106 protein-coding genes (2 of these 106 cut by a window edge) are annotated in these 115,343 nt (G+C 56.5%); 60 read left to right on the top strand and 46 right to left on the bottom strand.

Translation table 11 applies throughout. The features are described from left to right. Positions 1-190, top strand: partial view of a barstar family protein gene (locus tag AC6I8T_RS09355; RefSeq protein ID WP_036626964.1) — the 3' portion only. 74 nt of this gene lie to the left of the window's left edge; the window shows 190 of its 264 coding nt (coding positions 75-264); the start codon falls outside the window, past its left edge; it ends in the stop codon at positions 188-190. On the opposite strand, the gene AC6I8T_RS09360 is transcribed toward AC6I8T_RS09355, so the two are convergent. From AC6I8T_RS09360 to AC6I8T_RS09375, 4 genes are all read right to left on the bottom strand, one after another. Beyond that, complete coding sequence (locus AC6I8T_RS09360) at positions 187-2,550, bottom strand: virulence factor SrfC family protein (protein WP_497833736.1); 2,364 nt, start codon at positions 2,548-2,550, stop codon at positions 187-189. The genes AC6I8T_RS09355 and AC6I8T_RS09360 overlap by 4 nt on opposite strands. Beyond that, positions 2,547-5,519, bottom strand: coding sequence for a virulence factor SrfB (locus tag AC6I8T_RS09365; protein ID WP_208725382.1), 2,973 nt, complete (start codon positions 5,517-5,519; stop codon positions 2,547-2,549). Before AC6I8T_RS09365 ends, AC6I8T_RS09360 begins: the two co-directional genes overlap by 4 nt. Positions 5,520-5,521: 2 nt before the next feature. Further along, complete coding sequence (locus AC6I8T_RS09370; RefSeq protein WP_497833737.1) at positions 5,522-6,838, bottom strand: SrfA family protein; 1,317 nt, start codon at positions 6,836-6,838, stop codon at positions 5,522-5,524. A 141-nt stretch (positions 6,839-6,979) separates the two neighbouring features. Continuing rightward, complete coding sequence (locus AC6I8T_RS09375; RefSeq protein WP_497833738.1) at positions 6,980-8,158, bottom strand: benzoate/H(+) symporter BenE family transporter; 1,179 nt, start codon at positions 8,156-8,158, stop codon at positions 6,980-6,982. A gap of 96 nt (positions 8,159-8,254) precedes the next feature. On the opposite strand from AC6I8T_RS09375, the gene AC6I8T_RS09380 reads away from it, so the two are divergent. The 3 genes from AC6I8T_RS09380 to AC6I8T_RS09390 all read left to right on the top strand — a co-directional run bounded on the left by AC6I8T_RS09380 (position 8,255) and on the right by AC6I8T_RS09390 (position 9,876). Continuing rightward, positions 8,255-8,800, top strand: a complete 546-nt coding sequence (locus AC6I8T_RS09380) for a helix-turn-helix domain-containing protein (RefSeq protein ID WP_021185158.1) — start codon at positions 8,255-8,257, stop codon at positions 8,798-8,800. A gap of 84 nt (positions 8,801-8,884) precedes the next feature. Further along, positions 8,885-9,307, top strand: coding sequence for a MarR family winged helix-turn-helix transcriptional regulator (locus tag AC6I8T_RS09385; protein ID WP_021185157.1), 423 nt, complete (start codon positions 8,885-8,887; stop codon positions 9,305-9,307). 17 nt (positions 9,308-9,324) lie between these two features. Next, positions 9,325-9,876 carry an isochorismatase family protein gene (locus AC6I8T_RS09390; RefSeq protein WP_021185156.1) on the top strand — a complete coding sequence of 184 codons (552 nt, stop codon included), beginning with the start codon at positions 9,325-9,327 and terminating at the stop codon, positions 9,874-9,876. A 194-nt stretch (positions 9,877-10,070) separates the two neighbouring features. On the opposite strand, the gene AC6I8T_RS09395 is transcribed toward AC6I8T_RS09390, so the two are convergent. The 3 genes from AC6I8T_RS09395 to AC6I8T_RS09405 form a co-directional block, all read right to left on the bottom strand. Beyond that, a complete protein-coding gene (locus tag AC6I8T_RS09395) occupies positions 10,071-10,289 on the bottom strand; it encodes a PIN domain-containing protein (RefSeq protein ID WP_303464394.1) in 219 nt (72 codons plus the stop codon). Positions 10,290-10,338: 49 nt separating this feature from the next. Then, entirely contained in the window at positions 10,339-12,465 is a 2,127-nt protein-coding gene (gene pqqU, locus AC6I8T_RS09400; protein ID WP_497833739.1) for a TonB-dependent receptor PqqU, read from the bottom strand. 1,266 nt (positions 12,466-13,731) lie between these two features. Further along, positions 13,732-14,583 carry a Vmh family MBL fold metallo-hydrolase gene (locus AC6I8T_RS09405; protein ID WP_497833740.1) on the bottom strand — a complete coding sequence of 284 codons (852 nt, stop codon included), beginning with the start codon at positions 14,581-14,583 and terminating at the stop codon, positions 13,732-13,734. A gap of 122 nt (positions 14,584-14,705) precedes the next feature. On the opposite strand from AC6I8T_RS09405, the gene AC6I8T_RS09410 reads away from it, so the two are divergent. The 3 genes from AC6I8T_RS09410 (at position 14,706) to AC6I8T_RS09420 (ending at position 17,343) form a co-directional block, all read left to right on the top strand. After that, the gene (locus AC6I8T_RS09410) at positions 14,706-15,602 is read left to right on the top strand and encodes a LysR family transcriptional regulator (protein WP_208725387.1); all 897 of its coding nucleotides are present in this window, start codon (positions 14,706-14,708) and stop codon (positions 15,600-15,602) included. 90 nt (positions 15,603-15,692) lie between these two features. Beyond that, positions 15,693-16,556, top strand: a complete 864-nt coding sequence (locus AC6I8T_RS09415; protein WP_021186483.1) for an NAD(P)-dependent oxidoreductase — start codon at positions 15,693-15,695, stop codon at positions 16,554-16,556. A gap of 4 nt (positions 16,557-16,560) precedes the next feature. Continuing rightward, the gene (locus AC6I8T_RS09420; RefSeq protein WP_021186482.1) at positions 16,561-17,343 is read left to right on the top strand and encodes an AraC family transcriptional regulator; all 783 of its coding nucleotides are present in this window, start codon (positions 16,561-16,563) and stop codon (positions 17,341-17,343) included. Here the strand turns inward: AC6I8T_RS09420 and leuA are convergent. Continuing rightward, positions 17,294-18,979, bottom strand: coding sequence for a 2-isopropylmalate synthase (leuA, locus tag AC6I8T_RS09425; protein WP_208725388.1), 1,686 nt, complete (start codon positions 18,977-18,979; stop codon positions 17,294-17,296). The genes AC6I8T_RS09420 and leuA overlap by 50 nt on opposite strands. A 323-nt stretch (positions 18,980-19,302) precedes the next feature. On the opposite strand from leuA, the gene AC6I8T_RS09430 reads away from it, so the two are divergent. The 8 genes from AC6I8T_RS09430 to AC6I8T_RS09465 all read left to right on the top strand — a co-directional run bounded on the left by AC6I8T_RS09430 (position 19,303) and on the right by AC6I8T_RS09465 (position 26,722). Further along, positions 19,303-20,328: a dipeptidase gene (locus AC6I8T_RS09430; protein ID WP_208725389.1), complete on the top strand. Its 1,026-nt coding sequence runs from the start codon at positions 19,303-19,305 to the stop codon at positions 20,326-20,328. A 151-nt stretch (positions 20,329-20,479) separates the two neighbouring features. Next, positions 20,480-20,551: a pyrroloquinoline quinone precursor peptide PqqA gene (gene pqqA, locus AC6I8T_RS09435; RefSeq protein WP_010617686.1), complete on the top strand. Its 72-nt coding sequence runs from the start codon at positions 20,480-20,482 to the stop codon at positions 20,549-20,551. 55 nt (positions 20,552-20,606) lie between these two features. Further along, positions 20,607-21,533: a pyrroloquinoline quinone biosynthesis protein PqqB gene (pqqB, locus tag AC6I8T_RS09440; protein ID WP_208725390.1), complete on the top strand. Its 927-nt coding sequence runs from the start codon at positions 20,607-20,609 to the stop codon at positions 21,531-21,533. After that, positions 21,530-22,285, top strand: coding sequence for a pyrroloquinoline-quinone synthase PqqC (pqqC, locus tag AC6I8T_RS09445; RefSeq protein WP_021183377.1), 756 nt, complete (start codon positions 21,530-21,532; stop codon positions 22,283-22,285). The genes pqqB and pqqC overlap by 4 nt, the downstream gene beginning before the upstream one ends. A gap of 4 nt (positions 22,286-22,289) precedes the next feature. Next, on the top strand, positions 22,290-22,568 hold the full coding sequence (gene pqqD / locus AC6I8T_RS09450; protein ID WP_021183376.1) for a pyrroloquinoline quinone biosynthesis peptide chaperone PqqD: 279 nt from the start codon (positions 22,290-22,292) through the stop codon (positions 22,566-22,568). After that, on the top strand, positions 22,555-23,697 hold the full coding sequence (gene pqqE, locus AC6I8T_RS09455) for a pyrroloquinoline quinone biosynthesis protein PqqE (protein WP_021183375.1): 1,143 nt from the start codon (positions 22,555-22,557) through the stop codon (positions 23,695-23,697). The genes pqqD and pqqE overlap by 14 nt, the downstream gene beginning before the upstream one ends. Next, on the top strand, positions 23,697-26,015 hold the full coding sequence (gene pqqF / locus AC6I8T_RS09460; protein ID WP_497833741.1) for a pyrroloquinoline quinone biosynthesis protein PqqF: 2,319 nt from the start codon (positions 23,697-23,699) through the stop codon (positions 26,013-26,015). Before pqqE ends, pqqF begins: the two co-directional genes overlap by 1 nt. Before the next feature lie 122 nt (positions 26,016-26,137). After that, complete coding sequence (locus tag AC6I8T_RS09465; RefSeq protein ID WP_021183372.1) at positions 26,138-26,722, top strand: YceI family protein; 585 nt, start codon at positions 26,138-26,140, stop codon at positions 26,720-26,722. A 40-nt stretch (positions 26,723-26,762) separates the two neighbouring features. On the opposite strand, the gene AC6I8T_RS09470 is transcribed toward AC6I8T_RS09465, so the two are convergent. Together AC6I8T_RS09470 and dld are read right to left on the bottom strand one after the other, a co-directional pair. Beyond that, positions 26,763-27,332 carry a hypothetical protein gene (locus tag AC6I8T_RS09470; protein WP_497833742.1) on the bottom strand — a complete coding sequence of 190 codons (570 nt, stop codon included), beginning with the start codon at positions 27,330-27,332 and terminating at the stop codon, positions 26,763-26,765. A gap of 461 nt (positions 27,333-27,793) precedes the next feature. Next, complete coding sequence (dld, locus tag AC6I8T_RS09475) at positions 27,794-29,491, bottom strand: D-lactate dehydrogenase (RefSeq protein WP_497833743.1); 1,698 nt, start codon at positions 29,489-29,491, stop codon at positions 27,794-27,796. A gap of 435 nt (positions 29,492-29,926) precedes the next feature. Here dld and AC6I8T_RS09480 point away from each other — a divergent pair, with 435 nt between their 5' ends. The 7 genes from AC6I8T_RS09480 (at position 29,927) to AC6I8T_RS09510 (ending at position 34,775) form a co-directional block, all read left to right on the top strand. Then, the gene (locus AC6I8T_RS09480) at positions 29,927-30,907 is read left to right on the top strand and encodes a 6-phosphofructokinase (RefSeq protein WP_021183369.1); all 981 of its coding nucleotides are present in this window, start codon (positions 29,927-29,929) and stop codon (positions 30,905-30,907) included. Between the two features lie 10 nt (positions 30,908-30,917). Then, the gene (locus tag AC6I8T_RS09485; protein WP_013508968.1) at positions 30,918-31,232 is read left to right on the top strand and encodes a PTS sugar transporter subunit IIB; all 315 of its coding nucleotides are present in this window, start codon (positions 30,918-30,920) and stop codon (positions 31,230-31,232) included. Further along, positions 31,225-32,592 (top strand): PTS sugar transporter subunit IIC, encoded by a 1,368-nt coding sequence (locus tag AC6I8T_RS09490; protein ID WP_021183368.1) that lies wholly within the window; start codon positions 31,225-31,227, stop codon positions 32,590-32,592. The genes AC6I8T_RS09485 and AC6I8T_RS09490 overlap by 8 nt, the downstream gene beginning before the upstream one ends. Further along, positions 32,579-33,421, top strand: coding sequence for a class II fructose-bisphosphate aldolase (locus AC6I8T_RS09495; RefSeq protein WP_497833744.1), 843 nt, complete (start codon positions 32,579-32,581; stop codon positions 33,419-33,421). The genes AC6I8T_RS09490 and AC6I8T_RS09495 overlap by 14 nt, the downstream gene beginning before the upstream one ends. Positions 33,422-33,483: 62 nt before the next feature. Beyond that, positions 33,484-33,753 carry a hypothetical protein gene (locus tag AC6I8T_RS09500; RefSeq protein ID WP_021183366.1) on the top strand — a complete coding sequence of 90 codons (270 nt, stop codon included), beginning with the start codon at positions 33,484-33,486 and terminating at the stop codon, positions 33,751-33,753. Between the two features lie 9 nt (positions 33,754-33,762). Continuing rightward, entirely contained in the window at positions 33,763-34,200 is a 438-nt protein-coding gene (locus tag AC6I8T_RS09505; protein WP_497833745.1) for a PTS sugar transporter subunit IIA, read from the top strand. After that, positions 34,197-34,775, top strand: a complete 579-nt coding sequence (locus AC6I8T_RS09510) for a P-loop nucleotide/nucleoside kinase family protein (protein ID WP_208725395.1) — start codon at positions 34,197-34,199, stop codon at positions 34,773-34,775. The genes AC6I8T_RS09505 and AC6I8T_RS09510 overlap by 4 nt, the downstream gene beginning before the upstream one ends. Here the strand turns inward: AC6I8T_RS09510 and AC6I8T_RS09515 are convergent. Continuing rightward, a complete protein-coding gene (locus tag AC6I8T_RS09515; protein WP_497833746.1) occupies positions 34,742-35,605 on the bottom strand; it encodes an NAD(P)-dependent oxidoreductase in 864 nt (287 codons plus the stop codon). The genes AC6I8T_RS09510 and AC6I8T_RS09515 overlap by 34 nt on opposite strands. A 159-nt stretch (positions 35,606-35,764) precedes the next feature. Here AC6I8T_RS09515 and AC6I8T_RS09520 point away from each other — a divergent pair, with 159 nt between their 5' ends. Continuing rightward, on the top strand, positions 35,765-36,559 hold the full coding sequence (locus tag AC6I8T_RS09520; protein ID WP_497833747.1) for an SDR family NAD(P)-dependent oxidoreductase: 795 nt from the start codon (positions 35,765-35,767) through the stop codon (positions 36,557-36,559). 82 nt (positions 36,560-36,641) lie between these two features. On the opposite strand, the gene AC6I8T_RS09525 is transcribed toward AC6I8T_RS09520, so the two are convergent. Further along, positions 36,642-36,965, bottom strand: coding sequence for a cupin domain-containing protein (locus tag AC6I8T_RS09525; RefSeq protein WP_208725397.1), 324 nt, complete (start codon positions 36,963-36,965; stop codon positions 36,642-36,644). A gap of 117 nt (positions 36,966-37,082) precedes the next feature. Here AC6I8T_RS09525 and AC6I8T_RS09530 point away from each other — a divergent pair, with 117 nt between their 5' ends. After that, the gene (locus tag AC6I8T_RS09530; RefSeq protein ID WP_497833748.1) at positions 37,083-37,724 is read left to right on the top strand and encodes an RpiB/LacA/LacB family sugar-phosphate isomerase; all 642 of its coding nucleotides are present in this window, start codon (positions 37,083-37,085) and stop codon (positions 37,722-37,724) included. Between the two features lie 359 nt (positions 37,725-38,083). Here AC6I8T_RS09530 and AC6I8T_RS09535 read toward each other — a convergent pair whose 3' ends face one another. From AC6I8T_RS09535 to AC6I8T_RS09560, 6 genes are read right to left on the bottom strand one after another with little or no spacing between them, the layout of a single operon-like run. Further along, on the bottom strand, positions 38,084-38,839 hold the full coding sequence (locus AC6I8T_RS09535) for an ABC transporter ATP-binding protein (RefSeq protein ID WP_208725534.1): 756 nt from the start codon (positions 38,837-38,839) through the stop codon (positions 38,084-38,086). Between the two features lie 18 nt (positions 38,840-38,857). After that, positions 38,858-39,724, bottom strand: coding sequence for an ABC transporter ATP-binding protein (locus tag AC6I8T_RS09540; protein WP_208725399.1), 867 nt, complete (start codon positions 39,722-39,724; stop codon positions 38,858-38,860). Beyond that, positions 39,696-40,601, bottom strand: coding sequence for an ABC transporter permease (locus AC6I8T_RS09545; RefSeq protein WP_021183357.1), 906 nt, complete (start codon positions 40,599-40,601; stop codon positions 39,696-39,698). Before AC6I8T_RS09545 ends, AC6I8T_RS09540 begins: the two co-directional genes overlap by 29 nt. After that, positions 40,598-41,623 (bottom strand): ABC transporter permease, encoded by a 1,026-nt coding sequence (locus tag AC6I8T_RS09550; protein ID WP_021183356.1) that lies wholly within the window; start codon positions 41,621-41,623, stop codon positions 40,598-40,600. The genes AC6I8T_RS09545 and AC6I8T_RS09550 overlap by 4 nt, the downstream gene beginning before the upstream one ends. After that, positions 41,620-43,251, bottom strand: a complete 1,632-nt coding sequence (locus AC6I8T_RS09555; protein ID WP_036625285.1) for an ABC transporter substrate-binding protein — start codon at positions 43,249-43,251, stop codon at positions 41,620-41,622. Before AC6I8T_RS09555 ends, AC6I8T_RS09550 begins: the two co-directional genes overlap by 4 nt. 58 nt (positions 43,252-43,309) lie before the next feature. After that, entirely contained in the window at positions 43,310-44,464 is a 1,155-nt protein-coding gene (locus AC6I8T_RS09560; protein WP_021183354.1) for a mandelate racemase family protein, read from the bottom strand. A 314-nt stretch (positions 44,465-44,778) separates the two neighbouring features. Here AC6I8T_RS09560 and AC6I8T_RS09565 point away from each other — a divergent pair, with 314 nt between their 5' ends. Then, complete coding sequence (locus AC6I8T_RS09565) at positions 44,779-45,894, top strand: ABC transporter substrate-binding protein (protein WP_036625282.1); 1,116 nt, start codon at positions 44,779-44,781, stop codon at positions 45,892-45,894. A 624-nt stretch (positions 45,895-46,518) separates the two neighbouring features. On the opposite strand, the gene AC6I8T_RS09570 is transcribed toward AC6I8T_RS09565, so the two are convergent. Genes AC6I8T_RS09570 through AC6I8T_RS09600 form a run of 7 tightly spaced genes read right to left on the bottom strand, consistent with a single transcriptional unit; the run spans position 46,519 to position 52,745 of the window. Then, positions 46,519-47,784, bottom strand: coding sequence for an amidase family protein (locus AC6I8T_RS09570; RefSeq protein ID WP_497833749.1), 1,266 nt, complete (start codon positions 47,782-47,784; stop codon positions 46,519-46,521). 3 nt (positions 47,785-47,787) lie between these two features. Beyond that, a complete protein-coding gene (locus AC6I8T_RS09575) occupies positions 47,788-48,642 on the bottom strand; it encodes a TauD/TfdA dioxygenase family protein (protein WP_497833750.1) in 855 nt (284 codons plus the stop codon). An 18-nt stretch (positions 48,643-48,660) separates the two neighbouring features. Next, positions 48,661-49,398, bottom strand: a complete 738-nt coding sequence (locus AC6I8T_RS09580) for a class II aldolase/adducin family protein (RefSeq protein ID WP_415173367.1) — start codon at positions 49,396-49,398, stop codon at positions 48,661-48,663. Between the two features lie 2 nt (positions 49,399-49,400). After that, the gene (locus AC6I8T_RS09585) at positions 49,401-50,138 is read right to left on the bottom strand and encodes an ABC transporter permease (RefSeq protein ID WP_497832151.1); all 738 of its coding nucleotides are present in this window, start codon (positions 50,136-50,138) and stop codon (positions 49,401-49,403) included. 2 nt (positions 50,139-50,140) lie between these two features. Beyond that, a complete protein-coding gene (locus tag AC6I8T_RS09590) occupies positions 50,141-50,887 on the bottom strand; it encodes an ABC transporter permease (RefSeq protein ID WP_415173368.1) in 747 nt (248 codons plus the stop codon). Continuing rightward, positions 50,884-51,714 (bottom strand): ABC transporter ATP-binding protein, encoded by an 831-nt coding sequence (locus AC6I8T_RS09595; protein WP_497833751.1) that lies wholly within the window; start codon positions 51,712-51,714, stop codon positions 50,884-50,886. Before AC6I8T_RS09595 ends, AC6I8T_RS09590 begins: the two co-directional genes overlap by 4 nt. 20 nt (positions 51,715-51,734) lie before the next feature. Then, a complete protein-coding gene (locus tag AC6I8T_RS09600) occupies positions 51,735-52,745 on the bottom strand; it encodes an ABC transporter substrate-binding protein (RefSeq protein WP_021183344.1) in 1,011 nt (336 codons plus the stop codon). Between the two features lie 262 nt (positions 52,746-53,007). Between AC6I8T_RS09600 and AC6I8T_RS09605 the strand changes: the two genes are divergently transcribed. From AC6I8T_RS09605 to AC6I8T_RS09630, 6 genes are all read left to right on the top strand, one after another. Further along, positions 53,008-53,682: a GntR family transcriptional regulator gene (locus AC6I8T_RS09605; protein WP_415173371.1), complete on the top strand. Its 675-nt coding sequence runs from the start codon at positions 53,008-53,010 to the stop codon at positions 53,680-53,682. 65 nt (positions 53,683-53,747) lie between these two features. Further along, on the top strand, positions 53,748-54,530 hold the full coding sequence (locus AC6I8T_RS09610; protein WP_021183342.1) for an SDR family oxidoreductase: 783 nt from the start codon (positions 53,748-53,750) through the stop codon (positions 54,528-54,530). Positions 54,531-54,543: 13 nt separating this feature from the next. Continuing rightward, positions 54,544-55,677 carry a pyridoxal phosphate-dependent aminotransferase gene (locus AC6I8T_RS09615; protein ID WP_497832154.1) on the top strand — a complete coding sequence of 378 codons (1,134 nt, stop codon included), beginning with the start codon at positions 54,544-54,546 and terminating at the stop codon, positions 55,675-55,677. Between the two features lie 10 nt (positions 55,678-55,687). Further along, positions 55,688-56,566, top strand: coding sequence for an alpha/beta fold hydrolase (locus AC6I8T_RS09620; protein ID WP_497832155.1), 879 nt, complete (start codon positions 55,688-55,690; stop codon positions 56,564-56,566). A 25-nt stretch (positions 56,567-56,591) separates the two neighbouring features. Next, positions 56,592-57,815 (top strand): M20 family metallo-hydrolase, encoded by a 1,224-nt coding sequence (locus AC6I8T_RS09625; RefSeq protein ID WP_497833752.1) that lies wholly within the window; start codon positions 56,592-56,594, stop codon positions 57,813-57,815. 123 nt (positions 57,816-57,938) lie between these two features. Beyond that, positions 57,939-59,354 carry an MFS transporter gene (locus AC6I8T_RS09630; protein ID WP_208725402.1) on the top strand — a complete coding sequence of 472 codons (1,416 nt, stop codon included), beginning with the start codon at positions 57,939-57,941 and terminating at the stop codon, positions 59,352-59,354. Between the two features lie 81 nt (positions 59,355-59,435). Here AC6I8T_RS09630 and idnD read toward each other — a convergent pair whose 3' ends face one another. Genes idnD through AC6I8T_RS09645 form a run of 3 tightly spaced genes read right to left on the bottom strand, consistent with a single transcriptional unit; the run spans position 59,436 to position 62,663 of the window. Beyond that, positions 59,436-60,476 carry an L-idonate 5-dehydrogenase gene (gene idnD, locus AC6I8T_RS09635; RefSeq protein WP_497833753.1) on the bottom strand — a complete coding sequence of 347 codons (1,041 nt, stop codon included), beginning with the start codon at positions 60,474-60,476 and terminating at the stop codon, positions 59,436-59,438. Continuing rightward, on the bottom strand, positions 60,476-61,846 hold the full coding sequence (locus AC6I8T_RS09640; protein ID WP_208725404.1) for an MFS transporter: 1,371 nt from the start codon (positions 61,844-61,846) through the stop codon (positions 60,476-60,478). Before AC6I8T_RS09640 ends, idnD begins: the two co-directional genes overlap by 1 nt. Positions 61,847-61,895: 49 nt before the next feature. Next, the gene (locus AC6I8T_RS09645; protein WP_208725405.1) at positions 61,896-62,663 is read right to left on the bottom strand and encodes an SDR family oxidoreductase; all 768 of its coding nucleotides are present in this window, start codon (positions 62,661-62,663) and stop codon (positions 61,896-61,898) included. A gap of 286 nt (positions 62,664-62,949) precedes the next feature. Between AC6I8T_RS09645 and AC6I8T_RS09650 the strand changes: the two genes are divergently transcribed. The 3 genes from AC6I8T_RS09650 to AC6I8T_RS09660 all read left to right on the top strand — a co-directional run bounded on the left by AC6I8T_RS09650 (position 62,950) and on the right by AC6I8T_RS09660 (position 65,760). Beyond that, positions 62,950-63,654, top strand: coding sequence for a FadR/GntR family transcriptional regulator (locus tag AC6I8T_RS09650; RefSeq protein ID WP_021183334.1), 705 nt, complete (start codon positions 62,950-62,952; stop codon positions 63,652-63,654). A gap of 95 nt (positions 63,655-63,749) precedes the next feature. After that, on the top strand, positions 63,750-65,003 hold the full coding sequence (locus AC6I8T_RS09655) for an enolase C-terminal domain-like protein (RefSeq protein ID WP_021183333.1): 1,254 nt from the start codon (positions 63,750-63,752) through the stop codon (positions 65,001-65,003). Positions 65,004-65,124: 121 nt separating this feature from the next. Continuing rightward, positions 65,125-65,760, top strand: a complete 636-nt coding sequence (locus tag AC6I8T_RS09660; protein ID WP_208725406.1) for a DapH/DapD/GlmU-related protein — start codon at positions 65,125-65,127, stop codon at positions 65,758-65,760. A 217-nt stretch (positions 65,761-65,977) separates the two neighbouring features. Here the strand turns inward: AC6I8T_RS09660 and AC6I8T_RS09665 are convergent, their stop codons facing one another. Further along, positions 65,978-66,946: a GT-D fold domain-containing glycosyltransferase gene (locus AC6I8T_RS09665; protein WP_208725407.1), complete on the bottom strand. Its 969-nt coding sequence runs from the start codon at positions 66,944-66,946 to the stop codon at positions 65,978-65,980. A 652-nt stretch (positions 66,947-67,598) separates the two neighbouring features. Between AC6I8T_RS09665 and AC6I8T_RS09670 the strand changes: the two genes are divergently transcribed. Beyond that, positions 67,599-69,959, top strand: coding sequence for a membrane-bound PQQ-dependent dehydrogenase, glucose/quinate/shikimate family (locus AC6I8T_RS09670; protein ID WP_497833754.1), 2,361 nt, complete (start codon positions 67,599-67,601; stop codon positions 69,957-69,959). A gap of 128 nt (positions 69,960-70,087) precedes the next feature. Here AC6I8T_RS09670 and AC6I8T_RS09675 read toward each other — a convergent pair whose 3' ends face one another. Both AC6I8T_RS09675 and AC6I8T_RS09680 read right to left on the bottom strand, forming a co-directional pair. Continuing rightward, positions 70,088-70,459 carry an AAA family ATPase gene (locus AC6I8T_RS09675; RefSeq protein WP_497833755.1) on the bottom strand — a complete coding sequence of 124 codons (372 nt, stop codon included), beginning with the start codon at positions 70,457-70,459 and terminating at the stop codon, positions 70,088-70,090. After that, positions 70,453-71,085: a LysE family translocator gene (locus tag AC6I8T_RS09680; RefSeq protein WP_208725409.1), complete on the bottom strand. Its 633-nt coding sequence runs from the start codon at positions 71,083-71,085 to the stop codon at positions 70,453-70,455. Before AC6I8T_RS09680 ends, AC6I8T_RS09675 begins: the two co-directional genes overlap by 7 nt. A gap of 129 nt (positions 71,086-71,214) precedes the next feature. On the opposite strand from AC6I8T_RS09680, the gene AC6I8T_RS09685 reads away from it, so the two are divergent. Continuing rightward, entirely contained in the window at positions 71,215-71,844 is a 630-nt protein-coding gene (locus tag AC6I8T_RS09685; protein ID WP_497833756.1) for a glutamate racemase, read from the top strand. Positions 71,845-71,936: 92 nt separating this feature from the next. Here the strand turns inward: AC6I8T_RS09685 and AC6I8T_RS09690 are convergent, their stop codons facing one another. Then, the gene (locus tag AC6I8T_RS09690) at positions 71,937-72,449 is read right to left on the bottom strand and encodes a DUF6622 family protein (protein ID WP_497833757.1); all 513 of its coding nucleotides are present in this window, start codon (positions 72,447-72,449) and stop codon (positions 71,937-71,939) included. Positions 72,450-72,727: 278 nt separating this feature from the next. Between AC6I8T_RS09690 and AC6I8T_RS09695 the strand changes: the two genes are divergently transcribed. The 4 genes from AC6I8T_RS09695 to AC6I8T_RS09710 all read left to right on the top strand — a co-directional run bounded on the left by AC6I8T_RS09695 (position 72,728) and on the right by AC6I8T_RS09710 (position 79,222). Next, on the top strand, positions 72,728-73,888 hold the full coding sequence (locus AC6I8T_RS09695; RefSeq protein WP_021183326.1) for an efflux RND transporter periplasmic adaptor subunit: 1,161 nt from the start codon (positions 72,728-72,730) through the stop codon (positions 73,886-73,888). Between the two features lie 2 nt (positions 73,889-73,890). Further along, a complete protein-coding gene (locus AC6I8T_RS09700; RefSeq protein ID WP_415174843.1) occupies positions 73,891-77,052 on the top strand; it encodes an efflux RND transporter permease subunit in 3,162 nt (1,053 codons plus the stop codon). Position 77,053: 1 nt separating this feature from the next. Next, positions 77,054-78,481, top strand: a complete 1,428-nt coding sequence (locus AC6I8T_RS09705; protein WP_497833758.1) for an efflux transporter outer membrane subunit — start codon at positions 77,054-77,056, stop codon at positions 78,479-78,481. A 159-nt stretch (positions 78,482-78,640) separates the two neighbouring features. Further along, on the top strand, positions 78,641-79,222 hold the full coding sequence (locus AC6I8T_RS09710; RefSeq protein WP_497833759.1) for a TetR/AcrR family transcriptional regulator: 582 nt from the start codon (positions 78,641-78,643) through the stop codon (positions 79,220-79,222). Position 79,223: 1 nt separating this feature from the next. On the opposite strand, the gene AC6I8T_RS09715 is transcribed toward AC6I8T_RS09710, so the two are convergent. After that, positions 79,224-79,799: a TetR/AcrR family transcriptional regulator gene (locus tag AC6I8T_RS09715; protein WP_021183322.1), complete on the bottom strand. Its 576-nt coding sequence runs from the start codon at positions 79,797-79,799 to the stop codon at positions 79,224-79,226. 166 nt (positions 79,800-79,965) lie between these two features. On the opposite strand from AC6I8T_RS09715, the gene AC6I8T_RS09720 reads away from it, so the two are divergent. From AC6I8T_RS09720 to AC6I8T_RS09755, 8 genes are all read left to right on the top strand, one after another. Beyond that, on the top strand, positions 79,966-80,670 hold the full coding sequence (locus AC6I8T_RS09720) for a pirin family protein (RefSeq protein ID WP_208725417.1): 705 nt from the start codon (positions 79,966-79,968) through the stop codon (positions 80,668-80,670). A 224-nt stretch (positions 80,671-80,894) separates the two neighbouring features. Beyond that, positions 80,895-81,677 (top strand): SDR family oxidoreductase, encoded by a 783-nt coding sequence (locus tag AC6I8T_RS09725; protein WP_208725418.1) that lies wholly within the window; start codon positions 80,895-80,897, stop codon positions 81,675-81,677. Then, complete coding sequence (locus tag AC6I8T_RS09730) at positions 81,677-82,063, top strand: nuclear transport factor 2 family protein (RefSeq protein WP_208725419.1); 387 nt, start codon at positions 81,677-81,679, stop codon at positions 82,061-82,063. The genes AC6I8T_RS09725 and AC6I8T_RS09730 overlap by 1 nt, the downstream gene beginning before the upstream one ends. Next, on the top strand, positions 82,060-82,911 hold the full coding sequence (locus AC6I8T_RS09735) for a fumarylacetoacetate hydrolase family protein (protein WP_497833760.1): 852 nt from the start codon (positions 82,060-82,062) through the stop codon (positions 82,909-82,911). The genes AC6I8T_RS09730 and AC6I8T_RS09735 overlap by 4 nt, the downstream gene beginning before the upstream one ends. Beyond that, positions 82,908-84,131: a DUF3500 domain-containing protein gene (locus AC6I8T_RS09740; protein ID WP_497833761.1), complete on the top strand. Its 1,224-nt coding sequence runs from the start codon at positions 82,908-82,910 to the stop codon at positions 84,129-84,131. Before AC6I8T_RS09735 ends, AC6I8T_RS09740 begins: the two co-directional genes overlap by 4 nt. A 185-nt stretch (positions 84,132-84,316) precedes the next feature. Continuing rightward, complete coding sequence (locus AC6I8T_RS09745) at positions 84,317-85,651, top strand: hypothetical protein (protein ID WP_208725422.1); 1,335 nt, start codon at positions 84,317-84,319, stop codon at positions 85,649-85,651. A gap of 12 nt (positions 85,652-85,663) precedes the next feature. After that, positions 85,664-86,050, top strand: coding sequence for a RidA family protein (locus AC6I8T_RS09750; RefSeq protein WP_208725423.1), 387 nt, complete (start codon positions 85,664-85,666; stop codon positions 86,048-86,050). Between the two features lie 162 nt (positions 86,051-86,212). Next, positions 86,213-87,034 carry a DUF2218 domain-containing protein gene (locus AC6I8T_RS09755; protein WP_208725424.1) on the top strand — a complete coding sequence of 274 codons (822 nt, stop codon included), beginning with the start codon at positions 86,213-86,215 and terminating at the stop codon, positions 87,032-87,034. A gap of 802 nt (positions 87,035-87,836) precedes the next feature. On the opposite strand, the gene hpaI is transcribed toward AC6I8T_RS09755, so the two are convergent. The 7 genes from hpaI to hpaD all read right to left on the bottom strand — a co-directional run bounded on the left by hpaI (position 87,837) and on the right by hpaD (position 95,106). Continuing rightward, complete coding sequence (hpaI, locus tag AC6I8T_RS09760) at positions 87,837-88,601, bottom strand: 4-hydroxy-2-oxoheptanedioate aldolase (protein ID WP_497834289.1); 765 nt, start codon at positions 88,599-88,601, stop codon at positions 87,837-87,839. 7 nt (positions 88,602-88,608) lie between these two features. Next, positions 88,609-89,412 (bottom strand): 2-oxo-hept-4-ene-1,7-dioate hydratase, encoded by an 804-nt coding sequence (hpaH, locus tag AC6I8T_RS09765; protein WP_208725537.1) that lies wholly within the window; start codon positions 89,410-89,412, stop codon positions 88,609-88,611. Positions 89,413-89,414: 2 nt separating this feature from the next. Continuing rightward, entirely contained in the window at positions 89,415-90,290 is an 876-nt protein-coding gene (locus AC6I8T_RS09770) for a fumarylacetoacetate hydrolase family protein (protein WP_208725425.1), read from the bottom strand. Between the two features lie 120 nt (positions 90,291-90,410). Further along, on the bottom strand, positions 90,411-91,457 hold the full coding sequence (locus AC6I8T_RS09775; protein ID WP_013509026.1) for an amidohydrolase family protein: 1,047 nt from the start codon (positions 91,455-91,457) through the stop codon (positions 90,411-90,413). Between the two features lie 35 nt (positions 91,458-91,492). Then, complete coding sequence (locus AC6I8T_RS09780; RefSeq protein WP_497832165.1) at positions 91,493-92,779, bottom strand: FAD-dependent monooxygenase; 1,287 nt, start codon at positions 92,777-92,779, stop codon at positions 91,493-91,495. Between the two features lie 25 nt (positions 92,780-92,804). Next, the gene (locus AC6I8T_RS09785; protein ID WP_208725427.1) at positions 92,805-94,031 is read right to left on the bottom strand and encodes an MFS transporter; all 1,227 of its coding nucleotides are present in this window, start codon (positions 94,029-94,031) and stop codon (positions 92,805-92,807) included. Between the two features lie 61 nt (positions 94,032-94,092). Next, on the bottom strand, positions 94,093-95,106 hold the full coding sequence (gene hpaD / locus AC6I8T_RS09790; protein WP_497833762.1) for a 3,4-dihydroxyphenylacetate 2,3-dioxygenase: 1,014 nt from the start codon (positions 95,104-95,106) through the stop codon (positions 94,093-94,095). A gap of 363 nt (positions 95,107-95,469) precedes the next feature. On the opposite strand from hpaD, the gene AC6I8T_RS09795 reads away from it, so the two are divergent. The 6 genes from AC6I8T_RS09795 to AC6I8T_RS09820 all read left to right on the top strand — a co-directional run bounded on the left by AC6I8T_RS09795 (position 95,470) and on the right by AC6I8T_RS09820 (position 101,448). Further along, positions 95,470-96,435 (top strand): alpha/beta fold hydrolase, encoded by a 966-nt coding sequence (locus AC6I8T_RS09795; protein ID WP_051337943.1) that lies wholly within the window; start codon positions 95,470-95,472, stop codon positions 96,433-96,435. Positions 96,436-96,513: 78 nt separating this feature from the next. Further along, positions 96,514-97,254, top strand: a complete 741-nt coding sequence (locus AC6I8T_RS09800; protein ID WP_021183306.1) for a response regulator — start codon at positions 96,514-96,516, stop codon at positions 97,252-97,254. Beyond that, on the top strand, positions 97,251-98,552 hold the full coding sequence (locus AC6I8T_RS09805; protein WP_497833763.1) for an ATP-binding protein: 1,302 nt from the start codon (positions 97,251-97,253) through the stop codon (positions 98,550-98,552). Before AC6I8T_RS09800 ends, AC6I8T_RS09805 begins: the two co-directional genes overlap by 4 nt. A gap of 272 nt (positions 98,553-98,824) precedes the next feature. Further along, positions 98,825-99,316: a hypothetical protein gene (locus AC6I8T_RS09810; protein ID WP_497833764.1), complete on the top strand. Its 492-nt coding sequence runs from the start codon at positions 98,825-98,827 to the stop codon at positions 99,314-99,316. A gap of 166 nt (positions 99,317-99,482) precedes the next feature. Next, positions 99,483-100,241 carry an alpha/beta fold hydrolase gene (locus tag AC6I8T_RS09815; protein WP_208725431.1) on the top strand — a complete coding sequence of 253 codons (759 nt, stop codon included), beginning with the start codon at positions 99,483-99,485 and terminating at the stop codon, positions 100,239-100,241. Between the two features lie 19 nt (positions 100,242-100,260). Next, a complete protein-coding gene (locus AC6I8T_RS09820) occupies positions 100,261-101,448 on the top strand; it encodes a cytochrome c biogenesis protein DipZ (protein ID WP_497833765.1) in 1,188 nt (395 codons plus the stop codon). Between the two features lie 69 nt (positions 101,449-101,517). On the opposite strand, the gene AC6I8T_RS09825 is transcribed toward AC6I8T_RS09820, so the two are convergent. Beyond that, positions 101,518-102,936, bottom strand: coding sequence for an aldehyde dehydrogenase family protein (locus AC6I8T_RS09825; protein ID WP_497833766.1), 1,419 nt, complete (start codon positions 102,934-102,936; stop codon positions 101,518-101,520). 108 nt (positions 102,937-103,044) lie between these two features. Between AC6I8T_RS09825 and AC6I8T_RS09830 the strand changes: the two genes are divergently transcribed. Then, the gene (locus tag AC6I8T_RS09830) at positions 103,045-103,938 is read left to right on the top strand and encodes a LysR family transcriptional regulator (protein WP_021183300.1); all 894 of its coding nucleotides are present in this window, start codon (positions 103,045-103,047) and stop codon (positions 103,936-103,938) included. Positions 103,939-103,947: 9 nt separating this feature from the next. Here the strand turns inward: AC6I8T_RS09830 and AC6I8T_RS09835 are convergent, their stop codons facing one another. The 3 genes from AC6I8T_RS09835 to lplA are packed head-to-tail and all read right to left on the bottom strand — an operon-like array spanning position 103,948 to position 105,923. Next, a complete protein-coding gene (locus tag AC6I8T_RS09835) occupies positions 103,948-104,409 on the bottom strand; it encodes an RES family NAD+ phosphorylase (protein WP_036625260.1) in 462 nt (153 codons plus the stop codon). Beyond that, positions 104,406-104,849 carry an Xre family toxin-antitoxin system antitoxin gene (locus tag AC6I8T_RS09840; RefSeq protein ID WP_021183298.1) on the bottom strand — a complete coding sequence of 148 codons (444 nt, stop codon included), beginning with the start codon at positions 104,847-104,849 and terminating at the stop codon, positions 104,406-104,408. The genes AC6I8T_RS09835 and AC6I8T_RS09840 overlap by 4 nt, the downstream gene beginning before the upstream one ends. 57 nt (positions 104,850-104,906) lie before the next feature. Further along, on the bottom strand, positions 104,907-105,923 hold the full coding sequence (lplA, locus tag AC6I8T_RS09845) for a lipoate--protein ligase (protein ID WP_036625368.1): 1,017 nt from the start codon (positions 105,921-105,923) through the stop codon (positions 104,907-104,909). Between the two features lie 244 nt (positions 105,924-106,167). Between lplA and AC6I8T_RS09850 the strand changes: the two genes are divergently transcribed. After that, positions 106,168-107,280, top strand: a complete 1,113-nt coding sequence (locus AC6I8T_RS09850) for a lactonase family protein (protein WP_021183296.1) — start codon at positions 106,168-106,170, stop codon at positions 107,278-107,280. A 32-nt stretch (positions 107,281-107,312) separates the two neighbouring features. On the opposite strand, the gene AC6I8T_RS09855 is transcribed toward AC6I8T_RS09850, so the two are convergent. Continuing rightward, positions 107,313-111,884, bottom strand: coding sequence for an ATP-dependent helicase (locus AC6I8T_RS09855; RefSeq protein ID WP_497833767.1), 4,572 nt, complete (start codon positions 111,882-111,884; stop codon positions 107,313-107,315). A 198-nt stretch (positions 111,885-112,082) separates the two neighbouring features. Between AC6I8T_RS09855 and AC6I8T_RS09860 the strand changes: the two genes are divergently transcribed. The 3 genes from AC6I8T_RS09860 to AC6I8T_RS09870 all read left to right on the top strand — a co-directional run bounded on the left by AC6I8T_RS09860 (position 112,083) and on the right by AC6I8T_RS09870 (position 113,119). Further along, entirely contained in the window at positions 112,083-112,208 is a 126-nt protein-coding gene (locus tag AC6I8T_RS09860; protein ID WP_497833768.1) for a hypothetical protein, read from the top strand. Between the two features lie 100 nt (positions 112,209-112,308). Then, the gene (locus AC6I8T_RS09865; protein ID WP_497833769.1) at positions 112,309-112,668 is read left to right on the top strand and encodes a nucleotidyl transferase AbiEii/AbiGii toxin family protein; all 360 of its coding nucleotides are present in this window, start codon (positions 112,309-112,311) and stop codon (positions 112,666-112,668) included. After that, a complete protein-coding gene (locus AC6I8T_RS09870; RefSeq protein WP_497833770.1) occupies positions 112,622-113,119 on the top strand; it encodes a nucleotidyl transferase AbiEii/AbiGii toxin family protein in 498 nt (165 codons plus the stop codon). Before AC6I8T_RS09865 ends, AC6I8T_RS09870 begins: the two co-directional genes overlap by 47 nt. A gap of 79 nt (positions 113,120-113,198) precedes the next feature. Here AC6I8T_RS09870 and AC6I8T_RS09875 read toward each other — a convergent pair whose 3' ends face one another. Further along, on the bottom strand, positions 113,199-114,035 hold the full coding sequence (locus tag AC6I8T_RS09875) for an IclR family transcriptional regulator (RefSeq protein WP_021183292.1): 837 nt from the start codon (positions 114,033-114,035) through the stop codon (positions 113,199-113,201). Positions 114,036-114,360: 325 nt separating this feature from the next. Between AC6I8T_RS09875 and AC6I8T_RS09880 the strand changes: the two genes are divergently transcribed. Next, positions 114,361-115,343, top strand: partial view of a sugar ABC transporter ATP-binding protein gene (locus AC6I8T_RS09880; protein ID WP_208725437.1) — the 5' portion only. It continues 544 nt past the right edge of the window; 983 of the gene's 1,527 nt are visible here — the first part of the coding sequence; the start codon lies at positions 114,361-114,363; its stop codon lies off the right edge, out of view.

Raw genomic sequence — 115,343 nt, forward strand, 5'->3', positions numbered from 1 at the left:
CCACTGCCCGTTCGCCTTTGGTAACAATCTTGATGCGTTGTGGGATTGGCTGACAGGCGGTATGGCGCTGCCAGCAACCCTGCATTTGCGCCATGTTGATGAGAGCAACGTGGAATTCGCGCCCGTGCTGGCGCTGCTGGAAGAGGCGGTGGCGCAGCTCGAGGGTGAACTGCGCCTGGTGCGTGATTAAGCGTGCAACGCCAGTAGCATCATCGCCAGTGTCTGGCGGGCGGCGGCAGGTAAATCGCCGCCGCCGGTATAGCCGTTGTTCTCCACAATCACGCTGTTCAGCCCCACCAGCCAGTCGTAGATATAGTAGGCCGTGTGGTTAGCCGGGGCGGCAGAGAGACGCGTCAGACGTTGGCCGGACGAGAAATTGACGCTCGGGGCGGGTGGACGGGCGAAGATCGTCTGGCCACGATTGACGCGGCTGGCCGGACGTTCGCTCTCCGGGCGCTGCAAAAAGCCCAGCCAGGCAACAAAGTCCCCCAACACCGTCATCGCGCGGGACACCTGACGATCGGTGCGCGCCTCATGCGCGCTGGCCTGCGCCTCCGGCTCGTTCAGCGCCGTCTGCAAGGTGTTCAGCATGTTGTGACGGAAGCTGGCGGTAATTAACTCCTCCACCAACAACTCCAGCGTCGGTTTATCGACGTTGAGCAGCGCCAGCAGACTCCGGCTCTCCGGCAACTGACGCAGATGATCCAGCCACAGGGCGAAGACCAGGTGCGGAAATTGCTGATCGCGCTGACCGCCGTGATTGCGCGGTTCTGCCGCTGCCACCGGTTCATCTTTAAACAGATCAAATTCAAAACCGATGCCGAAATAGCTTTGCTCTGCGGCTGCGCTGGCGACTTTATGCTGCGTGCCGCTGTTGCTCTGGCTCAGCCACAATTGACGCACCGCCTCACGCGACGGTTGTAAACGCTCCAGCAATTCGCCGTGCAGGCCGGTGCGATGTTGCAGGCATTTCAGTAAGGTGTCGGCAATGCTTTGCTTACGCGCCGCTTGCTCTGGCGAAGCGCTGGCTTCGGTCCAGGGTTGCAGACGATCCACCAGGGTATGTTGCAGCGTACTCAGTTGCGACGCCAGACGATCACGGCGCGCATCCGGCTGCATTTCATCCTGCAACCAACTGCCCATCCGATCCACTCCGGCGCGATCCAGCGCCAGCATCGACCCCCAGCTCTGACCCGGCTGACCAATCTGGCGTTGTACCGCTTCATCGACGTTGATCTGCTGATGACGTGCATCATAAGGGGTGATGGCCCAGATCAGCCGCGGCTTCTCTCCGCTGGCCGGTACCGGTTGATGCAGATGCCACTCGCGCAGCGCCTGGCTGGCGAGATCGGCGTCCTGACGCTGGCTGGCGGCGGTACAGATCAACAGCAGGTCGATATCCTGACGCGCAGCGTACCAACCTGGCAGCAAGGCGCGTTTCTGTTCCAGTAAGGTGGCGCGCAGCGCATCTCGCGTTTGCAGACGGTGGCGCTCCTCCTGTTGGCCACGATCGGCTGGGGTACCCGGCGCGGGCAGCTCCAGCATATCGGCCTCATCATATAACGCCTGGCGTGGCGTCGAGCTAAGCGGAATGGTGATTTCCAGTGTCAGCAACGCCAGCAGACCCAGGGGCACCTGCTGCGCTTTACCCACCCGGTTCGCGACCACCGGGCACACCTCAATCATCTCCTGCAAGTCGGCATCGCTGCCAATCAACTTCTCGGCGGGCAGTGACGTGTCATCCACCAACAGGCTGAGTGGGGCCATGACCCGTGGGGCATGACGTAACTGATGGCGCAAATGCATCAGGCTGCGCAGGCTTTCGCTTAATGAGTTTTGGCCCGGCCACAGCAAGGCGAACAACTGTACGCGGTCGTCAACATTCAGCCACGGAGCGAGGCTAATGGCCTGCGGCCAGAAATGACGATCCAGCACCTCGGCGTGACGGTGATGGCGGCGACTCCACGCCCATAAAGTGACCAACGCATCGCTTTCCAGACCTGGCTGGATGTCACTTTGGCGATGCCGCTGTAAACGTTGTAGCGCGCTGTCGAGAGCCGTGGTGTCCGGCTGTAATTCCGGGGTGGCGCAGGCCAACATCAGACGGATCAGCTCAACCTCGCTCAGCAATGTCATCTCCAGCGGCCAGGCGTTGGAGGCCGTTTCGCGCTGGTGACTAAAACGTGTGGCGATGGCGAAATCGAGGTTGCCGGGATTGATATGCTGGAAATAGTTAAAGGTTTTGTCGCCAGGGGTGGTCATCAACTGTCCCTGGGCATCACCCACCATCTCGCTCAATAACCAGGCTTTGCCCGCCTGTGACTGACCAAACAACGCCAGCGTCACGGGGCGCGCGAGCTGGCGCGCCAGCGCGTGGCTCTCCACTCTGGCACGGCGCAGTTGCAGACTCAGGGTGTCGCCTTCCATGCTCAGACGCGTGGAGTGAGCCTGCTGGTTTTCAACCCAATTCAGAGCACCATCAAGGGTTTCCTGGAGCAGACTGAGACGTTTGGCCAGCGTGGCCTGTGGTTGTTTTTTTGCGGTTCTCATTTTTTGCAGACGCTCCCGCTGTCGATCCAGTATTGCGCATTCGCATTGCCCGTGGCGGAAAGCGTATTCAGTTTCAGGCTCAGTTGTTCCAGAGGCACGCGGCTGCCGTCGTCGAGACGCGCATCGCTCAGCACCAGACGTTCCGGTCCGGCGTTATCCGGGCCAGGTTGCACCGCCAGCTTGATGCGCAGCACGCTTTCCCCGGCGACTTTACGCGCCAGTTGTGGATCGATAATGCTCAGGCTGTAAAGGGGCGATGCGGGCCAGCGATCGTTCTCCAGTTGGCGGAAGCCAAGGCAGACGTTGCCGCGAATGCGGAAGCTGCTTTTGCGGTCCAGCGCAAAGCTGTGGCTGTCGAGATCGATCTCGCTGTAGCACAGGTTGTCATCGCTCAGCGCCTGCGTTTCATCCAGCACGCCGAGGTAGCGAATGGTGGAGTAAGGTTCAAAATCACCGGCGCGGAACCAGAAGCTGCTGAGACGCAGATCGAGCGCCAGCAGACACAGCATGGCACCGACGGCTGCGGTGGATTTCGGGTTATCAATGCGTCCCTGTTTGTTGAACGGATACCAGTCGCTGGTGTGATACCCCTCCAGCGAAAGAATGCGGCTGCCCGGTAACGGTTGCAGATGACGCACCAGCGCCTGGATGCCAGGGAAGCGTGACGGGCGACCGGTCAGCAGCAGCACGTCGCATTGATAGAGCGACACCACTTCGCACATGGCGCGCAACGCCGGGATGATCGCCATACGGTGTTGCAGGAACTCGCCATGCAATTGCGCGAGGCTGACCACCAGCGGCACCTCCAGCAGATCGAAACGGCTGTCGCCGCCGAGGGTGCGCTGGATTTCACCGTTGATAAATGCCAGCACGGCATTGCTGGGCTTTTGTGGTACCAGTTCGCCAAACAGCGCGTTGATCTCGCTGTAGCTGTCGAGCGGGTCCCAGTTTTCATAACGTTCCAGCACCGCCTGCGCCAGCGGGATAAACAGCTGCAACGTCACCTGCTGGCGCAGAGTGGCTTGTCCGTCCATGCGGCTGTCATGGCCGAACAGTTTATTCATCAGCGGTTCCGGCAAGGTCAGACCGGCTTTCTGCAAGCTTTGCTGCAACGCAGGCAGGACCCATAGCTGAATCACATCCAGCAGAATGTCGTCCCCGGCCACCTTGAAGCCTTCGCGGAACAACAGGCGTGGGGTGATTTTGACGTTATTACCCTGGCCGTCGTCGAGGCGATATTGGGTAATCGCGAGGTCGGTGGTGCCGCCGCCAATATCGATGGAGGCGATGCGCAGGCTCTTACCCGGCAGTTCATCAGCGTCACGCGGGCGATCCGGGCGGGCCATGCTGGTGAAGAAATCCTCTGCGCGACCGGCAAAGTTGACCTGCGTTTCGTTGAACAACCACACCATCTGGCCGCAGGTGGCTTCGTCCCACTCCATCTGCACATCCGGCACCGGGCGCAGGCTTTTCGCCAGAGTCGCGGCGGAAAACGCGTCTTCGGCCGGATGCCAGCCTTCCGCTTTCCACACCAGCGCGATGGCTTCCTGCATACGACGACGGAAAATTTCCCGTTCCGGTTTTGGCATGGCCGAGGGCAGCGTAAGGATCACATGACGCAGTTGACGCGGGGCCTGGCTTTGCGGCATGCGCTGACGTTGAGCGACGCTGTTCATCTGCATCATCGCCTGTGCCAGCAGTTCGCACAGCATAAAGGTCATTAGCGAACTGCGGCTGTAGCTGGCGGAGAACACCGGCAGGCGCTCATCCTCAGCCAGCGCGTGCAGCGGCTGGCCTTCATCATTCAGCAGCAGGGTAAAGGGCAAGGCGGTCGCCTGGGTTTCATCACCGCTGCCGTTGGCATTGAAACGCCAGCCGGGCTGATAACGGGCTTCATCCCACAGATAACGACGCGGGCTGGAAAGGCCGGTGCTGCCTTCGGTACCAGCACGCAACAGCGCCAGACGGCTGGCCTCGCGGCCCACACGCGTCAGCGACGGCCACATAAAGGCATTTTCGCGACCACTCTCCAGCGAGAAATTGGCCTTGCCGAAGCGGGGTTCGGCAAACTCCAGGCGGCTGTCGAACAATTCGTTATACACCTGATGCGGTTCAGACAGGTCACGCAGTTGCAGCTCATAAGTCTGGCGCAGGCCGTTGCTCTCCTCGGCGTGATCTTCCACCAGGATGCCGCAGGTGTGTGAGTTGCCAACATCGAGAATGATATCGACATTCACCGCCGGAGATTGCAGCGACGCGGCCTGAATGGCGATCTCCGCCAGATCAAGCTGTTCGCCCAGCAACTCCAGCACATTGAGGTAATGCGCCTGGTACTCAAACTCGCGCAGCGCCTGCACCAACTCTTGCTCGCGGCGTGATTCCAGTGCGGTAACCTGCTGGCTGAAGGTTTCACGCAGCCAGCCATCAACCCAGGTCAGGTCAAGAAATTCACCCAGTTCATAATTATGCCAGGCGAGGGCAAAGCTGACGCCGTTTTGCGCATCGGCCTGGCTCAGGCCAAGCTGCTCGCCACCGTCGTTCTCCGCCACCAGGCGGGTATCGAAGGCGAGGGTGATACGGTGGGTATTGCCCGCCGCATCGGGTTGGGACAGGGGAGCCAGACGCAGACGCGCCCAGTTTTCCGGTCCACCAATAAAGCGACGACCACTGGTGCAACGCAACACCGGCAGCGGTAACCATTGATTCGCCAGCAACGTCAGGGAGTCGGCCAGCGCGATATCCGATTCCGGGCGCACCACTTCCGGTGCGCTGCCATCTTCGGGGTAGAGCAGAAACTTGCCGCTGTTGCCGTCAATGTTAAGGCGCAGCAGCGGGCCGTTTGCCGTCTGGCGTACAAACTGACGGCGCGCCTGTAATGAAGGCAGACGCAGGCCGAAGTCGAGAAATTGCACACCGCTATCTTCAATCAGCGTGATTCTTTGTTTGTCATCGATGAGGGGCGCTAACATGGTTACTTACTCTCACGCTTAATCGTCAACGGGAAAACCTGATCCGCGCCATATTGCGCGTCACAGCTGGCGATACCATCGCCTTGTTTACACACCAGTTCCGGCATGCGGTAGCGTGATTTATCGCTACAGCTGGCGGTATAGCGGCTGCGAACCACCATGGTGCCAGCGCTGGTCATGGCGGCGGTGACATCGGCCTTGCAGCGAATGCCATCGCCCTGGGTAATCAGCGCTGTGCCTTTGCCGTTTTTAATCTGATAACGCAGACTCGGCGGTTTACCGGTTGGCAGGTTGGTCTGACGCAGGGTGACGCGCCAGCGACCATCCAGGAAACGTACCGAACCGACGCGCACGTCTTCGGCGGTGATCACCAGATCATCGGCTTTGGCTGGCGCGGTAGGCACCGGCGCAGCAACCTCAACCACCGCAGGCGCGACGGGCGCTGCGGGCGGCGGCGCGGTCACGGTGGCGCTGGCCTGCGGCAGGGTGGTAGCCAGTTTTTCCGCCTGCGCAAACACCGGCGGTGGCGCGATCGGCTGGCTGACAACCGGAGCGGGCGCAGCGGCCGCCACGGGGGCCGCGGCTTGCGGGGTGCTGTGCAACCACCAGGCGGTTCCTGCGGCGGCAGCCAGCGCTACCGGGATCAGCAGCAACCACGGGCGCAGGGATTTGCTGGCGGCAGGGGGCTGGACGGCGGCGATTACCGGTTCGGGTTCGCTCTCTTCCGGCTCAGGCTCAATGATCGGCTCCTCCGGTTCGACTTCCGGTTCGGCCAGCACAATCGGTGTGTCCACCACCGGCGGCGGTTCCGGCAACAGCGACGGCAGTTGCTCGTCAAGGCTGTCACGCAGACAGGCCAGTGCGTCATCACGCGAGCGGGCCTGCGGATCGACAAAGCCCCAGAAGGTAATCACCGGTTTGCCATCCACCAGATAGACGTATTGCTGATCGGGGAATTGCAGGGTTTTACTCAGCAGCGCACCAAACAACCGCATCGCCGGGTTTTCTGCCTCACGCGCGCGCAGGCTCAGCGCCTGCAAATCCTGTTGATTGAGGGTGAGTTGTTCCAGCGCCTGACGACGTTCGTGATCGCTGGCCGCCAGCCATGAACGGACTTTGCCGCTAAAGGGGGCGTACCAGTCGAGGCGATCACCGCGTTCATTGGGTTGTGGGATGGCGAGACAGTTCGCCAGCATGGTTTGGCGGCGTAGCCGCAAGGTTTCGCGAATTTGCAGAGCAGAAGCCCAGACGGGCTGGCCGTTCTCACCCAGTGCCAGAACCGCGTCAAGATTGCCGCTGCGCAGAAAAGTTTTTGCCACTCGTTGGCCCTTATCGGTGAATGTCTGAGGCAGAAAAAATCGATTTTGGTGATCTTAAGCCAAATAAGGGCAAATCAAACGGCGGAAATAAGGGGGAAAACAGGGCGGTTTTCCCCGGCTGGAGGATGAGTTGTAGAAAATTTAACCGCGTGCGCGCGGCATCAGCACCAGATGCGTCAGCATCCCGCCGACCAGTCCCCAGAAGGCAGCGCCGATACCCAGCAGCGACACGCCGCTGGCGGTAATCAGAAACGCCACCACCGCGCTATCACGCAGTTGCGGTTCCGCCAGCGCGCGATGCAGGCTACCGGACAGCGTCGCCAGCAGCGCCAGACCGGCCAGCGTGGCAATCAACACCTGCGGCAGCGCGCTGAACAGCACCGCAATCAGCGCGCCGGTTAGCCCGGTGAGCAGATAGAAGAAACCGGCCAGCGCTGAGGCCATCCAGCGTTGTTTGGGATCGGGATCGACCTCTTCACCCATACAGATGGCGGCGGTGATGGCGGCAATACAGACGGAAAAGCCACCAAAGGGCGACAGCACCAGTGCCAGCAGCCCGGTCCAACTGGTCAGTGCCGAAATCGGCGGCTGATAACCGTGCGCCTGCAAGGTGGCGATGCCGGGGGCATTTTGCGACGCCATCGTCACCAGAAAATAGGGCAGGCCGACGCCAATCAGGGCGGTCAGCGAGAAGTGGGGGGTAATCCACTGCGGCACGCTGAGGCTCAGTGACTGCGGCGGGAAATGAATGCTGTGTTGCCCAAGCGCCACCAGCACCCCGGTGACCAACGCGAGGATAATCGCATAACGCGGTAACCAGCGACGACTCAGCAACCACACCAGGCACATGCAGCCGCACAGCGCAAAATTACCCTGTAAACCGGTAAAGGTATTCAGGCCGAAGCGCAGCAGGATCCCCGCCAGCATCGCGGCGGCCAGCGACTGCGGAATATGGTTCATCAGGCGCGCAAACAGGCCAGTGACGCCACTCAGCACAATCAAGGCGTTGGTAAAGACAAACACGCCAATCACTTCATTAAGGGTCAGGCCGTGCAGACTGGTCGCCAGCAGCGCTGCGCCGGGTGTCGACCAGGCGGCCAGAATAGGCATTCTGGTCCACAGCGATAACCCGAGCGAGGCAACGCCCATGCCAATACCCAGCATTGAGAGCCAGCCGCCAATTTGTGCCGGAGAGGCACCGGCAGCCTGCGCCGCCTGAAAAATAATCGCAGCTGAACTGCTGTAACCCACCAGCACGGCAATAAACCCTGAAATCAGTATGGGGAGTGAAAAGGTGCTGCGCGGGGCGGTGGTGATCATAGCAGGTGTTCCGGTTGTGCGTTATAACGCACATTGTGGCATGGGACGCTATAGCGCACAAGTGATACACTGCGCGCGAGCTTGTCTGGAGATCCTATGGAAAATCTGCATCAACATCTGAGCCTGGCGTTGAAACAGTTGCGTCAGGCCAATGGCTGGAGTCTGACGCTGGCGGCGGAACGCACCGGCGTCAGCAAGGCGATGCTTGGCCAAATCGAACGCGGCGAGTCCAGCCCGACCGTGGCGACCCTGTGGAAAATTGCCACTGGCTTCAACGTGCCGTTTTCGTTCTTTATTCAGGGGAGCGAGCAGCCACCCGGCGCCGCTGCCACCTTTAGCCAGAGCAATGCGCAAATGCTGGCAAAATCGCTGCTGCCCTACGACGCGCAGCTGCGATTTGACCTGCTGGAAGTGACGCTGGCCCCCGGCGCGCAAAGTGATTCTTCACCGCACGAAACAGGGGTGATTGAGCAGGTGGTGGTGCTGGAGGGCGAGTTGTTACTGGGCGTTGAGGGCACCTGGCGTCGTCTGCAACCCGGACAAGCCAGCCAGTTTGCCGGTGATAAACCGCACAGCTACCGTAATCCTCTTAGCACGCCGCTGCGTTTTCATAGCCTGATCCACTATCCGCATCGGGCGTAAGGCTTACAAATTGATACGAAGGTAAACTACACAGTTTGCCTTCGTATTTATATACTCGCTTTTCATTGTAAGGGAGACGTCGCTATGAGCGATCTGAACAGCGCCGCCGCGTTGCTGCGTAGCGTCAACGGCAAACTGGGACGCCGTTTGCGCGAATCGGCCCCGCCGGGTGACCTCACCTGGTCGCAAGTTGCAGTACTCGGTTATCTGGTGCGTGATGGTGCCATGACGATAACCGAACTGGCGGCGGCAGAAGGGGTGCGAACCCAGTCGATGGGCGCAACCGTTGCCAGCCTGGTCACGGCCGGGATGGTGCTGGGCGAAGCTGACCCGCACGATGGTCGCAAAACGCGCTACCATCCTACGAAAGCCTGCCGCGCGCTGGTGGCGGCCAATCGTGCCCAGCGTGATGACTGGCTGGTACGCAGCATGGCGACGCTCAACCCGCAGGAACAGCAGACGCTGCTGGCGGCCATTCCCTTACTGCAACGACTTGCCGACCAATAATCCTGAGAGGACCCGAGATGGCTGTAACAACTTTAGATGCAAAAACCGCCCTGATTGTGATTGACCTGCAACATGGGATCGTGGCGCTGCCTGTGGTGCACGACCCGAAAGTGGTGATTGAGCGTTGTCAGCGTCTTACTGATGCCTTCCGTGCGCACGATCTGCCGGTGGTGCTGGTGAATGTGGCGGGTGGTGCGCCAGGCCGTAACGAGCAGGCGCGTCATAGCGGTGAACTGCCGGCTGACTGGGCGGTACTGGTGCCGGAAATGACCCCACAACCGGGCGACATTAGCGTGACCAAGAAAACCTGGGGTGCCTTCCACAACACCGGTCTGCATGAGCAGCTGCAACAACGCGGTGTCACTCAGGTGGTGGTGTGCGGTATCGCGACCAGCATCGGTGTGGAGTCTACCGCGCGTCAGGCGTATGAACTCGGTTACAACGTCACGCTGGCGACAGACGCCATGACCTGCCTGAATGCGGATACCCATCAGAACAGCGTGGAGCGTATTTTCCCGCGCCTGGGCGAAACCGGTTCAACCGAGGATGTGTTGGCGCTGTTGGGTTAATAAACATTGCGCGATGAATCGCGCCGCTACGATTTACCACCCCCGCTCGTAGCGGCGCGATTTACCACACACGCTTGTAGCGGCGCGATTTATCGCGCTAATCCCACGGATTCAACAGCATCAACCCCTCCCGGTAAAATCTCGCACATTACGCGTTACCAGAACCATGTCATGATGAATCGCCGTAGTGGCAATTAACGCATCCGTCGCCGGGCGCACAGGCGGCAGACAGCGCTGTCAATATCCAACGTCCTCCAGGCAAATTCAATCAGCACCCGTTCTTGATACCAGCGCTGCAAACGGTGGGCCTGCGTCGGATCTTTACGCGCAAATTTAAGGATACCTTTTTCAATTTCTATCAACGTGAGGGCGGAGATACACATATCCTCCGCATTGAGGCTATATCTAAGCATAAAAAAAGCCCTGCCAAACATCATGTCTGACAGGGCTTTGTTTTTTTAATTACTGGAACGCGTAGCTCACGGTCAGGCCGACGCTGTAGTTACGACCCGGCGCCGGTTCGTAATAGCGGCCATTACTCTCGTTAACGATCACCGAACCGATGTAGTTGCGGTCGAACAGGTTATCGACGCGACCAAACAGATCCAGCGTCCAGCTCTCTTTAATCAGCCACTTATAACCACTGTTCAGGCCCACCACGGTGTATGCCGGGGCTTTCACATCGTTTTCATCATCGGCGGCGATGTCGCTCATATAACGCACATCGGCTCCGGCATACCAGCCCAGATCCGGCGCATAAGACAGACCGGCATACGCCATGCTGCGCGCGATCCCCGGAATGCGGTTGCCGTCACAGCTCTCGGTGCCACAGGCGTTGCTGCGGTAGCGTGCATCGAGCAGCGTCCAGGCAGCCTTCACACGCCAGTCTTCGCCAAATTGCTGATCAAGGCCCAGCTCAAGACCACGACGACGGGTTTGTCCGGCATTTTTGTAGCTGGTGCGCCCGTTGCTGCTGCTATCCGCAACGATTTCGTTATCCGTATCGGTCTGGAAAATGGCAGCAGTGAGCAGGCCGTAACCAATGCGTTTTTTGCTACCCAGTTCGATCGTGTCGCTGGTGGCCGGTTTCAGACCGAGGTTAAGGCCGGACTGGCCGTCAGAACGGTAGGACAACTCATTGATGGTCGGGGTTTCGAAACCACGCCCCGCAGAGACATAAGCATTCCAGCTATCATCAATGGCGTATTTCAACGACGCGGCAGGCAGCCAGCGGTGGTAACGCGCGTTGCCGCTGTCGTCGCCGTTGCCGGAGGTGATGTAGAAATCGTTGGAGTCGAAATTGACGGTGCTGAAACGCACACCGGCATCCAACGACCATTTATCGGTTAGCTGCCACGCGGTTTGCACGTAAGGATCAAGGTTCCACATCAGATTGCGTTCATTACGACGCATATCCCCCATCACGCCGTAATCGGTGACGCCGTTACTGGTGGTGAAGTTCTCGTAGCCTTTGCGGCGTTCAGTCATGGTTTCATAATCAAGACCGCCGGTCAGCGTTACCGGGATGGTGAACAGCGTATCGCGATGCGTCCAGCGGGTATCGATGCCCTGATAATGGCGGGTCAGGGAGATTACGCCGCCCGGATGGGCTGGGCTGGTCTGCGAGCTTGCCGGAATCGACTGATACTGCGTGGTTTCGCGTACCCCGGCATACATCATCACGCTCAGGTCGTCGTTTTCACTCATCTGGCGCTGATAATGCAGGCCGCCCTGGGTCTGATCGACGGTTTTACGCGCATTGTACAGGCTGACGTTGCTGACCACCTGACGCGGGTTCTGCTCCCATTGCGCCTGGGTTAAACCGCCGGGATCCTGTGCATCGACATGCACGCTGTTGAACAGCAGCGTCAGGGTGCTGACATCATCAATGCGTACGCCGAGCTTGGCGTTGCCGAGGTTCTTTTCTGCTGAGCTGTGATCGCGATAGCCGTGGGTGGTAAAGCGTGAGGCTGAAATGGTGTAGTTGACGTCACCGGCATGGGTGCCATCGCCCGTCGCGCCACTGGCTTTGACGCTGTTGCGCCAACTGCCATAGCTGCCGTACCAGGTGCTGGCTTCCAGCGTGGTGGGCTGCTGCCCGGTTTGGGTGTCTACGTTGATCACCCCACCGGACGAGTTACCGTACAGCGCCGAGAAGGGACCGCGCAGCACTTCAACATGGTCAATCGAGCCGATATCAACGTTGGAGGTCTGACCCTGGCCGTCCGGCATGGTGGCGGGAATGCCGTCGACATACATGCGGATGCCACGCAGGCCATAGGTGGAACGCGAACCAAAACCGCGCACCGAGATTTGCAGGTCCTGGGCATAGTTCTGGCGGTTCTGAATTTGCATGCCCGGCACGCCCATCAGATTTTCTGACAGGTTAACGCGCGGGGCCGCGTGACGCATATCGTCGCCGGAGACGACGCTGACCGCCGCAGGCGTATCGAGTTCAGATAAACCGGAACTGTCGGGAGTGGCACTGACCACCAAGGTGTTGCTGGCATCATCAGCGGCCAGCAGTGGCAACGGAAACACCGCAGGCAGCGCCAGCCACAGCGCCTGGCGCAGTAAAGCTATTTTCATTATGAAAGACCGTAATAAATGAAAGGAAATGAACCGGTTGGAACATAATGAGACATATGTTAATAGTTTTTACCCAGGCTGGCATTACATTTTAAGCTATTTGCCCAATAAAAGGCTGTTACCGTCAGGGGAATAGCAGGGACGGTGAACACATCTGCGGGGGCGGGAGTACTATGGATAGGTTGTCAGGACGTGTTCTATCTGGTTGGACATCGATTTATAAAATTTAAACTGCTCTCCCGCTATGTTGAGAAAAACCGCCTCGTGTATACGCAAGGAATTGAATTTTCTCTTCTTATCTTCAGCGATTCGTATCCGTAAATCTTTAATTATTATTGAACGGTATCCATCATTACCGGGTATTTCTGTCAGGATGCCGTGATAAAGGGTCGCAGGGTCAGATATTTCGTAGAAAGCAACGTCAGCGTCCATTTATTTAACCTGATTAAGCACGGGAGGCTCCCCGCATCATAATTATATCCCGGTATTTTTTCTGCAATGGGAACTAAGACAATCCTGAGGTCATTTTAAGACTGAGTTAACCTCACGACGCGGGTACTGTTGAAATAAAAGAAAGGGGTTCGCCCGGTATTTATAAATAGCCGCTTTAAACCGAGCGGCTATTTTATCTCAGATTACGAACGTGTCGCGATAGGGATACGAAAATCAGTGTGCGTGATTTCTTTAAAAGGATGATTTCCGTAGCGATGACTGAGATTCAGCAGAAGGTGATTTATTGGCTGTCTTCAAGGTTTCTCTGGCAACAGAGTTAGCTCTCGACGAGATGGTGGAAGCAAGATATCCAGTTTGCGTATGCATGTGCTCCACAGGCATGGTTTTATCGTAGTACCAGATTTTATTTATACTTTTATCGTAGCTCACTTTCTTCTTTGAAGAATCACCCGGATTAATATGTGAAGCGTTGAGATGGTTTTCCATTATTCAGGAATTAGAGGAAATTGTTTTGTCGGTTGTGTTGTTTATTGTCAGTGAGAATTTAGTAGGTGAGTGGTTTTTTTTCAATTTTTTGACTGAGTATACCTGTACCGGAAATAATTATCATAATGCCCTCCATTAGCTAATTGATTCTCAGTTCCTGTTATTTCTCACCTTGCTTAACGTATACAGCAAGTGGTCATTTTTACTCCAGCAACAAGAATAGCCGATTGATACTTTTTTTCAGCGTTTTTTCTGACATAAATACGGCGCGTTCTGCCAAAGTTGGCCGCCTTTCTGACAATGTCTCAGAGCAGGCAGCCAACCTCATCACCACTTCATCTCGCCGCTATTCACCTTCGCGCTCAACGCCAGCGAGCTTTCGTCCGGCAAATTGGGGTAAGCGGCTTTCATCGTCTCAATCACTGCCACCGAACCTTTCTTCTCTGCCAGCGCGGCTTCAAATTTTTGCAGATAATTCAGCGTGAAGGTCACCGCCTCGTCGCCACGCGGGCGGGGGCCAATATAATGACCCGGAATCACCACTTTCGGTTTTAACTGCTGTATTTCACGCAGTACGCTCCGCCACTGCTCGCGACTGGCGGGGGTTTGGGTATCTGCCGTCCAGACGTGAATGCCAGCCGCCACCGCAGTACCGCCGAGAATCGCCCGGTTTGCCGGAATCCAGACATAAGCGGATTTATCCCCGGCGTGACGTAATTCAATACGTTCGCCATCGACGCTGAAACCGGTCTGATAAGTTGTCTGTGGCACAATTAATTGCGTGGGGGCACCACCCGGCATTTTCGGTCCCCAATATTGCAGCTTGGCCTGTTTGGTGGCGTCGATATGTTCCACCACCAGCGGCGAGGCCACGACTTTTACCTGTGGGAAGGCTTTAACAATCGATTCCAGACCAAAATAGAAGTCAGGATCGCCCGAGGTAATAACAATCTGCGTCAACTTTTTGCCGCTGGCTTTAATCATCTCCACCAGTTTTTCGCCATCTTTCGGGCTGAACTGCGCATCAAACAATATTGCTTCATGTGGGCCAGACACCAGGGTTGAAGACACCGGGAACAACCCCTGTTCCTGCGGGTTGTAGACCTCAAGGTGCAGTGGTGCGGCCAATACCGGGCCTGCGGTCAGCAGCAAACATAACGGTAATTTCTTCATTTTCATCACATATTCCTTTAAGCGGCAGCCTGCCGTCACTAAAAGCCTCATTGTAGGGAAATCTGGGTCTGTTAGAATTCCCGCAATCAGAGATGGTCAGTTTCATAAAACGATCAGATGGGGCGGATATGGACAGAGTGACGGCGGCAACGGTATTTAATCGTATCTGCGAACTGGGGAGCCTGAGTGCGGCGGCGCGGGCGCTGGATATTTCGCGGCCGATGGTAAGTCGCTACCTGGATGAGATGGAGAAGTGGGCCGGAGCGCGTTTACTGCATCGTTCTTCGCGCCGTCTGACCATTACCCCGGCCGGAGAAAAAATCCTCGAAAAAAGCCGTGCACTGGCGCGACTCGCTGAGGACATTGCCGATCAAGGCACACAACGCGACGTGCAGGGCATCCTGCGTGTGGCCTGTGCGCACTCCACTGCCACCCATATTCTGGGGCCGATGATCCCGGCGTTTTTGGCCCGCTACCCGGCGCTGCGCATTGAACTGGAGATTAACAATCAGCCCGTGAGTCTGGTCGGGGAGCGCATCGATCTGGCGGTGCGCATCACTAACGATCCTGAACCAGGCGCAATTGCGCGTCGCCTCGGCGAATGTGTGTCGGTGGTGTGCGCATCACCGGCGTATTTGCAGCAGTACGGCACCCCGCAAACCCCGCAGGACCTGACACAGCATAATTGCCTGCACTACAGCCGTTTTGCCGGGCAACGCTGGCAATTTAATGACCGCAACGGTGAGGTGATCACCACCACCATCAGCGGTAATTTCAGTGCCGGCATCTCTTCGGTGTTGTGCGATGCGGCCAGCGCCGGTTGTGGTGTGGCGATGGTGCCGGAGATGGAGGCACGTGCGGCGATCAACAGCGGGCAGTTACAACGTTTGATGCCAGACTTTACGCCCAAAACGCTGGGTATCTATGGTCTGTATATGTCACGCGATCGCCAGCCTGCGGCCTTGCGCCTGTTTCTGGCGGCGGTGCAGCAGCGCCTGGCTGAGGATGTGCCAGCGGCAAGTTAAAAAATGTTTTCATCGCACCTCTGGCCTGGCTGTGGACCACAATTCCTGTCAGGCTAGCGTGTTTATGCCAAATCAGAGAAGGGAAAGAAGATGAGTCAGCAACCTGTGGTAGCGGTGTTAGGACTGGGCGCAATGGGGCATGCTTTTGCTGCCAACCTGCTGAAAAAAGGCTTTGTGGTACGCGGTTGGAACCGTACCCGCGCCCGTGGCGAAGATTTATTGTCAGCCGGGCTGATGCTGGGTGACAGTGCCATCCAGGCGGTGGACGGCGCAGATGTGGTGATCGCCATGCTGTCTGACGGTGAGACGACTCGCCAGGTGGTACAAGACGCGCAGGGCGCATTGAAGCAGGGCGCTACCCTGTGCCAGATGGGCACCATCGGTGTCGAAGCGACAGATGCGTTAATCGCGGAACTGGCGGCCTCTCGCCCGGATGTGGTGTTTATCGATGCCCCGGTGTCGGGCACCAAGGCCCCGGCAGAAAACGCGCAGATTCTGGTGATGGCGAGCGGCGACCAGAGCAAAGCCGCCGCAGCGGAACAGGTATTTGCGGCGATTGGCAAGGGCACCCAATGGCTGGGTGAGGCCGGTGCCAGTTCGCGTATGAAGCTGGTGGTGAACAGCTGGTTGATTGGTCTGATGCAGAGCCTGGCGGAGAGTACCCGTCTGGCGGAGCAGTTTGGTTTCACCACCGACGATCTGTGGAAAGTGCTGGACGGTGGCCCGCTGGCGGCGCCTTACGCCAAAATGAAACTCGGCATGATTGCCAGCCAGGACTTCACCCCGCAGATGCACCTGATCTGGGCGCTGAAAGATGCCCGTCTGGCGCTGGATGCGGCGGGTGAAGCCAAATTGCCGGCGCTGGAAAATATCGTCGAGGTCTGGCAGCAAGCGGTGGATGCGGGTTACGGCGAGCAGGATCTGGCGGCGGTTTATCAGTTCCTGAAGCGCTAACCCGATGACTGCGGTGCTGAACTTCAGTTTTGCCAGCCGTCCGCTGGTGCCGTACGCCCATGATTATGCGCACGGCGCGGTGGAGCCGTGGCATCACCACGACTGCGCGCAATTGATTCATACCCTGAGCGGCGTGGTGAAGGTGGAGACGCAGCACGGCAGTTGGATCGTGCCGCCCAGCCGGGGCGTCTGGTTGCCTGCGGGTACGCGCCATGCGTTGCAGATTACCGGTCAGGTGGCGGCGCGCACGGTGTTTGTTGATCCGCTGGCGCGTGCTGACCTGCCCGCCAGTTGTCAGGTGGTGCAGATCTCGCCATTGCTGCGTGAACTGATTGTCAGCGCCATCGATCTGCCCGAAAGCTATCAAGCAGGCAGCCGTGCCGAGCGCATCTACGAGTTAATTCTGGATGAAATTCGGGTGATGGATGTGCTGCCGTTCGGCCTGCCGTGGCCGGAGAGCGCACGCTTGTTAACGCTGTGCCAGCAGATCCAGCAGCAACCCGGTGAAAACTGGACGCTGGCGCGGGCGGCGGCGGAATTGTGCGTCGCGGAGCGCACTCTGGCGCGCCACTTCAGTCGCGAAACGGGTTTACAGTTCAGCGACTGGGTGCGGCGCGCCCGTCTTGGCGTCGCCCTGACACGACTGGCGCAGGGCGATTCGGTGCTGGCGGTGGCACTCGATCTGGGTTACGACAGTCCGAGCGCCTTCAGCGCGATGTTTCGCCGTTTGCTGGGTGTTACGCCAGCGAACTACTTTCCTGCGGCAGAAAAGCGTGGGCGGCATTGAGCAACGCCTGCAATGAGGCGCGCGCCACGTCATTATCGATACCTACCCCCCAGGCGCGTTCGCCACGCGTGTTGAGGCAGCTGAGATAGGTGACCGAACGACTGTCGCTGCGTTTGCCGAGCGTATGTTCGTGATAATCCTCAATGCTCAGCGTCAGGCCATAACGCTGGCGCAGTGCCGCCACCGCCGCTGACAGCAAACCGTTGCCTTTACCCTCCACACTGATCTGCTGCGCGCCTTGCTGCACACGGGCTTTCAGTCGCGTTTCACCGGATTCATCGCTGTGGCTCTCTGCTTCCAGCAAGCGACGCGCCGGGTGGGTCAAGCCGTAGTGTTCACAAAACAATTGCCACAGGGCGTGATGGGTCATCTCCTGACCGTGCGCATCGGTCTGTTGCTGCACGATACGGCTGAAATCCTGTTGCAGACCGCGCGGCAGTTGCAGACCGTGATTCTGTTCCAGCAGCCAGGCGGCACCGCCTTTGCCAGATTGGCTGTTCACCCGAATCACCGCCTCATAGCTGCAACCGATATCGGCGGGATCGAGCGGCAGGTAGGGCATCTGCCAGAAAATTTCCTCGCGCTGTGCACGCTCGGCAAAACCTTTGCGAATCGCATCCTGATGCGAACCGGAAAACGCGGTAAACACCAGCTCCCCGGCATAAGGATGACGTGGATGCACCGGCAACTGATTGCAGCGCGTCACCACTTCCAGCACCTGCTGAATATCACTGAAATCGAGCTGCGGGGCGACGCCCTGGGTATAGAGGTTCAGCGCCAGCGTGACCAAATCGACGTTACCGGTACGCTCACCATTGCCAAACAGGCATCCCTCCACACGATCGGCTCCGGCCAGCAGCGCCAGCTCGGCACAGGCGATACCGGTGCCGCGATCGTTATGCGGATGGACGCTGATGCTCACCTGTGAACGCTGGCTAAAGTGACGGCAGAAATATTCAATCTGGTCGGCATACACGTTGGGGGTGTTCACCTCCACGGTGGCAGGCAGGTTAATGATCATCGGCCTTTGCGCATTGGGTTGCCAGATTGCCGCCACCGCTTCACAAATCTCCAGCGCAAATTCCGGTTCGGTAAAGCAGAACGTTTCCGGTGAGTACTGGAAGGTCCAGGCAGTATCGCCCTGGCTGGCGCAGCGTGCGCGGATCTGTCGAGCCGCCGCGCAGGCCAGCTCGATAATCTCGGCCTTGCTCTGGCGAAACACGCGTTCACGGAACAGCGGGGCGGTAGCGTTGTACAGATGGATGATGGCGCGGGGCGCCCCACGCAGCGCTTCAAAGGTGCGATCAATCAAATCGGCACGCGCCTGGGTCAACACCTGAATGGCCACATCGTCAGGGATATGACGTTGTTCAATCAGCAGGCGCACAAAGTCGAAGTCGGTTTGCGAGGCGGCCGGAAACGCCACTTCGATCTCTTTAAAGCCGCAGCGCAGCAGCAGTTGCCAGAATTCCAGCTTGCGCGCGCTGTCCATCGGCGTGGCTAACGCCTGATTACCGTCACGCAGATCGGTCGACAGCCAGCGCGGTGCCTGAGTCAGCTGGCGTGATGGCCACTGACGTTCGGGTAAGTTGATAACCGGGTAAGGGCGATATTTTTCAGCGGGTTGGGTAAGCATTGGGATTCTCCTTATGTTCTGCGGTCAGTGTTGCCGAAACCCGGTGGTGCAGGCTCGCCCATTGCTGACAACCACCCGCGCAAAACTGACAAATCCTGCGTGATAAATCACGCCGCTACCAACCGTGTACCTGGCGTATCAACGCGCGACAAATCCCATCCGACAACCCGTTACCCAACGGTAGTGGCGCGATTTATCGCGCAACATTATGCGCCATCATCGGCTTCCCGGCGGCTGCGGCAGAAAAGTCCTTCTCGCGTTGCATTGCTCAGCAGCAGGCGTGCGCGTAGCATAGCCGCATGTTTTCTTCTTTTTCCTCGCTTATGTCACTTCCCACATTTGATGGTCATAACGATCTGCTGCTGAACCTGTGGCTGCATCATCGTGATAATCCCGCTGAGGTGTTTTTCTCCGGCATTGCAAACGGTCACCTTGATTACCCGCGGATGCAGCAGGGCGGTTTTGCGGGTGGCCTGTTTGCGTTATTTGTGCCACCGCAGCGTTATATCGAGCAGGTTGCCCCGCAGCGTGCGCAGGAGCGCGTGGCGCCACTGGAGATTCTGTGGCAGCAACTCGCCATCCTGAAAACTCTGGTGGCCGAATCACAGGGGCGCGCCCGCCTGTGCCTGAACACGGCGGATATCGCGGCCTGTCGGGCTGAGGGTGTGCTGGCGATGGTGGCGCATATCGAGGGCGCGGATGGTTTTGATGGTGAGGGGGACGCGTTGACAGCGTTTTATCAGGCGGGGGTACGCAGTATCGGACCGTTCTGGAATCTGCCCAATCGTTTCGGCGCGGGCGTCACCGGTAATTTTCCCGGTTCCCCGGACAGCGGCCCCGGTTTAACCTCCGCCGGGGAGGCGCTGATTGTCGCCGCCAATCGGCATCGTATGCTGATTGATGTTTCACACATGAACGAAAAGGCGTTCTGGGATACCGCGCGCTTATCCACCGCGCCGCTGGTCGCCACCCATTCCAACGCGCATGCCCTTTGCCCACAGCCACGTAACCTCACCGATGCGCAATTACGGGCTATCCGCGACAGCGGCGGTATCGTGGGTGTGAATTTTGGTAACGCCTTCTTACGCCCCGATGGTAAACGCGACAGTGATACGCCGCTGATCGAAATTGGTAAACATATTGATCACTTAATGGAGATAATGGGGAGTGATCATGTGGGCTTTGGCTCCGATTTTGACGGCATCAGCACGCCGGACGCCTTAAAAGATGTGTCCGGGCTACCCAGGATCTTCACGCTATTGCGCGAGATTGGCTATGATCAGCCGTTACTGGAGCAGCTTGCCTGGGGTAACTGGCAGCGGGTGCTGAAACAGATTTGGCGGGAATAACACAATTCCCTTACCGAAACAGGGTTGATCTGTTCGTCACATTGGCGCAACATCAGCCCGCGATGTGTATTGCGATCGGGATCACGTTTCTCGGTGCAAACATTCCATGCAGAGAATGCTCTGCGTAAAGAGACTTTAGAGGAAGAATATTATGTGGAAAAAACCTGAATTTGTTGACCTGCGTCTGGGCCTGGAAGTGACTCTGTACATCTCCAACCGCTAAGACTTCTGCCCGCCAATCGCGCGGGCATTTTGTTTTCTTTCTCCGGTCATTTCTCATGTTTATTAAAGTTCTCGGTTCAGCGGCGGGCGGTGGTTTTCCGCAGTGGAACTGTAACTGCGCCAATTGTAGCGGCTTGCGTAACGGCACCATCCAGGCACAGGCACGGACGCAATCCTCGATTATTGTCAGCGATAACGGTGAAGATTGGGTGCTGTGTAATGCCTCACCTGATATCAGCCAGCAAATTGCCCACACGCCAGAACTCAATAAAAAGGGCGTGCTGCGCGGTACCGCGATTGGCAGCATCATTCTTACCGACAGCCAGATCGACCACACCACCGGCTTATTAAGCCTGCGCGAAGGCTGCCCGCATCAGGTCTGGTGCACCCCGGAAGTCCATGCTGACCTGACCAGCGGCTTCCCGATTTTCACCATGTTGCAACACTGGAATGGCGGTTTGCAGCATCATGCGTTGACGCCGCTGGAGCCTTTCAGTGTCGATGTTTGTCGCAATCTTGAGTTCACCGCCATCCCGATTCTCAGCAACGCGCCGCCGTACTCGCCGTTCCGCGATCGTCCACTGCCCGGACATAACGTGGCGCTGTTTATTACCAACCGCGCCAATGGCCAAACCTTGCTGTATGCACCAGGCTTGGGTGAGCCGGATGCGGTGATCATGCCGTGGCTGCAAAAGGCCGATTGCCTGCTGATAGACGGTACCGTCTGGCAGGATGATGAGCTGCTGACCACCGGCGTTGGTAAAAATACCGGCAAAGCGATGGGCCATTTAGCGCTGGCTGAAGAACAAGGTCTGATGGCGTTGCTGGCGTCCTTACCGGCGAAACGCAAAATTTTGATTCATATTAATAACACCAATCCGATCCTCAACGAGCAATCGCCACAGCGTCAGTACCTGACACAGCAGGGCATTGAAGTGAGCTGGGATGGGATGGCGATCCATTTGCAGGAGTCTTCATCGTGATCATTACTGAAGCCCTGACGCCAGCCGCCTTTGAACAGGCACTGCGCGCCAAAGGTGCCTACTACCATATCCATCACCCGTACCACATCGCCATGCACAATGGCGCGGCGACACCGGAGCAGATCAAGGGCTGGGTTGCCAACCGTTTCTACTACCAGACCAACATCCCGTTGAAAGATGCGGCGATCATGGCGAACTGCCCGGATCCGGCAACACGCCGCAAATGGGTACAGCGTATTCTCGATCACGATGGTAGCAACGGACACGAGGGCGGTATCGAAGCCTGGTTGCAACTGGGTGAAGCGGTTGGGCTGACGCGTGAAGAACTGCTGTCTGAGCAGCATGTGCTGCCGGGCGTGCGCTTTGCGGTCGACGCCTACGTGAACTTTGCCCGTCGCGCCAACTGGCAGGAGGCGGCCTGTAGCTCGCTGACCGAATTGTTCGCGCCGCAGATCCATCAGTCGCGTCTCGATAGCTGGCCGCAGCACTATCCGTGGATCAAAGAGGAAGGTTATTTCTACTTCCGCAGCCGTCTGAGCCAGGCGAACCGCGATGTTGAGCACGGGCTGGCGCTGGCGCTGGAGATCTTCACCACGGCGGAACAGCAGAACCGTATGCTGGAAATCCTGCAATTCAAGCTCGACATCCTGTGGACCATGCTCGATGCCATGACCATGGCTTACGCGTTAGAACGTCCCCCTTATCACACGGTCACCGATAAGGCGGCCTGGCACACCACCCGACTGGTATAAACAGATGAAAGATAACCTGATCCCCGCGTTCCGCCGTGGCTATCGCCTGCAATGGGAACCGGCGCAGGAGAGCCACGTTGTGCTCTACCCGGAAGGCATGGCGAAGCTGAATGAAACCGCGACCGCCATCCTCGAACTGGTGACCGGCAAACAAGATGTCGCCGCGATTATCGCGACGCTGAATGCGCGCTTCCCGGATGCGGGTGGTGTGGATGAAGACGTAAAAGCATTTTTGCAGTCTGCTATTGAACAGAAATGGATCCAGTGTCGTGAACCCGAATAAAAACGGCGTGACGCCGCCGCTGTGGCTGCTGGCCGAGCTGACTTACCGCTGCCCGTTGCAGTGTCCGTACTGCTCGAACCCGCTCGATTTTGCCCAGCAGGAAAAAGAGCTGACTACCGAACAGTGGATTGAGGTGTTCCGTCAGGCACGCGCGATGGGTAGCGTGCAGCTCGGTTTTTCCGGCGGTGAACCGCTGACGCGTAAAGATTTACCGGAACTGATCAAGGCGGCGCGCGATCTCGGTTTCTACACTAACCTGATCACTTCAGGCATTGGCCTGACGCAAAACAAACTGGATGCGTTTGCCGATGCCGGACTGGACCATATTCAGATCAGCTTTCAGGCGAGTGACGAAACGCTGAACGCTGCGCTGGCCGGATCGAAGAAAGCCTTCCAGCAGAAACTGGAGATGGCGAAAGCGGTGAAAGCACACGGTTATCCGATGGTGCTGAACTTCGTGTTGCATCGCCATAACATCGACCAGATCGACAAAATTATCGACCTGTGTATCGAGCTGGAAGCCGATGATGTCGAACTGGCAACCTGCCAGTTTTACGGCTGGGCGCATATCAATCGTCAGGGATTGTTACCGACGCGCGAGCAAATCGCCCGTGCCGAAGCCGTGGTGGCCGAGTATCGCCAGCGCATGGAAGCCAGCGGCAACCTGACCAACCTGTTGTTCGTCACGCCGGATTATTACGAAGAACGTCCGAAGCCCTGCATGGGCGGCTGGGGATCGATCTTCCTCAGCGTCACGCCGGAAGGTACGGCATTGCCGTGCCACAGCGCCCGCCAGTTACCGGTTGAGTTCCCGTCGGTGCTGGAGCAGAGTCTGGACGACATCTGGTATAACTCATTCGGTTTTAACCGTTACCGGGGTTATGACTGGATGCCGGAGCCGTGCCGTTCCTGTGACGAAAAAGAGAAGGACTTCGGCGGCTGTCGTTGCCAGGCCTATATGCTGACCGGCAATGCTGACAACACCGACCCGGTATGCAGCAAATCGCCACACCACGATAAAATCCTCGAAGCCCGGCGTGAAGCCAGCTGTAGCGATATCAAAATCGCACAACTGCAATTCCGTAATCGCGCCAACTCGCAGCTGATCTACAAGCAGCGCATTCTCTGATGACCACGCGCAGCCTGACACTGGCGAACGGCCTGCGCTGTCACCTCCACCAGCAACCTGATGCGCACGATGCTGCCGCGTTGGTGCAGGTGACGGCGGGCAGCCTGCATGAGCCGGATCGCTGGCCAGGGCTGGCGCATTTGCTGGAACATCTGGTGTTTTGCGGTAGCACAGGCATCGCTGATGACCAGCGCCTGATGCCGTGGGTGCAGCAACAGGGCGGCCAGGTCAACGCGACTACCCAGCTCAGCGACAGCGCATTTTTCTTTCAGGTTCCGGCCAGGGCGTTGGAGGCAGGCGTCGCGCGTCTGCTGGATATGCTCGCGGCTCCGCGTCTGACTGAGGAGGCCATCCGCCAGGAAAGTGCCGTCATTGACGCGGAGTATCGTTTGCTGCAACGCCACGCGGCCACATTGAGCGAGGCGGCGTTGCTGGATATGCCTGATGCCCCTGCGCGGTTACGGCGTTTTCGTGTCGGCAGTCAGGTGGTTTTCGGTGACAACGTCACAGACTTGCAGCAGGCGTTACGCGCGTTTCATCAGCAGCATTATGTGGCGGAGAGCATGACGTTGTGGCTGCAAGGCCCACAATCCCTGGTGGAGCTGGAACAACTGGCGCAACGCTATGGTCAGCAACTCAGGCCGGGCACCGCACCGGTCATCGCGTTGCCATCCCCATCAGGCGGCATCTCGCACCGGCAGATCCAACTGGCGGGCGAAGAAGCCTTCTGGCTGACTTTTATCTTGCCGGACAGCGCCGATACGTTACGTGACAACGTCACCTTGTGCCGTCAGTTCTGGCTCGATGAGGCCCCCGGCAGTTTGCTGGCACAACTGCGGGCTGCCGGGTTGTGTGAAAATATCAGCCTGCAATGGTTATGGCGTGATAGCCAACACAGCTGGCTGGTGCTGAAATTTACGGCGCGCACCCTTAGCACGCGCCAGGCTCTGTGCATCGAAGCGCAGTTCCGGCAGCACCTCAGCGACCTGATGCACACCGGAACCCCACAACGTCACCATTATCAGCGGCTGGCGCAGGAAGACTTCCGGCAACTGACACCGCTGGAGCAACTGCGTGGCCGTGCTACTGGCTTTGCGCCGGGCACTGCTGCCGACTTTGGTGACTGGCTCCGGCTCCTGCAACAATGCCAGCCACGCCGATTGCTGACCCAGGTCCAGGTTGACGCGATAACCCGCCACACCCAGGGATTCGACCTCGCGCTTGCCGACTGGCCAGCACCGGCGAAGGTGTCGGCCTCGGGACTGCCATGTTGGTTTTATCCACTGGCACAGCCGCCGAGTCTGCGGGCGTTGCCTGACCAGAGTTTCCCCATGCTGCGGGTAACGCCGGTTCAGCCACAGCAGACCTTGCTGTTGCGTCCGGCATTTTACCAGCCGTTAAGTGATGAGCTTGCCGGGGCGCGCCAGCAATTGCTGCGTCCCATTCTCGCTGCGTTACGCCATAGCGGCGGGCGTGGGAGTTGGCAGCAGGTACAGGGGAGCTGGCAACTGACCCTGCATCTGCCGAAAGAGCGGGACGCGGCGTTGGCTGCGGTGCAACAAACGGTGCAGGCGCTGCATATTGGGGTTGAACCTCAACCGGTGAATGCTGCTGATGGCATCGTGATTCGTCAGTTGTTAGCAGCGTTGCCGCACCAATTGCTGACAACATCAGCGGCACCAGGCTGGCAGGCGGCCTGGAGTGGTAGCGACATGGCGTTGGCTGAGGACATCGCGCGGGTGCTGAGTGACCTGCCGTTGGCCGCAGCGGCGGCTGAGCCATCATTAACCGCAGGCGTGACCGCCATTCCGTGCTCAGGTCGTGACCAGGCGCTGCTGCTGTTTATGCCATTGATCGCCGCCGATGATGCCTCGCTGGCCGCGTTGCGCATGCTGGCGCTGATTTATGAACCACGCTTTTTCCAGCGCCTGCGGGTTGAACAGCAAATTGGTTATGTGGTGTCGGCGCGCTACCAGCGAGTAGCGGATGTGGATGGCATCCTGCTGGCGTTGCAATCACCTGATATCCCCTGGCCTACGCTTCTCGGTCATTGCAAACGCTTCCTGCGTGCCCTCGATGTTGCTGAGGTCGATCTCGCGGCCTTGCAGCCAACATTGCGCAACCCGCTTTCCAGCGTGGATAACGCGACGGCGGCGTTAAGGGCATTGCGGCAGCAACAGGGACTGGCGGAATTATCGTCCGACGCCATTGATGCTCTTTGCCTGACACAGCTGCAACAACTCCATCAGCGTTTGCTGCGTGGTCGTCGTCACTGGCGAGTTCTGGTGGCGTTAAGTCAGACGCTGAATTGTCCCTAAAAGTAACTGTTTCGTATTGATATTGCTGAATTTTTTTGAAAAATTCAGCCAAAACTCTTCACTGTTCCTGCGCGGCATAATGCCCGACACTCAAGGCATATTCTGAGCAAAAAGGAACACCCGTGAAAAACGTTACTCGCTTCGCACTGCCGTTGCTGGCCGCCGCTACCCTGTACGCTCCGCTGTCACAGGCGGCTGCCATGCACTACGATCTCAACCCGGAACACACCTCGGTGATTGTCACCTGGACCCACTTCGGTTTCTCCCATCCCACCGCCGACATCCCGAACAGCAAAGGTACGCTGGTGTTTGATAAGGACCACCCGGAGCAGTCACGCGTTGACGTCACGCTGCCGATCACCCAGATCGATAGCCATGTCCCGGCGCTGACCAAAGAGTTTCTCGGCAAAGAGTATTTCGACACCGCGAAATATCCGTCAGCGGTGTTCCACAGCACCAAAGTGGTCGCGAAGGGCGATAATAAGTTTGATGTAGAAGGGAATCTGACCCTGAAAGGCATCACCAAACCGATTACTCTGCACGCCACTCTGAACCAGCAGGGTGAGCATCCGATGGTGAAGAAGCAGGCGATTGGTTTTGATGCCACCGGCACCATCAAGCGTTCTGACTTCAAGCTGGATAAATATGTTCCGGCGGTGAGCGACGATGTGACGCTCACCATTTCGACCGAAGCGTACGCGAAGTAATTAAGGTCCATAATGGCGCGATTTATCGCGCCATTATGGATTAAGCAATAAATCCAAACGGCGCAAGCTCAGGTAGCTCAACTTTGAGTTGATGCCATTGTTGGTCGCGACCCCGGATAAAGATTTTATTATCCCCTTCCATTTTAAGCAGTTCACCAGGATGTGATTTCTCATTGATAGATTTAGGTGCTTGATAGACCAGAGCATTCTTGTCGATCTCATGCCAGATGCCACGCAAATCCATAATCATGGTATAGAGCGGGTTGCTGGCATCGATCTGACCGGGAATCAGTCTGTTGGCTATTTCTGTCACCGTTTTCTGACTAAGATCCCCATGCAGCAGCAGAAACATGTCATAGCTAAAAAAGAAATCCCGTAACACGGCGACTCTGTCGGGAGAATAGATAGCTGAAGCCCCTTTGGTTGTGCAGATTACACACATTTCGTTATGTTGTATCTGAACACCATTCAGGGTTGAATTTCTCTCCGGATGATAAAAGAAATAATCCTTATTACCCATGTCAATCTTTAATTCGTCTGTTGTATCCAGTTGTGTTCGTATGCCGTTATTATGCTGGAAAATTAATTTTTCTTGAGTACGTTGAATCACCGAAGCGTCGGAACTCTGCAATAGCCAGTTATTCGGGAACCACATACGTCCGGGCGTAAAAGACCAATGGGGAAGTATGTTATTTGCTATCAGAGGAGGATTTGTGGCATCAACGGAATGAGCAAAGGAGACAGCGCTGTTGGGCGAGTTAGCAATATCAGATATATTCTGGTAGAGAAGAGGATATATTTTTTCCGTTTCTTCCTTAGTGTAATCATGGCTTTCCGTTTAAGGCGTGCTTGACGTGAAATTTGCTGTAATTAAGTTCATTTAGCCCCCAGGTGGAATCAATAACCAATACTTGACTGTCCACTATGGTGCATTTCCATCACTATGTATTTATATTTATAATAATTTCAGGTTACTGTGCCGATTTGATGTTTTCTTACTGAAATTAATCAGAATTAAATCATAATCTTTTTGCGTGGCGGCGCAGGATATTGCGCCGCCACGGGCATGAGTTACTCCGCCCAGAATTTCTTCTTACTGGTTTTGCCAATCCCCGGATTGCAACTGTTGGTCGGATCGAGTTGTTTCCAGTGCGCCACATGATCGCAGGATGCGTGATACAGATGTCCGACGTTATGTTCTGCCGGATACTTCGCCCCACGCTGCTCCAGTACGACTTTCACCGCCTCTTTAAACGCCTTTGCATCCACGCCCGCCTTCAGCACATAATCCTGATGATTAACGTAGCAGAAGAAATGCCCGCAGCAGGAATCAACCTGCACCTGCGCTGCCAGGTGATCTGGCAGCGTTAAACGCCAGGCATCATCATTACGACGCAACGCCACGTCAAACGCCACCAGACGCTCATTCGGGTTGTAGCCCAGCGCATCACAGTAGGAGATGGTGCAGCCGCCCACGCCAAAGCGCACCAGGAAGGCATCTGCTGCTTCGCGTGCATCGCAGTGGAAGAAATCACCGCTGTGGTTGGCAAAAAAATCTGCCAGTAACCCCTGCAATTCAGCGGCTTGCGCTGACTCCACCTTAATCATCAGATGATGTTCATACGCGCTGCGATAATCCATGATGCGTGGCGCGACAAAGCGCGGAGTGATCTGATTAAAGAATTGCAGCACCCGATCAACAAAATTGCGTGGCAAAAATTTCAGGTGGCTGACGCGCACATCCCACCTGGCTTTGCCGGCCATCAGGCGCGGTATCGCCTGCGGGCCGAGTTTGCGAATTGCCAGATACATATGTTTGGCGTAACGCACGGTGAGGTCAAAGGCGTTACGGTGGATATACTCCGCCTGCACCGGCAATTCACTCATCCGCGTCAGCAGATAGCGGCGCAGTTCCACCAGCACCAACTCATCGTTGGTGCCGATATAGAAGGTGTCGCTGCCAGCACTGGCTTCGAAGGTAGGAAGACGCACCGCAAACACCACCACTTTACCTGCGCTACCCGAACTGTCATGCAGATAACGCAGATCGCCATTAAAGCGCGCGGGGCTGTCGGCGCTGACGTCGCGCAGACGGTCAGCGTAGTCATCCGCCCAGATCTTTCCCTGCCAGTCGGGTTGGTCACCGGTTTGGTACTGCTGACGGGTGAGATTTTCCAGCATCGCTTCCGGCGTGTCACCCAGCGCAATGCCGAGATGGTTGACCATCTCCAGTCGACCATCATCATGAATGCGGGCAAATAACGATTTTTCGGTAAACGCCGGACCACGGCGAATCAGCGAGCCACCGGAGTTGTTGCAGATGCCGCCGACCACCGACGCACCAATACAGGACGAACCAATGACCGAGTGCGGCTCACGCCCCAGCGGTTGCAATGTTTGTTCCAGCTCCGTCAGGGTGGTGCCGGGGAAGGCAATCACCTGACGCGCCTCATCAATGACCTGCACGCCCTGTAACTGGCGGGTGCTGACAATCACCACCTCACGATCGTAATCGTTGCCGTCCGGCGTCGAGCCGCCGGTTACGCCGGTGTTTGATGCCTGCATCAGAATAATGGCGTCGTGCGCCACGCATACCTGAAGGGTTTGCCACAGTTGTAATAATGTCTGGGGGAGCACCACGGCCAGTGCCTCACCGCGCCCAACGCGAAATCCTTTGGTGTACCAGGCCTTATCATCAGAATGGGTTAACAGCTGTTTTTCACCTACCACGTCACTCAGTTGACGCAACATTTCCTGCGGGGATGTCATGTTTTCTCTTCTGTGTCATGTGTCTGCCGGGTTATTGGACAGGCGGATACGGCGCTATGTCAATCATTCATCGGCACTAAAGTTAAAATAACGCACTGAAGCATTATCCCTTTATCTCGCGCGGAAAAACCGCGGCGTACCAATAAAAATGCGCGGGTTATCACAAAATAGAGGCAAAGCAAAAAGACAAATAAATTGTTAAATCGGGCCAGACAGGCAGAGGTGTGAAAAATATATAACGTGATGAATTTTATAATAATTCCATCTCTTTGGAAAAATTTACCATGTGATTAACATCACAAAATTAGGTCTGTAAATATCTTTGTCAATGACCTCGACGGATAAATTCGTAGCAATAATGTGATCTCCATTGCAAATACAAATCCTCTTCACCGGAAAAATGGCTGTCAGAAGCGCAGCGTAAGGAGCAGGATAATGAGAATTGGCATGGTGATCAGCGGTGGTGATGTTACCGGCATAAATAACTTTATCTTTCAGATTTCTCGCTTAACCCAGGCGGATATGGTGTTATTTAACGGCGGCATTCCAGGGTTGCTGGAAAATAAACATCAAGAAATATCGCAGCGTGATCTTGTGGATTATGCCATCGCGGCGATCCCGGTGATGCAATCAGGACGGCCAACGAGAAAATTAATTCGACCGGAATATGAAGCCATAGCGAAACAACTTAAATCGCTACGCATTGACGTATTAATTATGGCCGGAGGCGATGGGTCGCTGCAATTCCTCCATATCCTGAGTGAATTTGGTGTCAATTGCTTTGGCGTTGGTATGACCATCGATAACGATGTATTCGGCAGCGATTATACTATTGGCTTTTCCACCGCCTGTGAACAGGTGCTGAAGGAAGTGGCGAAATTACGTAACACCGGGCGTGGATTGCCGGGGCGCGTATTTATGGTGGAGTTGCTGGGTGGTTATTGTGGCGAATTAACCCTGCAATCAGCGATTAAATCCAATGCGGATTTTGCCTTGATCCCCGAGTGCCAGATTCCGCCGCATGAGCTGGCGGAACGGGTCACGGCACGTCTGGCGCAGCAAAACAGCGTGATTATTCTGTGCTCTGAAGCCTATACCCGCGAATATTCGCCGGGGTTCCAGGGGGCGATCGATACCTTAATTAAACAACTTGAACCTTTGATTGGTGTGCGTATCCGTAAAACCATCATCGGTTACGGCCTGCGTAATGGCGAACCCACCTGTGAAGAAATTTATCAGGGCACCATTATGGCCAGCGAAGTGGCGCGTTGTATTCAGTCGGGAATGCGCAATAAAGCCGTCATTATTAATGGCAGCAATAAACCGATACCCATTGATTTAATAAGCATGAAAAAACGCCTGGTTGACACCGAAGGGCATCATTACAAACTCGCTAAACAACTGCATATTCTGTGAGGAGATAGCCATGCTGAAAATATTATGTGTGTGCGGATGTGGTCTGGGGTCCAGTTTCGCCATCGAAATGAGCGCCAAAGCGGTATTAAAAAAGTTAGAAATTGATGCAGATATCGATCACACCACCATTTCTGAAGCCAATGCGTTTAAATCCGACATGATTTTAACGCAGAAGGCATTTGCCGACGTATTAAATGCCGATGCCAGTCCGGAACAAATGAAACGCGTGATTATTCTCAACAAGCTGACCGATAAGGCGGAAATTGAGCAAAAGATCGTGGCGTTTATGAAAGAACACAACATGAAGGTTGCCAGCCATGAATAGTGTTATTAACTTCCTGGTCAAAGATCTGTTAGGGCAGGCATCGATTCTGATCGCCTTTATTGCCCTGGTGGGTCTGCTGCTGCAAAAAAAATCCGCAGGCAAGGTGGTGGAAGGCACCTTTAAAACCCTGCTCGGTTTCTTAATTATGATGGCGGGTATCAACATCATTGTCGGTACGCTGACCTTCCTGAATACCATCTTTACCCACGGCTTTGGCATGCAGGGTTATATCACCGATGTTGCTGCCATCGCCGGGTTAGCGAACCGCGAGCTGGGTTCAGAGGTGGCGTTGACACTGTTGGTGATCTTTATTGTCAACATCATCATTGCCCGTCTGACACCGTTCAAATACATCTTCCTCACCGGACAGGCGCTGCTGTGGATGGCGACTATCGGTGCGGTGATCGGCTACAAAGCGGGGCTGACAGGCTTACCTCTGATCCTTACCGGCGGCATTTTTGGTGGTGTGATGGCGGTGGTGATGCCGGCACTGGCACAACCGGTAGTTCGTCGCATCACCGACTCGGATGATGTTGCGCTCGGCCACTTCTGCACCATTGGCTACCTGGTGACGGCGGCAGTGGCGAAGGTGGTCGGCAAAGGCTCGCGCTCCACTGAAGATCTGAAGCTGCCGGATAACTTCAAATTCCTGCAAGACACCTATCTGTCGATGGCGGTGGTGATGGTGCCGATGTACCTGATCCCGGCGCTGGCGGCAGGCCCGGCGTTTATCGCTCAGTACAGCAGCGGTATGAACTACCTGATGTACGCCTTTATGCAATCGATTCAGTTCGTGTGCGGGGTGTTTGTGCTGTATAGCGGCGTGCGTCTGCTGCTGAATGAGTTGGTACCTGCCTTCCGCGGTATCGCGATGCGCATCGTACCGGATGCTAAACCGGCACTCGACTGCCCGGTGATGTTCCCCTATGCACCGAATGCGGTGATCGTGGGCTTCCTCGCCACCACCCTTGGGTCGGTCGTTGGCATGCTGGTGTTCCCGATGTTCGGTCTGGCGATGATTTTACCGGGCCTGCTGACCAACTTCTTTGCCGGAGGCACCGCTGGGGTGTTTGGTAACGCGCTTGGCGGTCGTCGCGGCGCGATGATCGGCGGCTTTGTCCACGGTCTGTTCATTACGCTGCTGCCGGCCATTTTGGTACCGATGCTGGAAAGCTACGGTTTCACCGGCGTGACCTTCAGTGATTCAGACGTTATCAGCACTGGCCTGGTACTCGGCCATGCCTTCCAGAATAACTGGCTGTTCGTCGCCCTGTTTATTGTCTTCATTACCCTGATCGCCTGGTTTGTTAACGGAAAATCCACTAAGCCTCACGAGGAAAATATTCATGAAACTTTATAACTTTACCGATCTGTTACAGGTGGCCAAACAACGTGAATTTAAAGCGCTCGGTTCCTTTAATTTACACTGTCTGGAGATGTTACCGGCTTATTTTAAAGCGGCGGAAAAAACCAATAGTCCTTTAATGATTCAGATCTCTACCGGTACGGCGAAATATCTCGGTCATAAATTGTTGGTCGATGCGATTCGTTCGCTGGCGGAAAGCCGCAATGTACCGACCTGTTTGCATCTGGACCATTGCTCCGACCTGGATGCCATTCAAACGGCGTTGGATGCCGGTTTCAGTTCGGTGATGTATGACGGTTCACATCTGCCGATAGAAGAGAACATCTCCAACACGCGGAAAGTCATTGATATGGCACGCCCGCTGCATGTTTCGGTTGAAGCGGAACTGGGGGCGATCGGCGGTTCAGAAGATGGTAAGTCGGTGGAAATGAACGAAACTTCCTTCACCACCGTGGACGATGCGAAACGTTTCGTGGATGAAACCGGTGTCGATATGCTGGCGATCTCGATTGGTACGGTACATGGGTTATACACCGGCAAAGCACATATCCAGCATCAGCGGCTGGCGGATATTACCGAAGCAACGCACACGCCATTGGTACTGCACGGCGGCACTGGCGTCAGCGATGAAGATATGCGTCTGGCAGTGCGCAGCGGTATCGAAAAAGTGAACGTCGGCACAGAAATGAACGTGCAATGGGTGGCGCGCTGTAAACAGACGTTCGAAAAGGGCAAAGTAAACGACAGCGTGCGCAATTTCCTGGTACCGGCGAATGATGCCGTTACCGATGTGTTAGTCGAAAAAATTCAGTTATTCCGCTAAACCGCATCTTTCATGACGTATTAACCTGAGGTGCCCTGGCGCCATTCGGGGCAGGAGACGCTATGTTCGGATTCAGGAAAAAGGTCCCGGAAAATAACGGGCAGGATCAGCAGGAAATAGATCGTCAGGCTGAAAGTATCAGCGAGAAAATAAACGCGCTGGAGCAGCAGCTGGCAAATAATCCACGGGCGGGGGACACGCAAAAACAATTAATGCTGGAATATAATCGTGCATTAAGTTTATTTGCCAAAAGCCGCCGTTTTCGTCAGGAGATTGATCCGCTGTTCGTCAAAATCGATGAGCTGCGTAATACCATCCGCAAATCGATTTAAGGAGGCGGTATGAGCATCAAACAACTGTTGCAGGAAGCGAATGCGATTCAGGTGGGGATTACCAGCCGTGACTGGCGGGAAGTGATCAGCCTTGCCGCCCGGCCACTGGTGCAGGGCGGCTATGTCAACGCCTCCTATCCCGAAGCGGTGATTGCCAACACCCTGACGCACGGTGCGTATTACGTGTTTGAAGAGGGGATTGCCATCCCTCATGCCCGACCGGAAACCGGAGTACTGAAGGATTGCTTCAGCCTGATTGTGCTGAAGGAACCGGTGTCGTTCGACGGCAGCGACAAGGCGGATATCGTCATCATGTTTGGCGCGCGTGACAGCAATGCGCATATCGAGGAGGGCATCCGCGCGATTGTCACGATGCTGGAGGATGAGGAGACGCTGGTGCGACTGCGCAAAGCCAGCAGTGTGGCGGAGGTAATGGACATCCTATGACAACCCCTACTGAAGAAAAATGCGTGGTGCTGGTCAACGGCATTCCCGCCTCGGGTAAAAGCACACTGGCGCGCGCGCTGGCGCAGCAATTTGGCCTGCCGGTTTTGACGCTGGATAGCCTGAAAGAGCCGTTTATGGCCAGCTTTGCGCCGGTGGATCGCCTGCGCAATCGTCAGCTCGGCTGTGCCGCCTATCAGGCGATATGGAAGATCGTCGGCCAGGCACCGGCCAGTTGCGTTTACCTGATTGATGCCTGGTTTGGTTTTCAACCCAAAGCGGTACTGGAGGAGGGATTGCAACACGCAGGCGTGACGCGGGTGCTGGAACTATGGATGGCGATCACCCCGGATGAAGTGGTGGCGCGCTATCAGGCACGGCTGGAACAGCGTATGCCGGGGCATCCGGGGGCTGAGTATCTGCCCGAACTGCGGCAACTGGCGGAGCGGGCGCAGCCGATGGCGCTCGGTCCGGTGTTGCAACTGGATGCCCGCGCGCCGGACGTGGCCGCTGCACAAGCGTGGTTGCAGCGGCAACTTCAGCGTCAGTCAGCGCGGGCGCTTTCGGCATCGGGTTGAAAGAAGGCCGCCAGCAGGTCGCTGAGTCGTTGATCGCCTCTGCGGTCGGCTGCCAGCTGGCGGCACACCTCGCCCAGCGCCTGATACAGGCGATCGGTTGCCAGCTCGCCCTGATTCAGCGTCGCGATTTCATCCATCTCCGCCGCCCAGCGCCAGGCTTTTGGCAGCATATCCGGGGCGGCTTTTTTCATTCTTTTCAGGATCTGCGGCTGGCTCTCCGTCATCTCCTCATGCAACGCCTCCGCCGCGCCAACCCGACTGGCGTTAATCAGCATCGCTGACACCAACAAGGTGATGCCTTTATTGATCCCGGCGTAGGACATTTTTAGCGCGGATGCCGCGCCGTTTTCCGCCGACATAATGCGCACGCGCAGGCCCAGGTCGCTCAACTCCGCTAACTGGCTGGCGTGGGGGCCGGAAAACCAAAAGCGTGGCCCGTCAGGATTCTGCTCGCCCGGCGGCAGCCCGATAATCGCGCCATCGACAAAAGGTGTGCCGGTGGCTTCAATCACCGCTGCCACCTGTTGCAGCGTTTCCGGGCTGATGGCGTTGCAATCGACGTACAGCGGTTTGCGCGCCGCCGCCTGTAAATGCGGAGCCATCTGCTGCGCCCAACTCAGGGCGAATTCGGGCGGCACAATAGAAAAAATAATGTCGGCGTCACACAGCGCAGCTTCAGTGGCATCGATAATGTGCGCGGCGTGCGCGCGTTGTTGTGAGTCGGCAGAGCGTTGGCTTAACGGGCTGATGACGCGCGCGCCGTGCTGGCTCAGCACCGCCGCAACTGCCGCGCCCATCGCACCCGGTGCGGCAAAGGCAAGGGTTTTCATGATGTGGTCCCACGGGAGTGAAAGCATTGAGTGTGGCTGCGTTTTGTCCGCAATTGGCAAACTCTTTGGTTACAAAGCATGTTTCGTTAATGCGGTGCGTGCAGTATCTACCAGGCTTTTCGATGGTGTGCAGGTATCGTAACCAATATGGAGAATGTGATGAAAATCGATCTACACGGCAAAACAGCGTTAATCACCGCGTCCACCGGCGGCATTGGTTTCGCCATTGCGCAGGGGCTGGCCGAGAGCGGGGCCGAAGTGGTGTTGAACGGGCGCAGTGAGGCGTCGGTCAGTCGGGCGCGAGACAAACTCAATGCTGCGGTGGTGGGGGCGAAAATCCATACCCATATCGCCGATCTCAGCAGCGCACAGGGCGTTGAGACGCTGCTGAAGGGATTGCCTGCCATCGACATTCTGGTGAATAACGCCGGGATCTTTGGTCCGAAAGATTTCTTTGCCACCGACGATGAGACCTGGGAAGCCTACTGGCAGACTAACGTGATGTCCGGCGTGCGGCTATCACGCGCCTTACTGCCGAATATGGTGAAGAAAGGTTGGGGCCGCGTGGTGTTTATCTCTTCCGAGTCTGCGCGCAATATCCCGGTCGATATGGTGCATTACGGCGTGAGTAAAACCGCGCAGCTTTCTCTGGCACGCGGTCTGGCGAAAGTGGTAGCCGGTTCCGGCGTCACGGTGAATAGCGTGTTACCCGGCCCAACAATTTCGGATGGTTTTGCCACCATGATGGCCGACGAAGTGAAACGCACCGGTAAATCGCTGGAGACGCTGGGGAAAGAGTTTGTTATGAGCCAGCGCCCGAGTTCGGTGATCCAGCGGGCCGCTACCGTCGATGAAGTGGCGAATATGGTGGTGTACGTCTGCTCCACTCAGGCGTCGGCCACCTCCGGTGCTGCGCTGCGCGTCGATGGCGGCGTGGTGGATGATATTGTTTAACCAGGCAGAAAAAGCGCGATTATGTGCGGTCCGTAGCGGCGCGATTTATCGCGCAAATCTGTACGCGATTTATCGCGCATACTTACCCAAGAAAATCCTCACGCTGCGGGGTAAAAGTATCCAGCAGCGTGCCCGCTTCCAGGCAGACACAGCCGTGCACCACATTTGGTGCTTTATACAAGGTGTCACCGGCGCCCACTTCTTTGGTCACACCGTTGATGGTGAACGCAAAGCGCCCGGAAAGCACATAGGTCAGTTGTTCATGCGGGTGGTGATGCAGTGGACCTATCGCCTCTTTTTCAAAGCTGACCTCAACCGCCATCATGCGGCCACCGTGCGCCAGCACCCGGCGGGTCACGCCATTCCCCAAATCCTCAACCTGTGTGGCATTGCGGTAGATAAACATCGTCATTCCTCGCAGTTGTGTGACATAACTCACAAGCAAAAGGGCATTTCTCTGCTGCATTTTACTGATCTTTGATTAAAATGAAACGGTGTTTCAATTTAATATGAAGGATGGATCATGAAAATCGCGTTAATGATGGAAAACAGCCAGGCGGCAAAAAACGCCACCGTATTAACCCAACTGGAGACGGTGGCACAACCGCTGGGTCATCAGGTGTTTAACGTCGGCATGAGCGACGAGCAGGATCATCATCTGACTTATATTCACCTTGGCATCATGGCCAGCGTGCTGCTCAACAGCAAAGCGGTGGATTTCGTGGTCGCCGGATGCGGCACCGGACAGGGCGCATTGATGTCGCTGAATATCCATCCCGGCGTGGTGTGTGGCTACTGCATCGACCCGGCTGACGCTTATCTGTTTGCCCAGATCAATAACGGCAATGCCTTGTCGCTGCCTTTTGCCAAAGGTTTTGGTTGGGGGGCAGAACTCAACCTGCGTTTTATCTTCGAGAAAGCCTTCACCGGGGAGAAAGGGCTGGGTTATCCGCCGGAACGCAAAGAACCACAGGTGCGCAACGCTGGAATCCTTAACCAGGTGAAAACGGCGGTGGTCAAAGAACATTATCTCGATACCTTGCGTGCGATCGATCCTGAACTGGTGAAAACCGCGCTGAGCGGCCCGCGTTTTCAGCATTGCCTGTTCGAGCATGGGCAGAATGACGAGATTGTGCGCTTTGTGCGTGAGGTGGTGGCGCGTTAACCCTCACCCTAACCCTCTCCCGCAAGCGGGAGAGGGGACCGATCGAGCATATGGCACATCTCCCTCTCCCGCTTGCGTGAGAGGGGACCGATCGAGCATATGGCACATCTCCCTCTCCCGCTTGCGTGAGAGGGGGCCGATCGAGCATATGGCACATCTCCCTCTCCCGCTTGAGTGAGAGGGGGCCGATCGAGCACATGGCACATCTCCCTCTCCCGCTTGCGTGAGAGGGGACCGATCGAGCATGTGGCACATCTCCCTCTCCCGCTTGCGTGAGAGGGAGCCGATCGAGCACATGGCACATCTCCCTCTCCCGCTTGCGGGAGAGGGCCGGGGTGAGGGCAGAAGACCGCCGGGCATCAAACCGCAGCTATCTCCGGATGTCGACTCGCCTCTACCAGCATCTGCGTATATGGCACCGCCGCCTGTCCTGCCACCAGCGACTCCACATCCAGCGTTTCAAGCACTTTGCCGTGCTGCATCACCGCAACGCGGTGACACAGATGCGCCACCACGCCGAGATCGTGGGTGACCATCAGGTATGTCAGATTTTCCTGTTGCTGCAAGTCACTCAGCAAATTAAGAATCTCCGCCTGCACCGAGACATCCAACGCGGAAGTCGGTTCATCCAGCAGCAACACGCGCGGTTCCAGAATCAGGGCGCGGGCTATCGCCACACGCTGACGTTGACCACCGGAAAGCTGGTGGGGGTAACGCGTTTGCCAGGCGCGGTTTAATCCGACCTTTTCCAGCATGGTCGTCACGCGCTGTTGCCGCTGACTGATGCCATGAATATGCAGCGGCTCCTCTAGAATATCGCCAAGGGTATGGCGTGGATGCAGCGAACCGTAAGGGTCCTGAAACACCATTTGTACTTTGCGGCACAGCGGGCGCGTGATGCGGTGCGCCAGCGGTTGATCGTCAATCGTCAACTCCCCTTGCCAGTGGTTAAACAATCCGGCGAGGCATTTGAGCACCGTGGTTTTGCCGGAACCGGATTCGCCCACCAGGCCGAAGATTTCACCTTCCCGCACTGCCAGGTTAACGTCAAACAGCACCTGATGACGCTGTTCATCCTCGCCAAAACTCAGGTTAAGATTCTGTACCCCGATCATCGGTTTCATGCGTTCTCCTTAAGGTTGCAGCCAGCTGGCCTGACGTTGTAGCACCGGCAGCCGTGGACGACGTTGGTCGATATCGGGCAGCGCCGCCAGTAACCCCTGGGTGTAGGGATGCTGCGCCCGATCGAGGTCGGTGGCGGCTAGCGACTCCACCACCCGCCCGGCATACATCACCAACACCCGGTCGCAAAAATGGCGCACCAGATTGATGTCGTGACTGATAAAAATCAGCCCCAGCCCGCGTTGCTTCACCAGATCATCCAGCAGGCCCAGCACCTGCAAGCGCACGGAAATATCCAGCGCTGAGGTGGGTTCATCAGCGATCACCAGCTCCGGGTCGGTGATCAGCATCATGGCGATCATCACGCGTTGCCCTTGTCCACCGGAGATTTCGTGTGGATAGAGTTGATACACCCGTTCAGGATCGCGGATGCGCACCACATCCAGCATCGCCAGCGCACGCTGACGGGCTTCATTGCGCTGGCCGGGGTGATGGCTGCGCCAGGCTTCGGCGATCTGTTCACCGATTCGCACTACCGGATTGAGGGAGTATTTCGGGTCCTGCATAATCATTGAGATACGTTTCCCCCGGATAGCACGCATCTCCGCCGGGGTGGCACGCAGCAGATCCACCTCACCAAATTGCATACGTTGTGCGCTGATCTGCGCGCTTCGCGGATGTAACTGCAACAGGGCGCGGCCAACGGTGGATTTACCTGAACCGGATTCGCCGACAATCGCCAGTTTCTCCTGCCCAAGCTGGAAAGAGACGCCACGCACCGCCGGGGTAAGCTGGCGTCCCTGCGCGAAACTGACCTGTAAATCTGCTACGTCGAGTAACGGCGGGGCGTTACTCGCTACGGGGATCGAGGATGTCACGTAAGCCATCTCCTAAGAAATTAAACGCCAGACTGTTCACCAGAATCGCCAGACCTGGCACCGTCACCACCCACCAGCACTCCAGCATATAGCTGCGACCGCTGGCGATCATCGCACCCCATTCCGGGTCCGGCGGCTGTGCGCCGAGGCCGAGAAAGCCCAGCCCGGCAGCGGTAAGAATGATGCCCGCCATATTCATGGTGATACGGATAATCACTGACGGCAGGCACAGCGGGACAATATGTTTCCACAGCACGCGCAGCGGTGAAGCACCCTGTAAACGCACCGCAGAGATAAAATCCGCCTGCCGCAGCGACAACGCTTCGGCACGCGCCAGACGGGCGATCGGCGGCCAGGCGGTAAGGGTAATGGCGATCACCACATGTTCCAGACCAGGACCAAGCGCGGCGACAAAGGCCAGTGCCAGCACCAGACTGGGGAAGGAGATAAAGATATCGGTGACGCGCATCAGCACGCTATCCACCTTGCCGCCAAAATACCCGGCGGTTACGCCCAGCAGCAGGCCAAGTGGGCCGACCGTGACCGACACCAGCAGCACGATATACAGCGTGATGCGCGCCCCCCATACCAGGCGGCTGAAAATGTCGCGACCGAATTCGTCGGTGCCAAACCAGTGCTGCGCGCTGGGGGGACTCAGGGCGTTATTGAGATCCTGAATCAGCGGATGGTATGGCGCGATCCACGGCGCAAACAACGCCGTTACCAGCAACAACAGAATGATCGCGCCGCCAATGGCGGTCAGCGGATTGCAGGCCATACGCCAGATAAACTGGCCGCTACGGGACGCAAAACGGCGGAAGCGTGCCAGACGCTCCTGCGCCGCGCTGGTGTAAGGGGTATCCAGCGAAATCGTCATACTTTAGTCCTCGGGTCGAATACCTGATAAAGCAGGTCAGAAATCAGGTTAAGCAGGACAAAAATCAGGCCGACCACCAGCACGCAGCCCATCACCGCATTCATATCGCCCAGCATCAGGCTGCCGGTGAGATAGGAACCAAATCCCGGCCAGGAAAACACCGTTTCGATCAGCACCGCGCCTTCCAGCAACGAGCCGTAGGCCAGCGCCACCACCGTCAACAGCTGGACCAGGATATTGCGAAAGGCGTGTTGCCAGATCACCTGCCACTCGGTCAGCCCCTTCACGCGCGCCGTCAGAATGAACTCCTGCGTCAGTTGCGCCAGCATAAAACTGCGCGTCATGCGGCTGATATACGCCAGCGAGTGAAAGCCGAGCAGAGAAGCGGGCAGGATCAGATGATTGAGCGCGCTGGCGAACACGCTGCCATTTCCGGCCAGCAACGCATCGACCAACAGCAACCCGGTGCGGCGCGGCACCAGACCGTCCAGGCTGAAATCCACCCGTCCGGCACCACCGACCCAGCCGAGATGGGCGTAGAACAGCAGCAGACCCACCATCCCGACCCAAAAAATTGGTGTCGAGTAACCCGCCAGGCTGATGATGCGCACCACATAATCCACCACGCCATTGCGTCGTGCCGCCGCCCAGACGCCGAGCGGTACACCCAGCCCGGTGCCGATCACAATCGCCAGCGTCGCCAGTTCCACCGTGGCCGGGAAGACGCGCAGGATATCGTTGATCACCGGCTGGCCGGTCAGCAGCGCCATGCCAAGATTGCCGTGCAGCAGGCCATTGAGGTAGATGACAAACTGCACCCACAAGGGTTTATCAAAGCCGAGTTGATGATAAACCTGCTGATAAGTGGCGTGATCGGCATCCGGTCCGACAATCGCCAGCACCGGATCGAGCGGCATCACGCGACCGATAAAGAAGGTCAACAGCAGCAGGCCCATCAGGGTGATCAGCACCTGCCATCCACGGCTGCGGATGCGCCGCCAGTGGCTTCGCGTCAGTTTCATGGCGTACCTCCTGCCAGGCTATCCGGGGTTTTCCATACGTCGCGCAAAAAGGTGGTGGCCGAAGGATGCGGGATATAATCCTGTACCCGGTTATTCACCACCACGGAATCGACCATTTGCGAGATGGGCATCAACGCCGGTATCAACTGGTCGTAGCGACGTTGAATGGCGAAGTAATCCTGCTGTTGACGGACGCTGTCGCGTTCCAGCAGCGCCTGGTCGATCATCTGGTTGAGTTGCGCATCGTAGAAACCGGTACGCCATCCCTGGAAATTGGTCAGTCTGGCGCTATCGGCGTTGTTCGGGTTGTAGACCAGCGAACGCAGGCTGGAGTGGGGATGCGGTTCCACGCCGCTGCCGCCACGTCCGACCAACAGATTGAATTGACGCTCACGCATCGCGCCATAGATCTGGTTACCGGTACCGGTGACGATTTTGGCGCGAATGCCACCCTGCATCAGCGTGGACTGAATGGCGATGGCGATATTCAGAAACGGTTGGTCTGCCAGCACGCGCAGGGTGGTGTCAAACCCATTGGGATAACCGGCTTCCGCCAGCAACGCTTTGGCTCGGGGGATATCCAGTTTGTAGCCAGGGTCGGGAAGGGTGGCGGGCATCCCGGCCTGAATCGGACGTTGATGTAGTTCGCCATAACCCGCCATCAGGCTTTTGTTGATGCCCTGATAATCCACCAGATAGCGTACCGCCTCGCGCACTTTGGCACTGGCGAAATGCTTATCCTTCATGCTCATCGCCAGATAGTAAATTGTGCCTTTGGGCACCGCATCGACGGTGAGATCCGGGTCGTGGCGCAGCGCTTTGACATCCGGGATCGCCATATTGCTGGCAATATCGATATCGCCTTTTTCCATCATCAGGCGCAGCGTCTGCGACTCCTGTAAATGGCGGAACACCACGCGCGACAGCTTCGGTGCGCCCCGCCAGTAGTCAGGATCGCGATTCATACGCAGCACGTCTTTCGCCTGCCAGACATCGAGGCGAAACGGGCCGGAACCGGCTTCATGGGTGGTCAGCCAGCGGTTGCCCCAGTCCCCGTTGCTGGCATGCGCCTGCACGGTTTTGCTGTCCAATACCACCATGCTGCCGAGCGCAGCCAGGGAATACAGTACCAGCAGCGGGTCGTTGGCTTTTGGCAGACGCAGGACGACGGTGCGAGCGTCCGGTGCGGTTATCATCTGGTCGACATTGTCTTTGCTGAAACCATAGGATTTCCACACCGACGCCTGGGCCAGATTCAGGTGCAACACCCGGCGCATCGACCACACCACATCCTCACTGGAGAGCGGATTACCAGAATGAAAGGTGACATTGTCACGTAAGTGGAAGGTGAGCTGGCGGTTGTCCGGGCTAATCTCCCAGCGTTCCGCCAGCGCCGGACGGACATGGGTGAGCTGGCGCGGGTCCAGCTCCACCAGCCCGTCATACAGATTCACCACGATGCCCACCACTTCATTACCGGTCATGGCGGCGGGATCGAGGGTTAACAGGTTGTTCATATTCATGCCGACGATCAGCTGATCATCCGGCGTGGCGGCCCGCAAACCGGGGCTGGCCGCCATCAGCAGCAGCGCCATACAGCACGCTGTGCAACGAAGCAAAAGATTCATAAGCAAAGTCCAGCAGGTCAGAGGTTTATTGTTGTTTGCCGTACTGCTTGTGTCGGGGTTACCAGCGATTCAGGGTATGGGTTTCAATCCAGCTAAAGTTGATATCCTCGCCCAGTCCGGGGCGGGTTGGCAGATGCACAAAACCCTGGTCATCCATCGGGTCAACCAGGCTGTTGAGATACGCAGGCGGTTGCTCGTAATCGAGGAACGGATGCAGTAAGCCTCGTTCGTACCAGCGGCAGTTGCGGATGGCGCCCACCACCGCCAGGCTGGCGGCACCGTTGCCGTGGACTTCACAATCCATGCCAAAGGCTTCGGCCAGACTGGCGACTTTCAGGGTGGCGGAGATCCCACCTACGCCGTTGGCCCCGGCACGCAGAATGTCGCAGGCTCCGGCGCGCACCCAGTCAGCGCGGCTGTGATGTTTGCCGCCGAGGCTTTCCGGGCCAAGCACATCAATGCTCAGGTTATCTGCCAGCCAGGCATAAGAGGCCATGCTCTCTTCTTCCATCGGTTCTTCAAACCAGGTGAAGTTGAGTTTTTCCAGCGCCTTACCAATGGTGAGGGCATCGCTGCGGCTGTACCAGTGGTAGCCGTCCAGCATCAGGGCGATATCCGGTCCAACCGCTTCCCGCACCGCCGCACAGGCTTTGATGTCCATGATCGGGCTGGGCGCAAACGACACCGGCGGCATCCAGGTATGCAGCTTAATCGCGCGATAACCGCGCGCCACCAGTTGCTCGGCAAACTGTGCGTACTCATCGGGGGTCGATAAGCCGCCTTCCAGTTGATCGCCACACATGGTGCTGCCATAGGCGGGGATGGTGTCGCGGTAGCCGCCGAGCAGTTTATGCACCGGCAGTTGTAATTTTCGGCCAATCAGGTCCCACAACGCCTGTTCCACCGCCGACAGCGCGCGCTCCGTTAACTGATGGGCGCTGCCGCGTTGCCAGTGCACCAAATCCTGCCATAACCGTTCACGATCAAAAGCGTTTTGCCCCAGCAACACTTTGCGGAAGAAGGCGTTGACCACATGCGGGCGAATCACTTCCGCCGGCGCGAAGGCATAGCCGCAGTGGCCGTCTTCGCTGGTCAGGGTGAGCATGGCCAGTTGTGCATCGCTTTCCGGACCGGGATGCGAATGCCCGGCGCTATCCGATACACGGCGGGTGGGGTAACTGAACAGGGTGACATCAATGGCGCTGATCTTCACGGCAACTCCTCCGGGAATACATACCCATACCTGGGTGTTAATGAAAAATTAAAACGTTGTTTCATTTTTTAATCTAGCGTTCACCTTTTGTTTGCGCATTAGCCAAAATGCGGTAAATCGCGGCGATAAATTGGGCAATTGCATGGGGTGTTGTGAGGGTTTTCACGAAAGACGCACGTTTTGTGAGCGGCGACACAGCCGGCGGGATGTAAAAAAATGTGTCGTGAAGGCTTTTCATTTTCTTTCCGCCAGGTAATAGTGACGCCGCGAAATGCAATTAATAATAATCATTATCATTTGTATGGGTAGATCACATGAAGAATTGGATGTTAGCGCTGGGGTTACTGACGTTTTCCTTAAGCTCGTCTGCCAAAGTTATTACCGATGTGGCCGGACGCCAGGTTGAGGTGGCGCAGGAGTCAAAACGTATCATTCTGGGGGAGGGGCGACAGATGTACCTGCTGGCGGCCTTCGATACGGCGACCCCTTTTCAGCGCGTGGTAGGCTGGCGCGATGATTTCCACAAGGCGGATTACGATGGCTACATGGCGTATGAGAAACGTTATCCGCAAATCAAGACGTTACCGACTTTCGGCGGGGCAAAAGATGGCACCTTCAACGTAGAACAGGCGCTGACGCTGAAACCTGATTTGGTGTTGATGAACCTCGAATCCAAAGCGGCGACCGACGAAGGCAAACTGATCGAGAAGTTGCAGGCGGTAGGCATTCCGGTGGTGTTTATCGATTTCCGTGAGAAACCGATGGAGCACGCCGAGCAGAGCATCCGTATCATGGGTGAACTGGTCAACAAACCGCAGCGCGCGGAAGAAATTATCGCGTTCCGTCGTGCAGCGATTGCCAAAGTAACCGATCGCCTGAAGAACTTTGACGGCAAACGCCCGAAAGTGATGATTGACCGTGCCGGTGGTTATACCGACGAATGCTGTATGTCATTTGGCAACGAGAACTTCGGTCAGATGGTGGAACTGGCGGGCGGCAGCAATATCGCGAAAGACCTGATTCCTGGCACCTTTGGCACCCTGAATCCTGAACAGATTATCGCCAGCCAGCCGGATGTGGTGGTGGTGACCGGCGCCAACTGGAAGAACTACAACACCGTGGGTAAATGGGTGGGTGTGGGGCCGGGGGCTGACACGAAAGAAGCGGAAGCGCGTCTGCGCACATTGATGATGCGCGATGCGTTTAAAACCTTGCCGGTGGCACATAACGGCAATGCCCATGCGATCTGGCATCAGTTCTACGACAGCCCTTATCAGTTTGTCGCTATTCAGGCGCTGGCGAAGTGGTTGCATCCCGAGTTGTTTGCCGATCTCGACCCGGATGCGACCTTCCGTGAATTCCACGAAAAATTCCTGCCGTTGCCGTATCAGCCGGGTTATTGGGTGACATTACCGGCTGACAAGTCCTGATACAGGACTCAAATGACGGGCAATAAAAAAGGATTTGGCAGCAACGCCAAATCCTTTATTTTTGTTCACGTAACGGCTGGTAACCGGGTGGTGAACGGGGTGCTCAGCACTCATCACAAAACGAATCATAAATTGTGCAGAGAAAGATTTCAAGTTCAGGGAAATTACTGTATGGTTATACAGGTGTTGAGTGCCGGGCGTGATCTCATTGCTTACTGATGACTCCCAGGGGCGCGGATTGTCAAAATCCCGGCAGGTACCAGGTGGTGCTGGCCTGTGGCTTTCACAATGAGCGCCGCTCAGCACTCATCACAGATGTGCTAAGGCGTTCGGCGGGTGGAGTCAAAGTCCCGAATGTCGCAAGGCGCGCTCCTGTCACGGGAGAAGGAAAGTGATGGAACTGATTAGATTACTGTTGGACCTGGTCCGGGTTATCTTGCAGATCATCGTTGCCCTTTTGCAACTGACCGGTCAGGCCCACTGACCGGAACTTGAATCAAGGCGGAGCTGACCACTCCGCCTTTTTTCGTCGGTCACGGCTTGATTCATCTTTCGCTCGTCGCGGCGCGATTTATCGCTCGGGTTTTCGTGCACCAGCGGAAGGGCGTGCGATAAATCGCGCCGCTACCGGGCCATCAGGGCGCTTGCCACTGCCAGCAGTCGCCGATCCTCTCCCGCCGCGAATTGCAACTCGATCCCCACCGGAATGCCCTCTGGCGTCTGCGCCAGCGGCAGGCTGATACAGGGTAGCCCCACCACGGTGGCGGGTTCGCAATTGGCAATCAGTTGCCGAAACAGAGCGTTGGCTGTTGCTATCGTGGGTGGCAGCAGCGGCACGGTGGGGAAAATCAGACCATCAAGTTGATGTTGCTGAAAAACCGCCTGATAGCGCGCGGTGAGCTGCGGTTTCCACTGCGTCATTGCCGCATGATATTGCGCTTCGCTGACGGTCGCGGCATCTGCCAACAACGCCTGTACATCGGGGCTTTTCACCGCCTGTTGCAACTGAGAAAAACGATACTGGCTACCACGTTGTTGCAGATAACGTGGCAGATCGCGCAACATCTCAAACGAGGCCATTGGATAACCGGCCTGCACCGCCAGTTGGGCTACCTGGGCGATTTCCACCTCAATCAAGGTCACGCCACGATCGCGCAGTTGCTGCAACACCTTCTCCGCAGCTGAGGCCACCGCAGGCTCACAACCGCGCCAGAAATGCGCGCGCGGTACGCCAAGGCGTAAATCCGCCAGCGCCACCGCGGGGTGTTCGAATTCACCGCTGATGGCGCTATCCAGTGCCATCACATCGTCAATATGCTGCGCCAGGATACCGGCGGTGTCGCGACTGATCGAGATCGGTGCGATGCCCTGTTGTGGATAGCGCAGCAGCGAAGGACGAAAGCCGATCAATCCACAAAAAGAGGCGGGAAGCCGGACCGATGCGCCGGTATCGGTGCCAATGCTGGCCGGCACGATGCCAGCAGCCACCGCTGCCGCGCTGCCGCTGGAGGAGCCGCCCACCACGCGGCCAGGTAAAAAAGGGTGTAACACATCACCGCGTGCCGCATTTAACCCACTGGTGCCGGAAGCCAGCTCATGCATGCTGGCTTTGCCGATAATAATCGCGCCGGCCTGTTGCAGACGGGTAACCAGTTCAGCGCTGTAGCTGACCCGTTCTTCTGCCAGAAGCGCCGTGCCGATGCTGGTCGGCATGCCTGCGACATCAATATTATCTTTTACCACCAGCGGCAAACCGGCGAGCGGTGCGGCGCTGTCAACGGTGGCGGCTGCCAGCGCGGATTCAGCAGCCAGCCAGCTCAGGCTATTCAGATGGCGTTGCTTATACGCCTGGAGCAACGCCCGATGCAGTCGTTCGCCGGATTGCGCCATGCTTTACACCATCGCCTGCGGGCGTTCACTGCCTTTCACCGTGGCGCGATGCATCACGCGGCGGTAGGCCACATCGTCATACGGCGTGGCCTGGTGCATGGTGCAGCGGTTATCCCAGATCAGCAGATCATGCGCCTGCCACTTATGGCGGTAGGTAAAGGCTTCGCTGATGGCGTGCGCGTTGAGGCGTGCCAGCAAGGCTGCGCTCTCTTCCGGCGCCAGACCGACGATCTCTTTGACAATGTCCTGTCCGACAAACAACGAAGGACGTCCGGTCTCCTGATGGCGACGCACCAGAGGATGCACTACATCCGGCGTAGCGGCTTGTTGCTCCGCGCTCAGCGGCTCCCGGTCGGCGAAGGCTTTGGCGTAATACGTGGAGTAGGAGTGTACCGCGCTCAGCGGTTGGATCAGACGTTTGGTGTCCTCATCCAGCGCATCATAAGCAGCAAACATTGAGGAAAACAGCGTATCCGCGCCGACCGGTGGCACTTCCACCGCGTGCAGCACCGAGCCAAAGCAAGGCACTTCGTAATAAGACCAGTCAGAGTGCCAGTTCCAGCCCTCTTTATGGTTGCCAATCGGTTTACCGTCCTGCTTCACATTCGATAACACGTACAGTTCCGGGTAGGGCGTGGTCAGGTACTGACTCAGCACATGAACCTGAAGCTCACCAAATTCACGCGCAAACGCCACATGCTGCGCTTCACTGACCGGCTGGTTACGTAGCAGCAGGACAGAATGAGTATTCAGTGCGTCGCGCAACGCGGTAAAGGTGGCGGGATCAATCGGTTGTGTGGCATCGACGTTCAGCACTTCCATGCCGATATGGTCTGTTAACGGGCGTAACTCTAACATCGGTAACCTCCTGAATGTTTACTGACGGTAGCTGGGATCAAGTTTGTCCAGCAGACGGATAAAGGCGGGCCACTCGCGCTCACCGCGCAGGCGAATATCCCCCTCACATTGGTTAAACTGGCGGGCGGCTTTCTCGGAGACCGCTTCCGGCGGCAACAACAGCTTGCTGCCGCTGCCCTGAGCCATCAGTTGAATGCGGGCAGCTCGTTCGAAGTAGTACGCCAGCATAAAGGCTTCCGGGATGGTTCGACCGGCGGCAAGAATGCCGTGATTGCGCAGCACCATCACCTGATGTGGGCCGAGATCGCGCACCAGTCGTGCCCGCTCGTCGGTATCCAGCGCCACACCTTCATAGGCGTGGTAACCGAGGCGATTCCAGAAGTGCATGGCAAACTGGCTCACCGGCTGTAAGCCTTCCTCCAGCGCCGACACCGCTGTTGCCGCATCCGAGTGGGTATGTAACACGCAGATGGCATCTTCACGCGCCGCGTGGATGGCGCTATGGATCACAAAGCCCGCGCGGTTCACCTCGTAATCACTCGGTTCCAGCGCATGACCTTCCAGGTCGATTTTGATCAGGCTGGAAGCGGTGATCTCAGAGAAAAACAGCCCGTATGGGTTAATCAGAAAATGGTGTTCCGGCCCCGGCAGACGTACCGAGATATGGTTATAAATCAGGTCATCCATGCCGAAATGCGCCACCAGCCGATAACAGGCGGCAAGCTGAATGCGGAGTTGCTGTTCGGTTTGCGTCATGATTATTTCCACCAGATAAAGGTTGTGTCGAGCCAGGCCAGCAGGCCATAAAGCGCGATGCTGACCAGTGAAGAGACGACCACGGCGGCCCAGACGGTAAGCAGATCCACCTGCTGCGTGGATTGAAAAATCGTCCAGCCGATGCCCTGATACGCGCCGAGCATTTCCGCGACAATCGCGACGATAATGCTGCGTACCAGGCCTACGCGCAGGCCGCTGACAATATTGGGTAACGCAGCGGGGAGTTGCAGTTTGCGCATGATGGTCAGGCGGCTGGCACCAAAGCTGCGCATCAGATTGATGATCTGCGGGTCGGCCTGTTTCAGCCCGTGCAGGCTGTTGACCAGAATCACAAAGCTCACCGCCAGGATCACCAGCACGACTTTTGACAACGCGCCCATACCAAACCAGATCAGCGCCAGGGGGATCCAGGCCACGGTTGGCACCGAGTTAATCGCCACCGCCAGCGGCATCAGGATCGCCTCCAGCGGACGGAACACGGTCATTAACATCGCGAGTGACAGACCGACCAGCAGGCCAAGGGCAAAGCCGCTCAAGGCCTCAACCAGTGTCCAGCCCATCGAAATCCACAGGCTGCTACCGTTGCTCACCACCGCCAGCACGATGCTGTGCAACGAAGGCAGGACAAAGGGGGGAATGTGAAACAGCCAGATGCTGCCTTCCCACAGCAGGATCAGGCTGAGCACGCCAAACAGCGGTGGCAGGAATTTACGCGTCACGATTATTTCCCCCACCAGGCCAGTTTGCGCTCGCAGCGTTCCACCACGCTGTACAGCAGCGCGCCGGTCAGCCCACAGATGACGATCAGCGTCCACATGCGCACCACATCTTCGTTGTACATCGACTGGATCAGCAGCACGCCGAGGCCCACGGTATCGCCGAACCATTCACCGACAATCGCACCGACCAGACTCAGGGAAATCCCCAGTTTCAGCGCGACAAAAATGGCAGGAGCGGCAGCGGGGAAGTGCAACACCAGAAAACGTTTCAGGCCGCTGGCACCAAAGCTACGCAGCAAGCTGATATGCAGTGGGTCGACCATTTGCAGCCCGCGTTTGGTATTTAACGTGACCGGCAAAAACGTCAGGTAAAAGGCGATCATCACCTTGGCAAACAAGGTGTTGCCGAACCAAATCACCACCAGCGCGCCAAAGGCGATCACCGGCACGGTTTGTGACACCACAAACAACGGAAACCAGGCGCGATCGATCCAGCTAACGTAAAAGAACAGGATGCCGCACGCCACGCCAAAGGCAGAGCCGAGGGCAAAACCAAGCAGGGTTTCCAGCGCGGTACGTCCGGTGCTGGCCAACAGTTGATCGGCGTTAGCCCGCATATCCTGCGCCACCATCATCAGCGATGGCAGGTAGCGCGGGCTGATGGAAAACAGCGTGACGCTGCCCTGCCAGCACAGCAGCACCAGTAACACCGTCACCACCAGCGGGTGAGTCAGCAGCCGTTTCGTCATGATTGCCCCTCGTGTTGGGTAAAGCGAAACGACTTCATGCTCTCCTCCTCGATCGCGTCCAGCAGCCGTTTTTTGATGGCGATAAACTCGGCGGAGGTGACGATATCCGGGGTTCGCGGGCGCGGCAGATCAATAGGCTCAACGCATTTAATGGTGCCGGGACGGGCGCTCATGACCACCACTTTACTGCCCAGGAAAATCGCTTCATCAATATCGTGAGTGATAAACAGAATGGTGCGGCGGTTCTGCTCCCACAGCTGAAGCAGCCAGCGCTGCATCAGGGTGCGGGTCAGGGCATCCAGCGCGCCAAAGGGCTCATCCAGCAGCATCAGGTCGCGTTGAAACAGGAAGGTACGCATCAGCGCCACGCGCTGACGCATCCCGCCGGAAAGCTGGTGGGGATAGCTTTGCTCAAAACCACTCAGGCCAAAGCTGGGAAACAGCGCTTCAGCACGTTTGCGCGCCTCCTTGCGCGGTACGCCTTCACACTCCAGTGCCAGAATTGCGTTATCCATGATGGTGCGCCACGGCAGCAGCAGATCGCGCTGCGGCATAAACGACACTTTACCCAGCAACTCACCATCCCGCTGTGACTGGCCTTTAAACAGGATCGCGCCGTCGCTGTCGGGATCAAGCAGGCCAGCAATCATGTTAAATAACGTTGATTTACCACAGCCGGATGGGCCAACCAGGGTGACAAACTCGCCTTCATTCACCGTCAGGTTGACGCCGGAGACGGCGATCACCGGTTGCTGCGCATCGCCAAAGCGTTTCCATAAATTATCCAGCTGCAACAACGGCAGATGTTTTTTCGGTGCCACGGTCATCAGGCTTCTCCGCGCAGAGATCAGTTAAGGGTTTTGTATTGCGTCGGGACCTTTTGCCAGAAACTGAGATCAAAGGTCTGATTCACATCCACCGGCTGCTTCAGCGCGCCGTACTGCACCAGCAGCTTCATCATCTTCTCGGCTTTCGGCATGTCGACATTGCCCAGCCCTGGCGATCCTTGCGGGTACATCAGTTTGGCGACGCTGTCGAGCATGGCGACCTGGTGTTGACGGTTGAGGCTTGGATTAGTTTTCATCAAAATATCGATGGTTTCTGCGCGGTGAGTCAGCGCGTATTGCCAGCCTTCCAGCGTGGCATTGACAAACGCCTGCACCTGCTGCGGATGTTTTTCCACCATCTCTTTTGAGGTGATCAGCGCATCCTGTTGGGTGGTGACGCCGACATCATCGGGGGAAATCAGTTTGAGATTGGTAACGCCTTTCTCTTTCAGGGTGTTGTACTCGTTGTACAGGGTGACGGTGGCGACATCGACCTGCTTATCAATAAACGGGTTAAGCGAAACCGACTGCGGCAGCAGGGTGATATCTTCTTTCTTCAAACCGGCTGCGCCAAGCGAGGCCAGCAGCGGATACTGCACGCCGGTAAACCACACTGACACCTTCTTACCTTTAAAATCTTTAAAGCTGTTGATACCGGAATCGGCATAGGTGACGAAGACAAACGGGGTGCGTTGCTGCGACATTGCCAGCGCGACAATCGGCAACCCTTTTTCGCGTGCAGCCAGCACACTCTCCATACCGCCCGCCAGACCGAAGGTATCGGCACCGGATGCCACTAACGTCTCGACGTTAATATTCGGGCCGCCCGGATTAATGGTGACGTCCAGCCCCTGTTGTTCATAAAACCCTTTGGCTTTGGCGACATAAAAGCCGGCAAACTGCGCCTGCGCCAACCATTTCAGGCGCACGGAAACTTTCTCCTGAGCAGCCTGCGCGGCGCTGCTGAGCAAGGCGGTGCACAGCAATCCGGTCAGACAACGGCGAACGAACTGCGAGGTGAGTCTTGGCATCGGTTTATCCTCTGGTCTCGGGTGTCAAATAGCCTGGTGATGTCGTGATAATCCTTCTATGTATACATCGCATCGCACTTTTAATGGCTTTGCTACGATTCATGACTTGCAGGATGTGTGCCAGCTTCCGTAAAGGGCATTGACCCGCGCCAGAAATCAGCGACAATACGCGTTATCAAGTGAAGTAATAGATGTATACCTATTTTTAGTTTAGGTATGCAAAACGGATCATATCAGTGCAACCTGACGAGCAAAAAGCACCATGAGTGAGCAAAAAATCCTCTCCCGCCTGACGGGAACTTCGCTGGCGGATGGTCTGAAACAGACGCTGGAAAAAGAGATCGCCAGTGGCACACTGGAGCCGGGTAAACGGCTGGATGAAAAGGAAATTGCCGCACGCTTTGAGGTATCGCGTACCCCGGTGCGTGAAGCCTTTCGGTTACTGGCAGCCGACGGGCTGGTGGATCTGAATGGCCGCCAGGGCGTGATGGTACGTGCGTTGGGCATGAATACACTGCTGGAAATGTTCCAGGTGATGGCCGAGCTGGAAGGGCTGTGCGCCCGTCTTGCCGCACGGCGTATTTCCCCGGATCAACTGGCGCAATTGCGCCAGATCCAGCAGCAGATGGCGGATCAAGGCACCTCGATCTCACCGGCGGCTTTTTATGATATGAACCTCAATTTCCATGAGGCGATCTATACCTTTGCGCGCAACGAGTTTTTAGCTGAAGAGACGCGCGCCTTGCGCAATCGCGTAGGTGTATACCGCCGTCGCGTCACCTTTCATCCGGGGCGGGTGAATAAAACGCTGGAAGAACATGGCGCGATTCTGGAAGCGATTGCACGTAATGATGCGGATGGCGCACACGACGCGATGCGCAAGCATCTGACCTTGTTAGGTGATGACCTCGTGGACTTTATCGCCGGCTTTTCCTGAAAACGATTTGGCTTTCCTGGTATGCAAATTGCTTTGTCTTGTATACCTAACCAGGAGAGCACAACATGAAATTGAATCTGAACGGCAAAAGCGCGCTGATCACTGGCGCATCAAAAGGCATTGGTGAAGCGACGGCGCGCGTGCTGGCAGCGGAAGGTTGTACCCTGCATCTGGCGGCGCGGAATGGCGCCGCAATGCGTGACCTGCAACAGGCGTTGATCGCCGAATATGGCGTCAGCGTTTCGGTGTACGAAAAAGATCTCAGCTCCACGGCGGCGATGGAGTCGCTGGCGGCGGAAGTGGGCGCGATTGATATTCTGGTCAACAACGCCGGAGACATCCCGGCGGGATCGCTGGATATCGTCGATGATCAGGCGTGGCGCGCTGGCTTTGATCTGAAAGTCTTCGGCTACATTTCGCTGTGCCGCCTTTATTACCCGCAAATGAAAGCCGCGAAAAGTGGCGTGATCATCAATGTCATCGGTAACTCAGGGGAAAACTGGGATGCCAGCTATATCGCGGGCAGTACCGGCAACGCGGCGCTGATGTCATTCACCAAGGCGCTGGGTGGCCGCAGCCTTGATGACGGCATCCGCGTGATTGGCATCAACCCTGGCCCGGTAGCGACCGATCGCATGCTGAAAATCATGAAACGCAAAGCGATTGATATGCTGGGTGACGAAGCGCGCTGGGAGGAGCTGTTCGCGCTCTATCCGGGCAAGCGTCCGGCGACCTCGGAAGAGGTCGCAGATTTGGTGGCGTTTATGTCTTCCGATCGCGCCGGTTATATCAGCGGCACCAACATCACTATCGACGGCGGCATTGCTGCGCGTGGATCGGTCATCTAACCGGGAGCGCAGCATGTCTGACATTTATACGCGTAACGCCTGGTTCGATCGCCTGTTTGCCACTGAAGGGCTGATTTGGATGGGGCAGAACACCAACCATTTGCCAGCGCATCCGGCGGTGCAGGCGGCACTGCATGCCTCGGTGGCGGCGGCGGAATTTAACGCCTACGCGCCCCCCCTGGGGTTTGAGTCACTGCGCCGTGCCATTGTGAACGATATTGGCATCAGCGGTGTGGAAGCGATGGTGACCGATGGTGGGGTGAATGCGCTGGCGACCCTCTGCCGCGCTCGCTGCCGCCCCGGCACCACCTTTGTCACCACCGATCCGAGCTGGAAATGGCCATGCCAGTTTGCCGAGCAGATGGGATCGCAGGTGATTCAGATCCCCATCTGGAATGCCGATTGTCACTATCGCCTGACACCAGAAGCGCTGGCAGCCGCAGTGGATGACAACACCGCGTTGATTTATCTCGTCGATCCGAATAACCCGCTGGGTATCCATTACAGCCGTGAAGAGTTGCAGGCGTTTATTGCCATCGCTCGTCGCCACAATGCGTTGCTGATCCATGACTGTACCTACCGCGATTTCGCACCGGAACATGTCGCCGCGCTGGGGCTGGATAGCGAGCAGGTGGTGATGTCGGTGAGTTTTTCCAAATGGCTGGGGCTGGCGGGACTGCGCGTTGGCGCGCTGATTGCTGCCCCGGCGTTGCTGGCTGAGCTGGCACCTTATAACGGCGGCGTGCTGGGGGCCAGTGTTCCGGCACAGCGTGCCGCTGAAGCCGGGTTAACGGTGAAAGCCGAGTGGATGGCGACGCTACTGGCGGAAGATCAACGCAACAAAGCGCGCATCGCCGAGGCGGTAGCCAGCGTGCCGGGGTTGTCGCTGCCGGTCTATCCCTCTGGCGGCAATTTCCTGGTGATTGATGTGACCGGGGCTGATATTCGCCCGGAAGCGCTGGTGGAGTGCTACCTGCAACAGGGGATTCAGATCCGCCACGGCGGTTATCACACCGCCACCTTTGGCGATCGTTTTATCAAGGTCAGCACCACCGTGCCTGCCGCCTGGGCGGAAAAATTTGCTGCGTTATTGCCGGAAATGGTGGCGCAGGCGGCGCAACAGCATGAATTTCGGCAACCATTCTGAGGAACGCAACATGTATATCACCACCAATGATGAGGTTCAGCTGTGGGTCGAATGCCACGGCACGGGGACACCGATTCTGTTTATTCACGAATTTGGTGGCAATTACGATAGCTGGCAGCCGCAGATCCACGCTTTTAGCCGCCGCTACCAATGCATCACCTACGCTGCACGCGGTTATCCACCCTCATCGGTGCCGCAGGCGCTGGAGGCCTATTCACAACAGCGCGCGGTGGACGATGCGCTGGCGGTGCTGGATGGCCTCGGCATCGCGCAGGCGCATATCGTTGGCCTGTCGATGGGCGGGTTCGCCGCGCTGCATTTTGGTCTGAATGCGCCTGAGCGTGCGCTGTCGCTGACCATTGCTGGCGCGGGCTACGGTTGTGAACCGGAAACCGAAGCCTATTTTCGCCAGGTTTCATTGCAGGTTGGTGAGAACTTTGCCCGTCAGGGGGCGAAAGCGTTCGCGCCAACCTATGCCCTGGGGGCCAGCCGGGTTCAGTTCCAGAACAAAGACCCCCTGGGCTGGCAACGTTTTGCTGACCGCCTGGCAGAGCATGACTCGCTGGGTGCCTCACTCACCATGCGCGGCGTGCAGGCGCGGCGACCGGCGTTTTATCAGCTGGAGGCGCAGATTAAAGCGCTGCATCTGCCGGTATTGATCATGGTGGGGGATGAAGACGATCACTGCCTGCAACCAGGGTTATACCTGAAAAAACACCTGCCTGCCGCCGGACTGGCGATCCTGCCGAAAACTGGCCATACGCTGAACCTGGAGGAGCCACAGTTGTTTAATCAACTGCTGGCGGAATTCTTTGCTCAGGTGGAGAGCGGTAACTGGGGGGTACGCGATCCGCGCGCCAATCCGGCGCAAATTATGCGTACCGACTGAGTGTCTGACCCGATCAGGAGCAAGCATGAAGATTAATGCGGAACGGCTGTGGCAGCGGCTGATGGCGATGGCACAGATCGGTGCCATTCCCGGCGATGGCGTTAACCGCCAGGCGTTGAGCGAACAGGAAGCAGAAAGCTGGCGGTTGATGCGGCATTGGGCGCAATCCAGCGATCTGGAGATGTGCAGTGATGAGGCTGGCAATCTGTTTGTCATTTTACCCGGTAGCGATCGGCAGGCTGCGCCGTTGTTGCTGGGGAGTCATCTCGATAGCCAACCCACCGGCGGGCGATTCGACGGCGTGTACGGGGTGCTGGCGGCGCTGGAGGTATTGACGGTGCTGCGCGCAAGCGGCATCCAGCCTGCCTGCGCCGTGGTGGCGGTAGCATGGATGAATGAAGAAGGTTCACGGTTTGCGCCAGGCATGATGGGGTCCGCCTTTTTTGCGGGTGCGCGCGAGCTGACCGCCATCCGCGCTGTCACCGATGCTCAGGGGATCGCCGTAGGGCAGGCGCTGGATCACCTGCATCAGGCCGTGCCGCTGCCGCGTTATTCTTGCGTGCATCCTCCCGCGGCCTATCTCGAAGCGCATATTGAGCAGGCGACGCAACTGGAGCAGGCGCGCGCGACTCTCGGCGTGGTGACAGGGATTCAGGGGAAAGTGACCTGGCAGGTTACGCTGCGGGGCGAGCGAGGTCATGCCGGGACGGTGCCGATGACGGCGCGGCGTGACGTGTTGCGCTGTTTTACCCGCATGGCGCAGCAGCTCTATCAAGACGTGGGCGAGGCCGATCCGCAGGTGATGTTTACCATTGGTCGGCTGGAGATGCAGCCCAATGCACCTTCCGTCATCCCGGACAGGCTGACGTTTCGCATCGATCTGCGTCACCCGGACGACCAGCGGTTAACGCAACTCAGGATGCTGACGGAACGACTGATGAGTGAGTTGGCCGCGCCTTGCGAGATAGCGATGGAACGACTGAGCGAGGCGGCACCCGATCGCTTTGATGCGCGTTTGCAGCAGATGATCAGCGAGGCGGCGGCTGCACACGGCTACCCGGCGCTTTCGCTGCTCTCTGCGGCCGGGCATGATGCGCGTTATCTGGCGACGATCTGCCCGTCGGCGATGATTTTTATTCCCTGCCGCGCGGGCATCAGCCATGCGCCAGAGGAGTGGGCGGAACCGGAGCACGTCAGCGCCGGTGCGCAGGTGCTGTTGGATGTCGCACTGCGGTGGTTGGGCCCGTAGCGGCGCGATTTATCGCGCATTCTTTTCGTGCCGCGGCTCAAACCTGCGCGAAAAATCGCGCCGCAACATGTTAAGGTGTGGAATTCTGCCCGTTTTCTCTCACCTGAACAGGACGCCAAAGGAATGCCTCATCCTTCGTCACAACCCACCGCCCCGGCTGGCAGCACGCTCTGGTTGGCGCTGCTGGTGGCGCTGACTTTCTTTATGGAAAACCTTGATGCCACGGTGATCGTCACCGCCATCCCACAAATGGCGCGTGAGTTTGTCGTCGGGCCAGTGGCGCTGAATGTCGGTATCAGTGCCTATTTATTAGCGGTGGCGATCTTTATCCCAATCAGCGGTTGGCTGGCCGGACGCTTTGGCGCGCGCAACCTGTTCGCCGCCGCGATTCTGTTGTTTACCCTCGCATCGGTGTTGTGTGGCGTCAGCGACAACCTGCCACTGTTCACCTTTAGCCGGGTGTTGCAGGGCATCGGCGGCGCGCTAATGGTGCCGGTTGGACGCATGGTGGTGCTGGGGGTGACGGCGAAAAAGCAGATGGTGAAAACCATCGCGGTAATCACCTGGCCGGGACTGATTGCGCCGGTGCTGGGGCCGCCGCTGGGCGGTTTGATCGTGACTTACGGACACTGGTCGTGGATCTTCTGGTTGAATATTCCGTTAGGTATCCTGGCGCTGGTTGCCACCTGGTGGCTGGTGCCGCAAAGCCGCAACCACGCGCTGCGGCCATTCGATGGTCTGGGGTTTGTCTATACCGCCCTGGCCTGTGTGACGCTGGTCAGCGGGCTGGAACTGCTGGGACACAGCGAACTGACCAGCGGATTGTTGTTGCTGGTGGTGGGGATCGCCAGCGCGGTACTGAGCTATCGCCATAGCCTGCGTCATCCGGCTCCGCTGTTGCCCTTTGGGACGCTTGCCATTCCCACTTTCCGCAGTACGGCAATTGCCGGGTCGTATTTCAGGGCGTCGATTAACGCCATTCCCTTCCTGTTGCCGCTGCTGTTTCAGCTCAGTTTCGGCTGGAGCGCGGTGCAGGCCGGTTCGATGGTGTTATGGGTTTTTGCCGGTAATCTGGCGATGAAACCGGCCACCACCTGGCTGATGAACCGCTTCGGTTTTCGCCGCATTTTGCTGTGGAATGGCTTGATCAGTCTGCTGGCGGTGCTGAGCTGTGTGCTACTCAGTCCATCCCTGAGTTATTTTGCTATCGCCACCATCCTGTTTATTGGTGGGTTGACGCGTTCGCTGCAATTCAGTTGCTACAACAGCCTCGGCTTTGCCGACGTGCCGCAGGAGAAGATGGCGGATGCCTCGGTGATTTTCAGTATCTTTTTCCAGTTCAGCATGAGTGCGGGTATCGCGATTTCGGCGCTGCTGATGCGGATATCAATGGGATGGCGCGACAGCAACGTTCCGGGCCAGATGGATGTGAATGTGGCCTTTATCGGCATATCGCTGCTGGTAGCCTGTTCACTGGTCAATGTCTGGCGACTGGAGAAGAACGCCGGACAGCAACTGCTGAAACAAAGAAACGGTTGATCCGTAGCGGCGCGATTTATCGCGCAGTTCTGTGCACGATTTTGGAAAAACCTGCGCGATAAATCGCGCCGCTACGTCAGGTTAGAACACCAGTTGCACTTTGGCTGCACGCTCTTTATCGGCGGCCAGTTCCAGCGCACTGACTGCCTCGGTCATCGCTATCTCAGCCGAAAGCAGCGGCAGGGGGTTGATCTTGCCGGATTCCAGCCAGCGCACCGCGGTAGTGAACTCACCGGTAAAGCGGAAAGAGCCGCGCAGTTGCACTTCTTTGACCAGCAGTGGGCCAACGGGATAGTTCACTTCGGGCGCCCCCATCCCCAACTGCACGATAATGCCGCCGGGGCGGGTAAAACTGACGGCAGAGGCCACGGCAGCGGATGCGCCGGAGGCTTCAAAGCAGACATCAAACGCACCGCCATTTTCCGTCCAGCCTTGCGTGACATCTCCGTCGCGTGGGTCAGCCGTCAGACTGGCACCCATTTGCTGCGCCAGATCACAGCAACGTTCGCTGATATCAGTCGCCATCACTTCGGTGGCACCCGAGGCCAGCGCGGCGGCAATCACCAGACAACCAATCGGCCCGGCTCCGGTCACCAGCACGCGTTTCCCGGTTAAATCGCCTGCCTGACGCACCGCATGGATACACACCGCCAGCGGCTCGGCAAAGGCGATGATCTTCGGATCAGATGTGGCGGCAAAAGGCACGCATTGCACCGGGTTAACGGCAACGTACTCGGCAAAGCCGCCGTTAACGTGGGGATAAAACTGGGCGCTTCCCATAAAGCGCATGGAACGGCAGAGATTTTGTTTGCCCTCCAGACAAAACGCGCATTGCTGGCACGGTTGCGACGGATTGATTGCCACCCGTTGCCCTGGCTGTAAACCACTCTGCGCCGGAGCTTGATCGACGATGCCGACAAACTCATGGCCCAACACCATCGGCGCTTTCAATACCGACATCCCTGCGCGGCCATGCTGGTAATAATGAATATCGGAGCCGCAAATGCCTCCACGCTCAACGCGCACCAGCACCTGATGTTCTTGCCACTCAATCTCGCGGGATTCACAGCGCACATCATGGGCGGCGCTCACCACCACGGCGTTAACGGTTTTCTTTTGCATTATGCTTCTCTCTGTAAATCAGTGGGCGTATCAAAACGTGAGTTGGCATTTCCCGGCTGTTCCTCGCTGGGTGGCGTCAGCACCTCAATTTTTCCGACCAGTAACAAATAAGCGAGGAATCCGCACAGCGCGACGGCGGCGATGTACCACATCGCGTACTGGAAATTCTGTGTACGCTGCAAAATCACCCCGATAATGATCGGGCTGACGATGCCGGACAGATTGCCGAAAATATTCAGGAAGCCACCAATGGTGCCGATCAGATGGCGCGGGATCACGTCACTGCACACCACCCAGCCGAGGTTGGAGAAGGCGTTGGCAAAGAAGGCGATGGATAAGATGGCGATGGCAATCACCGGGCTGTCCTGGAAAAAATTCACCAGCGCAATCGAGCAGGTCAGCAACATCCCCGTCATGACCGGCAGCTTACGGGCGAAGGTGCGGCTATGGCCGCGTTTCAGCAGCATATCGCTCAGGGTGCCGCCGCACAGTACGCCCGCCATCGCCATCAGATAGGGGAACATCGCACCAATTCCGGCTTTATCAATCGACAGATGCAATCCCTTCTCGAGGTAGACGATAAACCACGTCAGGAAAAAGTAGAGGGTTGAGGAGGCCGCGAACTGCGCAATAAACAGCCCCCAGGTAATACGCTGGCGCAGGATGTAACGCACGGACGGCCAGTTGACACCGGGGTTTTGATTCTGCTGGTTGCTGGAGCCGTAGCCACCCCCCTGGCGAATCACCGCCAGTTCCGCGCTGTTGACGCGGGAACTGTGCTGCGGGTCGCGATAGGCAATCAACCAGTAGACGCCGAACACAATGCCAATCAAGCCGGAGATGTAAAACGACATCTCCCATCCCCACTGGCTGACAATAAATGACAGCGCCGGTGTCAGCAGAGCCAGGCCAATATATTGCGCACTGGAGTAGGTGGCCGTGGCGCGAGCGCGTTCATGGTCGGGGAACCAGGTGGCGATGATCTTGGTGTTGGAGGGGAAGGAGGGCGCTTCCGCCACGCCGATCAGCGCACGACACACCAGCAGCATCATAAATGAGGCGGTGGCGGTAGTGAAAAAGTGATGCGATGCCAGCCCCATCAACAGGGTAAAGAAGCTCCACAGTACAATGGCGCTGCCGTACAGCCAGCGTGAACCAATTCGGTCAAGCAGATAGCCGACCGGGATCTGGCTCATGGCGTAGAACCAGGTAAACATCGAAAACAGCAGCCCCAGTTGGGTTGCCGAGAGGAAGAACTCTCCCTGGATGTGAGAGCCAGCAACGGACAGGTTGGCCCGGTCCATATAGTTAATTGCCGTGACAACAAACAGCATCGCCAGAACAGAAAGTCGGGTACGAGTCGGTTTCATATTCAGCCTTTACCGTGAATGGTTTTTTATCGGTGAAGTGACGAGGGATTTATAAGGTGGCCAGCCAGCCGCCATCGACATAGATCATCTGGCCGTTGACGTAATTTGAGGCGTCAGAAGCCAGATAAACTGCGGTGCCAATCAGTTCTTCAGGTTTACCCCAGCGGCCGGAGGGGTTGCTGTTGCACACCCATTGATTGAACTCTGCGTTATCGACTAACGCTGCGTTCATATCGGTCAGGATGTAGCCCGGCCCGATGCCATTGGTCTGGATATTAAACGGCGCCCATTCGGCCGCCATCGATTTGGTCAGCAGTTTGATGCCGCCTTTGGCGGCGGTGTAGGGGGCCACCGTGGCGCGGGCAGCCTCACTGGTCAGCGAGCCGATATTGATGATTTTGCCGCCGCTGTTGCGTGCCACCATACGACGGGCCGCCGCGCGTGCCACCAGAAAGGCGCTGGTCAGATTGACGTCCAGCACGCGCTGCCAGTCAGCCAGCGCCAGTTCCAGCATCGGTTTGCGAAACTGGATCCCTGCGTTATTGATCACGATATCTACCGCGATCTGCTCGGCGTCCAGTCGGGCGAACACCGCTTCGATTTCGGCTTCATCCGCCACATTGAACAGGAACCCGTGTGCATCGCAGCCCTGGGCTTTGAGGCTTGCCAGTGCCTGCTGCATATGTTCTTCACGGGTGCCGTTCAGGATCACGCGAGCGCCAGCCTGAGCCAGTCCCTGCGCATAAGCCAGACCAAGTCCCCGCGTTGAACCGGTAATCAGCGCGGTTTTGCCGCTAAGGTTAAATAAGTTTTGCATAGCAATTTATCTCTTGATGTAACATGACTAACAAGTTGCATGGGGACGTTGTACGTGAAGCCGATATTGACAGCAATTACCAGGCGCAGTAATTGCCGGTCAGCTCACAGTTTTGCGCAGCGTTCTGCGCGGGGTACATTGAAGGTTTCTGTCTTAAATCAATGAATTTAATAGAATAATCATTCTATTCTGATGGCAGTTGTCGGACAGGGTGATCATTTTTCCCTTGTCAGGCGGAGTGTGAAGCGTTAAAACCTCAGACATGTAGGACAAGTGAGAATAACCGGTGAGCCTGGAAAGCGTCCAAAAGCATAATGTCGTCGATGTTATCTACGAACAGATGAAACAAAACATTCAGAACGGCGTCTGGGAATCAGGTTGCAAGCTGCCTTCGGAGGCGGAGTTAACCGCCACCTTCCAGGTGAGTCGCGTCAGTGTGCGCAGTGCGGTGCAGAAGCTGCGTGATCTGGGCGTGGTGGTGACACACCAGGGGAAGGGGACCTATGTCACCCGCGACCTGGCCCGCTACGACGCCTTCAGTGACAACGCGCCAATCCTGCATCTGTCGCAGGAAGAGTTCGATGATATGCGGGTGTTTCGCCAGACGGTCGAATTCCGTTGCATGGAGCTGGCGGTGCAGAACGCCACGGATGAAGATGTTCAGGCGCTGGAAAAGGCGCTGAACCGCATGCTGGTGAGTCGTGACGACTACAAAAAGTATTCGCTGGCGGATTATGATTTTCATCTGGCAATCGTCAAAGCCTCGCACAACAAGGTGTTTATTCACGTTATGGAATCCCTGAAAGGGATCTACGTGCATTACCTTGAGGAGTTGAACCGGGTGTTGGGCATCACCCTTGAAAGCGTGGAAGCGCATATCAAGGTGTTTATGGCGCTGAAAAACCGCGATGCGGCCCTGGCAACCGAGACGCTGAACAGCGCCATGACCCACAACGTCCATGCCATCGAGGACGTGCGCCACAATTGTTAACGAAAAGCCCCTATGCGCCGCTACGTCGGGTATCAGATCAGGGGCTTTTTTGACGCATAACATGTAGGACATCATACAGGATAAGCGAGGATTTCATGAGTGAACTGAAAATTACCGACGTCAAAACCATTCTTACCGCCCCAGGGGGGATTGATCTGGTGGTGGTAAAGATCGAAACCAGTGAACCGGGACTGTACGGCCTGGGCTGCGCCACCTTTACCCAGCGTATTTATGCGGTAGCGGCCGCGATTGAAAATTACATCAAACCCTTTTTAATCGGCAAAGATCCGGCGCGTATCGAAGACCTGTGGCAGTCGGCCGCTGTCAGCGGCTACTGGCGCAATGGCCCGGTAATGAACAATGCGCTCTCCGGTATGGACATGGCGTTGTGGGATATCAAAGGCAAACTCGCCAATCTGCCGGTGTATCAACTGTTAGGCGGCAAATGCCGGGATGGCATTGCGCTTTACCGGCACTGCGATGGGGCGGATGAAGTCGAAGTCGAGGACAATATCCGGGCACGGATGGAGGAAGGCTACCAGTATGTCCGTTGTCAGGTGGGGATGTATGGCGGCGCTGGCACCGATGATTTGCGCCTGATTGCCGGAAAGCTGGCGCGGGCGAAAAATATCCAGCCTAAAGTATCGCCGCGCAGCCAGACCCACGGCATCTATTTTGACCCTGACGCCTATGCGCGAGCCGTGCCGCGCTTGTTCGATCACCTGCGTAACAAGCTGGGATTTGGGGTGGAATTTATCCACGACGTGCACGAGCGCATCACGCCAATCGCCGCGATTCAGATGGCAAAATCACTGGAGCCGTATCAACTATTTTTCCTTGAAGACCCTGTTGCGCCAGAGAACATCGACTGGTTAAACAAACTGCGTGCGCAGAGCAGCACCCCGATAGCGATGGGGGAACTCTTTACCCAGATCAACGAATGGAAACCGCTGATCCAGCAGCAATTGATCGATTATATCCGCTGCCATGTCAGCACCATTGGTGGCATCACCCCAGCGAAGAAACTGGCCACGCTGGCGGAGTTGTACGGCGTACGTACCGCCTGGCATGGTCCGGGTGATATCTCACCGGTTGGCGTGGCGGCCAACCTGCATATCGATATGAGCATTACCAACCTGGGGATTCAGGAATATACGCCGGTCAATGAAGCGCTTCAGGCGGTGTTCCCCGGTTGCCCGGAAATTGACCGTGGATACGCCTATCTGAGTGAACGTCCGGGATTAGGGGTGGATATTGACGAGAAATTGGCGGCGAAATACCCGGTTTCCGGTGGTCTGCCGGAGTGGACCAATGCACGTTTACCGGACGGCACTGCCGCCCGGCCATAAAGGTTACGCCGGATGGTACTTTTGCCATCTGGCTGTCATCTTGCCCGGTTAGGTTGATGTCTCGTCGCTGCCCTGGCGCAGCTAAGTTATCCAGACATCTGACCACCACGGAGTTTTCGCTATGGCACTCGCTGCTGTGCAACCGGCTAAACTGCAACACACCGTCATCGATCCCAGCGTGCGTATGCGCGAGACTCACATTGGTCAGCAGTGTGAAATCCTCGCCCACAGCTATCTCGAATACAGCGAATTAGGCGACTTTTCTTATGTCGGTGAGCACTGCTGCATCGCAGACAGCCAGATAGGTCGCTTTACCGCTATCGCTAATCAGGTGCGCATTGGTGCGCCGAATCATCCAATGGATCGTGCTTCGCAGCATCGATTTACCTATTGTCCGGAGTACTACGACAGCCACGCGCAGCGTGACAGCACGTTTTTTGCCGAACGGCGTGCTGACCGGGTGATCATTGGGCACGACGTGTGGATCGGTCATGGGGTGATCGTACTGCCAGGTGTGACGGTAGGGGATGGCGCGGTGCTGGCGGCCGGGGCGGTGGTGAGCAAAGATGTCGCGGCTTACACCATTGTCGGTGGCGTCCCGGCCAGACCGATCCGTATGCGCTTTACCCCGGCGATCGCCGCACAGTTGCAGGCGATTGCCTGGTGGCACTGGCCGCTGGAGAAACTGATGGCACATCTCGGTGATTTTCAGTCCGGTGATATCGCCGCGTTTTGCCAGCGTCATCAGCATCGGTAGCGTATCTGATATCCACAGTGTGTCGTAGCGGCGCGATTTATCGCGCGGTTATAGCGATGCGCGATAAATCGCGCCGCTACGGCATGTGCATCAGGCGTCGTGTGGTTTCTTTCCGGTTATCTCAAGCAATCTCAAAAAAACCATTTTTTGAGATTGCTTGAGATAAAGAGACGTTGTCCCGGCGATATCCGTCGCAACATCCAGGCTGAGGGGCGTTTTACACTATCGGCTGACGTAGCGGTGAAGCGGTTGGCACCGCTTCCGGTGTCATTCCGACATGTTGCAGAATCTGGCTGCGATAGTGTTCATCGGGATCGATCACCTCATCACTTAACAATACGCCGACTTCATTAACGTTCTTGCCGGCCACTTGCACTTTGTCGCGTGCGGCGCTGCGCATCCACTCGTATTCGATATCAATATGTCCACTGTCGATGCAACGAATACCCTGCTGGCTGAGATCGTACGCCAGCACCGTGGCGGTGGGGCCAAGTGAAATCAGGACCATGTCAAAATAGCGACCATGAGCCAGTACGGCACTATATAACTCGTTGTAAACCGAAAAGGCGTTACGGTTAAGGGTGGTTATACGCTTGATTTCGCCCGCGCCAGCTAACAAATCATTTCCCATTCCCAAACGTGTGCCACTGCCTTCCACAATTAAAATCTTTTTGTCTTTGAATAATTGCTGGAACTTGGCAAAGATCACCGCAGATGATGTCTTGTCTTTATAATCGTGATAAGGCCGCGTCACCGAAGTATTACCGTAACAATATTTCTTACTTAATAATGGCTCATAGCGTAAAAAACAAAACGCTTTATGGAAAAACCAGAACAAGGCAGAGCCAAAACGCATATGTCGCGTGCTGCGAAAGGCGTCCGGCAAACACAATAAACAACTGGGATTATGATTCACACCCCGGCGCAAAATCTCTTTTAAACGGATTGAAAGCCGCTCATCAAATGCCTGAAAACCAATGTTTTTAAACAACGTCATCTCCAGTTCACCGTCACCGTAGCGGCTGATTGAGAGGTGATCGTTGTTCAGTAGCAAGTCAATGGTCTGCTCCGGTGACAACACTTTATATTGTCTGACGCGGGCACTGGCTCGGGGATATTTTAACGCAGCATGGGTGAGCTTAAAGGGGAAACGTAATTTGCGATAAAGTGAATTGGCACTGATCATCGTTAACCTTCTTGTTATAAGCAGACTTACTCCAGAACGGTCGCGTGACTTATATCACACCCCCCTGATATTTTTAGGCTGAGAAAACTCTCAAAATAACCACCCTGTGCAATGACTTATCATTATTAAATAATGTGAAAATGCCGAATTAATTAAAAGCTGAATAAAATTGGCGAGATAGATATGAGCGAGGGAAGTCGTTATGGGAATAATCGCACCAGACAAAAACTAACCAATTAAAGTAATTCATTTAATGCACAGTTATGTACGGTCCCGTAGCGGCGCGATTTATCGCGCGTGTTTAAATAATCCTGAAAACTGCGCGATAAATCGCGCCGCTACGAATTTGGTTAGGCGATTAATCATACGGTTAACCTGTTATGGTGATTTACTGCTCATCGCATGAACAAAAGATGCTATTTATCCTCACTAATGATTAATTCTCCCCACCAATAATGAAACGTGATTTCAATCACGGATTGATGTGCTCTACGGCAGTCTCAAATCAGCTGCGCTAAATTGATAAACATTGCTTATGATACGTTTGGACATGTGGTTTAGCATTTCCTTAACGTTAGTTAAAATTATGTTGAACATCTGTAGGTTTCTTTTAAGAAAATTTAAGTGCTTTTGCAAAGCTTGAGGGATAAGCATGGTTAACAAACTCACCAGTATCGTACTGGCGATACTGGGCATCGCGCTGCTCTACATGGGCGGTAAGTTGTTGATGCTGGGAGGAAGTGCATTCTATGCACTGATGGCGGTTGGGTTACTGATTACCGCCATTTTATTGTTTAAACAACAACGTAGTGCCCTGGTGCTGTATGCGGTGCTGATGTGGATTACGCTGGTGTGGATTATCTGGGAAGTGGGCTTTGATAAGTGGCAATGGATTCCCCGTGGTGATGTTTTTGGGGTTATCGGCCTGTGGCTGGCAATGCCGTGGGTGGTGAAACCGCTGTATCAGGGGCAACGCCGTTTTCATCCGCTGCTGGGTGGTACGGTGAGCGTAATGATTGTGCTGGTGATCGGGCTGTGCTTCTACGATCCCCTGCCGCAGGCAGGCACCATCAGTAATGAACGCGCGCAGGCTGGCGAGCAGGGCGCGAAAGACGACTGGACCGCCTACGGTGGCACAACGGATGGTCTGCGTTTCTCGGGACTGAATCAGATCACCAAAGATAACGTCAAAAACCTTGAAGTGGCCTGGACTTATCACACTGGCGATCTGCGTCAGGGTGATGACGCCAGTGAATACACCTTTGAAGCAACGCCGCTGAAAGCCAACGGCATGCTTTATTTCTGTACGCCGCACAATGAAGTCCATGCGCTCGACCCGGAAACCGGTGCGGTGAAGTGGAAATATACGCCAGCCAAAGATCGCTCGTATTTGCAGCAGCACCAGACCTGCCGTGGCGTCAGTTATTACCAGCAGACGCCAGTGGCGACGGAGAGCACAGCTGCCAATCCGGCTATCTGCCGTAAGCGCATTTTCAATGCCACCACCGATGCGCAGCTGATTGCGCTGGATGCGGACACCGGCAAACTCTGCGCTGACTTTGGCAACAACGGTGTGGTGGATCTGCACAGCAACATGGGCGAAGTCCGTCCACATGCGCTGATGCAAACCGCCGCACCACTGGTGGCAGGCAATCTGGTGATTGTTGGCGGTTCGGTGATGGACAACGGCTTCAACAGCGGCAACCCGTCGGGTGTGATCCGTGCCTATGATGTGCTGACTGGCCGTCTGGTGTGGAACTTCGACCCGGCTAACCCGGATAACACCCAGCCGGTCGCGGCGGATAAAACCTATCCGCAGGATACTCCGGTTGCCTGGGGCACGCTGAGCGCCGATCTGAAAAATGGCCTGGTCTATGTGCCGTTTGGCAACGCCTCGCCGGATGAAGTGGGTATCGAACGTGATGCGAACAGCAACACGGAGAAGTTCCGCGATGCGCTGGTGGCGCTGGATCTGCACACCGGTGCCTTCAAATGGCGTTATCAGAGTTCTAACCACGACCTGTGGGACCGCGATAATCCGTCACAGCCGTCGCTGGTGGATATCGATTATCAGGGGAATCGTCAGCCGGTCGTCATTCTGCCGACCAAAACCGGCAACCTGTTTGTGCTGAACCGCCTCACCGGCCAGCCGGTCTATCCGGTGAATCAGGTGAAGGTCTCCACCGAGGGTGGTGTAGCAGGTGAGAAATTTGCCGCCACACAACCGGTCTCCAGCCTGAACTTTATTCCGCAGCCGTTGACGGAAAAATCGATGTGGGGCATTACGCCGTTTGACCAGATGTCATGCCGTATCGACTTCCGTACCCTGCGTTACGATGGCAATCCGTGGACTCCGGCGACGGAGAAAGGCTCGCTGATCTTCCCTGGCAATATTGGGGTGTTCAACTGGGGTTCGGTGGCGGTCGATCCACAGCGTCAGCTACTGATTGCGGCACCGGTGCGTCTGGCTTACAAATATACCCTGATTAAGCGTACCCCGCAGACGGCCACCGAACGCATGTTCACCAAAGATGGTCAGCCATACTGGAATGAAAACTTCCACGGTGATTACGCTATCCATATCCAGCAGTTGGCTTCCGATCTCGGCATTCCGTGCATCGCGCCACCGTGGGGCCGGATGGTGGGTGTGGATCTGAAGACCGGCAAAACCGAATGGTTGCGTCGCGTCGGTACCACCAAAAACCTTAACACCAGCTTCCTGCCGGGGCGTTTCCCGCTTGGTTTCCCGATGGGGATGGTGGCACATGGTGGTCCGCTGGTGACGGCGGGCGATCTGGTGTTCCACGGCGCTACGGCAGATAACTTCTTCCGTGCCTACGACAGCACCACCGGCGAACTGCTGTGGCAGACCGAGCTGAGTGCTGGCGCACAAGCCACACCCTCCACCTTTATGGGTAAAGATGGTAAGCAGTATGTGGTGATTGCGGCGGGCGGTCACGGTTCACTTGGCACCAAACAAGGTGACAGCGTGGTGGCATTCCGCCTGAAGTAAGCCGAAGAATATGCCTTGTCGCAACACGGACGGGGCATTTTTACCCGTAGCGGCGCGATTTATCGCGCATTTTGACCGCAATATCAAAAACAAAGACGCGCGATAAATCGCGCCGCTACGGTCAGGGGTTAGCGTGTTAACCCCCACGCCTGATAACAAGCCTGCAATTCAGCCGCGGAAGAGGGCAACAGTTTTGGCTGCTGCCACGAAGCGAACATCTCACGATTACGCGGTTGCTTACTGCGCGTATATAACAACAGGTAGCGAAACATCTCCCAGTTGGGTTCAGCGACTGCCGCCTGATGCAGTTGCAGAAACTCGGCTTCACTACGTGCCTGCCAGTGGGTATTGGGCAGATGATAAAGCTGGTCGAGATGGACTAACGGTAACGAGGTTTTTTGCGCAATGGCGTGTGCCAGCGTGGATTTGCCGCTGTTCGACGGGCCAAGAATACAGATGCGCGGGCCGAGTTCGGCCAGAGAAAGTGCGGGCATTACCATGACAGCCCCATCAGTTTTAGCAGCAACTGGGCAAAGTTGTGCATGGCGAAAATCACCAGCACCGCGCCGCCGATGACGTTAATAAAGAAACCCATTTTCTGAATGTTGATCAGTTTGGCCGAGGTCAGCAGGGCGAAGCACACCAGCACCAGCCACAGGCTCATAATCAGGATATGCACGGTCGCCAGCAGCAAAAAATGCGCGAATGCGCTTTGTTTACCGGCAAACTGTGACACCACGGTGAGGTAGAGCATCACCGCTTTGGGATTCAGCACATTTGCCAGCCAGGCTTCTTTCATCGTCGTCTGGCGCGGGCGTGCGGATAGGTAGGGTGAGGCGACATTGCGGCCTCGTTTGATCAATTGCACCCCCAGCCAGAACAGATAAAGGCTACCGGCGAAACTCAGCAGGGTAAAAACGCGGGGAGAATGCAGTAGCAGGGCGCTGATACCGGAACCAATCAGCAGCGCGTGGGTATAAATGCCTAACGCAGTACCAACAATGATTGCCGCCAGACCACGACTGCCTGCCGACAGGGTGTTGTTGATCGCCAGGGTGAAACTGGCCCCCGGTGACAAAGCGACCGGCAGGATGGCGATAATAAAGGCAATAAGGTTCAGGTCCATGATGCTACGCGTGTCAGCGATAACCTACTGATGGCAATGTGAAATAATTCTGATGAAATTTCGTGACTAATGCAACGCAGCTAAGCAGGATAGTGAGCGACATCGCTGATTACGCCAAAAGGATTTCCTATGGCCATTGCCTGCTTACACACCGCCGCCAGTAATATCGCCATCTTTGATCAGGCTGCCGCCAGCCTGGGTATCGCACCGACCACCATAAGCCATCTGGTGATGCCACATCTGTTGGCGGAAGCTGAATTGAGTGGCGGCATGACCAGCCAGCAACAGGCGCAGATCACGGCGCTGCTGCACAGCCTGACGCCGTGGTTTGATGCCATTCTGATCACCTGTTCGACGTTGGGGCCGGTCGCGGATGGTTTTCACAATGCAGCAAATGACTGTCAGGTTTATCGTACCGATCGCATGCTGGCTGATGAAGTCCATCGTCGCGGCGGTAAATCGCTGGTGCTCTGTGCCGCAGAATCCACGCTGGCGGCAACCACCGCGCTGTTCTGTCCATCAACGCTGGCAGGATTGCCACCGGAAGTGCGCCTGATCCCCGATGCCTGGGCGACCTTCAAAGCAGGGGATCAACAGGGCTATCGTCGACTGATTAAAGACGCCGTCAATCAGGCCCGTCAGCAAGGCGCTGACCATGTGGCGCTGGCCCAGGTTTCGATGGCGGTGGCGGCGCAGGACTTCACGGAGGAACAACGCCCGTTGACCAGCCCGTTGCTGGCGTTGCAGCGTTTCGCGTAATAAATATCCCTGTAGCGGCGCGATTTATCGCGCATTTTAACCGCAACGTCAAAATCAAAGGCGCGCGATCAATCGCGCCGCTACGGAATGTGCTAAGCCGGCTTTATGCGTGATCGATACCACGGGATAAACGCGACCAGCATATTTCCCCAGAATACGCCGGCTGTTAATCCGCTAATTAAACCATGCGCTAAATTAAAGGTTAACGAATCAATCAGCGCCGGTTGTAAAATCACGGATACCGAAAGCACGTATTTGGCAATAAATGCCACCACCATAAAAATAAGTGGTAGCACCGAGCCGGGACGAATTATCGTCCCTGGCTGACTACTTTGCGTGGTGGGTCGATTCCGGCGTCCGAGCATTGCCCCCAGCAGGCCACCTGATAACAGGCCCGCGAGCATCACCCCCAGTGCAGCCAGCGTCCAGTGGGTTTCTGTAAACACGCCGTGAATCGCCCACAGCAGGAACAACACGGGAATCAGGAATAATTTACCCACCGGAACCTCACGCGTTTTAAGGGCTTTGATACCGCGTGACAGAAGATAAATAAACAGAATCCACACCCAAACTGGCGTGTGTTGAATAATGGCTATTACCAGCATAATTTTCTCTCATTCGTCATCAGGTCATAAAATAGCGCTCGCCAATAAGCGCGTATTATTCACAATAAACTGGACCATTAATCATTGAGGGGAGGGCGAACTATTTTCGATGATGTATATCAATGTAGAGCATGATAGCTATTCAACAACCCCAACCGCATAAATCCTGCACAGCTCGTGTGGTTATAAAATTCCCGCTTTTTCGCTTTGCTTACATACGCCTCGCTGCCTGTTTGTTAAACTCCCCGCCGAGAATGAACGTTCACTATAGGATTACCATGATGGTTTTTCAGCGGTATGTTATTGCAGGTCTGGCATTTTTGATTGTCGCCTGTGACCAGAGTGCAGAGAACAAACCCGGGACAATGGTCACGGAAGTTGGCGTGAAAACGTTGCAAACAGAACCGGTTACCTTAACCAGTCAACTGACTGGACGCGTTACCGGTACGATGACATCGGATGTGCGTCCCCAGGTGGGCGGTATTATCCAGAAGCGTCTGTTTACGGAAGGTGATGAGGTTAAAGCCGGTCAGGTTCTCTATCAGATCGACCCCGCCAGTTATCAGGCCAGTTATGATGAAGCGGTCGGACAATTGAAAAACGCCGTCGCCGTGGTCAAAAGCAGCAAACTGAAAGCTGAACGCTATGCGGCACTGGTCAAGGAAAACGGCGTTTCCCGTCAGGATGCTGACGATGCCGAGGCCACCTACCAGCAAAATCTCGCCTCGGTAACGCAATACAAAGCGGCGGTTGAGAGCGCACGCATCAACCTCAATTACACGCAAATCAAAGCGCCCATCAGTGGCCGCATTGGTATTTCATCCGTCACGCCGGGCGCGCTGGTGACGTCCGAGCAAACCACGGCGCTGGCGACCATTCGTGCGTTGGATCCGATCTATGTCGATCTCACCCAGTCCAGCGTGCAGTTGCTGAAGTTGAAACGCCAGCAGGCGTCTTTGCATCAGAACAGTGATGAGGTCCCGGTGAGCGTGCAACTGGAAGACGGTTCAACCTATGATCACACCGGTAAACTGGAGCTGACGGAAGTTTCGGTGGATGAATCAACCGGTACCGTCACGTTGCGCGCCATTTTCCCTAACCCGGACCACCAGTTGTTGCCTGGCATGTACGTACGCGCCACCGTCAGCAACGGGGTGAAAAATGATGCGCTGCTGGCGCCGCAGCAGGGCATCACCCGTGATGCGAAAGGCAACGCCACCGCGCTGGTGGTGGATAAAGACAACAAAGTTGCCAGCCGTGAAGTGGTGACCGATCGCGTGATTGGCAACAAATGGCTGATCGACAGCGGTTTGCAAAGCGGCGACAAATTGATCGTTGAAGGCACCGGTAAAGTACAACCGGGGCAGACCGTGAAAGCGGTCGAAACGGGCACCACCACCCCGACTGATGCCAGCGCGAACACCAGCGGAGGGAACTGATTATGTTGGCTCAGTTCTTTATCCGACGGCCTGTGTTTGCCTGGGTGATCGCCATCTGCATCATGATGTTCGGTATCCTCAGCATCAAAAACCTGCCGATTGCGCAATATCCTGATGTGGCACCGCCGCAAATCAGTATCCAGGCCACCTACACCGGTGCATCCGCAGAAACGCTGGAAAGTAGCGTGACTCAGGTGATTGAGCAGCAGTTGACCGGTCTGGATGGTTTGCTCTACTTCTCTTCCACCAGTACCGCTTCAACCGGCCAGGTCAAAATCACCGTTACCTTTGAGCAGGGCACCGATCCTGATATCGCCCAGGTCCAGGTGCAGAATAAAGTGCAGCAGGCGGAAAGCCGTTTGCCGGACGCCGTGACCCAACAGGGTGTGACGGTCGAGAAGGCACAGAGTGACTTCCTGTTGATCATGGCGTTGTACGACAAAAACAACAAAGCCACCTCTTCGGACGTTGCCGACTACCTCGTCAGTAACATGGAAGATACGCTGGCGCGTCTGCCGGGCGTGGGTAGCGTGCAGGTGTTCGGTGCAGAATACGCGATGCGTATCTGGCTCGATCCGGCCAAACTGGCGTCCTATTCACTGATGCCTTCGGATGTGGAAACCGCGCTGGAAGCGCAAAACACCCAGGTGTCTTCGGGGCAGATCGGCGCACAACCGGCGAGCAAAGAGCAACAACTGGTCGCCACCGTGCGTTCTCGTTCCCGTCTGCAAACGCCGGAACAGTTCCGCAATATCGTGTTAAAAAGCCAGACCGACGGTTCAGTGGTGCATCTGAGTGATGTCGCGCGCGTGGAAATGGGCGATGACGACTACAGCGCCAACGTGCTGGCTAACGGCCATCCGGCATCGGGTATCGCGATTCAACTGGCGTCGGGAGCCAATGCGCTCTCCACGGCGGAGAACGTGAAAAATACCGTGAATGAGTTCCGCTCCAGCCTGCCGAGTGGTTATGACATCGCCTATCCGCTCGACAGTACCGACTTCGTTAAAATCTCCATCGAGGAAGTGGTCAAAACGCTGGTGGAAGCCATCATCCTCGTGGTAATCGTGATGTTTGTGTTCCTGCAAAACATCCGCACTACCTTGATCCCGGCGATTGCCGTGCCGGTGGTGCTGCTGGGTACCTTTGGGGTGCTGGCGGTATTTAACTACTCGATCAACACCCTGACGATGTTTGGTGTGGTGCTCGCCATCGGGCTCTTGGTGGATGACGCCATCGTGGTGGTGGAAAACGTTGAGCGTGTGATGCGCGAAGAACGACTGCCGCCGCGAGAAGCCACCGAGAAATCGATGAAGGAAATTACCGGGGCGCTGATTGGTATCGCGCTGGTGCTGTCAGCGGTCTTCCTGCCGATGACCTTCTTCAGCGGTTCCACCGGGGTGATTTACCGTCAGTTCTCCATCACCATCGTCTCCTCAATGGTGCTGTCGGTGGTGGTGGCATTGACGCTGACGCCAGCGCTGTGCGCCACCTTACTGAAACCGCACGATCATGAAAGCGGCCAGAAAGGTTTCTTTGGCTGGTTCAACCGCAGCTACGAAAAAATTCAGGCGCGTTATCACGAGAAAGTCGGGCATGTGATCCACAGCTCGGTGCGTTATTTGCTGCTGTATGCGGTGCTACTGATTGGCTGTGCCTTTATGTATCTGCGTCTGCCCACCGGCTTCCTGCCGACCGAAGACCAGGGTTACATCATGGTGCAGTACACGCTGGCACCGGGTGCCACTGAAAACCGCACCAGCGAAGTACGCCGCCAGATCCAGCAATACTTCGCCACCAAAGAGAAGGATAACGTCAACGTCAGCATGCTGGTGAACGGTTTCAGCTTTGCCGGTAGCGGGCAGAATGCGGGGATTGGCTTTATCTCATTGAAAAACTGGAGCGATCGTAAAGGGACGGAAAACACCGCTGACGCGATTGCCGGTCGCGCCATGATGAATCTGTCCGGCATCCGTGATGCGCAGGTGTTTGTGCTGTCACCACCGTCGATTTCCGGTCTGGGCCAGTCGAACGGCTTTACCTTCGAGTTACAGGCGCGCGGCAATACCAGTCGCGACGAGTTACTCAAGCTGCGTAACCAGTTAATCGCCTCCGCCAATCAGGATCCGGTGCTGAGTAGCGTGCGTGCCAATACCTTGCCGGATCTGCCGCAGTTGCAGGTGGATATCGACGATGAAAAAGCCCAGTCGCTGGGTCTGTCGGTCAGCAATATCAACAGTACCCTCAGTGCGGCGATTGGCGGGACTTATGTCAATGACTTCACCGATCGTGGCAGGGTGAAAAAGGTCTACATGCAGGGTGACGAGGATTTCCGCAGCAAACCGGAAGATATCAATAAATGGTTTGTCGCCGGCACCGACAGCGACGGTGACACCACGATGGTGCCATTCTCGTCGTTCTCCTCTTCGCACTGGACCTATGGCCCGGATGTCCTGTCGCGCTACAACGGTCTGTCGTCCTATGAGATCCAGGGTTCATCCGCCTCGGGTAAAAGTTCGGGGGATGCCATGACGGCGATGGAAAAACTGGCAAGTAAACTGCCAGCAGGCACCACCTATGCCTGGAGCGGGCTGTCCTACCAGGAACGCTTGTCCGGCAACCAGGCGATGTCGCTGTACGCCATTTCGCTGATTGTGGTGTTCCTGTGTCTGGCGGCGTTGTATGAAAGCTGGTCAGTACCGTTCTCGGTAATGATGGTGGTGCCGCTCGGGGTCTTTGGTGCGCTGCTGGGGGTTACGCTGCGTGGACTGGAAAACGATGTCTATTTCCAGGTGGCGCTGCTCACCATCATCGGCCTGTCGGCGAAGAACGCCATTCTGATCGTCGAATTTGCTGAGGAGAATTACCGCAAAGGGGAAAACCTGGTGAAAGCTGCGGTCCATGCTGCCTCGATGCGCTTGCGTCCGATCATTATGACCTCGCTGGCGTTTACCGCCGGGGTCCTGCCGCTGGCAATATCCACCGGTGCAGGGGCGAATAGCCGTATCGCCATCGGTACGGGCATCATTGGCGGGACGATTTCCGCCACGCTGCTCGCGATTTTCTTAGTCCCGCTGTTCTTTGTGCTGGTCCGTCGTGTGTTCCCAGGCCTGCCGCATAGTCATGCGAGCCACACTGAATCTGCTGAGAAGACGGGGGAATAACATGTCAGCAAAACTTTTGGTGGTGTTTTTACCCTGTTTTCTCGCGGGTTGTATGTCGCTGGACCCGGACTATCAACGTCCGGCGTCACCGGTTGCCAACACCACGCCAAACGGGGATGCCTATAAATCGTTACAGGGTGCGCAGGCGGCTAACTACCGCGATATTGGCTGGCAGGAATATATTCTTGACCCCCAACTGCGTCAGGTGGTGACGATGGCGCTGGATAGCAGTCGCGATCTGCGGGAAGCGGTCGCCAGCGTAAAATCCGCCCATGCGCAATATGGCGAGGAACGCGCCGATCTGTTCCCGAGCCTGAGTGCCGGGGTGAGCGGTACGCGTTCACGCGCCCTGACCGGTGAAGGTAATCAAACCGCGATCAGCAATTCTTACAGCGCGGAAGGGAGTGTCAGTTCGTTCGAGCTGGATCTGTTTGGTAAAAACCAGAGTCTGACGCGTGAGCAGTATGAAACGTATCTCAGCACGCTGGAGGGCGCACGCAGCACGCGCCTGACGGTGCTGTACAATACGGTGGATTACTGGTTAACGCTGGCGGCGGATCGCAGCAATCTGGCCATCGCCAAAGAGACAGCCGAGAGTGCGCGGCAGTCGATGGAAGTGACGCGTAAGCAGATGGAGCACGGCACCGCTTCAATGGTGGATGTCTCCTCGGCGGAAACCACTTACCAGTCAGCAATGGCGGATGTTGCCAGCTACACCACCAGCGTGGCGCAGGACAAAAACGCGCTGGATTTGGTGGTAGGACGCAGCGTACCGGATAACCTGTTACCCGCGAATATCGATGCGCTGGGCCAGGCGTTCCGCGACGTCCCCGCCGGGATCTCTTCCGATGCGTTGCTGAACCGCCCGGATGTGCTGGAAGCGGAGCATAACCTGAAGTCAGCCAATGCCAGCATTGGCGCGGCGCGGGCGAATTTCTTCCCGACCATCTCCCTGACCGCCAGCGGCGGTGTCGGCAGTTCGGATCTCTCGTCACTGTTCAAAAACGGTGCCGGGATCTGGTCCTTCGCGCCGAGCATTTCACTGCCGATCTTTAAAGGCGGCTACAACGTGTCGTACCTGAAATACACCAAAGCGCAGAAGGAATACTACGTGGCGGCGTATGAAAAAACGGTGCAAACTGCCTTTCAGGAAGTGGCGGATGCGCTGGCCCGACGCGGCACCATCAATGATCAGTTGACCAGCCAGCGTAATAACGTGGCGGCATCGCAGACCTATTACCATCTGGCCGACCTGCGTTATCGCAACGGGGTGGATACTTACCTGAATGCACTGACCGCGCAGCGCACGCTGTATAGCGCGCGTACCAGCCTGGTCAGCACGCAGCAGGCGTATTACCTGAACCTGATCACCTTCTACAAGGTGATGGGTGGCGGTACAGCGTTGAAAGAATCTGAACTGAAGTTGTAAAACATGCCGTGGGCCAATTTGGTATCGGCCCACGGTAAAATGTAAGCGGATTTTTGTCACGGCTATCGGCAAAAATCCGCGTACTGTACTATGTCGCGCTCTTAAATACGTAGCGGCGCGATTTATCGCGCAGGTTATTTTTTGAATAAGGAATTAAATTTGACCAGGCCAGAGCAGCAAGACTTTTTGCACCAGCGTAAACAGCTGATTATTGCTGCGGCGAAAGTCTGTTTCAGTCGTTCTGGTTTTCATGGTGCCAGTATGGCGGATATGAGCGCTGAAAGTGGTTTGGGTGCCGGGCAAATCTATCGTTATTTTAGTAGCAAAGAATTATTGGTGAGCGAAACGGTAAAAGTGATCGTTGAAGAGTGGCGAACTTTTCTGGAAAAGAAACTCAGCCAGCAGCCCGAGGTGGCGGATATTATCGCCAGAGATTCTGCGTTCTGGCGTGAGTGGTCGATAAAAGACCAGTGTTTATTACTGGAGGTCTATTCTGAAGCCTCACGTAATGCCGCCGTGCGAGATATTCTTGCGCAGCAGGAGCAACAACTTATTTCTGCTCTTGAGCCGGTTTTTCAACAGCAAAATCCACAAATCAGTGCGGAGCAGCGTTTTAACCAGATCCATTTTTTGTTGTTACTGATTGATGGCGTAGCCTGTCGCACTTTTGTCGATAATGATTTGAATCAGCCCGAGTTGTTGCGACTCAGCACTATCCTCAATCAGCATTTGTTACCGTAATTCATTGTTGGGCAACGTTATTATTGACATCGCTGATGATACCATCAAAAAATGGCACAAAGGCGGGTGCAATTTCGCGTTGTTTCATACAGCGGCGAATAATAATGCCATCAATGATTAATGAGAGCACATATAAACGCGTATGAATAACGCTGGCGTCTTTACCCGGATACAACGCCTGTTCTTTATTAATAAAATTCTCTCTGAGGCTTTTCCATGCATCGGTCATGATTTGCATAATGCGTGGGTTACGCATGGCTTCAGACGATATCTCCATCAATAACACAATATCGTTTTCGACTTCGTGGGGCACCAGACCCGCAGAGAACAGTGGTAAACGTGCCTCACCACCCGATTTGGCAATCTGCTCCAAATCATCATTAAGCAAATCTTTCAGCCGTTGGGTGATAGTGAATACCAGCGCCTCAATAATCGACTCTTTATTGGTGAAATATTTATAAATCAGGCCAACGCTAATATTTGCCTGGCTGGCAATATTCTGGATTGATGTCTGATAAAAGCCTTTTAATCTCATGCACTGTTCAGCAGCGTCAAGGATCTGTTCTTTACGGTTCATGATGACGGGCCTGAGGGAAATAAAAGCGTATTTTACGCAACTTATTCCGCGCTGGCTAATCATCTATTGTCAAAAATTTTGACTTAAGCCAGCAAATCACCCCACTGGTGTCTGTTTCTTCCTTCTCTATGATGGCGGTATCAAACTGACTTAAGGGAGAACGACCATGAATCTGTTACGTGCACAGCGCGATCAGCTGTTTGAGTATGGCCCTTTCACCATCCGCCGTCAGCGTCCGGGCGAGGCATTTGGTCCACTGGCGATCATCGACCAGATGACGCTGAAAACCGGGGCGCAGGTGCCGATGCACCGCCATCAAAACGATGAGATTTTCACTTACGTCTGGCGCGGTTCTTCTCAGCACCAGCATGAAAATGGGGAGCGCACGCCGCTCAACGCCAAACGCGTGATGGTGGTCAGTGCCGGTGAGGGGCTGCGCCACGAAGAATCCGCGCCGCTGATCGAAACCGAAATGTTGCAGGCTTACATTCGCCCGGCGCAGGAAGGTGGTGAGGGACGGGTGCAGCACTTCACCCGTACCGAGGGCGCTGCGGTAAATGCCTGGACGTTGCTCGCGGGGCCTGAAGGCAGTGATGCACCGCTGGCCTTGCGCCAGGCGATCTATGTGTATGACCTCAAACTGGAACGCGACCAGCAACTGGCGATTCCGCAGCGCGCAGGTTTCGCCGTCTGGGTGACGCTGCTTGACGGTGTCGTGCGGGTCGGCGATCAGCGCTTGCATAAAGGTGATGCCATCAGTGATGCCGTTTCCCTGCCCGAGATTCAGGGGGAGCGTGATGCCACGGTGATTGCTTTTCTGGTAAAGGCCGATGCCCCAGCCGTGACCAGCGGCACCGTCAGCGGACAATAAGAAAACCGTAAGGGCGCGATAAATCGCGCCCTTACGGATCTTTGCTAACCGACAAACCCGCGCAGCGAGAATCCTTCTCATTTTCACATCTCGTTAACGATCCGTGACCCGCCTCTGAGTTTTGCCGCGTAGAGCCGTGCAATATTCTGACATATCGTAATACTAGATATATCTAATTATTCGATATCGCACACTCATCAACGCGGAGTTTTCCGGGAGCAATCATGGATCTGGGCATTGGTAACAAACTCGCTTTTATCTGTGCGTCGTCGCAGGGGCTGGGGCTGGCGTGCGCGCAGGCGCTGGCAGCGGAAGGGGTACATGTCACCCTGAACGGACGCAACGAAGCCAAATTGCAGCAGGCCGCGCAGCGCCTGCGCGAGCAAAACCCGACGGCGCAGGTCAGCTATATCTGCGCGGATTTAACCAGTGCCACCGGGCGCGATACTATCCTTTCGGCCTTACCGCAGATCGACATTCTGGTGACCAACAATGCCGGGCCACAGCCCGGTGCGCTGGCAGACTGGCAAGCCGCAGCGCTGCGTGAGGCGATGGAAGCCAATTTTATTCCTGCCATTCAGCTCATCCGCGCCTGGTTACCGGCCATGCAGGCCCGGCGTTTTGGTCGCATCATCAACATCACCTCCGCTATGGTTAAAACCCCGCATTACATGATGGGGCTGTCCACCTCGGCCCGCGCAGCGCTGACGGCAATGTGTAAAGCCATCAGCCAGGAAGTGGTGCGTGACAACGTCACCATTAATAACCTGTTGCCGGAGCGAATCGATACCCCGCGCCAGGAATTTATGCTGCAACGTTTAATCGCCAAAGAAGGCATCAGTCGCGAACAGGCGCGGGAGCGCAATGTGCAATCCATCGCCGCCCGGCGGTATGGCACGCCGGAAGAATTCGGCGCGGCTTGCGCGTTTCTGTGCAGCCAGCAGGCCGGGTTTATTTCGGGGCAGAACTTGCAACTGGATGGCGGTTCCTATCCGGGGTTGATCTGATGAACATCCCCCACGCGCAATTACTTGAGTTTGAACAACAGCGCCAGCAGGCGTTAATTCACGCCGATTTGCCGCGTCTGGCCAGCATGTTGGCGGAAGACCTGGTGCATATCCACAGCACGGGCATGGTGCACAACAAAGCGCAATTTCTGGCACATGTGCAACGTATGGGCGGGTTCATCGCGATTCAGCGGGACACGCCCGCCATCCGCGTGGAGGGTGATATCGCCATCCTCACCGGTCACACGCGCAACCGGGTGCGGCTGCTGGAAACGGGAGAAGAGGCGGAGCGCTACGGTTTCTCGACGCTGGTGCTACGGCGCACACCTTCCGGCTGGCAAATTTTGCTCTCGCAGTTAACTCCTACAGCAAAGGAAAAAGCATGAAACTGGTACGTTTTACCGAACAGGGCCGCACGCGTATTGGCAAGGTGGTGGATGATCAGGTGATTGACCTCTCCGGAGTACCTGGCGTCACCGTCTCAATGCGCCAATTGTTGACCAGCCTGGCAACGCTGCGCCCGCGACTGGAAGCGGTGCATAGCCCGGCGTATGCGTTAGCGACAGTACAACTCGAAGCGCCGATCCAGGACGCGCAGAAGTTCCTTGGCATTGGCATGAACTACCGTAAACACGCTGAAGAGGCGCGTCAGGCGGGGATCCCCATCCCGGAAAGCCAGTTGTGGTTTAACAAGCAAGTCTCCTGCATCAACGGTCCTTTCTCCCCGGTCGTGAAGCCCGCAGCCAGCGAGAAAATGGATTACGAGATCGAGTTAGGCGTGGTGATTGGCAAACGCTGTCGCCATGTCAGCGCCAGCGACGCCGCCAGCGTGATTGCCGGTTATCTGATCGTCAATGATGTCTCGGCACGCGACTGGCTGCATAAATCACCGACCTTTACGTTGGGTAAATCCTTCGACACCCACGGTCCGATTGGTCCGTGGATCACCACCGCCGATGAGATCCCTGACCCGTTGCGGCTGGAGATGAAGTTGTTCGTCAACGGTGAACTCCGCCAGCACGCCGACAGCGGTGACATGATTTACGACATCTACGCGCAGATTGCATACCTGTCGACGGTGATGACGCTGGAACCGGGCGACATCCTGGCGACCGGAACGCCTTCCGGCATTGGTGCGCCAACCGGACGCTTCTTACAACCCGGCGATGTAATGCGGCTGGAGATTGAAGGCCTTGGTCATATCGAGAATCCGGTGGTTGAGGAACGCATATGACCAGCCAAAATTTTCGCGATTATTTAATGCCCAATGATGCCGAGCGCATCGGCCTGGCGCGCGGGGTGGATCTGCATACCTACGGCGCGCGCATGTTGGCAACCGAGAAAGCGCAGAAACTCAAAGCCCACTGGCAGGCGATGCTGGATGAAACCTTCCGCGGCATTACCCCCAATGGCGAGGTGCAGTCCGGTCTGTTCAGCTTGCAAGATGAGGGGTTTGCCGTGGAAGAGGCGGTGAGGGCAGCGCAGGCGCTTTTTGCCAGCCTCGATAGCGCCCGACAGCAGCAGGTGAGTTACGCCATCGATGCGCCACAGTGGCGCGTCTGGTACAACCCGGAAATCCCGTTTAACGATTACGGTGTCAGGCTGGATGAAACCTCGGCGGTGACCCACGAAGCCTTCTGGTCGCTGCTACGGAGTTGTACCAGCGCGGCGGGTTTTAGCCGGGTGCAACAGGTGATGGATGCCAACCATTTTCTCGGTGAACTGTACGATCTCACCCACATTATGAACCGCTGGAGCTTCCATTTTTTGCTGTTCGGTTCACCTTCCGCTACCCAGCCGTGGGGCTGGTCGATTTACGGTCATCATGTGGCGTTTTGCTGTTTTATCGTCGGGCGGCAACTGGTGATTGCCCCGACCTTTTTCGGCGTTGAACCCAATGTTATCGAACGGGGGGATGCCAACGATTGCGTGTTGTTCCGCGACGAGGAGCAACTCGGTCTGGCCTTGATGCAGTCGCTCAGCGCCCGGCAGCAACATCGCGCCACGATCTATCAGTTAATGGAAGATCCCGCCATGCCGGCCGATCGCTTTAACTTTGCCGATCAGCGTCACCTTGGCGGTGCATTTCAGGACAATCGGGTGATCCCGCTGGAGGGCGTCTGCGTGGCGGAATTTACGCCCGCGCAGCGTCAACAAGTGATGGCGCTGGTAGCGGTGTTCCTGGCTTTCCTGCCCGACGGACCGCGCGCTGCGCGCCTGCAACAGATTGAGGCCCAGCTCGATAACACCTGGTGGAGCTGGATTGGCGGTTGTGGTGATGACGATGTGTTCTATTACCGGCTGCAAAGCCCGGTGGTGATGCTGGAGTTTGATCATCACAGCGGCATGTGGCTGACCAATGAAGAACCGGCGCGTTTCCATATTCATACCATTACCCGCATTCCCAACGGGAACGACTACGGCAAAGTGTTGTTGTCGCAGTTGCAGCAGTAAACCCAGGCGCAACGCCTGAATTCCTGTCGTACCGGGTGACGTCGTTCTGCCCGGGTAACCCACAGTGCCAGTTGACCGTTCCCGTCAGGGATTTCGGGCGGCTTCGCTGTGCCCCACGCGCGAGAAATCGCGCCGTAATTGAAATCGCGCGATAAACCGCGCCGCTACAATGAGGTTATCAGGCAATGGATGTTCATAAAAAAGCCAAAATTGCTGCATTAACCGTAGTGCCTCTGGCGTTGTTCTGCGGTACTTGCTTTGCGGAGGCTTCACCTGCAACGGACTCCGATAGCGTTAACGACTGGCTCACACAAGGCAATATCTCTGGCGAGCTAAAAACCATGACCTTTTTTAAAGAGTTCAGCGGCACCCAGGTTAACAAACGCACCAGCTCGGTGGGCGGAGATATTCAATATCGCAGCCCACAAATCGGCGGTTTTAGCGCCGGGGTGGGCGTGTACGGGGCGTATAACCTCGGGCTGAATCCTTCCGACCCGGAACGTACCGAAATCTATCTGCCGTCGGAAAACACCACGGTGCTGGGTAAAGCCTTCCTGCGTTATCAGGGCTATGGCTTTGATTTGCAGGGAGGACGTTTAGGTCTGGATACGCCGTTTGCCAATGAAGGGGAAGGCTGGACCATGATCCCGGCGCTGTATCAGGGATTCGGCGGCAGTTATGCGTTGGATGATAAGGGCGACCTGAAACTCAACGCCTGGCGCATCTACCGCTTCAAACCGGAAAGTTCCGACCAGTTCGGCAAAGGGGATGCCGGTAACCCGGAAATCGAGGACACCAGCATGCCGTCGGTGGACAGCGACGGTTTCACCACGGTGGGGCTGCGCTACGGTCAGCAGTGGAATACGGTGGCGGAAGCCTGGTACTACAACTTCGATAAACGCGCTCAGCTGGGCTACGGTGGCGTCCAGCTACCGGTTTCGGCGTTGAAATTCGGCAACTGGACACCGTACTGGGGCGCGCAGTATCTGCATGAATGGGATGCCAGCGACCAGGCGTATCCTTATCACAATATCGATACCGATCTTTATTCCGGGCGTATCGGCATGAAAACCCGCAATCATGATCTGTATTTCGCCGCGACGTATGTGCCACGCAAAGATGATGCCTTCCTTAACGGTGGCTTCTTCGCGCCTTATAGCTACGGTATTTACGACCATACCCCGCTCGAAAGTGGTCAGCCGTTGGTGTCGATGGTCACCACCAACCAGCCGGGCAAGGCCTTTGCCTTACGCTACGCGTACCATGATGAAAAGTATCTCGGGGTGTTTGGCGTGACGCGTCTGGAACTGGAGGATTCCAGCGGGATCTACTATCCGCTACCGGCGGAGAACATCAATGCCGCCTTTATGATCCTCGGCTATAACGTCACGCCGCGTCTGCATCTGGAATTCGAGTTTGACTACGTCCATTCACCGAATGAGGTGACGGGTAACTACCATGCGGAACGTCTGCGTCTGGTATATCGCTTTGGCGCGAAAATGGCAGATGATGATTATTAATCAGGAGATGATATGAGCCGACGCGAAAGTATCTATATTGATGCCTTTCCCCATACCAATCCGATCCCGGCGGCGTGTCGGATAGGCGCGATGTTGTATTCCGGGGTGATCTACGGACGCGACCCACAGACCCAGCAGGTGCCTGCCGATCTCGGCGAGCAGTGCGCGCTGATGTTTAGCCATATCGAAAGCATCGTTAAGGCGGCGGGTGGCACGCTGGAGGACGTCATTAAGGTGACGTTATGGATGCAGGATAAATCGCAACGTGAGGTGGTGAACCGCTACTGGCTGGCGACATTCCCGGATGCCAACGCCCGCCCGGCACGCCATGCGCTGGACGGCAACTTCAGCGGTAATACCTTAATTCAGTGTGACTTTATCGCGGTACTGGATCGTTAATCTCTCATTGCGGGCAGTGATTGTATCTGCCCGCACCTTTCTCTATATTCCCTGTGCAACGGAAACGATGGCCGTAACGACTTGGACTATGTCGGAAATTTCGATATATTTAAAATTCAGTGATCATTGTGTGGTTATTTGCGTAACTGCGTGGGGGCAGTCATGGTTGGACAAAGCGAAATGGATACGCAGCCTGCGGCTGGCAAAACGGGTCGCCGGGCGCGTGCCTTCGATTATGGCGAGTTACGCCTGCTGTTGCTGGCGATCATCGCCAAACAACCCAGCCACGGCTATGAGCTGATCCATGAAGTAAATGAACGTCTGGGCGGCACCTACAAACCCAGCCCCGGCGTGCTCTATCCGGCGCTCACCTGGCTGTACGATCGCGGCTATGCCGAGATTGACTTAGAAAAGGGCGGGCGCAAACGCTACCGCATCACCGACGAAGGGAATGCGTTCCTCAGTGCCAACAAAACCGTGATTGATATGTTGGTGGCGCGTGTGGTGCCAAAACATCAGGGACAAGGCAAGTCGCCGCAGGCGATTGTTGAGGCGATGGACCATCTGAAACGTGCGTTAAGTCTGCGTGCCAAAATGGAGCCGGTGGCGGATCAGGTGGTCACGCGTATCGGGGAGATTATCCATGTTGCCGCTAACCAGATTGAAGCGTTGCTCAATGCGCCGACCCTGAGCGAAGGTGCGGCGAAGTGCGTGGCCGATATCGTGACGCCAAACGGCGAGCGTTTTCTGCGCCGTCTCGGCAGCCATTTTCAGCACCGCACCCCGGTGGTGATGGATGAGAACAGCGGCCATTTCCGCATGAGTATGGGGGAGGTTCGTATGGAAGTGCTGGACGGTATTTTCCGCGTCACCCTCACCGCGTTGAATGAAGAGAAGCTGACCGAGATGCAGCATATTCTGGTGCGCCATCTGGAAGAGGCAGCGGTACGTGAAACGTTGGAAGTGATATGGCAGCAGGTTTAAGGTAAAAACCGCGCGATAAATCGCGCCGCTACCGAAGATTGCCCGGTCTGTAGCGGCGCGATTTATCGCGCAAATCCGCGCATCCGTATCGTCAATCATTGTCCGGTCTGTAGCGGCGCGATTTATCGCGCGAATCCACGCATCCGTATCGTCAATCATTGTCCGGTCTGTAGCGGCGCGATTTATCGCGCGAATCCACGCATCCGTGTCGTCAATCATTGTCCGGTCTGTAGCGGCGCGATTTATCGCGCAAATCCGCGCATCCGTGTCGTCAACCATTGCCCGGTCTGTAGCGGCGCGATTTATCGCGCGAATCCACGCATCCGTGTCGTCAATCATTGTCCGGTCTGTAGCGGCGCGATTTATCGCGCAAATCCGTGCATCCGTATCGTCAATCATTGTCCGGTCTGTAGCGGCGCGATTTATCGCGCAAATCCACGCATCCGTGTCGTCAACCATTGCCCGGTCTGTAGCGGCGCGTTTTATCGCGCAAATCCGTGCATCTGTGTCGTCAATCATTGCCCGGTCTGTAGCGGCGCGATTTATCGCGCGAATCCACGCATCCGTGTCGTCAACCATTGCCCGGTCTGATTTGCGCGATTTATCGCGCAAATCCGCGCATCCGTGTCGTCAATCATTGTCCGTTCTGTAGCGGCGCGATTTATCGCGCAAATCCGTGCATCTGTGTCGTCAATCATTGTCCGGTCTGTAGCGGCGCGATTTATCGCGCGAATCCACGCATCCGTGTCGTCAACCATTGCCCGGTCTGTAGCGGCGCGTTTTATCGCGCAAATCAGAGCGACTAGCGAAAATCCGCCGCCAGCGCCGAGGTGGCTTTCACCAACAATCCCACATCGCTACCCACCGCAACAAAGGTGGCACCCAGCTCCAGATAACGGGCGCAGAGCCTGGGATCGGCACTCAAAATTCCCGCCGCTTTACCGTGAGACTGAATGCGTACCAGCGCCGCCTCAACCACCTTCTGGACTTCCGGCGCACCTGGCTTGCCGGGAAAACCCATATCCGCCGCCAGATCGGCAGGTCCAATAAACACCCCATCGACCCCGTCAATAGTGGCAATGGCATCCAGTTGCGCCAGACCAGCACGGCTTTCCACCTGCACCAGCAGGCAAATCTGTGCATTGGCGCTGGTGAGATAATCTGGTGTGCGGTTAAAGGCTGAGGCCCGTGCCAGCGCCGCGCCGACGCCACGGATACCCTGCGGTGGATAACGTACCGCTTTCACCAGCGCCTGAGCCTGTGCGGCACTCTCCACCATCGGGATCAGCAACGTTTGTGCGCCAATATCCAGCAACTGCTTAATCAGCCAGGGTGCATCCATTGGCGCACGCACCACCGTATGCGCGGGCGAGGCTGCCAGCGCCTGTAACTGCTGCATCAACAGCGGTACGTCATTGGGGGCGTGCTCGCCATCCAGCAGCAGCCAGTCAAACCCGGCACCGCCACAGATCTCAGCACTGTAAGGATTGGCGAGCGCCAGCCACAGGCCAATTTGCGGCTGTTGGTTGTGCAGCGCCTGTTTAAAACGATTAATCGGTGCAGACATCATTACCTCACGCAAAGTAGCAGCTGACGGAACCGTGACGGCCATAGTCAGCATGGATGGTGTCGCCGTGACGGGCCTCGATCGGACGGATAAACGAACCGGCAAGCACGATTTGGCCGGCGGCAAGGTGGTCGCCATACTGCGCCAGTCGGTTCGCCAGCCAGGCGATGCCGCGTGCCGGATGGTTCAGAACCCCGGCCCCTAAACCGGTTTCCTCGACTGTGGCGTTGCGCGACACAATCGCGCCCATCCAGCGCATATCGACATTTTCTGGCGCAAACAACTGGCTACCTAACACGATGCCTGCGTTGGCGGCATTATCAGAGACGGTATCGACGATAGTGCGCGCTTTGCCGCTGGCAGCATCGCTACGCACGATGCGGGTGTCGAGAATCTCCAGCGCCGGTAGCACATAAGCGGTGGCGGCCAATACCGCTTCAACGTCCACGCCTGGCCCGCGCAGTGGCGCGTTAAGTACGAATGCCAGTTCCGCCTCGATACGTGGCTGAATAAAGCGGTCAGCCGGGATGGTGGCCCCGTCATCAAACACCATGTTGTCGAACAGCACGCCGGAATCGGGAGTGTCGATATTCAAGGCGTACTGCATCGCTTTCGATGTCAGGCCAATTTTCCAGCCGATGACCTTCCGCCCGCCCTCAATTTTTTGCCGCACCCACGCCTGTTGCACCGCATAGGCATCATCCAGCGTCATCTGCGGGTAGCGCAGCGACAACAACCCGGTCTGGCTGCGGCTACGCTCGGCCTGGTCCAGCGCTTCGACGGCGGCGAATAACTCGCTCTGGCTTAACATGGTCACACCTCATCCTTAACGTGATTGCGCAGGGTGCCAATCCCTTCGGCGTGGACTTCAATCACATCACCGGGCTTCAACCAGACCGGTGGCTCAAAGCGCGCGCCCGCACCGGTGGGGGTGCCGGTGAAGATGATGTCGCCGGGATTAAGCGGGATAAAGGTTGAGATATAGGCGATGATCCAACGGAATGAGAACGTCATATTGCAGGTGCGGTCGTCCTGACGCAGTTCACCGTTAACATGGGTGGTCAGACGAATATCCGCGATCTGCGCGGCTTCGGTAAAGGGCACCAGCCACGGGCCAATCGCGCCGGAGCGATAGAAGTTCTTACCCTGAGTGACATTGAATTTACTGTGTCGCACCCAGTCGCGCACCGTGCCTTCATTGCCAAGCGTAATGGCAGCGATATGGTTTAACGCCTCGCTTTCAGGAATCCGGCGACCAGATTTGCCGATCACCATCACCACTTCACCTTCGTAATCAAGCTGCTCACTCTCGGCGGGGCGCAGCAGCGGCTGCTGATGGCCGGTGAGTGATTCAGGAAAACGGACAAACATCGACGGATAATCCGGCGCGCTCTGACCGTCTTTATATTCAGCGTTGCGGTTGGGGTAGTTCACACCAATGCACAGAATTTTGCCTGGTTGCTCAAGCGGCATCTCGAACTGGATATCGGTCAGGGCATAATCCACCGGCAGGTTTTTCGCCTCGGCGGCCAGCGCGGTGAGGGCGTTATCAGCGATCACCGCATCCAGCGTCGGCCAGCGATTGGCAAAGCGCGGCTTAAGGTCGATCACCCCAGCGCCACTGATCAAACCATAGCTTTGCACCTGACCCTTTTCGGCGGAAAAACGGATAAATTGTGGTCGTTCCACGGGTTTTCTCCCTATTTTGGCAAAAATGCGGCGAGCAGAAGCCCGCCGCTCCCAGCATGAAGGCTGAGCAGTTTTCAAGACACAGGAGGGTTTGCGGCGTTGACGCAGCGCCGTGGCGCGTTATGCCAGGTTGAACATGCGCGCGGCGTTACCACCCAGAATGTTGGCTTTGTCTTCGGCGCTGATATCGAGACTCTCGATGGTTTCAATGCCTTTAAAGAACCAGTCTTTACGGATCGGGTAGGAGCTGCCGTACAGGATGTTTTTGCCGCCAATCACTTTCACTGCGGCTTCCAGTTGCGCTTTGCCCCATTGCGGCGCGCCGGAGGTATCAAAGAAAATGTTGTTGCTCAGTTGCGCACGCAGGTTGCCGGTGCCGGTCTGGAAACGATCCACCGCATCGTTGAACTGATGTTGTGGCGGTACCAGCATATCGGCGAAGGCGTAGAACGCACCGCCCAGCATCGAGTGGATAAAGCGCAGGTTTGGCAACTCATCAAACATGCCGCTGAACAGCTCACGACCCACCGCTGTCGCCTGATCCACGCAGCGACCAAACTGGCGACGCTGGTTGGTGTAAGGCAGCACGGAGTTGAAATCCACCGGCAGCGGGGTGTGGTGAACCACCACCGGCACCTTGAGGTCGTTGAGGAACGTCAGGTATGGACGGAACGCCGGGTCATCGAGGTAGATTTGGCCGTAGTGCGCCACGATTTGCGCGCCACGGAAACCGAGTTGATTCAGGCAACGGTCCACTTCACGCAGGCAATCGTCAGTCCCCCACGGTGGAACCACCGCCAGCGCTGACATGCGGCCTTCGCTGCGTTTCACGTATTCCGCCATGCGGGTGTTGACCTCTTTACAGGTCTCCAGATCCAGCCACTCCTGCCACACCGGCAGACGGAAAATGGCGTGATCAACCCCGGCTTTCTCCATATCCGCCAGTTGGCTTTCCAGCGTGTATTGCCCTTCGGCGTAGTTGAGGTTAACAAAGCCTTTCGGCTGCTCAATGATCAGCTGGCTCAGTTCCTTGCCTTCAATTTTCTCCACGCGAGTGTGCACGCCATATTGTTTTGGCACGCAGTCGAGAAATGAATTCAGCAGTTTCTTGTCAGAAAACAGCTCGCCCGGCAGCCAGTGCATGTTGGCATCGATAATCTTGCTCATAGTCAGTTCCTTTCTGTCTCAATTAAGGGGATAAATTATTTTTGGGTGGCAAAAACTGATTTGTATTTCGTCGGTTGGTCGGTCTCTTTTTCTGTCGGGATGCGCATACCGGCTTTGGCGTGGTACTCGCTGAAAATCGACAGGGCTTCTTCGTGCGGGAAGATGTTTTCAATGTCGTCGAACGGCTTACCACCGCTACGTTCTTCGACGATACGGCGCACCACTTCCGGGCCTTCGCCGCGTGATGCCAGCACCAGCCAGTTCACCTTCTCGCGGCGCTCCAGCTCATAGGCTTGCAACGCGGCGACCGGGTCAGCGATGGTGGCGAGTTTCTCGGCGATGACGCGGGCATCGACAAACGCCTGGCAGACGCTGTTGCCACCGCGCGGATACATGGCATGGGCGGCGTCGCCGAGCAGGGTGATGCGGCCAAATGACCATTGCGGTAACGGGTCATGGTCGATCAACGGGAACAGATAGCATTCGCGGGCGTTGCGGATCATGGCGCTGACATCGATAAAATCGAGCTGGCAGTCGTCAAACACATGCTCAATCTCTTTGACGCCGGTTTCCTGGTTCCAGTCCTCTTCGCTTTGTGGTTTCTCGTTCTGCTCAATCACCCAGTTCACCAGTTGATTGCCCTGGTCATCGACGTTGTTCTGGATCGGATAGACGATCAGCGTGCCCTGACGAATCGGATCGCCGATATGCAGAATGCTGCCGCCGGTTTTGAACGGCGGCATCACGGTGACGCCGCGATATAAGGTCAGACCGGAGAAGTGGCTGCGGGCTGATTCCGGCAGCAGTTTGCTGCGCACCACCGAACGGATACCATCGACGCCAATCACCACATCGGCGCGCACGCTTTGCGGAGCATTGGGATTGAGACGGGTATCAAAATGCACGGTTACGCCGCTGTCATCCTGTTCGAAATGGCTGCAACGGCAACCAAGGGTGATGGCATCCGCACCGAGGCGTTCCTGTACCGCTTTGTACAGCATCATTTGCAGATGGCCGCGATGGACGAAGCGTTGGTCGTATTCGTAGCCCATATGCTTGCCGCATTGCTCGCCAAAAATTTGCTGGCCGTAGCCGGTATAGAAAATGGACTCTTTAGCTTCTACGGAGATGTCGACAAAGGCGTCGTACAAACCCATTTCAGTAATTTCTTTCACCGCATATGGCTTGATATCTACGCCGACTCCCAGCGGTTTGATTTCAGCGACGGCTTCAAACAGGCGCGGGCGGAAACCCTGTTGATGCAGGCGCAGGGCGGCAGCCAAACCGGCCGGGCCGGCACCAATGATGACGATATCCAACATAATGACTTCCTCTTGTTATTCAGAGTTAACTGTGGCTTTTCAGGGTATTAGCTTTGAGATCGTGACCGGGCTGGCGCTGTACATCGCGCAGCCAGATCGGTAATCCGGCGAGGCAGACCACCAGACCACCGAGAACCAGCAGTGCCAGCGACTGCGGGTCTTCACTGTTCTGCGCGGCGATAAACAGCGGTGGGCCTAAGAACACACCGACCAGCGTCAGTTGGGTGATCAGACCGCTGGTGGCTCCGATGCTTTCGCGTGATGGCGCGACCACCGGAGCCAGCGCCCACATGCCCACCAGCAAACCGCTGCCGAACATAAACAGCCAGGAAGCACCGATGGACAACATAAAGCCGAGCGGCAGGGTGAAAATCGCCAGCGCGGGTGCGCCGGTCAGTACCAGGCCTACTACGCCAATCGCGGCAGCTCTGACCCCCCGGTTCAGCAGTGCGCCAACCATCAGGCAGCCAATGCCGTTACATACCATCGCCACCACGTTCCAGTGGGCGACTTCCAGCAGTGGCACGCTGTAGCGTTTGGCGAGATACGGGGCGAGGGTGGAGATAATGCCGGTTTGCAAAAAGGCATCAGCACCGAAGGAAATACCCAACAGGTAGATCAACGGGCTACGCAGCACGGAGCGTAAGCCTCGGGTGCGTGAGAATTGTGCCTTCTCTTCTGGCGTGCGACGCGGCAGGCTGACGGTGGCGACAAACGCCAGGGCCAGCGTCAGGACCGAGTGCGCCAGGAAGGCAGCACGCCAGTTGCCAAAATGGTCGGCCAGACCGGCTGAAAGGAACGGCAGCAGAAAACTGGCAGGAACAAAGGTGGACCACAACGCCATCGCCATATTACGTTGCTTACCGGTGGTGATGCGGATCAGCAAGGTCACGGCGGCCACGGCGGTTAACACATAACCGATGCCGGTAACGATGCGCCCGCCCAGCAGCAGATTAAACGACGGTGCCGCGACCACGCAGATATCCCCCAGCACAATCACCACGGCACCGATTAGCAACACCACCCGATCCCCGGCGCGGTCGACGATATAACCCGCCAGCAGCGCGCCGAGAGCCACCATCAATGATGGCAGCGACATAATCAGGCCGATCTGGCTGTGTTCAAACACATGAAACTCTTTGGCAATCGAACCTAACTCAGTCACCGCTTCGCTGACCGTCATGGCTGCCATCACGCCGAGCGCGTAGGCGACCAGAATCCGCACCAGCGGGTTTTGAATAAATGTACTCACGATCCGTTCTCCCAATAGCTGATTTCACACAGGATTTAGCGTTATGGATTGACGCAGGCGCTTAGCCATCATTGGCAAGGGCGAGAAAGCGCTCCAGCGTGGGCGGATCGATCGGGGTTTCCGGCTGGATAACCGGAACGTTGGCGAAGGGCGTCGCTTCGGTAAACCATTTGTTTTGCGCCGGGAGTCCCCACTGGTCGGCACGTTTGGGATCGGCCAGATTCCAGCCAAGCGCCGGTTCGATGTCGATATGCTGGTAGTGGGTATTAAACAACTCGATACGATGGCCGTCGGGATCGCGGAAGTAGACGAACAGGGCACCGCTGATGCCGTGACGACCCGGACCTCGTTCCAGTTGCGGTGCGTAACCGAGCGCACCGGCCACGTCACAGGCGCGGATCATGTCGTTAGTATCGGGCAGGGTGTAGGCAAAATGGTGCAGGCGCGGCCCCGGCCCCTGGGTGAAGACGATATCGTGCGGATTCCCTTTGCGCTGTAGCCAGACGCCCCACAGATGTTGATTGTCTTCGACCTGCGACCAGGTGTATTCGCTGACGCGAAAACCCAGCGGCTGATAGAACGACCAGGCCTGACGTACATCGCTGGTTTGTAACTGATAGTGGTCAAGGCGCTGGGCGCTGGCACCGCGATAATGCTGGTAATTTTTCAGCATGCGCTCACAGGCATCCATCGACGCGCAGAATTCCAACGGGACGCCAACATGGTCGGTGACATGCAGGGTTAAGCCCTGAAAGGGCACCTCAACAATGCGCGTTTCCTTACCCTGTGCGGCGAAATAGTCTTCCGCTTTATAGATATCGTCATCGCGGCACACGCGCATCCCGATACGGGCGCAGTGGGTATCGCTGGCTTTTTTTAACACCAGGCTGTGATGCCCACGTTCCTCTAATCCGCGCAGATACACGCTGGACGCATCCTCATCACTGACCACCAATCCGATTAAATCGGTGTAGAAGCGTTTGCTGACCTCAAGGTCACGAACGTTCAGGACAACATGACTGGCACGCGTCACGTTGAAAGGTGGCTCCAAAACCAACTCATCGATCTGTGGCATGGGTATGTTCTCTCTTTCAGATAAAAGGGGTACCGCTCAGTGTTGTTGTAATAAATTTAGATATATCGTGTTAATAGATATATCTCATAATGTTGCCGGGATAGGAGATCGAGCGCACAGATTGAAAGGAAAATTTTTGCGGTGTGATAAATCGAATAATGCCGGTTTCGTAGCGGCGCGATTTATCGCGCAGGTTTGTATCGCACTGTATCTGCATTGCTCCCCAATACATCGCGAGGCAAAAATCCGGGTTAGCAGAAACAAGCGCTATACATCGGGGTGGTGTAATTCAGGCGTTGTCACTTACACATCAAATTTTCTGGAGAGAACGCCATGTTACGTAAATCACTGTTAGCGACCCTGATGACCGCCACCGCCCTGTTTGCTACCACTGCTGCGGTGGCTGCCCCGACTGAAGCCGATTACGCCCAGGCCTTCCACACCATCCACCAGGTGAAAGCCGGGGTGCTGAATGTCGGCTATGTCGATATTGGCCCGCGTGATGGCCAGGCGGTGATTCTGTTACACGGCTGGCCGTACGATATTCAAAGCTATGCTCAGGTTGCGCCACAGCTGGCGGCACAGGGCTATCGCGTTATCGTGCCTTACCTGCGCGGTTATGGTTCAACCCGCTTCCTCTCTGCCAGTACGCCACGTAACGGGCAGCCCTCAGCGCTGGCGGCTGACACCGTGGCATTGATGGACGCGCTGGGGATCAAACAGGCGGTCTTCGCCGGGTTTGACTGGGGGGCACGTACCGCCGATATCGTGGCGGCGCTGTGGCCGGAGCGCGTGAAATCGCTGGTTTCCGTCAGCGGTTATCTGATCAGCAGCCAGGAGATCGGTAAAAAACCGCTGCCGCCGCAGGCGGAGCTGCAATGGTGGTATCAGTTCTATTTCGCCACCGAACGTGGCCGTGAAGGCTATGCGAAGAACACCCATGATTTTGCCAAATTAATCTGGCAGCAGGCGTCACCGGGCTGGAAATTCAGCGATGCGACCTTTAACCAAAGCGCACAGGCGCTGGATAACCCGGACCAGGTCGCCGTGACGGTCAGCAATTATCGCTGGCGTATCGGGATGGAACCGGGAGAAGCGAAATATGCCGCCTATGAGAAAAAACTGGCGACGCTGCCGGTGATTAGCGTACCGACGATTACGATTGAAGGAGATAACAACGGTGCGCCGCATCCGGCTCCGGCGGCATATCGGGCAAAATTCAGCGGCAAATATGAGCATCGTACCTTCAGCGGCAATATTGGTCATAACCCGCCCGCCGAAGACCCGCAGGATTTTGTGAAAGCTGTCGTTGATGCGGCAAAAATGTAATTCTGTGGTAATAAGTTATTGTCGGACCGGTATTTTATGACCGGTCTTTTTTGTCTGGCCCGCTGACAGGAGGTTGTTTTGGAGCACATTGATCACATCCTGGTTGTTGATGATGACCGGGACATCCGCGAACTGATCACCGACTATCTGGTGAAATCGGGTTATCGCGCCACCGGTGCCGCCAATGGCCGTGAGATGCGTGCGGTGCTGGCAGCGAATGCGATAGACCTGGTGGTGTTGGACATTATGATGCCGGGTGATGATGGTCTGACCTTGTGCCGCCAGCTACGCAGCGATCCACAACGTAACCTGCCGATTTTGATGCTGACGGCGCGCAGCGAAGACAGCGACCGTATCCTCGGTCTGGAGATGGGCGCGGATGATTATCTGATCAAACCCTTTGTCGCGCGTGAATTGCTGGCAAGGATCAAAGCGATTCTGCGCCGTACCCGCGCACTGCCGCCCAACCTGCAAATCACCGAAACTGGTCGCCTGATTGCTTTTGGTGACTGGCAACTGGATACCTCGGCGCGCCATCTGCTGGATACCGACGGGGTCATCGTCGCGTTGAGCGGGGCGGAATACCGTCTGCTGCGGGTGTTTCTCGATCATCCGCAACGGGTATTAACCCGTGACCAGCTGCTGAACCTGACTCAGGGGCGCGATGCCGAACTGTTTGAACGCTCGATTGACCTGTTGGTCAGCCGTTTGCGCCAGCGGCTGCGCGAGGACGCGCGCGAACCCGCGTACATCAAAACGGTACGCAGTGAAGGTTATGTGCTGGCTGCGCCGGTCACCATTAAAGAGGTCAATGTATGAGGCTCTGGCCGCGTTCGCTGTTATCGCGTCTGGTGTTGATTGTGCTGCTCGGTCTGGTGCTGGCAAACGGTATGACGGTGGTCAGCCTGATGATTGAACGGATGAGCAGCGCCAAAACCGTGATGCTCGGCAATCTTGAATACGATGTGGCGACCAGCGTGGCAATCCTGGATCACCTCTCCCCGTCAGAGCGTCCCGGTTGGCTGGCGAAGCTGGCGCGTGGTAATTATCGCTATGAATTGTCGGCGGGGCAGCCCGGCCCCTGGCCGGATAGCTGGCGGGCGCGGGATGCCATCCGCTCGTTGCAGGAGACGCTGGGCGGCCAGTACCCGTTGACCTTTACCAATGTACCCGGCCCGCGTCTGCATATTCAGGCCCATATCACCTTACACGATGGTGCGCCGCTGACACTGGATCTCTGGCCGCGCATGCCCGCGATTGCGCGCTGGTTGCCGGTGGTGTTGTTTGCCCAACTGATCTTGCTGGCGGTCTGTGCCTGGATAGCGGTACGTCAGGTAGTCAGGCCGTTTATGCGTTTCACCCAGGCGGTGGAAGGGTTAAAACCGGCCAGCGCCAGTGCCAGCATCATGCCGGAAAATGGTCCGGCAGAGGTGCAACAGGCCGCGCGGGCCTTTAATGCAATGCAGTTGCGTATTCAGGACCATTTGCAGGAGCGAGCACAGATTCTGGCGGCAATATCCCATGACCTGCAAACCCCTATCACCCGTATGAAGTTGCGGGTTGAGATGTCGGAACAGCCCGAACTGCGCGACAAGTTGCTGGGCGATTTAGACAATATGAGCCGCCTGGTACGCGAGGGCATTGACTATGCACGCTCCGCACAAATACCGGATGAGACGCCGCAGCGTGTCAGCCTCAATGCGTTTTTGGATAGCATTGCCTGTGATTACCAGGATGTGGGAAAAGCGGTCAGCTTTTTGCCCTGCAAAGGGCTGGATAATTTCAGCATTCGTCAGCAGGCGTTACGCCGCATTATGACCAACCTGATTGATAATGCGCTTAAATTTGGTTCTCAGGCTGAGGTGGCGTTATCCAGAACGGCGGAAGGCGGCATGAAAATTCATGTGCGTGATAACGGCCCCGGCATTCCGGAAGACGAACTGGAGGCAGTGCTGAAACCATTTTACCGGGTGGAAAGTTCCCGTAATCGCCACACCGGCGGCACCGGGCTGGGACTGGCGATCGCTTCGCAATTGATCAATCAGATGTCAGGGAGCCTGATATTGAGTAATCGCGCGCAGGGAGGGCTGGAGGTTCAGATTATATTAAGGGGATGAGCGGCGGTATTCTCAGGTGGCTGTCTCTGATTCTCAGTATTAATTCATATCTGTTGGTGGGATAAGTGCGCATTTTATCTCACCCCTCTGTTGTGATCATCATTAATTCATAATCAAATTATTCTTTTTCTATTTTCCTGACCTCATGGCCGTGACAGGGTACCGGTACTCAATCGCCACTATTATGCCTAAACCTAAGGTAACGGGTTGATTATGAAAATATCGAATTATGTTGTGCCTTCGATGTGACGCCAGCCGGGGATGTTTATCTGTTGGGTCTGATGAATGACAATCGCAAAGTAATACACTACACCGTGGTCAAAAATGATTTCAAGACCCTCTATTCCGGTGAAGTGAAAAGCCGCTATGATAGCAATATATTATGCGACTCACGGGAAAACATTGTACCTGGCGACCGTGATGATTTTTATTTTCGTGCCGAATGGAGTTATGATCCTGATTTCCTGGAAAGCCGTAATTATGGCTCCATCCATCATGTGAAATTGAAAGAACAGCAGAGTGAGACGGTATTTAGCCACAAGGATACCAGTATCAACAGTCTGTTCCTGAATAAAAACAGCAAGCGTTTATATGCCACAATGGCACCCATCTGGACGCCCGATCAAGGCGAGGCAAAAGTGAAGATTCACAAGATTTGGCACCCGCAGGGAGGAAAATTCACGCTGGGTCTGACGGATGATATCACCAGGCCAGGCACGGTGCAGACGATGGGTGAATCTGTCGCGGTGACGGTCACCCCCTGAAGCGTAACCACTTTGTAGCTTTATGTATCAACGCCACCCCCGGACATGCAAGACGACAAAAACCGGGGGGAGCGGAAACGTTGTGAACACAACCAACGGGTTAAATAACGTCACTGCCAGATGACGCAGTGGTTAATTTCACTCAATCATGTTCACGAGGTTTCTGATGAAAAAGTTCCTGTTTAGTACACTCGCCGCCGTTATCCTCTCTTCGTCCTGGTCGGCGCTGGCTGCGCCGGTTGACACCGTGGTGTTGGTACACGGTGCGTTCGCCGATGGCAGCAGTTGGAATCAGGTGATCCCGCAACTGCAATCCCATCATCTCAAGGTGATCTCCGTTCAGCTGCCGCTGACCTCATTACAAGATGATGTGGCCGCAACCCAGCGTGCGATAGCGCGTGCGCCGGGTAATGTGGTGCTGGTGGGGCATTCATGGGGCGGTACGGTGATCACCGAAGCCGGGAACGATGCACGCGTCAAAGGTTTGGTATATATCGCAGCCTTCGCGCCAAACGCCGGGCAATCCACCGGTGAGCTGGCAGGGAGTTATCCACCTCCGGCGGGTAGCGCGGATATCGCCAAAACGCCGGACGGTTTCCTCTATTTGCCTGCCGCCACGGTGGCGAAGGACTTTGCCGAAGATAGCCCGGCTGCCCGGCAGAAAACCCTGACGGTGACACAAGGACCGATCCGCGCAGCGGCTTTTGGTGACAAAGTCAGCCAGGCTGCCTGGACGCAAAAACCGAGCTGGTATCTGGTCAGTACCCAGGATCGCATGATCAACCCGGATCTGGAACGGGCGATGGCACAGCACATTCACGCCCACACCCGCAGCGTGGCCGCCAGTCATACCTCAATGTTGAGCCATCCCACCAGCGTCGCGCAGATCATCACCCAAGCGGTCGATGGCAGTAACGCCCAATAACCCACAGGGGAAAAAACCTATGTCATTCATTATTGCGTTTCTCGCCGGGATGTTGACGTTGCTGAGTCCCTGTACGTTGCCGGTGATCCCGTTGGTGTTTGCCAGCGTGCGCGGTAAAAAAGGTCAGATGGTCGCTCTGCTGGTGGGGATGGTGTTGGTCTTCACCGTCGTGTCTCTGCTGATTTCGGTCGCCAGTAGCTGGGTGGTGCAGGTGACGCAAGCGGGGCGCTGGCTGGCGTTGTTATTCCTGGCACTGACGGCCGTCACGCTGCTTTCGACGCGGGCGGCCCAGGTAATCACCGCACCCTTGACGCAGTTGGGTAACCGTATCAATGACGCCAGCAATCGACGTAGCGGCCTCGCCGCAGCGCTGCTGGCGGGGTTGGCGATTGGCATGTTGTGGTCGCCCTGCGCCGGGCCGGTGCTGGGGGCGATTCTCAGCCTGGCGATCACCGCCAAAGATCCCCTCTCCGTTGGCTCGCTGCTGATTGCCTATGGCAGCGGTTGCGCACTGATGCTGGCGCTGCTGTGGTTTGCCGGGCGGGGATTGCTGGCCCGCCTGCGTCCGGGGTTGGCGGTAATGACACGTATACGTCAGGGGGCGGGCGTGTTGATGTTGGCTTCGGTGGCGTTACTGGCCAGCGGCAGGCAGGGCGTTTTACAGGCAGGGCCGCAGTTGGCGCAAAATCTTGAACAGCGCTTAAGCTACTTCCTGCCGGTCAGCGCCCCCAAAATCACCCCGGTGCCGGTGGTCGAGCAGACACACAGCGGCTTCCCTGGGCTGGAGGGGGGAACCTCCTGGTTCAACAGCGCGCCGCTCAATCGTGCCGATCTGAAAGGTAAAGTGGTGTTGATTGATTTCTGGACCTATGACTGCATCAATTGTCAGCATACGCTGCCGCATGTGCGTGACTGGGCGAAGAAATACCAGGCGGAGGGGTTGACGGTCATTGGCGTTCACACGCCAGAGTATCCGTGGGAACGCGACCCGGCGGCGGTGGCACGCGCCATCAAGCAGTGGGGATTACCGTATCCGGTGGTGGCCGATAATAACTACGCCATCTGGAATCGTTTCGGCAATATGTACTGGCCTGCACATTACATTTTCGATGCTCATGGTCAGTTGCGTTACACCGCGTTTGGCGAAGGGGATTACGCCGGGCAGGAAAAGGTAATTCAGCAACTGTTGCAGGAGGCAAAAGCCTGACGTAGCGGCGCGATTTATCGCGCTGCTACGTGCGCGGGGCGGTAAAAACCCGCGCGATAAATCGCGCCGCTACGCGACAGTGAGCGCGCGCGATTCCAGAAACGCGGTGATCCCCGCTTGTCCCATCTCGCGTCCGATACCCGAACAACGAAATCCACCAAAGGGCGCACGGGGTTCATGTGTCAGGGTATTGATCATCACGCGTCCCGCCAGAATCTGCTCACCAATCTGGCGGGCATGGTTTTCATCTGCGCCAATGACCAACGCCGACAGGCCATATTGGGTATCGTTGGCAATGGCGATCGCTTCCTGCTCATCACGGTAAGTCAGCATGCACAGCACCGGACCGAAGATCTCGTCGCGTGCAATCGTCATATCATTGCTGACATCGCTGAATAAGGTAGGTTTGACATACCAGCCGTTACGCAGAGCATCTGGTCGTCCGACGCCCCCGGTCAGCAAACGGGCACCCTGTTGCACGCCGATATCAATGTAGCGCTGGACCCGCTCCCATTGGCGCTGGTTAATCATCGGGCCGATGGTGGTCGCGGCATCTGCCGGAGGTCCCGAACGCTGGCGCTGCACGGCAGCGGTCAGTTCATGTTCAAACTCCGCTTTCCGATGTTCCGGTACCAGAATACGCGTACCGGCAATACAGGCTTGCCCGCTGTTGATAAAGCCGGCCTGCACCGCCAGCTCGGCGGCATGACGGGCATCAGCATCAGGTAAAATCAGGGTGGGGGATTTTCCACCCAGTTCCAGCGTGACCCGTTTAAAGCTGTCGGCTGCGCTGCGCAAAATGGCTTTACCTGTCTCGGTCGAACCGGTAAAGGAAATTTTCGCCACATCAGCACTGGTGCTGATGGCGTGGCCCACGCTGGCACCGCGTCCGGTGACGATATTGAATACGCCAGACGGCAATCCGGCGCGATCTAACGCCCTGGTCACCACGTCGGTTTGCCAGATGCTGAACTCGCTCGGTTTAATCACCGTGGTACAACCGGCGGCAATGGCGGTCGCCAGTTTATGGCAGATAAATCCGGCGTTGCTGTTCCACGGCGTGATCAACCCTGCCACCCCCAGTGGCAGCATTTGTACCGTGGCGCGACCCGCCTGCTGCACAAAGGGGTAGGTGCGCAACTCGGTCATCACCTGTTGCACGACATCCGCTGGATAGCGCGCCATCCACTGCGAACGTGAAGCGGGGGCACCATATTCTTCGCGAATCGCCTCGTGTAACGCCTCTTCGCTTTGTTGCAGGACCTCGACCATATTGGCCAGCAACGCCAGGCGATCTGCGACGCTAAGGCGAGAAAAATCGGCAAAGGCAGCTTTGGCCGCCGCAATCGCTTGTAATGCATCGTTTTCATCTGCCAGCCGGGCTTTGCCGATAACGCTACCGTCAGCAGGTTTGATAATATCCAGCCACTCGGTGCCCGTCGGAGTGACAAAGCGGCCATTGATATAGATGTGTTCGAATGAGCGCATCAGGGGTTTCTCCTTGTTAGGCGGGTGTGCAGAGCAAGGTAGCACGCGGGCACTGGCGCTATAATCCGCCTAACCCTGCAAAGGGTATTGCGTCTGACGGAATAATCGATGAATCGAACCGGTATCAGTGAACTTGAAATTGTGCTGGCAGTGGCGCGGCGTGGCAGTTTTAGCGGCGCAGCCAGTGAGCTGGAGATCTCGCCTTCGGCGGTGACCAATGCTGTCGCGGCGCTGGAAAAGCGCCTTGGGGTGCGGCTGTTTAATCGCACCACGCGCAGCGTCGGGTTAACCGAGGCCGGGCGGCGTTTTACGCAGAAAATCGCTCCGGCGGTGGAGATGATCCGCAGCGCATCTGAAGAAGTTGCCAGCCAGCCCGCCGATCCTGCCGGGACGTTGCGTATCAATGTGCCGCCGGAAAGTTGTGCGCTGTGGTATGACGACATTCTGCTGCCGTTTCTCGCGCGCTATCCACGTATTCGCGCGGAGATCCACAGTCAGAAGGAGAAAGTGGATATTGTGGCGGCGGGTTATGACGCGGGTATCCGGCTGGCGGATGATATCCCGGCGGATATGATCGCGGTGAAGCTGACGCCACCGTTGCAGATGATTCTGGTCGCGTCCCCCGACTATATTTCCCGCTGTGGCGCACCGGAGCAGCCGCAGGCGTTGAGCGATCATCCTTGCATCTGCATGCGTATGGCGGATGGCAGCATTTATCGCTGGGAACTGAGCCAGCAGCAGCGTCGCTATAAGGTTCAGGTCGAGCCGCAGTTGGTGGTGAATGACTTGGCTTCGGCGCAGAAAGCGGTCACCGGGGGATTGGGCATTGCCTGTCTGTCGCAGCGACATGTCGTAGCGGATATACAGGCTGGCAGGTTGGTGCGCTTAATGCCGGAGTGGCAGGTTAATCTTGGCGAGCTATGTCTTTATTATCCGGGCCACCGCCTGGTGCCACCGGCGTTGAAGGCGCTCACCGGCTTTGTCCGGGAGAGGTTTACGTAGCGGCGCGATTTATCGCGCAAAACGTTGATCGAAACGGAAGGGGATCTCCACCGCATTTTTAATCAGGGGCGCAAATTGCGGATGCTCGGGGTTGAGCAGGTAATTAAACTCAACCGGCGATAAGGCGCTGGGCACACGTAACGCAACAGATGCCTGGCTGTCGATCCAAAAATCACCAAACTCACGCAACGCAGCGGGGGCCTGCGCGGCCGCCCAGTCCTGCGGTAATTGCGCCGCATCAACCCATTGAATTAAATCGTCTGGCACCTCAATGCTTAACAGGGTGAAGAAATCGAGAATGCTGGCGCTTTGCAGGTGGATAAGGGTTTCCAGCATGGTGAGGGAGGCGGTTTCGGAAGCGTACACCATCGATACGCCGATGCTGTTCCAGCGACCGCCACCTTCCCTGGCACCGTAGCCGCTCCACGCCGAGCTGAGAAAACGCGTTTTCGTCATCCGATATAACTTCACGAATAGACACCGTGCTCAAGGCGGGTGATCAGTTTCAGCACTTCATAAGCGCCGGTTTCGGAGGAGACTAAATCGCCGGGTTTTTGATTACCGAGGGCGCGCGCAGGCTCGTTCAACCATTGCAGCGCCTTTTCTCTGTCGCCTTCAAACAGTTCCACGGCGCGATCCATAACGCGAATAAAACGCACCAGACGTTCGCTCTGTTCCGCAGTAAAACGGTTTTTTAGCCCACGGGTAAAGGTGGTGCCGGGGATGCCGGTCATATGGCGCAGATCAGCCTGCGTAATACGCGCCCATGACACGATACGGCTGGCGACGGAACCCTCGAGACCGGCATCAATCTGGCCCATCAATAGCACGCCATCGGCACTGGTTAACCCGGCGAACTGCCACAAACGCTCTGGCGTTACAGGGGTGGCCGGGAGAGTGAATTGTTTCATTGTGCACCTCCATTTGGTGAGTTAATTATAACCATATGGTGATGGAGTGCAATGTACTCAACGCAGGCTGGCGAGCAACCATTGCCCCAACTGCGCCAGTTCGGCCTGCTGTTGTGGATATTCACTCTCCAGACGCGTCAGTTGCGCGGCAACGGCTTCCGGGCGGTATATTACGCCGCTTAAACGTGCTGCCAGCGTTTCCAGCGGTGCCGGATTCAGGCTATCGGTAAAGATCTGGCAACGGCTGATGCTGCCGCGCTCAATGTCAAAATGGATCTCCACGCCGCCCCAGCTAAAACGTTGATCGAGCAGATGGGAGAAATCCGGTGCCTGGCCGAAATTCCACTCCCAACTGCTTTGTTTGGCAAATTGTTCGGCAAAACCGGGCAAATCAGGCAAGGCCTCAGGGGAGATAAATTCAGGCTGGCACTGATCCTGATAGTACGCGAACCACGACTGCGTGACCGCGTCACAAATTTTCGCATAACTGATATCCGGCATCAGTTCGATCAAATTTGCCACGCGTGAGCGCACGGAGCTAATCCCTTTGGCCTGCAATTTTTTGATGTCAGGATTGAGATAATCCGCCAGCCGTGACAGATCTGCGTTCATCAGGAAAGTACCGTGATGGAAACCGCGATCGGGTGTTTCGCGGTAGGCTGAGCCGGAAATCTTGCGCACATCGCCCGCCACATTGACCACGATATCATTACGACCCGAAGCCTCTGCGCTGATGCCAAGACTCGCCAGCGCGTGCAGGATAATCGCGGTCGAGACGCTTTTATCATATTCCGGTTTGCCAGCCATAAAGGTAAAGCAGCAGTTACCCAAATCGTGAAACACCGCGCCACCGCCACTGCTGCGGCGCGCCAGTTTGATGTGATCTTCCGCCATGCGCCGGGTGTTGCACTCTTTCCACGGATTCTGCGCACGCCCAATCACAATGGTTTCCGCGTTTTGCCAGAGAAACAACACGCGCTGGGTGGTGGGCATCTGGCGGAAAATACAATCTTCCACCGCAAGGTTAAACCAGGGGTCGTTTGATTGGGACACTAACAAGCGCAAACTCGTCATACCGGACTCCGTTTCCATCATCAATGCGCCTGATGTTAAGCCATCCGCCACCAGTGAGCCAGTGCACAATCCTGGATTAAACTTTTTGCGCTAAAAAACACTAACCCATTGAAATGGTGTGCCCTTTGTCAGGATGCCCAAAGCGTGTCGGGCAATCACACATTACCCGGCGGCATAATGCCGCCTATATCTGTAGGCGGTGAAGCAGCCTGCCTGGGGTTGCTCCTGAATCGCGGAGATAATAATGAAAATTGCTCTACGTCTGGCGTTGCTTACGGCGCTGACTTTTAGTGCGCCATTGCTGGCGCAAACCTTTGTTTATGTATCCGAAGCCAGTGACGGCAACATTGCCCGTTACAGTCTGAATGAGAAAACCGGCGCGCTGACCTTACTCGGGCAAACCTCCGCAGGGGGGAAAGTGATGCCGATGGCGCTGAGCGCCGATCATCATCGCTTGTACGCCGCGATCCGCAGCCAGCCCTTAAGGTTGATGAGTTGGACGATTGATGCGCAAAACGGCGATTTGTTGCAGGCCAACGAAACCCCGGCCGCAGCCAGTTATCCCTATATCAGTACCGACAGTCAGGGGCGTTTTCTGTTGGGTTCTTCCTATGATGGCGATGTGGTGCACGTTTATCGTCTGGCCGCTGACGGCAAGGTTATTGCACCGCCGGTGGCCGCGTATAAAACCGGCCATGCCGCGCACTCGGTGATTAGCGATGCAACCGGCCGTTCAGTTTATGTTGGCAACCTCGGGACCGACCGGGTGTTACAACTCAATCTTACCCCGGACGGCAGCCTGACGCCGATTGGCAGCGGTTTTGTTGCAACGGAAGCCGAGAATGGTGCGCGTCATTCCGTCATGTCGCCGGATAACCGTTATCTGTACAACATTGGTGAGATGGGCGGCATCATTACGCAATTTCAGCGCCAGCCCAACGGTGCGTTGAAAAAAATCGCCGAGTGGCCCAACGCAGTGGCAGCGCAATATCATCTGCAACATGGTCGTGAGCGCCTGGCCGATTACAACGATCCCACGCCGCGTATCTGGTCGGCGGATATCCGTATCACCCCGAATGGTCGTTTCTTGTATGTGACCGAACGCACCAGTAGCACGGTGACGGGTTATCGCGTCAATAAGCAGGATGGCAAATTAACCTTAATCGGCAGCTGGCCGGTGGAAAAACAGCCGCGCGGCATTGCGATTTCGCCCGATGGACGCTGGTTGATTGCCAGCGGAGAGAAAAGCAACGTCACCGGCAGCTACGCCATTAATCGACGCAGTGGGGTGCTCAAACGCGTTGGCAGCGCACCCGCTGGCGGCGATGCGAACTGGGTGACGGTGGTGAGTTACTGACTTTCGTAGCGGCGCGATAAATCGCGCCGCTACTAACCATACCAACTGTACCCCCTTGGCACGCGAGAAAAACCGGCTTCTTTCAGCGCGGCAAGCAGCGGGGATTGTCCGGCGGGTTGACCGTCAACACGTTCCAGGGTAAAGCTGAGGTGTTTTTCCCGTCGAAGAGCTACGCCCAGTGCCAGCACTGCGGCATGCTGTTCATCGAAGGTGGCGTTGGTGGCAAACGTCATCAATTCCTTACCGCCTTGCGGCAGATACAACAACACGCGACCAGCGGCGATCACCACCAGTGCGCCTTGACGGCGGGTGGGGCGATTTCCGGCCAGGCTTAGCGGCCACGGCAATTGCACACCGAAGGGGTTAGCGGGATCGAGCACCGCCAGCGCTACCGGGGTCCCCACCTGGCGTGGGCTATTGGCGAGTTGGCGCAGGCGATCAATCACCGTGTGGTCAGCGAACTGGGCGGCCCCCATGCCTGCGACAAAGCGGCCACGCAGCAAACGGCCGCTATCTTCCAGGCCACGCAACACCGGTTGCAATGCCGGAAAACCGCCGGGCACCTGCTCGGCGATAGCCGCGCCGCGACTGACGACAGCAAAGCGATCGAGCATATTTTCCGTCAATGCCAGGGCGCGCTCGGTGTCGGCCAGCGCCGGGCGCGCCAGCAACGACCAGCGGCCCGCCATGCTATTGAGGCCGGGACCGCTGGCAACGAGGCGGGTTGGGGCAGCATACCCCCGATGTCCATGACGATGGCGGTGGGTACGTGGTCGCGGTGTGCTGGCATGACCGGTAACGCTGCGTAAGGCTGACCAGGTGTCGGTGGTGAGATAACCGCGCCAGGCGAGATCCCACATGGCCTGGTAAATCAGGTTGGGATCGCCTTCCTCAGACGTGAGGCGCGGGACCAGTTGGCGCACAAACCAACCGCTCCCATCCTGTAACAGCGTCAGGATCTGTTGTTGCAACGGCGTCAGGGCGACGTTTTGTCCTTGACTCGCGGGTGGCAAGGTTTCGGCAGCATACTCGCTCAGATGCAGTGACACCATCCCTTCTGCGGCTGCTGCGGTGCGCTGTCCATGCCAGACCACTTCGCCACTGGAGAGCAATTCGTCCAGCATCGCAGGCTGATAATCGCGGACCCGCGCCGGGAGGATCTGCGTTTCCCACAGCGCGGCAGGCAGGGCAATTCCCGCTAGCTGTTCAATCACCCGCACCACGCCGTTGACGCCACTCAACGCCCCCTGAGCCTCACGCGCGTTGGCATCGCTGATGACTCCCTGACGTTCCAGCAGCAGGGTGACATAGACCGCCGGATCAACCGGTTTCGTGGCCTCACGCGCCGCCTGGAGCGAGCGCAGGCGCAGGCGACGGAACACATTTTCCGCCACCCACTGCGGTTCATCATCATCATCAGCAGTGGTGAAGTCACCTTTCATCAGTTTGCCCTGCTGACGTAATTCTTCCAGCGCATCGATCACCACGGCGACACCAAGGCCGAAGTGACGGGCGAGGTCTTTGCCGGTGAATAACGCGTGGGTACGGGCATAGCGCTGGAGCAAATCATATAACGGACGTGTCACGGGCTGGAGCAAGGCTGGCGGTAGTGTATCCGGCACGCGGCATCCCAGCGCATCACGCAGACGCGAGGCATCTTCTGCCAGCGCCCAGCGTGTCTCACCTGCAATGCTGACGCAAAAGATGCGCTGTGCCTGTTGCAAAGCCTGCAAACCATCACTTAACACCTCATCGCCGCTGTAGCGCAGCGCCAGTTCTGCGTGGGTTAACGGACCGACCTCGCGTAGCAGGTCTGACAACGCTTCGATACTGTTGGCGTGATAGCTGGCGGGCAGGCGCTGTAACTCTTGTTCCACCCGCGCCACCATGTCAGCATCGAGCAGCTCACGCATATCCACTTCACCAAGCAACCGCTTCAGCAGTTTGCTGTCCAGTGCCAGCATCGATGCGCGTTTCTCCGCCTGGGGAGCATCGCTGGCATACATAAATTCCGCCACATAACCGAACAACAGCGGTGCCGCAAAAGGCGAAGGGGATTCGGTGGTGACGTCGGCCAACTGAATCTCTCCCTGTTGCAGACGTGCCATCAGATGGTGCAGGGCAGGAAGATCATAAACATCCTGCAAACATTCACGGGCGGTTTCGATCAGGATGGGAAAATCATCGAACTGGCGGGCAACTTCCAGTAACTGCCCGGCACGCAGTCGCTGCTGCCATAACGGCGAGCGTTTGCCCGGATTGCGGCGTGGCAGCAGCAGGGCGCGGGCGGCACACTCGCGGAAGCGAGCGGCGAACAGCGCCGACTGACCGACCGACTGGCTCACCACCCGTTGCAGTTCATCCGGCTCAAACAGGAACAATTCAGCGCCAGGTACGCGACCGTCGCTATCGGGAAAGCGGGCGACGATACCGTCATCACTGGCCACTACGGCGGGATCGATGCCCATGATCCGGGTGATCCGCTCAGCCACCGCCAGCGCCCACGGGGCATGGACGCGTTGACCATAGGGTGAATGCAGGATTACACGCCAGTCGCCGGTTTCATCCCGACAACGCTCAATCAGCAGCGTGCGGTCGGTGGGGAGCACGCCGGTCGCCTGGCGCTGCTCGGCGATCAGCGTCTGAATATTATGACGGGCATGGTCATCCAGGGTGTCGGCTATGGGGGCACCCTGATCAACCTCGCGCAGATAGCGCCCAATGGCTTCACCTAATGCGGCAGAACGCCCCACACCTTCGCCATGCCAGAATGGCAGACGCGCCGAACGCCCCGGTGCTGGCACCACCACCACCTGATCGTGGGTGATTTGCTGGATACGCCAGGAGGTGGCGCCGAGGGTAATAATGTCGTTCACCCGCGATTCATACACCATCTCCTCATCCAGTTCCCCGACTCGCCGCGCGCCAGATTGTTCTTCTCCTTCCGGCAACATCACGCTAAACATGCCACGGTCCGGGATGGTGCCGCCGCTGGTGACAGCCAGATGCTGCGCACCGGGGCGACCACTCAGGGTGTGATTATGTCGATCCCAGATAATGCGCGGGCGCAGATTGGCGAATTCGTCTGAGGGGTAACGTCCGGCCAGCATATCCAGCACCGCTTCGAACGCGGCGCGTGGCAAGGAGCGGAACGGATCGGCGCGCCGTACCAGGGCAAACCAGTCATCAAGCTGCAACGTCTCCATCGCGGCGGCGGCGACAGTCTGCTGGGCCAGGATGTCGAGCGGATTGTGAGGCGGGGCGATAGCATCCAGGTCGCCTGCCAGCATCGCTTCAACCGTGACGGCGGTATCCAGCAAATCACGCCGGGTACGGGGCCAGAATATTCCTTTGGGCGTGCCGCCCACCTGATGTCCGGCGCGTCCGACACGTTGCAGAGCGCTGGCGACCGACAGTGGCGCACCCACCTGAATCACCAGATCGATATCGCCCATATCGATACCCAGTTCGAGGCTGGAGGTCACCACTACGCAACGAAGTTCACCGGCTTTCAGGGCGGTTTCAATCTCCAGGCGCTGCTCCTTTGACACCGAACCGTGGTGCGAGCGGGCAATCAGGTTGTCCGGCGTCTGCGTGCGTTTTTCCGTGCCGCCGGTAAAGGAGCCGTAATCAAAGGAGGCTTCCGGTACGGTCGGCTGCTCACCCAACTGGCGGGCGTAGCGTTCATTCAGGCGCGCGGTGAGTTTCTCTGCCAGCCCGCGCGAGTTGGTGAACACCAGCGTGGCGCGGTGGCGCAGCACTTCGTCAAGAATGCCCGCTTCAATATGCGGCCAGATCGATCCGGCGGCGAGCGTGGCATCCTGCACAGCCTGGCTGTCCGGACGTTGCTGGATGTCAGTCATATCCGCCACCGGAACGGTGATGGTCAGTTGCAGTGGACGCTTCGCCGCCGGATTGACCACCAGGGTTTCGCCCACCCCTCCGAGAAAACGCGCCACGGCCTCGGGGGGACGTACGGTCGCGGATAACCCAATCCGCTGCGCCGGTTGCGCCAGCAATGCATCGAGTCGTTCCAGACTGAGCGCCAGATGCGAGCCGCGTTTGCTGCCCGCTACCGCATGGACTTCATCGACGATCACCGTGGATATTCCCCGCAGCGTTTCGCGCGCTTTGGAGGTCAGCATCAGAAACAGGGACTCAGGCGTGGTGATCAGGATATCCGGTGGGCGGCGTTGCAACTGCGCCCGCTCAGCGCTGCGTGTATCGCCAGAACGCATCCCCACCTGCAAGGTGATTTCCATTTCATCCTGCTGGCGGCGTTGTGCCTCCACCCCCGCCAGCGGCAATTGCAGGTTGCGCTGCACATCGGCGGCCAGCGCCTTCACCGGCGAGATATACAGAATGCGGGTTTTATGACTGCGGGCAACTGCATCTGTCTGGCTGCGCTCACGAAATAGCGCATCGATGGCATGCAGAAAGGCCGCCAGCGTTTTACCCGATCCGGTTGGTGCAATCACCAGGCAATTTTTACCACTGGCGATGGCCTGCCAGGCTTCCGCCTGAACGGGGGTGGGGGCAGCAAAAGTGGCTCGGAACCATGCCTGTGTAGCGGGTAAGAAATGCTGGAGAGCTGCGTCTGACATCCGATTTCCCTGATTTCACTAAGGTGCGTTTTGCAGTGTAGCGAAAGCGAGCGCAGGTCGGTTTATTTATCAACAGACTAAATGAGGCTTATGCGGCAGCGGTGTGCTTTTTACTGTTGTTCATGTTTTTAACACTAAAAACTTGAATCTGATAAACCAGATCGCTAACACGGGCCTCCGGCAAAAGCCTTGCTGGGTATGACACTGGATATTACGGGTGTTGCAGACAGCCTGAGCCTTTATGAATCACTGAATGCGACCAGCCGTTATAAGATCGGCATTGATCAATGGCCGTTGGCCAGCAGAAAATGGAATATCGAATGAATTTACATCAAGACAAGGACGTCTGGCTCGAATTGGTTCATACCACGGCTGATCACTTTGCCATTCCAGCGGTATATGTTGAAAAGGATGACTGGGTAACTTGGGTGTTCACAACCTTAGTCAGTCCAGTTTTCATGGCCAATTGATCTTTAAAGGCGGAACGTCGCTTTCCAAAGCCTGGAAACTGATTAACCGTTTCTCTGAAGATGTCGATCTCGCGGCGCATGTACGCGGAATGTCCGGCAATCAAATTAAACAATTTATCCGTGAGGCGGAAGCTACCCTTGTTGAGGGGCTAAGTTACACCCCAGACCATCCGGCGGAGTCAAAACACGGGGCATTCCGGAAAACGTGGCATAACTATCCCCGCTGGGTTGCTGGCGATTTTGGTCAAGCGATGCCGCTGGAGATTAATGCCTTCACCACACCAGAACCTTTTATCGCCCGTTGCAATAGCTGAACGATATGGACTGTGCGCATTTTCAGTGAATGTATTAAGTATTGAAAGAACAGTGGTGGAGAAAATCATTGCCCTGATTCGTGCTTCACGAGAGAAACGACCTGATGTGGCCTTAAAATCACGCATCCGCCATATTTATGATTTATGCATGATTAAGCACAATGCTGATTTTGCGCCATTATTTCAGGACGGCGCATTACTCAAGATGTTAAGCATTATGGAACATGCTGACCGTGAGCAATTCTCTTCTGCTGGCGACTGGCTGGATCAGCCGTTGAGTCAGGCGGCAATTTTTGCAAACACTGAACAGACATGGTCACACATTCGGGGAGAATTTCATGGGCGCTTTGCGGTTATGGTTTATGACAGTGACCTGCCGTCAGACAAAGAAGTTATCGGGATGTTTGATGCCGTGCATAAGCAGCTCAAGCAGTATCGCATGCTGGCGTAGCGGCGCGATTTATCGCGCGCTTTTGACCTTTGTGGAGTAAACCTGCGCGATAAATCGTGCCGCTACGGTACGGATTCTTTTACGGTAAGGTACACGCCTTTTGCGGCACCACGTATCCCAGCTCTTCCGAAATCGCACGGGCGGTGGCGACCACCGGACCCATCAGTTTTTTCACCCCAATCTGTTGCATCTTGGCGGTGGGCAGTGAAATCGACACCGCATAAGGCACCCGTTGCTGAATATCAAACACCGGCGCGGCGATGCAGGAAACACCCAGTTCATTCTCTTCGCGATCCATTGCCGTCTGCTGCTGACGAATGGACTTCAGTTCTTCCAGCATCTCCGGGAGCGTGGTGATGGTGTTTTTGGTCAACTGTTGAATGCTGTCCTGATGGCTTTGCCAGTAGTGCGCCGGATATTCTTCGCTGCCCCAGGCCATAAAAATTTTCCCCATCGCTGAACAATACAGCGGCATATGCTGGCCGATATAGGCGCGGGTGCGCATCATCCCGGTGGTGGGTTCCAGTTTATAAATCAGGATCACATGATCATCTTCGCGGCTGGAGAAGTTGACCGTTTCGCCCACTTCCAGATTCAGTTTCTCCAGATGCGGGGCAGCGACATGGATGATGTTGAGGGAGGAGAGGGCCTTCTGTCCGACAGAAATAAACTTAGTGGTCAGACGGTAACTGCCAGGCGAGGGTGCCTGCGTGACATAACCGCTGCTGTGCAAACCCTGCAACAGGCGATGCACGGTACTTTTGTTCATCCCGGACAACTCAGAAAGATGGGCCAACGGGCAACCGTTCGGGTAGTTGCTCAGTAATTCAATCAGTTGCAGCCCACGAAACAAGCTCTGCGTCCCCAGTGGCTTGTCACTCTTCTCTTCCTTCGCTTTCGCTACTTTAACCACCATCCACGCTTCCTCTTAGTTTTCCCACTCCGATAAAAGAGCAGTCGCCAGATGTTAACCCATGCACTTCAGCCTGGGAATCCTTCGCCAGGTTTAGTGTGACTTTTGGCGAAAATCCACCCCTTACCGAAGTGAGTGATGCATCACAAATCCGCAACACGAATTATATCTATTTGTTTATTAATGAAATTTATCCTCGCTACTTCTTTGCTTTTCCTGCGCACCAGGAATAGTATTTTTTGGAATCGTATTTCGTATGTTGAAATTTAGCGGTGTTTTGATGCTGTCGCCGCTGTTGATGCTCACCAGGAGTTTGCAGGAGGCGGTAATGCAGCATAGCCCGGGTACACCGGTTCTTACTCTGAGCCATATCACCAAACGCTTTGGCGGTAATCCCGCCGTTAATGATGTCAGTCTTGAGGTTTTTCCCGGCGAGGTGGTTGCCCTGCTGGGCGAAAACGGTGCCGGAAAATCCACGCTGATCAAAGTGCTGGCCGGAGTGTATAGCCGGGATGAGGGCGATATCCGCTTTCACGACGCCAGCATCGCGTCGGCCGCCAGTCTGAAAACCGCCACCCGGCAGCCAATCGCCTTTATTCATCAGGATCTCGGGCTGATTGAATGGATGACGGTGGCGGAAAATATGGCGCTGGTGATGGGTTTTACCCGTCGTCTCGGCTTGATCGACTGGCGGGCGGTGCGCGAGCGTTCGCGTGCCGCCCTGAACGATGTCGGCATCATGCTGGACCCGGATGCCCGCGTGTTTGAACTGTCGCGCACCGAGAAATCCCTGCTGGCGATTGCGCGCGCAGTGGCGGTCAACGCCGAAGTGCTGGTGCTGGATGAACCTACTGCCTCGTTACCCGCCAACGATGTGCGTCACCTGTTCGAAGTCATCAACCGACTGAAAAGTCGCAAAGTTGGCATGATTTACGTCACCCACCGCCTTGATGAAGTGATTGAGATTGCCGACCGCATCTGTGTGATGCGTGATGGTAAACGCGTTGCAGAAGGCAACACTGCCGATTATCAACTGCACGATCTGGTGGAGATGATTGTTGGGGAGGCGCTGGAAGGGAATCAACGGCAACCGCTACCGGCTGCGAGCAAACCGGTGCTGGTGTTGGATCAACTCTGCATTGATGAAGTCGGGCCGGTCAGCTTCAGCCTGCAACCGGGCGAAATGCTGGCGCTGGCTGGCTTACGCGGTGCCGGGCAAGAGGAAATTGGCCGCCTGCTGTTTGGTTTGCGTCAGGCCACCGCCGGGACGCTGCGCTTCCGTGACCAGGCGTATCAGCCACAGACGCCCCA

This window comes from Pantoea sp. X-Soil-OKNW-556 (genome assembly GCF_059730695.1).

Excerpts from the sequence above, each read along its gene's own strand:
- lplA (WP_036625368.1), bottom strand. The coding sequence starts at position 105,923 with ATGACGAGTTTGCGCTTGTTAGTGTCCCAATCAAACGACCCCTGGTTT.
- AC6I8T_RS09615 (WP_497832154.1), top strand. The coding sequence starts at position 54,544 with ATGTCTGACATTTATACGCGTAACGCCTGGTTCGATCGCCTGTTTGCC.
- AC6I8T_RS09360 (WP_497833736.1), bottom strand. The coding sequence starts at position 2,550 with ATGAGAACCGCAAAAAAACAACCACAGGCCACGCTGGCCAAACGTCTC.
- AC6I8T_RS09805 (WP_497833763.1), top strand. The coding sequence starts at position 97,251 with ATGAGGCTCTGGCCGCGTTCGCTGTTATCGCGTCTGGTGTTGATTGTG.
- AC6I8T_RS09855 (WP_497833767.1), bottom strand. The coding sequence starts at position 111,884 with ATGTCAGACGCAGCTCTCCAGCATTTCTTACCCGCTACACAGGCATGG.
- AC6I8T_RS09735 (WP_497833760.1), top strand. The coding sequence starts at position 82,060 with ATGAAACTGGTACGTTTTACCGAACAGGGCCGCACGCGTATTGGCAAG.
- dld (WP_497833743.1), bottom strand. The coding sequence starts at position 29,491 with ATGACATCCCCGCAGGAAATGTTGCGTCAACTGAGTGACGTGGTAGGT.
- AC6I8T_RS09415 (WP_021186483.1), top strand. The coding sequence starts at position 15,693 with ATGAGTCAGCAACCTGTGGTAGCGGTGTTAGGACTGGGCGCAATGGGG.
- AC6I8T_RS09385 (WP_021185157.1), top strand. The coding sequence starts at position 8,885 with ATGAGCGATCTGAACAGCGCCGCCGCGTTGCTGCGTAGCGTCAACGGC.
- AC6I8T_RS09700 (WP_415174843.1), top strand. The coding sequence starts at position 73,891 with ATGTTGGCTCAGTTCTTTATCCGACGGCCTGTGTTTGCCTGGGTGATC.
- pqqB (WP_208725390.1), top strand. The coding sequence starts at position 20,607 with ATGTTTATTAAAGTTCTCGGTTCAGCGGCGGGCGGTGGTTTTCCGCAG.
- AC6I8T_RS09395 (WP_303464394.1), bottom strand. The coding sequence starts at position 10,289 with ATGCTTAGATATAGCCTCAATGCGGAGGATATGTGTATCTCCGCCCTC.
- AC6I8T_RS09420 (WP_021186482.1), top strand. The coding sequence starts at position 16,561 with ATGACTGCGGTGCTGAACTTCAGTTTTGCCAGCCGTCCGCTGGTGCCG.
- pqqD (WP_021183376.1), top strand. The coding sequence starts at position 22,290 with ATGAAAGATAACCTGATCCCCGCGTTCCGCCGTGGCTATCGCCTGCAA.
- AC6I8T_RS09740 (WP_497833761.1), top strand. The coding sequence starts at position 82,908 with ATGACCAGCCAAAATTTTCGCGATTATTTAATGCCCAATGATGCCGAG.
- AC6I8T_RS09610 (WP_021183342.1), top strand. The coding sequence starts at position 53,748 with ATGAAATTGAATCTGAACGGCAAAAGCGCGCTGATCACTGGCGCATCA.
- AC6I8T_RS09480 (WP_021183369.1), top strand. The coding sequence starts at position 29,927 with ATGAGAATTGGCATGGTGATCAGCGGTGGTGATGTTACCGGCATAAAT.
- hpaD (WP_497833762.1), bottom strand. The coding sequence starts at position 95,106 with ATGCCACAGATCGATGAGTTGGTTTTGGAGCCACCTTTCAACGTGACG.
- AC6I8T_RS09870 (WP_497833770.1), top strand. The coding sequence starts at position 112,622 with ATGCCTTCACCACACCAGAACCTTTTATCGCCCGTTGCAATAGCTGAA.
- AC6I8T_RS09515 (WP_497833746.1), bottom strand. The coding sequence starts at position 35,605 with ATGAAAACCCTTGCCTTTGCCGCACCGGGTGCGATGGGCGCGGCAGTT.
- AC6I8T_RS09720 (WP_208725417.1), top strand. The coding sequence starts at position 79,966 with ATGAATCTGTTACGTGCACAGCGCGATCAGCTGTTTGAGTATGGCCCT.
- AC6I8T_RS09645 (WP_208725405.1), bottom strand. The coding sequence starts at position 62,663 with ATGCAAAACTTATTTAACCTTAGCGGCAAAACCGCGCTGATTACCGGT.
- AC6I8T_RS09630 (WP_208725402.1), top strand. The coding sequence starts at position 57,939 with ATGCCTCATCCTTCGTCACAACCCACCGCCCCGGCTGGCAGCACGCTC.
- AC6I8T_RS09520 (WP_497833747.1), top strand. The coding sequence starts at position 35,765 with ATGAAAATCGATCTACACGGCAAAACAGCGTTAATCACCGCGTCCACC.
- AC6I8T_RS09390 (WP_021185156.1), top strand. The coding sequence starts at position 9,325 with ATGGCTGTAACAACTTTAGATGCAAAAACCGCCCTGATTGTGATTGAC.
- idnD (WP_497833753.1), bottom strand. The coding sequence starts at position 60,476 with ATGCAAAAGAAAACCGTTAACGCCGTGGTGGTGAGCGCCGCCCATGAT.
- AC6I8T_RS09410 (WP_208725387.1), top strand. The coding sequence starts at position 14,706 with ATGGACAGAGTGACGGCGGCAACGGTATTTAATCGTATCTGCGAACTG.
- AC6I8T_RS09555 (WP_036625285.1), bottom strand. The coding sequence starts at position 43,251 with ATGAATCTTTTGCTTCGTTGCACAGCGTGCTGTATGGCGCTGCTGCTG.
- AC6I8T_RS09570 (WP_497833749.1), bottom strand. The coding sequence starts at position 47,784 with ATGGCGCAATCCGGCGAACGACTGCATCGGGCGTTGCTCCAGGCGTAT.
- AC6I8T_RS09625 (WP_497833752.1), top strand. The coding sequence starts at position 56,592 with ATGAAGATTAATGCGGAACGGCTGTGGCAGCGGCTGATGGCGATGGCA.
- AC6I8T_RS09680 (WP_208725409.1), bottom strand. The coding sequence starts at position 71,085 with ATGGACCTGAACCTTATTGCCTTTATTATCGCCATCCTGCCGGTCGCT.
- pqqF (WP_497833741.1), top strand. The coding sequence starts at position 23,697 with ATGACCACGCGCAGCCTGACACTGGCGAACGGCCTGCGCTGTCACCTC.
- AC6I8T_RS09620 (WP_497832155.1), top strand. The coding sequence starts at position 55,688 with ATGTATATCACCACCAATGATGAGGTTCAGCTGTGGGTCGAATGCCAC.
- AC6I8T_RS09485 (WP_013508968.1), top strand. The coding sequence starts at position 30,918 with ATGCTGAAAATATTATGTGTGTGCGGATGTGGTCTGGGGTCCAGTTTC.
- AC6I8T_RS09590 (WP_415173368.1), bottom strand. The coding sequence starts at position 50,887 with ATGACGAAACGGCTGCTGACTCACCCGCTGGTGGTGACGGTGTTACTG.
- AC6I8T_RS09860 (WP_497833768.1), top strand. The coding sequence starts at position 112,083 with ATGACACTGGATATTACGGGTGTTGCAGACAGCCTGAGCCTTTATGAA.
- AC6I8T_RS09820 (WP_497833765.1), top strand. The coding sequence starts at position 100,261 with ATGTCATTCATTATTGCGTTTCTCGCCGGGATGTTGACGTTGCTGAGT.
- AC6I8T_RS09705 (WP_497833758.1), top strand. The coding sequence starts at position 77,054 with ATGTCAGCAAAACTTTTGGTGGTGTTTTTACCCTGTTTTCTCGCGGGT.
- hpaI (WP_497834289.1), bottom strand. The coding sequence starts at position 88,601 with ATGTCTGCACCGATTAATCGTTTTAAACAGGCGCTGCACAACCAACAG.
- AC6I8T_RS09575 (WP_497833750.1), bottom strand. The coding sequence starts at position 48,642 with ATGTTAGAGTTACGCCCGTTAACAGACCATATCGGCATGGAAGTGCTG.
- AC6I8T_RS09725 (WP_208725418.1), top strand. The coding sequence starts at position 80,895 with ATGGATCTGGGCATTGGTAACAAACTCGCTTTTATCTGTGCGTCGTCG.
- AC6I8T_RS09605 (WP_415173371.1), top strand. The coding sequence starts at position 53,008 with ATGAGTGAGCAAAAAATCCTCTCCCGCCTGACGGGAACTTCGCTGGCG.
- AC6I8T_RS09775 (WP_013509026.1), bottom strand. The coding sequence starts at position 91,457 with ATGAGCAAGATTATCGATGCCAACATGCACTGGCTGCCGGGCGAGCTG.
- AC6I8T_RS09730 (WP_208725419.1), top strand. The coding sequence starts at position 81,677 with ATGAACATCCCCCACGCGCAATTACTTGAGTTTGAACAACAGCGCCAG.
- AC6I8T_RS09840 (WP_021183298.1), bottom strand. The coding sequence starts at position 104,849 with ATGAAACAATTCACTCTCCCGGCCACCCCTGTAACGCCAGAGCGTTTG.
- AC6I8T_RS09745 (WP_208725422.1), top strand. The coding sequence starts at position 84,317 with ATGGATGTTCATAAAAAAGCCAAAATTGCTGCATTAACCGTAGTGCCT.
- AC6I8T_RS09755 (WP_208725424.1), top strand. The coding sequence starts at position 86,213 with ATGGTTGGACAAAGCGAAATGGATACGCAGCCTGCGGCTGGCAAAACG.
- AC6I8T_RS09655 (WP_021183333.1), top strand. The coding sequence starts at position 63,750 with ATGAGTGAACTGAAAATTACCGACGTCAAAACCATTCTTACCGCCCCA.
- AC6I8T_RS09580 (WP_415173367.1), bottom strand. The coding sequence starts at position 49,398 with ATGACGCAAACCGAACAGCAACTCCGCATTCAGCTTGCCGCCTGTTAT.
- AC6I8T_RS09565 (WP_036625282.1), top strand. The coding sequence starts at position 44,779 with ATGAAGAATTGGATGTTAGCGCTGGGGTTACTGACGTTTTCCTTAAGC.
- AC6I8T_RS09600 (WP_021183344.1), bottom strand. The coding sequence starts at position 52,745 with ATGCCAAGACTCACCTCGCAGTTCGTTCGCCGTTGTCTGACCGGATTG.
- AC6I8T_RS09495 (WP_497833744.1), top strand. The coding sequence starts at position 32,579 with ATGAAACTTTATAACTTTACCGATCTGTTACAGGTGGCCAAACAACGT.
- AC6I8T_RS09780 (WP_497832165.1), bottom strand. The coding sequence starts at position 92,779 with ATGTTGGATATCGTCATCATTGGTGCCGGCCCGGCCGGTTTGGCTGCC.
- AC6I8T_RS09850 (WP_021183296.1), top strand. The coding sequence starts at position 106,168 with ATGAAAATTGCTCTACGTCTGGCGTTGCTTACGGCGCTGACTTTTAGT.
- AC6I8T_RS09405 (WP_497833740.1), bottom strand. The coding sequence starts at position 14,583 with ATGAAAATGAAGAAATTACCGTTATGTTTGCTGCTGACCGCAGGCCCG.
- AC6I8T_RS09365 (WP_208725382.1), bottom strand. The coding sequence starts at position 5,519 with ATGTTAGCGCCCCTCATCGATGACAAACAAAGAATCACGCTGATTGAA.
- AC6I8T_RS09525 (WP_208725397.1), bottom strand. The coding sequence starts at position 36,965 with ATGTTTATCTACCGCAATGCCACACAGGTTGAGGATTTGGGGAATGGC.
- AC6I8T_RS09430 (WP_208725389.1), top strand. The coding sequence starts at position 19,303 with ATGTCACTTCCCACATTTGATGGTCATAACGATCTGCTGCTGAACCTG.
- AC6I8T_RS09595 (WP_497833751.1), bottom strand. The coding sequence starts at position 51,714 with ATGACCGTGGCACCGAAAAAACATCTGCCGTTGTTGCAGCTGGATAAT.
- leuA (WP_208725388.1), bottom strand. The coding sequence starts at position 18,979 with ATGCTTACCCAACCCGCTGAAAAATATCGCCCTTACCCGGTTATCAAC.
- AC6I8T_RS09490 (WP_021183368.1), top strand. The coding sequence starts at position 31,225 with ATGAATAGTGTTATTAACTTCCTGGTCAAAGATCTGTTAGGGCAGGCA.
- AC6I8T_RS09510 (WP_208725395.1), top strand. The coding sequence starts at position 34,197 with ATGACAACCCCTACTGAAGAAAAATGCGTGGTGCTGGTCAACGGCATT.
- AC6I8T_RS09375 (WP_497833738.1), bottom strand. The coding sequence starts at position 8,158 with ATGATCACCACCGCCCCGCGCAGCACCTTTTCACTCCCCATACTGATT.
- AC6I8T_RS09640 (WP_208725404.1), bottom strand. The coding sequence starts at position 61,846 with ATGAAACCGACTCGTACCCGACTTTCTGTTCTGGCGATGCTGTTTGTT.
- AC6I8T_RS09830 (WP_021183300.1), top strand. The coding sequence starts at position 103,045 with ATGAATCGAACCGGTATCAGTGAACTTGAAATTGTGCTGGCAGTGGCG.
- AC6I8T_RS09665 (WP_208725407.1), bottom strand. The coding sequence starts at position 66,946 with ATGATCAGTGCCAATTCACTTTATCGCAAATTACGTTTCCCCTTTAAG.
- AC6I8T_RS09750 (WP_208725423.1), top strand. The coding sequence starts at position 85,664 with ATGAGCCGACGCGAAAGTATCTATATTGATGCCTTTCCCCATACCAAT.
- AC6I8T_RS09690 (WP_497833757.1), bottom strand. The coding sequence starts at position 72,449 with ATGCTGGTAATAGCCATTATTCAACACACGCCAGTTTGGGTGTGGATT.
- AC6I8T_RS09545 (WP_021183357.1), bottom strand. The coding sequence starts at position 40,601 with ATGACGATTTCGCTGGATACCCCTTACACCAGCGCGGCGCAGGAGCGT.
- AC6I8T_RS09695 (WP_021183326.1), top strand. The coding sequence starts at position 72,728 with ATGATGGTTTTTCAGCGGTATGTTATTGCAGGTCTGGCATTTTTGATT.
- AC6I8T_RS09380 (WP_021185158.1), top strand. The coding sequence starts at position 8,255 with ATGGAAAATCTGCATCAACATCTGAGCCTGGCGTTGAAACAGTTGCGT.
- AC6I8T_RS09530 (WP_497833748.1), top strand. The coding sequence starts at position 37,083 with ATGAAAATCGCGTTAATGATGGAAAACAGCCAGGCGGCAAAAAACGCC.
- AC6I8T_RS09660 (WP_208725406.1), top strand. The coding sequence starts at position 65,125 with ATGGCACTCGCTGCTGTGCAACCGGCTAAACTGCAACACACCGTCATC.
- AC6I8T_RS09875 (WP_021183292.1), bottom strand. The coding sequence starts at position 114,035 with ATGGTGGTTAAAGTAGCGAAAGCGAAGGAAGAGAAGAGTGACAAGCCA.
- AC6I8T_RS09715 (WP_021183322.1), bottom strand. The coding sequence starts at position 79,799 with ATGAACCGTAAAGAACAGATCCTTGACGCTGCTGAACAGTGCATGAGA.
- AC6I8T_RS09795 (WP_051337943.1), top strand. The coding sequence starts at position 95,470 with ATGACCGCCACCGCCCTGTTTGCTACCACTGCTGCGGTGGCTGCCCCG.
- AC6I8T_RS09685 (WP_497833756.1), top strand. The coding sequence starts at position 71,215 with ATGGCCATTGCCTGCTTACACACCGCCGCCAGTAATATCGCCATCTTT.
- AC6I8T_RS09500 (WP_021183366.1), top strand. The coding sequence starts at position 33,484 with ATGTTCGGATTCAGGAAAAAGGTCCCGGAAAATAACGGGCAGGATCAG.
- AC6I8T_RS09550 (WP_021183356.1), bottom strand. The coding sequence starts at position 41,623 with ATGAAACTGACGCGAAGCCACTGGCGGCGCATCCGCAGCCGTGGATGG.
- AC6I8T_RS09535 (WP_208725534.1), bottom strand. The coding sequence starts at position 38,839 with ATGATCGGGGTACAGAATCTTAACCTGAGTTTTGGCGAGGATGAACAG.
- AC6I8T_RS09675 (WP_497833755.1), bottom strand. The coding sequence starts at position 70,459 with ATGGTAATGCCCGCACTTTCTCTGGCCGAACTCGGCCCGCGCATCTGT.
- AC6I8T_RS09505 (WP_497833745.1), top strand. The coding sequence starts at position 33,763 with ATGAGCATCAAACAACTGTTGCAGGAAGCGAATGCGATTCAGGTGGGG.
- hpaH (WP_208725537.1), bottom strand. The coding sequence starts at position 89,412 with ATGTTAAGCCAGAGCGAGTTATTCGCCGCCGTCGAAGCGCTGGACCAG.
- AC6I8T_RS09815 (WP_208725431.1), top strand. The coding sequence starts at position 99,483 with ATGAAAAAGTTCCTGTTTAGTACACTCGCCGCCGTTATCCTCTCTTCG.
- pqqU (WP_497833739.1), bottom strand. The coding sequence starts at position 12,465 with ATGAAAATAGCTTTACTGCGCCAGGCGCTGTGGCTGGCGCTGCCTGCG.
- AC6I8T_RS09825 (WP_497833766.1), bottom strand. The coding sequence starts at position 102,936 with ATGCGCTCATTCGAACACATCTATATCAATGGCCGCTTTGTCACTCCG.
- AC6I8T_RS09670 (WP_497833754.1), top strand. The coding sequence starts at position 67,599 with ATGGTTAACAAACTCACCAGTATCGTACTGGCGATACTGGGCATCGCG.